Genomic DNA, 114,092 nt, shown 5'->3' with positions numbered 1-114,092 from the left:
ATCTGATCGACAACGCGGTGAAGTTCGCCGCCAGCCGGGTCGTGGTCGACGTGACCAGGCAGAACCGTACCGCACTTGTTACCATCACGGACGATGGCGCCGGGCTCCCACCCGCCGAGTATGAGCATCTGGGCAAGCATTTTTATCGCTCGGATCCATCCTCGGAAGGCCATGGCCTGGGCTTGACCAGCGTCAAGAGCATCGTCGGCCTGCATGTCGGCACGCTTGGTTTTTCCGATGCCCGACCAGGGCTGCGGGTAACCGTGTCGCTGCCGCTGGACCCAAAGTCAAAGCCCTAAGACTCGCACAGCATGCGAGCCAGGCTCAAGGCGTGATGGCCGGCTGAAGACAGCCGGCCATCACGCGCTCCCGCAGCGGATCAGGTCGACCCGGAAGCTGGAGCCATGCGCGCGGCGGGCCGCTGCCGCAGGCTGCTCCACATGCCCCACGCCAGCAAGAATACCGTCAGGAGCAGCACCCACATGCTGATCGGACGCTCGATAAAGGTCTGGAGGCTACCCCGTGAAAGCAGCATGGCGCGCCGGAAGTTCTCCTCCAGCATCGGGCCCAGTACATAGCCGAGCAGCAGCGGCGCGGGCTCGAAGCCGAGCACCCGCAGTATGTAGCCGGCGATGCCGAACACCAGAACCGCGTAGACGTCGAAGACGTTGTTGTTGACCGCATAGGTGCCGATGCAGATGAACATCACGATCGCCGGATAGAGGACGTGATAGGGAATCGTCAACACACGGACCCACAGGCCGATCATCGGCACGTTCAGGATCACCAGGACGATGTTGCCGATCCAGAAACTCATCACCAGGCCCCAGAACATCTCGGGCTGCTCGGTCAGCATTTGCGGGCCGGGCTGGATGCCGTGGATCATGAGCGCGCCGATGATCAAGGCCATCGTCACGCTGCCGGGAATCCCGAGCGTCATCGTCGGGATGAAGGATGCCTGGTCTGACGCGTTGTTGGCCGACTCCGGGGCCATGATGCCCTCGATCGCGCCGCGGCCGAAGCGCTCGGGCGTCTTGGAGGTGCGCTTCTCGAGCGCATAGGCCATGAAGGCCGCCACGGTGGGCCCCACGCCGGGCAGCACGCCGAAGAACGAGCCCAATCCCGATCCGCGGGCCATCGGCCCCCAGGAACGCTTCATCTCGTCACGGGTCGGCAGCATGGCCTTCATCGAGACGTCGATCTTGCGATCGGCCGCCTTGACATGGTTGATGCTGGCGATGATCTCGGTGACCCCAAACAGGCCCATGGCCAGCGCGACGATCTGCACGCCATCCTGGAGCTCGGGAAATCCGAAATCGAAGCGCGCCACGCCGGAATTGACATCGGTGCCGACCAGGCCCAGCATCACGCCGCCGACGACCATGGTGATGCCCTTGATCGCGGAACCGGACGACACCACGGACGCCGCCACCAGGCCCAGCGCCATGATCGAGAAGTACTCGGCGGGACCGAACTTGAACGCGACCTCGGCGACGAGCGGGGAGAACAGCATCATCATGACGATGCCGACGCTGGCGCCAAAGAAGGAAGCAACGGTCGTCATCAGAAGCGCGACACCGCCACGCCCCTGCTTGGCCATCGGAAACCCATCCAGGCACGTGACCGCATTGGCCGGCGTTCCCGGAAGATTCAACAGGATCGAGGCTGTCGATCCGCCGTAGGTGCTGCCATACCAGATGCCAGCCAGCATGATCAACGCGGCGGTAGGTTCCAGCACGTAGGTGATCGGAAACAGCAGCGACATGGTCGCCAGGGTCCCGACGCCCGGGATCACGCCGATCAACGTGCCGAGCGATACGCCGATGATGCACCAGAGAAGGTTGTTCCAGGCGAGCGCGGTCGACAGACCGAGCATGATGTTGTCAAACAGTTCCATCTTTTTCTTCTCTTACCAGGGCCAGGCGAAGGCCGGAAGGATGACTCCCAGGCCGACTTTGAAGATCAGGGTCGCGCCGACGGAGAGCCCCCCGGCCAGTAGCAGCGAATTCCTCAAGGACAGTTTGCAATCCGAGATGCCGGCGAGGACACTCTGCGCGATGATCGCGGGCACCAGGCCGAACGAAAGCACCAGCAGCGCGAAAGCAAGCACCGAAAGGCTGACCCAGAACAGCGGCCTGATTTCGAGGACGGGCATGGGTCCCGCACGCAGCAGCGCGGGGATCAGGATCATGACGCCGCACAGCATCAACAGGCCGCCTACGAGGGCGGGAAAGTAGCCTGGCCCCATTCGGGCAGCCGTGCCGACAGAGAATGCGGTCAACGAGTGGTACATCGCCGCAGCCCCCGCAAGCGTGACCAGTCCGCCACCGATCAAATCCCGGTAGTCGACTCTACGCATGCAATTGTCTCCTTGGATATTGTCGAATACAGCTCCGGTCTGATATGCGGAGCTTGGACGGCAGATGGTCCGTGAGGCAGCTCCCGTGCGTCAAGTTACCTTTTCCTGACATTTTGGTAATGTCCAGGCCCTGCATATGCGCGGCCACCAATCTCCGCGCATTCCGAGGACTGGATATGCGGCGTGATCCTGCGGGCCATTGCCTTGACCTCACCGGAATGCGCTGCGCGCCGGCGCCAACGCGAAGCCACGCCGATCGGCATCCCGCGTTGGACGCAGGGCCGATGTGAATGAATGCCGACGCGTGGCAGCATGCGCCACGCGCATGCTGCCGCTAGGCCTGGCCGGGTTGCGTCCTCGCGGGATTCCAGCCCAGCAGGTTGTAGACGTGGTAGCGCACGATGCCCAGGTATTCGTGCAGCGCGAAATCCGCGACGGCGAAGTTGTACGAAAGCGGGACCACGGACCGCCGCGCGTGCAGGTAATCGGCGCGCACCGGCGTGGCCGCAACGCCGAAATACGCGAAGTAAAGCGCGCTGCGTTTCAGGTGGATGCCCGAGGACACCAGCACGACACGGTCGGCGTCGTAGCGCCGCAATACGGCGCTGGTGAACTGGGCGTTCTGCCAGGTGTTCATGCTGCCGGGCTCGGGCAGCACATCGGCGGCATCCACGCCCAGCGCGACCAGCGGATCGCGGTAGACGTTGGCTTCGGCGTCGCCGTGGTACGCGGCGTCGCCGCCGCTCGCGATCAGCTTGCACTGTGCCGCTGCCTTCCTGCAATCGTGGTAGCGCCGCGCGGCCTCGACGATGCGCGCATAGGAAAAAATGCCGGGCTCGATCCTGCCCGCGGCTTGTTCCGTGCCGGCGCCCAACAGCACGATGGCGTTGCGCTGGCCCCATGCGATGGGCGGCTTTGCCTGGTAGTCCGATTGCAGGCCATCCAGCAGCCATGCGGCGATGGGACCGCAACCCAGCGCGAGGAACAGCACCAGCGACAGGCCGTAGAGCATTCTGCTGGCGCGGCGCCATTGGCGCCAGGCGAGACCGGCGGCAAGCAAGACCAATACGATGAGTAGCAGGACCGTCATCCGAACCCCTCCATTGAACGAGGCGACAGGCCGAAACCCTACGATATGCGGCGGCGCAACGCCAGCCCCCCCTGGCAGGATGGCGCAGGCCGATATGCCGTGCGGTATCGAAGGAGGCGGGCGAGGAGGTTTCCTGAGCCTGGCGGCGACATTCCGAGATCGCAGCGGCACGCCTGGCGCAGGCCGGTCCGCCATCCCTCACGCTGGATCAGGGCGACCGGCCCGGCCGCAAGCGCCATCGCCGATCGGCTACCTGCCCTCTTCCCACGCCACCTTGGGCCGGCGCTGCAGCCACCAGCCGTACTGCGCCGGCCAGGCGCTGTAGTCGCGGTCGGCGCCCAGCGCCTGGCGCGCGTGCAGGGGCCAATTGGGGTTCTGCAGGGCTTCGCGCCCGATGGCGATGAGGTCGGCCTGCTCCTGTCGGAGAATGGCCTCGGCCTGCGCGGGCTCGACGATCAGGCCCACGGCGATGGTGGCGATGCCGGCCTCCTGCCTGACGGCGTGGGCGAACGGCACCTGGAAGCCGGGGCCGCGCTTGACGGCCTGCGGACCCTTGCCGGCGGTGGCCGAGCCCTGGATGCCGCCGGACGAGCAGTCGACCAGGTCCACGCCCAGGGCCTTCAGCTCGCGGGCGAACACGATGCTGTCGGCCAGTTGCCAGCCGTGCTCGACGCCGTCGACGGCCGAGATGCGCACCGACAGCGGCACCTCGTCCGGCAGCGCCGCCCGTACGGCGGCGACGACTTCGAGCGGAAAGCGCATGCGATTCTCGAGCGAACCGCCGTACAGGTCTTCGCGCTGGTTGGAGATCGGCGACAGAAAGCTGTGCAGCAGATAGCCATGCGCGGCATGGACCTCGACGAAGCGGTAGCCGGCTTGCACGGCCCGCGCCGCGGCCGCGCGGAAGCTGTCGACCAGGCCGGCCAGTTCGCGCTGCGCCAGTTGCCGGGGCGCCGGCCAGCCATCCTGGATGGGCAGCGCCGACGCGCCCACGGCCTGCCAGGCCTCATCGGACGAGTCCAGCGCCAGCGGCCGGCCGCCCTCCCAGGGCCGCTGCATGCTGGCCTTGCGGCCGGCATGGCCGATCTGGATGGCGGGCACGACGCCGTGTGCCTCGATGATGCGCGCCAGCTCGGCCAGTCCGGCGATCTGCTCGTCGCTCCAGATGCCGAGGTCGCCCGGCGTGCCGCGCCCATCGCGCGTTACCGCCGCCACTTCCAGCATGACGCTGCCCGGGTAGCCGCGCGCCATGCCGGCGACGTGATAACCGTGCCAGTCCTGCACCACGCCGTCGACGGCGGAGTACTGGCTCATGGGCGAAATGAGCACCCGGTTGGGCAATACGACGCCGCGCAAGGACAACGGCGCAAACAGCTTGGTGTTCTCGGCTTCCTGGTTCATGCCTTGCAGCCCCTTTCAGGCGATGGATTTGTTCGACGTCATACCGCCGTCGATGGTGACGATGACTCCCGAAGTGTAGGCCGAACGCGGCGAAGCCAGGAAGACGAACAGGTCCGCCACCTCCTGTACGCTGGCGGCCCGCCCCAGCGGCAGCCTGGCCAGCAGCTCGGTGTAGCGTTCCGCGTCGCCGTACAGCTCGCGCGCGCGGCCGCGCATCAGCGTCTCGATGCGGGCGGTGGCCACGGGACCGGGGTTCACGCCCACGACGCGGATGCCGTCGCGCAGGCTCTTGCCGCCCAGCGCCCGGGTGAAGGCCATGAGGGCGGCGTTGCCGGCGGTGCCGGCGATGTAGTCGAAATCGTAGTTCTCGCCGCCGCTGCCGATATTGTTCAGGATCACGCCATGCCCGCGCTCGCGCATGCGCCGGTAGAACGCCCGCGTGACGTCGACATAGCCCATCACCTTCAGTTCCCAGCCGGCGCGCCAGCGCTGCGCGTCCACGCTCCAGAGGTCGCCGCCCGGGATGCCGCCGGCGTTGTTGACCAGGATATCGACCGCGCCGTACGAGGCGGCCAGTTGCTCGACGCTGTCGAGCCGGGTGAGGTCCATGGCCTGCACCTCGATGCCGACGTCGTGGCGCGCCAGCAGCTCGGCGCGTAATGCCTGCAGCTTCTCGTGCGAGCGCGCCACGAGCACCAGCGCGCACCCTTCGCCGGCGAAGGCGTGGGCCAGCCCCGCGCCGATGCCTTGCGAGGCGCCGGTGATGAGCACCGATTTGCCCGCCAACCGCATGTCCATGCCTGCTCTCCTTGTTGCGATGCGCGGCCGGCAATCAGAGCCGGCAGTCGAGCACGACCAGGTGGCTGCTCAGTTCCATGACCCGCTGCTTGAGCGGAACATGGATGGCGGCGCGCTGGTAGTGTTCGTGCGCGGCGGCGTCGACGAAGTCGCCGACGAAGGCGTGGGTATACGCAAGGCCGCGGTCGGCCTCGTTGGCGACGAAGCGCAGGTCGATCACGCCGGGCAGCTCGCGCCGTATCGCGGCGCACGCCTGCACCATGTAATCGTGATCCTGCGTGGTCAACGGCTGCTTGAAGCCGAGCATGACGATGTGGCGAAACATGCAGTCTCCGGTGCCGGTCAGGAAATGGTGAGGCCGCCGTCGACCGCCAGGATATGGCCGGTGGTCGACTTCGATTCGTCGCTGGCGAGGTACAGCGCCGCGTGGGCGATGTCCTCGGGCTGCACCAGGCCGAACAGCTGGCCGTCCAGCGATTTGGAGGTGACGCCATCCTCCTGGAGCAGCTTGAGCACCCGCTCGGTCGCCGTGGCGCCGGGCGCCACGGCGTTCACGCGTATCCGATGTTGCGCGTACTCGACCGCCATCGAGCGCGTCAACGCGCTGACCGCGCCCTTGGCCGCGGTGTAGGCATCCTTGCCATGGGTGCCGATGAGGGCAAAGATCGACGTGCTGTTGATCACCGCCCCGCCGTGGCCGGCGTCGATCATGGCCTGGATGCCGTAACGGCAGCCCAGCCAGGTGCCGAACAGGTCCAGCTTCATCTTGGCCCAGAATTCCTCGACGGGCGTATCGGTCACGCGGGAGTCCCGCACCGTGGAGCCGCCGGCGTTGTTGTAGAGCACGTCGAAGCGCCCATACTCGGCCACGGTGCGCGCAACCGCCTGCTCGACGCTGTCGGCCTCGGTGACGTCGGTCGGCACGAACAGGGCGCGCGGCCCGCCCTGCCCGGCGATCAGTTCGACGGTCTGCCGGCCGGCGTCCGCGTCGCGCTCGGCGATTACCACCCGGGCGCCCTCGCGGGCGAACAACAGCGCGCTGGCGCGGCCGATGCCGGCGCCGCCGCCCGTGATGAAAACGACTTTCCCTTCCAGACGATTCATGTCCAAGCCTCGCGATAACGATTCAGGCCGCCGGATACCGGCGGGCGTTCAGATTCCCAGGTACGCCTTGCGCACGGCCTCGCTGCTGGCCAGCTCGGCGGCTGGGCCTTCCAGCTGGATCTCGCCGCGCTCCAGGATGAAGGCATGGGTGGCGATCTCCAGGGCCATCTCGGCGTTCTGCTCCACCAGCATCACGTCCACCCCCTCGGCGGCGATGTCCTGGATGATCTGCGCGATGGTGTCGACGATGGCCGGCGCCAGCCCGATGGTGGGTTCGTCGAGCAGGAGCAGGCGGGGCTTGGCCATCAAGGCCCGCCCCACCGCCACCATCTGCTGCTGGCCGCCGCTCAGGCTGCCGGCCAGCGAGCCCAGGCGGCTCTTGAGCGCCGGAAAGCGCGCCAGCACGCCCTCGATGCCGTGCCGGATGGCGCGTTTGTCCTTCTCTCGATAGGCGCCCAGCTCGAGGTTCTCGCCGACCGTCATGCCCTTGAACAGGCGGCGGCCTTCCGGCACCAGCACCAGGCCGCGTTCGACCAGGGCGTCGGGCGCCAGGCCGGTGATGTCTTCGCCGTAGAGCCGCACGCGGCCGGCGGCGGGCGCGACCAGGCCGGTCAGCGCCTTCATGATGGTCGACTTGCCCGCGCCGTTGGAGCCGACGATCGTGGCGATGCTGCCTTTGCGCACCGCGAAGCTGGCGGCGTTGACTGCCGGCACGATGCCGTACTTGACCGACAGGCCGTCCACGTCGAGCGCATGGTCGTTATTTTTCATGCCGTTTCCCCAGGTAGGCCGAAATCACGTCCGGATTGGTCTGGATTTCCTGCGGCGTCCCCGTGGCGAGGAATACGCCGTAGTCGAGCACGACGATGCGGTCGCAGATATCCATGACGGCCTTCATGTTGTGCTCGACCAGCAGGATGGAGATGCCGTGCTCCTCGCGCATGCGCCGGAAAATCGCCAGCACTGCCATCGCCTCGGTCTGGTTCAGGCCGGTCAAGGGTTCATCCAGGCACAGCAGGCTGGGACGCGCCGCGAAGGCGATGGCGATGCTGACCAGGCGCTGCAGGCCATGCGGCAGGTTGCCGGCGACTTCGTCCAGCACCTCGGTCAGCCCCATGAGCGCGGCCGTCTCGCGTACCCGCGCGTCGCGCTCGTGCCGCTGGCGCAGCATCGCAAAGGTGCCCACGACGATGTTGTCGTACACCGTCATCTCGCGCAGCAGGCTGTCGTGCTGGAAGGTACGCACCAGGCCCTGGCGCGCGATCCGCGCCGGCCCCAGACCGGTGATGTCCCGCCCCTTGAACGCGAGCCGCCCGCTGGTCGGCTTGTAGTACCCGCTGACCACATTGAACGTGGTGCTCTTGCCGGCGCCGTTGGGCCCGATCAGACCCAGGATCTCGCCCTCGCGGACCTCGAAGCTGAGGTCCTTGACGGCCACCAGCCCGCCGAAGCGGCGCGTCATGCCCTCGACTTTCAGTAGAACTTGAGCATCCATGGCGCCACCTACGCTTGCGATTTGGCCGCCGCGCCCAGCTTGGGCGGCCGCCTGTTGAAGTACCGGCCCAGGCCGATCAGGCCGCCCGGCATCAGGAGCACCGAGATGACAATCGCCGCGCCATAGAAGATATGCTCGTAGGGCCCGAAGCTGAGCGCGAACTGCCCCAGCAGGGTCAGCACGATCGCGCCGACCACCGCGCCCAGGATGTGCGACTCGCCGCCCACCTTCAGGTACGCCAGCGCGTAGACGGCCAGCAGGAAGCCGAAGTCGCCCGGGCCGATCACGTTGTTGGCATAGGCCAGCAAGGCGCCGGCGATCCCGGCCACGAAAGACGACACGCCCAGGCACAGCACCTTGGTCAGGTGCACGTTGATCCCCACGGTCTCGACGATGGCATCGTTGTTGCGGATGGCCACCAGCACTTTGCCGAAATCGGATTTCTCCAGGCGCCACAACACCCACAGCAAGGCCAGCACGACGGCGATGACAAAGGCGGGGTAGTACGCCTCCAGGTAGGCCGGCGCGAATATGCCGATCATGCCGGAACTGCCGCCCACGGCCTCGGTCTTGGTGTAGATCATGCGGATCACTTCGGTGAAGGCGAAGCTGATCAGCATGAAGTACGCCCCCTTGGCGCGCAGGGTGATGTATCCGAACACCAGGCTCACCAGGCCGGCGAACACGGCGCTGGCCGCCAGGGTGAGCAGGAACGGCCATTCGAGCTGGACCGCGGCCACCCCGGCCATATAGGCGCCCAGGCCCACGAAACCGGCGACCGCGAAGTTGAGTTCGCCGATGAGCGTGACGAACCGGAAGCTGGCGGTGATCAGCACATTGATCGCCAGCCACAGCACCAGGCTGGCGGCGAGGCCGCCGCCCTGTAGCAGACCGCCGGCCAGCGCCACCAGGACGATGGCGGCGGCTGCCGGCGTGAAGAACGGTTTAGCCATTTCCCAGGATCCCCTTCGGACGAACGAGCAGTACAAACATGGTCAGGGCGAACATCGTGATGGTGGCCCAGGTGGGGTCGAAGTAATACCCGCCCAGGCTCTCTATGACCGCGATCAGGACGCTGCCCAGGATGGCGCCGGGAATGCTGCCCAGGCCGCCGATCACGATGGCGATGAAGCCGCGGATGAGGTAGTCGTTGCCGATGATCGGGCTCGATACCGTGACCGGCGAAAGCAGGACCGCGGCGATCGCCGCGAGCACGGTCGCGATGAGGAAGCCGGCCAGGGCGATGCGGCGGTAGGGAATGCCCTGGAGCATGGCGGCCTCATGGTCCTCGGCCACCGCACGCAAGGCCTTGCCCAGGCGGCTGGAAACGATCGTCCAGCACATGAACACGGCCACCAGCAGCGCGCAGCCGGTGATGATGAGGCGCTGGACGGTAACGAACGCGCCCAGGATGTTCACCGTGCCCTCCACCAGCGTGGGCAGCTTGGTCGGCACGCCGCCGAAAGTCTCCAGGAAGACCCCTTGCAGCAGCAGCGAGAGGCCGACCGACACCACGAAAGAGCCGGTCATGTCGCGCAGGAAGCGCTTGAGGGCGAACTTGTAGATAAGCCCGCCCAGCAGCAGCGTGGCCGCGATGCCCAGCACGCCGCTCAGCGCATAGGACACGATGAGCGGCAGCTGCGCGCCGACCAGCAGCGGCACCAGCACGCCCATGACCAGCAGAGGCAGGGTGAAGAACTCGCCGTGCGCGAAGTTCACGATCCGCATGACGCCGAAGATCAGCGTCAGGCCCAACGAGAACAGTATGTACGCCGCGGCGATCTGCAGACTGTTCATGGTCAATTGCATGTAGACGTCCAACTTCTCCCCCCTCCTCCAGTGCCGGCCCCGCCGGTTCAGTTCGACTTCGCCAGGCGTTGCTGCAGCTCTTGCGGCACGACCCGCTCGACTTCGACCAGCTTGCCGTCCTGGATCTGGGTGATCATGATCGGGATCAGCATCTGCTGGGGCGAGCCATAGGTTTGCGCGCCGCCGAACGCGGTCTTGCCGTACGAGGTCTCGAAGACAATCGTGGGCAGGGCCTTGACGATGTCCGCGGGCTCGATGCTGTTGGCGGCCTCCATGCCGGCCTTGAGCGCGTACACCGAGTCGTACGGCGCCAGCTGCAGCGGATTGAGCGACTCGCCGATGGCCTTCTTCATGCCTTCGTTGAGCTCGCGCTGCTTGGCGGTAGCCTGCGCGCCTTCGTAGTCGCCGGAAAAGCCCATGTACACGCCATCGGCCGCCTTGCCGCCGATCTCGACCAGCTGCGCCGCGCCGGTGCCCACCGGCTGGACCTTGACGCCGTTCCAGCCCAGCACGCTGAGCTCACGGAACACCACGCCCGCGTCGGCCGGCGGCGTCACGCCCAGGTCGATCGCATCCGGCTTGACCGCCGCCAGCTTCTGGGCGATGGGCTGGAATTGCGTGGTGCCGCGCTCGTACCAATTGACGGAAACGACCTTGACGCCGAGTTTTTCCCAGGCCTTCTGCGCCACGGGTTCGGTTTCCTTGCCGGTGGCATCGTTCGGGTTGAGCATGGCCACGGTCTTGATGGCGGGATGCTTGGCCTTCACGTAGTCATAGAGCGGCGCGAGGATCTCGAACGGCGTGTTGGATTGCGTCAGCGTGTAGGGCTTCTGCGGGCCCTTGACCGTCTTGCCCCAGGCCGAGGTGAACAGGATGACGCCGTTGCGCTCGGTCAGCGATTGCAGGGCCAGGATGGGCGCGGTGCCGATGCTGCCGACGACATAGCGCGACTTGTCGCGATTGACGATGTTCTGCGCCACCTTGGTGCCCTCGGCGGCGTTGTACTTGTTGTCGTAGGCGCGCACTTCGAATTTATAGGTAGTGCCGCCGATCTTGACGCCGCCGGCGTCGTTGATCTCCTTGGCCGCCTGCTTGGCGGTCCACTCCTGGCCCAGCCCCCAGGTGGCCGCCGCGCCGGACATCGGCGCCGACACGCCAAGAATGAGGGTCTTGGATTCCTGCGCGTGGGCACTGCCCGCCGCCATGACGAGCGCGGACAGGGAAGCGGCCGCGAGCGCGTGTTTGAGTTGCTTCATGGTATCTCCTTGTTGTAGATGTTGTTGCCGGTTTGCACCGGCTCTTGCCGGTTGGCCGGCATGCCGCGGGGCGGGCAATGGCGCGTGCCCTATGCCGCACTCGCCGCGCGCCCGCCGCGCATCCAGCGGGCCATGGCTTGCGGATCGTCCGCATCCACGTACTGCGAAACGCTTTTGAGCAGGCCCAGGTCGAGGCTGGCCAGCTGCGCCAGCTTCAGGGCCAGGTGCAGGTCCTTGCCGACGATCTGGTGTATGGCCGCATAGGCCTGCTCGGAGCGCGCCCATGCGCCGTATTGCGCGCGCGCGGTGGGCGCATCGGCCGTAAGGAAGTTCAGGCCAGTGCTGACCGACAGGATGGGCGTCAGGCTTTCGAACGCCACGCCGTGGCTTTCGGCCAGTTCGATGGCTTCGGCCGTCAGGAACATATTGGCCACGCACAGCATGTTGTTGATGACCTTGGCGATTTCGGCCGAACCCAGCGCGCCGCAATGAAAGAGGCGCTCGCCCATGGCCTGCATCAGCGGCCGCACCGCCTCGACATCGGCGGTCTCGCCGCCCATCATGATGGTGAGCGTGCCGGCCTCGGCGCCGACGATGCCCCCGCTGACCGGCGCATCGACCAGGCGCGCGCCCACGGCCGCCAGCGGCGCCTCGAGCGCGCGCAGCGTATCGGGCAAGGTGGTGCTCATCATGCAGACGATCGGCCGGTGTCCCGCGGGCACGGCCTGGGCCAGGCCCTGCCCGCCGAGCATGGTTTCCATGATCTGGGCATCGTTGGCCAGCAGCACCACGACCGCGTCGGCGGCCGCGCAGTCCGATATCGACGCCGTCACCCGCACGCCCTCCTGCGCGAACGCCGCCAGCACATCCGGGTTGCGGTCGCACACGATGAGTTCGAAGCCGGCGCGCCGCGCGCAACGCGCCATGGGCGCGCCCATGTTGCCAACGCCGATGAAGGCCACGGTCTTGATAGGTGTCATGATTGGTTTGCGCCCTAGATCGCGATGTCCTGGTCGAACGCCGGCGCGCGCTTTTCCATCAGGGCGCTGACGCCCTCCTTCGCCTCCGGACTGCCAAAGCCCATGAACTCGAGCGCCAGCGACGTATCGAAGATCGGGCCCGCCTGGCGCAGCCAGTTGTTCAGGGCGTACTTGGTCCAGCGCAACGCGGCCGGCGCGCCGGCCGCCAGCCGTTGCGCGATCTCCAGCGCCTTGTCCTCCAGGGCGTCGTCCTCGACGCACAGGGACACCAGGCCCAGGGCCTCGGCCTGTTCGCCGTTGAGCGGCTCGCACAGCATCAGGTGGTACTTGGCCTTGGCCATGCCGCACAGCAGCGGCCAGACGATGGCGGCATGGTCGCCCGCGGCCACGCCCAGCTTGGTGTGGCCGTCGACGATGCGGGCCGACTTCGCCGCCACCGAGATATCGGCCAGCAAGGCCGCGACCAGGCCCGCGCCGACCGCCGGGCCGCGGATGGCCGAGACGATGGGCTTGGAACAGTTCACGATGTTGTAGACCAGGTCGCGCGCCTCGCGCCACACACGGGCCCGGACCTTGAAGTCCTCGTTCATTTCCTCGAGCATGCTGAAATCGCCGCCCGCGGAAAAGGCGCGCCCGGCGCCGCGCAGCACCACGGCGCTGACATCGGGATCCGCATCGATGTCGCGCCATACGTCGGCCAGCTCCGCATGGCCGCGCGAATCCAGCGCGTTCATGCGTTCGGGCCGGTTCAGCGTCAGGCGCAGCACGCGCGGCGCGGGACGGTCGAATTCGATCACCTGATAGTTCTGATAGCGCTCGGTTCCAGTCACTTCCAACTCCAGAAGAGGCCCCGCCGGGCAAGCCCGCGGGCACGACGACGCAGGGTCGCGGCAGCGGCGCCGGCATGTCGGAAAGGCTGCGACAAACGGGCCGATTTCGAGCCGTCATTGTGCGTTCCGCATGGGCGATATCAAAGGTAACCATTGCACCCTTACTGTGCATTGATGCACAATTGGCGCATGGACAAGTACCCCGAATGGAATGACCTCAAGGTCTTTCTCACCGTCGCCCGCCTGGGCACCATCTCATTGGCGGGCGAGCGTCTGGGCATCGAGCACTCCACGGTTTCGCGCCGCATCGACCGGCTCGAGGCCAAGCTGAAAGTGGTGCTGTTCGACCGGCGGCGCAGCGGGTATTCCCTGACCGACGCGGGCAATGCGCTGATCCCGCACGCCGAGAAGATGGAAAGCGTCCTGCTGGCCGCCGTCGAGGAAAGCCTCGGGCTGGCGGACTTCATCGAAGGCACGGTGCGCGTCGGAACCCCCGAGGCGTTCGGCATCAACGTGCTGGCGCCCAGCCTGGCGCGGCTGCGCCAGACGCACCCCGGGCTGAATGTCGAACTGATGGCGCAGCCCCAGTTTCCCAGCCTGGTCACGCGCGAAGTCGAGATACTCGTGACGCTGGAACCGCCGGCCATGGGGCGCTACAAGGTGGCCAAGCTGGCGCAGATCCATTACTTCCTCTATTGCTCGGCCGGATACAAGAAGTCCCACCCGCCCATCCGCCAGCTGAGCGACGTGGCGCAGCACGAGTTCGTGGACTACATCCATGACGGGTCCGTCAGCGAACGCTATCGCGTGCTCGAAGAGCTGGTGCCGCAGCCCCGGCGCAGCTTCACCACCACCAGCGTGCTGGCGCAGCGGGCGGCGGCGGTCGCCGGCATGGGGCTGGTGCTGCTCACGCCGTACGTGGCGAATGCCGGCCAGGCCGACCTGGTCGAGGTGTTTCCCGGCCGGCCGCTCATTACCCGCAGCCTGTGGATCGCCGCGCCCGAGGATCTGCTGCGGATCAAGCGCTACCAGTCGGTGTGGAACTTCATCCGCCAGCTGATGGCGCAGCACCCCGATCTGTTCCATCCCCCGAGCTGAGCGCGCCGGGCCCAGCCGGCGGCGCGCCCCCGGCTGTGCACAGATGCACAATAAGCGTGCGCCAGATCCGTTGTTCCAGCGCGGTGGCTTCAATAGTATTGAGCCCTCGAACCGACGACATTCAACCCTGGAACTTCGGCTGGAAAATGACCAAGATTTTCGAAGACGCGGCCGCGGCATTGAGCGGCGTAATCAAGGATGGCCAGACCATCGCCGTGGGCGGCTTTGGCCTGTGCGGCATTCCTTCCACGCTTATCGAGGGCCTGCGCGACAGCGGCGTGGCCAACCTGACCTGCATCAGCAATAACGCGGGCGTGGACGATTTCGGCCTGGGGCTGCTGCTGCAGACGCGCCAGATCAAGCGCATGATCGCCTCGTACGTGGGCGAGAACAAGGAATTCGAGCGCCAGTACCTCAACGGCGAGCTGGAGCTGGAATTCAATCCGCAGGGCACGCTGGTCGAGCGCCTGCGCGCCGGCGGCGCGGGCATCGCGGCCTTCTTCACCCGCACCGGGGTCGGCACCGTGGTCGAGGAGAACAAGGAAACGCGCGACTTCGGCGGCGACACCTACGTCATGGAGCAGGCCCTCAAGGCGGATGTCTCGCTGGTCAAGGCGCAGCGGGCCGACACGTCGGGCAACCTCGTCTTCTCGCGCACCGCGCGCAACTTCAACCCCGAGGACGCGATGGCGGGCGGCGTCACCATCGCCGAAGTCGAGGAGCTGGTGGAGGCGGGCGAGATGGACCCCGACGCGGTGCACCTGCCAGGCATTTTCGTGGACCGCATCATCGTGGTGCCGAACCCGGAAAAGCGCATCGAACGCAAGAGTTTCCGTACGCGCGGTCAATAAGGAGCACCCGGACATGGCTTGGACACACGAACAAATGGCCGCGCGCGCCGCGCGCGAGCTGCATGACGGCGACTACGTCAACCTGGGCATCGGCCTGCCGACCAAGGTGGTGCAGTACGTACCGCAAGGCATGCAGGTCTGGCTGCAATCGGAGAACGGGTTGATCGGCATCGGCCCGCCGCCCTATGAGGACGAAATCGACGCCGACCTGATCGACGCCGCCAAGCAGACCATCACGACGGTGCCGGGCGCGTCGATCTGCTCGTCATCCATGTCGTTCGCCATGATACGGGGCGGGCACATGGACCTGACCATACTCGGCGCCATGCAGGTCAGCGCGTGCGGCGACCTGGCCAACTGGATGATTCCCGGCAAGATGGTCAAGGGCATGGGCGGCGCCATGGACCTGGTGGGCGGCGTGCGGCGCGTGATCGTGCTCATGGAACACAACACCCGCGACGGCGGCCTGAAGATTCTCGAGCAATGCTCGCTGCCGCTTACCGGCAAGCGCGTGGTGCACCAGATCATTACCGACCTGGCCGTCATGGATGTCACCGCCGACGGGCTGGTGGTCACCGAACTGGCGCCGGGCGTATCGGCCGAGATGGTGCAGGAGAAAACCGAGCCGCGGCTGGCCTTCGCCTGCCACTGAGACAACGGGCGCGCGCCCTGCGCGCCCGCCCCCGGCGTCACACGTCCACGCCCAGGCGCCTGTCTATGCTTTGCGCCAGCCGCGCCAGGTAGGGGCCGAACTCCTGCTCGGCCCGGCCATCCTTGACCGCATCGATAGGCAGCGTCAGGTTGATGGCGAACGGCAGGTCGCCGGCGCGATAGCGCAGCGGCGCCGCCAGGCCGGCCAGCTCCGGCCGCCAGCTGCCATAGCTGGTGCAGAATCCCGTGCGCGCAATCTGCGCGAAAGCCTCTTCCAGCGCGGCCCGCGCGGCATCGCCCTGTTGCGGCTCCTGCTCCAGAAGCAGCGGCATCAGCAGCTCGCGTTCGGCGGCATCGAAGGTATAGAGCAGCGCGCGGCCCATGGCCGTATGCAGCAAGGGGCGCGACGAGCCGATGTCCGGCTTGGCGCCGTTATTGCCGCGATCGTGGATGGTGTCCACGTAGACCACTTGCAGCCTGTCGCGCGTACCGATGGAAACCGGCCCCCCCGCTTTCTCGGACAGCGCCGCCAGATCGTGCTCGGCCACGCGCCGCACGGTCAGCTGCAGCAGCAGCGGATAGATCAATGACAGCACGCCGGGCGCCAGCGAGTAGCGCTTGCTGGCGTCGTCGCGGCGCAGATAGCCCAATGTGACCAGGGTGAAAGTCAGGCGCGCCACGGTGGGACGCGACAGCCCCAGCGCCTCGGAGATTTCCTTGTTGCCCAAGGTGGGCTGCGCGGCCGAGAAGCAGCGCAGGATGTCCAGCCCGTTGGCGAGCGTCGAGGCAAAGCGCGGTTCGTGCTCGAGCTCGGCGCGCGGCACCAGGTCGAACGGCAGGTTAGCCATGATTGACATCCTCTCCAAGCTCAGAATATAAAACGACACTCAAATAATTATTCATCAATTCCATTATATTGAATTTAATCAACATGAGCAACTTCACCAGCGGCCGCCGCCTGCTGCGCTTCGCGGTTGTCGCGGATTCGCACCTGAACCCCGTGAACGCGGGCAACACCTCGCCGTGGCAGACCAACCATCTGGCCAACCCCCGCAATGAGGTGGTGGTGGCGGCGATCAACCGGATCGCGCCGGCCTTCACCGTCCACGTGGGCGACGTGGTGCACCCGCTGCCGCATTCGACCGACTATGACGGCGCTGCGGATTTCGCCACCACGCTGTACCGGGGACTGCAGGCGCCGTTCTATATCGCCCCCGGCAACCACGATATCGGCGACAAGCACCTGCCCGGCAACCCGGCCGCCTGCATTTCGGCCGACAGCTGCGGCAAGTACGAGCAACACTTCGGCGCGCAGTGGCAGGCCTTCACCGAAGGCAATGTCTGTTTCATCATTATCAACGCCTGCCTGCTCGGCTCAGGATTGCCGCAGGAAGACGCGCAATGGCAGTTCCTGCAAAGCCGGCTCGCCGAGGAAAAGGCAGCCGGCCGGCGGCTGTTCCTGTTCACGCACTACCCGCCGTTCGTCACGGCGCCGGACGAGGAAAACCATTACGACAATATCGACCACGGGCCGCGCCGCCGCCTGCTGGAGCTTACCGCCAGCGCCGGCGTGGAGGCCTTGTTCGCCGGGCACGTGCACACGTTCTTCCTGAACCGCCATGCGGGCATGTGGTCCTATGCGCTGCCGTCGTCCACCAATTTCCGCCAGGACTACGCCGAGCTCTTCCGCGTCGAGCCGGGCGAAGAGCTGGGCCGCAACGACCTGGGCAAATTCGGTTTCTTCGTGGTCGATATCCACGAACACGGCCATATCGCGCGCTTCGTGCGCACCTATGGCTCGACCGACCCGGCCCAGGGCGAGGAGATCGCCCTGCAGGTGGAAGGCGACGTGCGCGAGCACGCGGCCGGCACGGTTGCCGCCGACTTCCGCCACGATTGGGCCCGCGTCGAAGCCCTGCCCTACAACCCGCCGCTGGACGCCTTCGTGCGCAAGCGCGTACGCAACGACTATTACATCCTGAACCTGTGGGATGCCGGCATGCGCGGCGTGCGCCTGCCGATCCACGACATCGCGGACGAACAGGCATTCGAGCGGGTCAGGCTGCTGGGCGAGCTGGGCCACCGCTGTCTGGTATTCGGCACCGCCGTGCCCGACGCGCACCTGCTGGAGCGGCTGGCCTCGCTCGGCCCGGCGCTCGAGGGCTATGAATGGATAGGCCCGGACAGCGCGATCGCCGCGCACGCCGCCGGCCAGTTCGCGCGACGCGGCATCCGCCTGTTCGTCGCGCCGGTCATGCAGCCGCCGTCGAGCCACTCGCAAGGCCAGTACGACCACAACATGACCAGCGGCATCGCGCTTGGCGAGCTGGACCACCTGGCGCGCTTTCGCCCCCAGCGGGCCGACGCGTCCGCGCCGGGCGTGGTGGTGCGCATCGCCGGCGACGAGCCGGTGCTGGAATCCGTGCGGCAGGCCGTGGAGCAGGCGGCCAGCCATGGCGTCGCCATTGCGCTGCACATCAACCTGGCCAACCGCAAGTCCGCCCTGGTCAACGACGATGACCAGGCCCAGGCGGCGCGAGTGGCCGAGGCGGCCATCGCCAAGGCGGCCTATCCCGATGTGCCCATGACGCTGGACACCTTCATGGATATCGACCGTGGCTACTTCGCCCGCCATGGGCTGGTGGACCGGCGCAACAACCCGCGTCCGGCCGCCACCGTGCTGCGCCGGCTGTCCGAACGCCTGCGCGGCCACGCGGTGCGCATCGGCGCCATTACGCGCGAGCCCGCCCAATCCACCGTGCGCATCGCGCTCGGCGACCAGACCCTGGATGTACGGATCGGCCGGGACATTTCGTTCTGACGCAATCCGGCCCGTGCTGCGCCAGCGCAGCCGCCCCTTGAGGAAAAACCATGATGAAACGCCTGGCCCATACCCTTGCCGCCCTCGCCGCCACGCTGGCGGTGGCGTCCCCTGCCGCCGCCGCGCAGTGGCCCGAAAACCCCTTGCAGATGATTGTGCAGTTCCCCCCCGGCAGCACCACCGACGCCGTCGCGCGCGACATCGCGATGCGACTGGAGAAGCAAATCGGACAATCGGTGGTGGTCGTCAACAAGCCTGGCGCCGGCGGCATCGTCGGCGTGTCGAATATCGCGCGCGCCAAGCCGGACGGCTACACCCTGGGCACGGTCAACTACCCGACCCTGACCATCATTCCGCACCAGCAGGCCGTGCCCTACGACCCCCTGAAGGACTTCAGCCACCTCGCCGTGGTGGGCCCGTACGACTATGGCATCTTCGTGCGCGCCGACGCGCCGTGGAAGACCTTCAAGGAACTGGTCGACTACGGCAAGGCCAACCCCGGCAAGCTGTCGTTCGGCACGCTGGGGGCCGGCACCACCAACGAACTGGTGATGAACCGCCTGGGCCGCGACCTGGGCATGCAGTGGCAGTTCATCCCCTACAAGGGCGACAACGAGAGCGTCACCGCCCTGATCGGCGGCCAGATCGACGTGGTCAATGCCTCGGCGAATGCGACCCTGCCGCAGGTGCGGGCCGGCAAGCTGCGCATGCTGGTGTCGTCCGGCCCCGGCCGGTGGAGCGCGCTGCCCGATGTCCCCGCGCTGCGCGAAACCGGGCTGGTCGACTATGCGCAGGAGTCCTATTTCTCGCTGGCCGCGCCTGCCGGCATTCCGGCCGTGGCCCAGGAAAAACTGGCCCAGGCGCTCAAGACGGTGCTGACCGACCCGGAAGTGATCGAATCGTTCCAGCAGAAATACGGCCAGGCCGTGCGGTACGAGGACGGCGCCAGCTACGCCAAGACGGTCGCCCGCGACTACCAGCGCTGGTCCGCCGGCTCGCCGGCCAACGTCGCAAAACACTAAGCAACCAGGCTGATCGTGCCCGGGATTCCCCGTCCCGAGGCACGGTGTGCCTGTCCCCGCATGGGGACTGGCGCACGCAGACTCCAGGGGGCCTGTCCCCGCCGGGACAGGCCCCTCCTGCGGGGTCAGTTCGTTCCGCCCCCCCCGATCACTTTTTTCTTGACCGCTGCGCGCTTGCCTGCCTAGAATCCCCGACACAATGGTACGTACCATTAAATAGTCCGCACCAAATAACAACCCTGTCGGAGACAACCATGTTCAAGCAAGCCCTGGCCGCCGTGGCCGTCACCGCCGCGCTCTGTACGGGCGGGGCTGCGCACGCCGCGTATCCCGGCTCCGCCGTCACCATCGTCGTGCCGTTTGCCGCCGGCCAGACCGGCGACATCATTGCCCGCCTCGTCGGCAAGGAGCTGGCCAGCCGGCTCGGCCAGGCCTTCATCGTCGAGAACAAGCCGGGCGGCGGCGGACGCATCGGCACCGCGTTCGTGGCCAAGGCCAAGGCGGACGGCCATACGCTGCTGCTGACCAGCACGGGGCCTTACGCGATTGCCCCGGCGCTCTATCCCAAGACCACGCACTACGACCCGGTGCGCGACTTCACCGCGGTAGCCGAGCTGGCATCCACGCCGCAGATCATCGCCGTGTCCAACGACCTGGGCGTGACCTCGCTGGCCGGCCTGGTGCAGGCGGCCAAGGCCGGGGAGCTGTTCTACGGTTCGGCCGGCCTGGGCTCGACCCAGCACCTGACCATGGAATTGCTCAAGCAGAAGCTGGACTTCCCGATGACGCATGCGCCGTTCAAGGGCAGCGCGGAATCCAAGCTGAAGGTGATGAGCGGCATGCTGGCGGCCACCTCCGATTCGCTGCCGGCGATCTACGGCAACATCCAGGCGGGCCAGCTGAAGGCGCTGGCCGTGGTGGACGACCAGCGCTCGGCCTACCTGCCCGACGTGCCCACCCTGGCCGAGGCGGGGTTCCAGAACCTGTCGACGGTGGCTTTCTTCGGCCTGGTGGCACCCCAGGGCACGCCCCAGGAAGTCGTGGACACGCTCAACAAGGAATTGCTGCAGGCCGTGCGCACGCCCGAGTTCGTGGAAAAAATGCGGGCGCAGGCGCTGACCCCGCCGCAGGCCCGCACGCCGGAACAGTTCAACGCCTACCTGCATGACCAGGTAGCGCGCTGGAAAGGAATCGTGGAGGACGCCCACGTCGCGGTAGAAGGGTATTGAGCGCCGCCGCCGGCCTGGCCGGCGCGGCGCCCGGCTGAACCATTTTCAAGAAGCAAGGGTGCAAAATGCGTGAGATTCACGTCAACGAAATTACCGATACCGTCGCTCGCCTGTGCATCGACGCCTGCCACCTGCTGCCGGACGACCTGGTCCGCAGCTTCCACCAGGCCGCCGAGCGGGAGGTGTCGCCGCTGGGCAAGTCGGTGCTGCTCAAGCTGATCGACAACGACCGGATCGCGCGCGAAAACCAGGTTTCGTATTGCCACGACACGGGCCTGACGATCGTCTATGCCGACGTGGGCCAGGATGTGCACATCGTGGGCGGCGATTACGGACAGGCCGTGCAGGCCGGCGTGCGCAAGGGCTACGCCGAGGGATTCATGCGCAAGTCGGTGGTCAGCGACCCCTTGCTGCGCGTCAACAGCAATGACAATACGCCGGCGGTGGTGCACACCGAGATCGTGCCCGGCGCCGATATCCGCTTCACGGTGGTGCCCAAGGGCGGCGGCAGCGAAAACTGGAGCACGATGAAGTTCCTGCTGCCCGGCGAGGGCGTGGCGGGCGTGAAGCAGTTCGTGCTGGCGGCCATCGAGGCGGCCGGCGGCGCCGCCTGCCCGCCCTTGACCGTGGGCGTGGGCATAGGCGGCAGCTTCGACAAGGTCACGGCGATCGCCAAGCAGGCCATCCTGCGCGACATCGGCCAGCACCATCCCGAGCCGCACATCGCCCAGCTCGAAACCGAGCTGCTGGAAGCCATCAACAAGACGGGCATCGGCCCGCAGGGATACGGCGGCATGACGACGGCCCTGTGGGTGGCGGTCGAAACCTACGCCTGCCACATCACGGCGCTGCCGGTGGCGGTCAACATCCAGTGCCACGCCGGCCGTCGCCAGACGGCGGTGATCTGAGGAGAACCCATGACGACGCACTATCTCGACACGCCGCTCACCGACGACGCGATCCGCCAGCTGCAGGCGGGCGACGAGGTCTTTCTGTCCGGCGTCATCTATATGGCGCGCGACGCCGCGCACAAGCGCTTCATCGATACCCTGGCGCGCGGCGAGCCGCTGCCGGTGGACCTGACCGGCCATGTGGTGTTCTACGGCGGCCCGGGCCCGGCCAAGCCCGGCCACGTCATCGGCGTGGTGGCGCCGACCTCGGCCTACCGCATGGACCCATACGCCACGGTCCTGTTCGACCACGGGGTCAAGGCGGCCATCGGCAAGGGCAACCGCGGCCCGGCCATCCGCGAATCGTGCCGCGAGAACGTGGCCGTCTGCTTCTCGGCCATCGGCGGGATTTCCGCCATGCTGTTCTCATGCATCAAGTCGGCCACGCTGGTGTGCTACGAAGACCTCAAGACCGAAGCCGTGCAGCGGCTGGAGATCGAGAATTTCCCGCTGCTGGTGACCAATGACGCTCATGGTCGCGACATGTATGATGAAGAGGTAAAAAAATACAGGCAGCTGCTCAACGCTTGAGGTGACGGCCCGGGGCGGTTGGCGCCCGCGGCCCGGCCCGCCTGCCCCAGCCTTCCCGGAACCCGCTTTGCGCTATACAGAACTCGCCAATACCCTGGTCAAACGCATCACCGAGGGCCAATACGAAATCGGCGACCAGCTTCCCAACGAACTGGCGCTGGCCGCCCAATTCCAGAGCAGCCGCAGCACGGTGCGCGCCGCGCTCGATATCGTCGAAGGGCTGGGCCTGGTGACGCGCAAACGCCGCTCCGGCACGGTAGTGTGTTCGCGCACCACCAACAACCAGTACACCAAGTCGGTCCACACCATCGAGGATCTGGTCAATTACGCCAGCCACACCGAACGCCAGATCCTGGAGGTCAGCCCGGTGGTGGCCGACGAGGCGCTGGCCCAGGCGCTCGAATGCAAGCCCGGCACGACCTGGCTGCGCGTGCGCATGCTGCGCGTCGAGAAGGACGCGGCCCATACGCCGCTATGCTGGAACGACGCCTATATGCTGCCCGACGTGGGGCAGCGCATCGTCGGCAAGATCCCGAACGGTTCGGGCCTGCTGTGCCGCATCATCGAGAACGAGGCCGGCATCGCGGTGGCCGACATCAAGCAGAGCATCGGCGCCACCGCCATCGAAGGCGAGATGGCAAGCCGGCTGGGCGTGGCGCCCGGCACCCCGGGCCTGGAAATCACCCGGCTGTACGTGGACCGCGCCAACACGCCCTTCCTGATTACCGTCAACACCTATTCGGCGCACAAGTTCCGCTTCACGTTCTGGATGCACCGCTCGGACTCGCACTGAGCCGCCGCCGCTTCAAGCGGGCGGCGGACAGGCCAGGATCGCCTGCGCCTGCATGAGGACGGGGCGGTCCACCATCTTGCCATCGACCGCCACCGCGGCCCCGTCGGCCGCGGCCGCCGCGTCCACCACGCGCCGCGCCCAGGCCCGCTGCGCCTCGGACGGCGCGAAGCCGCGCCGCACCGGCGCGATCTGGCCGGGATGGATCAGCAGCTTCGCGCCGAAACCGAATTGCCGCGCGCGCAGTACTTGCGCGGCAAGCGCCTCGGGGTCGCGCAGGTCCACGCAGACGCCATCGATCGGCGCGGGCAGTCCGGCCAGCCGCGAGGCCAGCACCAGGCGGCTGCGGAAGTAATGCAGGGGCTGGTCGTCCTCGCCGATGCCCAGATCCAGCATCAAGTCCACCGACCCGAACATCAGGCGCGCCACGCCCTCGGCGCCCGCCACGGCCGGCAGATGCGCGTAGCCTTCGGCGCTTTCGATCAGCGGATAGAGCAAGGCCCCGGGCACCGCCGCCCGCACGCGCGCCAGCGCATCGGCGTCGGCCGCCTTGGGGACCACCACGTGCGCCACGCCGAGCGCCTGGCAGGCAGCCAGGTCGGCCGCGTGCCAGGGCGTATCGGCCGCGTTGATGCGCACCAGCAGGGTCACCCGCTGCGCCTGGGCGCGCGCCGCATGGCCGTCCCATCCGGCGCGCAGGCTGTCGAGCGCGGCCGGCTTGTCGGCCGGCGCCACGGCGTCCTCCAGGTCGACGATCACCGCATCGGGGCCGGCATCGATGGCCTTGGCGATCCGCTCGGGGCGGCTGCCCGGCACGAACAGGTAGGTCTGGGCCGGCGCGCTCATACGGCTTTCGCCTCGCGCAGCGCGGCGATCCGGTCGGCCCCGAAACCCAGCCCGGCCAGTATCGAATCGGTGTGCTGGCCGACGGCGGGGATCGGATCCATGCGCGATCCGGCCTCCTGCCCCGGCGGCAGCAGGGCGGGTATGGGGCCGGCCGGCGTATCGACGTCGCGCCAGCGCTCGCGCGCGCGCAGCTGGGGATGCTGCCAGAGATCGTGCATGGTGTTGACGCGCGCGTTGGCGATCCGGGCCTCGTCCAGCCGCTCCATGAGGGTGGCGGAATCCAGCGCCGCGAAGCATTCGACGATCAGCGCGCGCAGCGCCTCGCGATGCTCGTTGCGCAAGGCGTTGCTGGCAAAGCGCGCATCGGTGGCCAGCCCGGGCTGGCGCAGCACGGTGGCGCAGAACGCGGCCCACTCGCGCTCGTTCTGCAGCCCCAGCATGACCGTCCTGCCGTCGCCCGCCGGAAACGGCCCGTACGGGTAAATGGTGGCATGGGCCGCGCCGCTGCGCGGCGGCGGCGGCGCGCCGTCATAGCTGTAGTACAGCGGAAAGCCCATCCATTCGGCGGTGGCTTCCAGCATGGACAGGTCGATGCGCTTGCCCTTGCCGGTGATGCCGCGCTCGATCAGGGCCGCGAGGATGTTCGAATACGCGTACATGCCGGCCGCGATGTCCGAGATCGAACAGCCGGCCTTGGCCGGCTCGTCGGCGCTGCCGGTCACGCTGAGAAAGCCCGCCTCGCTCTGCACCAGCAGGTCGTAGGCCTTGCGGTCGCGGTACGGGCCGCTGTCGCCGTAGCCCGAGATGTCGCATACGATCAGGCGCGGATACCGTCCGGCCAGCGTGGCGTAGTCCAGCCCCAGGCGCGCGCTGGCGCCTGGCGCCAGGTTCTGCACCAGCACGTCCGCGCCGGCCAGCAGCGCGTCGAGCACGGGAGCCGCCTCGGGATGCTTGACGTCCAGCGTCAGGCTCTCCTTGGAGCGGTTGGTCCAGACGAAATGGGAGGACAGGCCGTTGACGCGGCCGTCGTAGGCGCGCGCGAAGTCGCCCACTCCCGGGCGCTCGATCTTGATCACGCGCGCGCCGAGATCGGCCAGCTGGCGGGTGGCGAACGGCGCCGCGATGGCCTGTTCGAGCGAGACGACGGTCAGGCCGCTCAGGGGAAGTGTCATAGCCATACTCCTGGTTCAGATGCCACAATCTACCGGCTGGGCGGCCGGGGAAGGAAATACGGTTTGCGCATACGGCCATAAGAAAAGCCTATCGCCCGCCACGGCGCGACCGGAACAAAGACCATGGACATTCGAGGACTACGCTATTTCGTTGCCATCGTGGACTGCGGCAGCCTGACCAAGGCGGCCGAACAGGTGCGCGTGGCCCAGCCCGCCCTGAGCCAGCAATTGGCGGCGCTGGAAGCCGAGCTGGAAGTGCCCCTGTTGCTGCGCAGTTCGAAGGGAGTGGCGCCCACCGACGCCGGCTCGGCGCTGTATCGCCACGCGCGCGCCATTCTCAAGCAGCTCGAAGCCACCCGCGACGAGGTGCGCACGGCCGGCGCCATGGTGTCGGGCACCGTCGCCATCGGCCTGCCCACCACCGTGGCGGCGCTGGTGGCCATGCCCTTGCTGCGCGCGGTGCGCGCCCGCCATCCCGACATCCGCCTGCAGCTGTTCGAAAGCATGAGCGGCTACATCGGCGAGCTGCTGGCCAACTGGCGGCTCGACTTCGCCATCCTGTTTCGCGACGCCGACAGCCGCATCGTCGAGCTCGAACCCCTGGCGCAGGAAACGCTGTACCTGATCGGACAGTGCGGCGCCAGCCTGGCGCCCGACGGACAGGACAGCGTAGCGCTGCAGGCGCTTGGCAGCCTGCCGCTGGCCCTGCCCAGCGGCGCGCAGGGGCTGCGGCTGCTGATCGAGCGCTCGTTCGCCCAGGCCGGCATCGCGCTGGACGTGGTGGCCGAGCTCGATTCGCTGCCCTGCCTGCTGGGCGCGGCGCAGGAAGGCCTGGCCTGTACCATCCTGCCGGCCTCGGTGCTGGCCGCCACGGGGATGCAGACGCCCTGCTGGCGCATTACACCGGAAATCCGCCGCACGCTCTCGCTGTGCTGGCCGCGCTCGGGGCCGCGCACGCCGGCCGCCCAGGCGGTCGAGGCCATACTGCGCGAAATCGTGGCCGAGCGGCTGGGCGAGGACGGCACCCTGGGCTAGCCCGCGGGCGGCCCGGGCGCTCTACAATCGGCAGCGCCCGGACGTCGAGCCGGGCGTATTGCCGGCCGCGCCCGCGCGGCCCATCGCACAAGAAGAGGATTTGCCTTGATACCCGGTTCAAGAATCGCGTGGCTGCTGTGGCCGACCGTGCTGTGCAGCCTGTCGGTCGTGGTGTATGTGTTCCATGCGTACCTGTTCCAACGCTATCTGCCGGGATCGAACCCCGAGTCGTTCCGGCGTTTCAGCGCGGCGGCCGCCTTCTACGCCTTCGCCTGGCTGCTGGCGCGCATGGCCGCCGCCGCGCTCACGCGCAAGGCCAAGAAAAAGCGCAAGACCCCGCGCCTGTTGCGCGAGCTGGTCTCGGCCACGCTGTTCGCGATCGCCACGGTGGCCACCATCGGCGTGTTCCTGGGCCAGTCGGCCGGCGGCATCCTGGCCAGCTCGGGCCTGATCATCGCCATCCTGGGCTTTGCCATCCGCAACGTGCTGGCCGACGTCCTGTCGGGCATCGCCATCGGCGTGGAGGCCCCCTACCGAATCGGCGACTGGGTGGGCTTCGACGCCACCATACGGGGCCGCGTCACGGAAATCGGCTGGCGCACCACGCGCATCCTGACGCCCAACGACACCTACATGATCCTGCCCAACAGCCAGATCTCGCGGCAGATGCTGACCAATTACAGCGCCCCCCGCAAGCAATACCAGGGCGAGCTGGAAATCGTCCTGAGCCACGATATTTCGATTTCGGACGGCAAGCAGCTGCTGTTCGACGCGGCGCTGTCCACTTCGCCCGCCGAAAGCCTGGCGCCAGGGCAGAAGCCGCGGGTCCGCGCCACCGCGTACACCGCCGAAGGCGTGACTTACAAGATTAAGTACTGGGTCCCCCAGTTCTCCGACAGCACCGACTGCCGCGACGCCATCCTGGTGGCCATCGACGACGCGATCCGCAGCCAGGGCCTGGCGCTGCCCGTCGCCGCGCCGCCTCGGCCGCAAGCCATCGCGCTGCGCCAGCCCGACACGCCCGACAACCCGGGCGCCTGACCCTTTCCCGCCGCCTCGCCGACCCGCCCCGTTGACCTGACGGGGCGGGCGCTGGCGCGTGTCCGCCGCCCGCGCCACCCGTGAAATCCCTCATGCCGCGAACCCGCAAAAGCGTTGCGGCGCCGATATCCATTGATGTATATAGTCATGTATACATTGATATTTCCCCACACATCCCTCCCTCACCAAGGACAGATCCATGACACAACTCAACGGCGCCGAAGCCATGGTGCGCATGCTCCAACTGAATGGGGTCAAGCACATTTTCGGGCTGTGCGGCGACACCAGCCTGCCGTTCTACGACGCGCTGCAACGGCTGGACCACGGCATGGAGCACATCCTGACGCGCGACGAGCGCAGCGCCGCCTACATGGCCGACGCCTACGCGCGGGTAACGGGCAAGGTGGGCGTGTGCGAGGGGCCCAGCGGCGGCGGCGCCACCTACCTGCTGCCGGGCCTGGTCGAGGCCAACGAGTCGTCGGTGGCCGTGCTGGGGATTACTTCCGACGTATCGGTGGGCTCGCGCGGCAAGTACCCGCTGACCAAGTGGAACACCACCATCGACCGCGCCGACCAGATTCCCGGCGCGGTGCGCGCGGCCTTCCGCGCCATGACGACCGGCCGCCCCGGCACGGCGCACCTGTGCCTGCCGTACGACGTGCAGAAGCACGAGGTCGACCCCGCCGACGTGTGGGCCCAGCCCGGGCACGACCGCTTTCCGGCGATGCGCTTCGCGCCCGACCCCGCGGCCATCGAGCAGGCCGCCGCCCGCCTGGTGGGCGCGCGCGCGCCGGTCATCCTGTGCGGCGGCGGCGTGGTCATCTCGGGCGCCTGCGCGGCCCTCGAGGAACTGGCCGTCACCCTCAACGCGCCGGTCTGCACCACCGTCAGCGGCCAGGGCAGCCTGGCCGACACGCACCCGCTGAACGCCGGCGTGGTGGGCTCCAACGGCGGCATCCTGGCCACCCGCGCGGTGCTGGCCGATGCCGACGTGGTGCTGCTGATCGGCTGCCGCGCCGGCTCCACGTCCACCGAACACTAGCGCTTCCCCAGCCGCGAGGTGCCCATCCTGCACATCGACTCCGACCCGATGGTGATCGCCGCCAATTACCGCACCGACGTGGCGATGGTGGGCGACGCGCTGCTGGCCCTGCAGGCGCTCAACCGCGAAGTGCACGCGCGCATCGACGCCCGCCCCACGGACGCGGTCGACGGCAAGGCCGTGGCGGCCAAGGCGAAGGGCGCCAAATTGGCGGCCCTGCAGCCGCTGGCCGCCTCGCTGGATGCGCCCATCAGGCCCGAGCGCGTGGTCGATGCGCTCAATCGCCTGCTGCCGGCCGAGTCGGTGGTGGTGGCCGACCCGGGCACGCCCTGCCCTTATTTCTCCGCCTATTTCGAAGCCTCCAAGCCAGGCCGCCACTTCATCACCAACCGCGCCCACGCCGCGCTGGGCTTCTCGATGGCTGCGGGCATGGGCGCGGCCATCGGCCGGCCGTCCGCCAAGGTAGTGTCGGTCATGGGCGACGGCAGCTTCGGCTTCACCGTGGGCGAAATGGAAACCATCGTGCGCCGCAAGGTGCCGCTGCTGATGATCGTGCTGTCGAACTCGGTCTACGGCTGGATCAAGGCCAGCCAGAAGGCCGGCTACCAGAAGCGCTACTTCTCGGTCGACTTCAACCGCACCGACCATGCCCGCGTCGCCGAGGCCTACGGCGTCAAGGCGTGGCGCGTCGAGGACCCGCGCGAGCTGGACGGCGTGCTCAAGGCCGCCATCGAGTACGGCGGCCCGGCGCTGGTCGACATCATCGTCCAGCCGCTGCAGGAAGCGGCGGCCCCGGTCAGCCAGTGGATGGGCTGAGGCCCGCTTCCTCGAACACGACACGGGCGGGCACATGACCAGAACAGAACCGGACCAACCGATGGGCGCGGCGCCGGCCGGCCTGGACCATGTCGGGCTGTACGCGCACGACATGGACGCGGCGGCCGCCATGTACCAGCGGCTGGGCTTCACGCTGACGCCGCTGTCACAGCATTCCGGCACGCACGCCGTCACGCGCGAGGTGGTCAAGGCCGGCATCGCCAATCGCTGCGCCATGCTCGGGCACGGCTATATCGAGCTGGTCGCGGTGGTCGACCCGGCGCTGGACCTGCGCGGCATTCCGGAAGGACTGGCGCGCTATGCCGGCATGCACATCGTGGCGTTCGACACCCCGGACCCCGGACAGCGCATCGCCGCGCTGCGCGAGGCGGGCTTCGCGGCCGAGCCCGGCGTGCTGCAACGCTATATCGACACCGCCGACGGCCCGCGGCTGGCCCGCTTCAGCCAGGTGCGCACGCCGCGCCAGGCCATGCCGGAAGGACTCATCCTGACCTTGCGCCACGAAACGCCGGAACTGCTCTGGCAGGCGCGCTACATGGGTCATCCGAACGGCGCGCGCGCCCTGGCCGCGGCCATCGTGGCGGTCGAAGACGTGGACGCCGCGGCGGCGCGCTATGCGCGCTACCTCGGCGTGCCGGCCGAGCGGCGCGGCGGCGAGGCCTGGTTCACGCTGCGTTCGGGCAGGCTGGCGCTGGTCGACCAGGCCGCGCTCGCGGCGCGCCTGCCCGGCAGCACGGCGCCGGCCCTGCCGTTTCCGGCGGCGCTGGCCGTCGAAGTGGACGATCTGTCACGCACCGCCGCGGTGCTGGACGACAACCAGGTTGCCTACCGCCGCGCCGGCGGGCAACTGACCGTGGCCGCCCGCGACGCGGGCGGCGCGGCCGTCATTTTCTGCGCCAACGCCGAGGCGGCCTTTGCAGGCGCGCCCGAGGAACCCTGATACAGCCAAGAACCATCCAGCAGCACCGATATAACCCGTTGCACGAACTCACCAACAGGAGCAGCAGCATGATCGGTATCGAACACTTGAAGCGCCACGCCCGGCGGGGCATCCTGGCCGGCGCGGCCGCCATGGCCCTGGCCGCCGCGGGCGGCGCGGCCAACGCGGCGGAGAAAGTCACTTTCGCCTATGGCACCAACATTTCCCTGTCCAACGCGCCCACGCTGATGGCCATTGGCATGGGCTACTTCAAGGAAGCCGGCCTGGACGTGCAGGCCACGTTCTTCCAGGGCGCGGCGGTCATGCTGCCGCAGGTCACGCAGAAACACATCACTTTCGGCTGGATCACACCCGATCCCCTGGTCATCTCGAGCCAGCCCGGCCGCGACGCCCTGCCGGTGAAGATGTTCTACAACGGCATCTACCTGTCGCCGTTCGAGGTGGTCGTCACCAAGAACAGCCCGGCCCGCTCGCTGGCGGATCTCAAGGGCAAGAAGATCGGCGTGGGCGCCATGTCATGGGGCAACCTGGCGGTCACCAAGGCGATGATGAAGAAGCTGGGCCTGGAGCTGCAGCGCGACTACGAGTTCGTGCCGGTCGGGGTGGGCGCGACGGCCTTTCGCGCGCTGGCCGACGACAAGGTGCAGGCGCTGAATCTGTTCGACACCTTCCACGTGCAAATGGAGCAGATGGGCGCCGACCTGCGCCGCCTGCCGATGGACCAGAGCTACCGCGAACTGTTCTCCAGCGGCTGGATCGCCCACCAGGACACGCTGCGCGAGCGGCCCAAACTGGTGGTGGCCTTCGCGCGCGCGGCCGCCAAGGGCGTCGTGGCGTGCAACGCCAATCCGCAGGCCTGCGTGCAGAACTTCTGGAAGCTGTATCCGGCCACCAAGCCGGCCGACGGCACGGAAGAGAAGAAACTTGCCGACGCGGTGCAAATCCTGAAAGTGCGCCTGGCCACCATGCTGCCTGAGCAAGGTCCGCAGCAAATGGGCTACTACACCGAGCAATCCTGGCATGACTATGTCGATGTCCTGCACGAGGGAGGCCAGTTGAGCACCAAGGACGTGGACGTCAAGCCGCTCTATACCAACCAGTTCGTCAAGGACATCAACGACTTCGACGCCGCGGCCGTGGTGTCCGCCGCCAAGCAGCTCAAGTAGACGCAGGCTGGAACGCACATGACTTCCCTGAACCTATCCATGATCGAGGGCGGGCGGCCGGCGTCGCGGGCCGCCGCGGCCACCCTTGACGCCGTCGCCGGCGCCGGCGACGGCGCCGCGCTGCTGACGGCCAGCAACCTGAGCGTGGTCTACCGCACCAGCAAGGGTCCGATCACGGCCGTCGACAATCTGTCGCTGCAGCTGGGCGCGGGTGAATTCGTATCGGTGCTGGGCCCGTCCGGCTGCGGCAAGTCGACGCTCATCAAGGTGTTCAGCGGGCTGCTCAAGCCCTCCGGCGGCAAGGCGTTGCTCAACGGCACGCCCATCGACGAGCCGCGCGGCGACGTCGGCATCGTTTTCCAGCAGCCCACGCTGCTGCCCTGGAAGACGGTGCTGGACAACGTGCTGGTGCCCATCCGGGCGCTGGGCATGAACGTGGCCGACGGGCGCGCCAAGGCGATGGAGCTGCTGCGCCTGGTCGGGCTGGAGAAGTTCGCCAGCAACTACCCCAGCGAGCTGTCGGGCGGCATGCAGCAGCGCGTGGGCATCGCGCGCGGCCTGATCCACGATCCGGCGCTGCTGCTGATGGACGAGCCGTTCTCCGCCCTGGACACCATGACGCGCGACCGCATGAGCATCGAGCTGCAGCGGATCTGGATGGCCACGCGCAAGTCGGCCCTGTTCATCACGCACAGCATCGCCGAAGCGGTGTTCCTGTCGGACCGCATCGTCGTGATGTCGGCGCGGCCGGGCCGCATCATCCGCGAGGTGACGGTGAACCTGCCGCGCCCGCGCACGCTGGCCACGCTGACCGACCCCGAGTTCACCCGCCTGTGCGGCGAGCTGCGGGAGCTGTTCGACCAGTTGGTGCAATTCGATTAGCCGAGGCGCGCATGTCCAAGTCCGTCAAATCCTTCCTGTACCCCCTGATCACCGGGGTGGTACTGGTGATCCTGTGGTTCGCCAGCATCCGGATTTTCTCGGTGCCGAACTACCTGCTGCCCACGCCCGAGGCCGTGCTGAACGCGCTGCGGATCGGCTATGTCGAAGGCCAATACTGGCCGCACTTCCTGTTCACGCTGCAAAGCACCGTGTACGGCTACCTGATCGGCTGCGGGATGGCGCTGGTGGTGGGCACCGTGCTGGCCGAATCCGAAACCTTCGAGCAGTTCATCTACCCGTACATCATTGCCCTGCAATCGACCCCGAAAGTGGCCATCGCGCCGCTGCTGCTGGTGTGGTTCGGCTTCGGCATGGCGTCCAAGGTGGTGATGGTGGCGCTGATGAGCTTCTTCCCGATGTTCATCAATACCGTGGTCGGCATCCGGCAGGCCAATCCCGCCATGCTGGACCTGATGAAGGCCTTCAAGGCCTCGCGCAGCCACGTGTTCTTCCACGTCAAGCTGCCGGCCGCCTCGGGACACATCTTCGCCGGGCTGCAGATCTCGGTGGTGCTGAGCCTGATCGGCGCGGTGGTGTCGGAGTTCATTTCGTCCAGCCTGGGGCTGGGCTACCTGATCCAGTCCGCCTCGGTCAACATGGATGTGGCCACGATGTTCGCCTGCCTGTTCAGCCTGGTGGCGATCGGCCTGACCGGCACCAACCTGATCCGGTTCCTGCACCGCAAGCTGGTGTTCTGGGAACAATCGACCACCGCCACGGTACAGCCGGAATGAGGAGCAAGGAAAACACCATGGAATTCCACCAGTGCTATGCGCTCGATTATCACCGGGCGCGCGACAAGTTCCGCGCCGCGGCGGCCGCGGCCGGCGCAAGCCTGACGCAGTACCTGCACGAAGGCCAGACCGGGCCGGACGGCCGGCCCCTGCATACCGATGTCGCGCGCTTTGGCCGTGCCGACGCGCCGCGCCGGCTGCTGGCGATCAGCGGCACCCACGGGCTGGAGGGGTTTTTCGGCTCGGCCGCGCAGATCGGCTGGATGCTGGGCGACGGCCCGGCGTCGCTGGACCCCGACGTGGCGGTCATCATGGTGCACGCCATCAACCCGTGGGGGTTCGCGCACCTGAGCCGCACCACCGAGAACAATGTCGACCTGAACCGCAACTTCATCGACCACGGCCAGCCGCACCCCGCCAACCCGGATTACGCCATCCTGCATCCGCAGCTGCTGCGCGAGGACTGGAGCAGCGCCGCGGTGGCGGCCGCCCAGCAGGCCATGGAGGATTTCACGGCCCGCCACGGCGAAGACCGCCTGTACGACACCCTGGCGCGCGGCCAGTATTCGCATCCGGACGGCCTGAACTACGGCGGCACCGCGCGCGAATGGTCCAATCTGACGCTGGAGCGCATCGTGCGCGATCACCTGGCCGGTGCGCGCAAGGTGGCCCTGATCGACTGGCACACCGGCATCGGCGGGTATGGCGAACCGTTCTTCCTGTGCTTCAACGAGGAAGGCGGCCCCCTGCATGAACTGGCCGCGCGCTGGTGGGGCCGCGACCGCATCGTCGGCCAGCGCCCGCACGGCAAGGCGCGCCCCAACTACCAGGGGCTGCTGTTCCACGGCGTGCAGGCCTTGCTGGGCGATGTGCCCATGTGCGGCGCGGTCATCGAGTTCGGCACGCGCGGCTGGCACATGCGCCGGCTGCTGCGGCTGGACCTGTGGCTGAAATTCAAGGCCGACCCCGCCAGCGAGCGCTACGCAATGCTGCGCGCCGACCTGCTGGATTCGTTCTGCCCGTACGACCAGGTATGGCGCGAGGGCACGCTGCGCCATGCGCAGGAAATCACGCGTCAGGCGGTGGCGGGCCTGGCGGCCTGGAGCGAGGCATGACGGCCGCCACGGCCAACCTGGGCGCGCTGTTTTCGCCCGCGCGCGATCCCGCCGCCATTGCCCTGATCGACCTGGGCGGCGAGTCCGGGCCACGCGAATACACCTATGCCGAGCTCGATGCGCAGGCCGACGGCGTGGCGCGCGGCCTGCGCGCGCGCGGCCTGCCGGCCGGGGCGCGGGCGGCGATCCTGTCGGCCAACCGCATGGAGTTCCTGGCCGCCTACCTGGGCATCATGCGCGCCGGCCTGATCGCCGTGCCGGTGAACTACCGGCTGCCGCCGGACAGCATCGACTTCATCCTGCGCGACAGCGGCGCCGCGCTGGTCTTTTGCGATGGCCCGCGTCGCGATGCCTACACCGTCGCCTTGCCGAGCGTCGAATTCGGCGCCGGCGGCGCCGGCGGCTATGCGCGATTCCTCGACCCCGGCCCTTGCGAGGCGGCACGGCCCGCCGACGACCAGCCGGCGCTGTTTCTCTACACCTCGGGCTCGACCGGCCGCCCCAAGGGCGTGAAGATATCGCACGCCGGCTATCTGTGGACGGTGCGCCAGCGCACGGCAAGCACCGACTACGGCGGCCACTGCTTCCTGGTGGCCGCCCCGCTCTATCACATGAACGCGCTCAACACGATCAAGCTGGCGTTGGCGGGCCAGGGCCGGCTGGTACTGATGCCGCAGTTCTCGCCGGCCGGCTACCTGGACGCGATCGAGCGCTACCGCTGCACCTGGCTGACCGCCATTCCGACCATGATCGCGCTGCTGGCGCGCGAGACCGGCGCGCTGGCCGGCGCCGACCTGGCCAGCGTGACGATGGTGCGCCTGGGATCGGAGCCGCTGACGCAACGCATCGCCGACAGCGCGCGCGCCATGTTCCCGCGCGCGGCGTTCGGCAACGGCTACGGCGCGACCGAGACCGGCGCGCTGGTGTTCGGCCCGCATCCGCAAGGACTGGCGCAACCCGTGCTGTCGGTCGGTTATCCGCACCCGGCGGTGCAGCTGCGGCTGGCCGATGGCGCAGACCTCGACGCCGCCACCGGCGTGCTGCAGGTCCGCTCGCCGGCGCTGATGCTGGGCTACCACGGCCTGCCCGAACAGACGGCCGCGGCCATGACGCACGACGGTTTCTATATCACCGGCGACGTGATGCGGCGCAACGAGCACGGCTTCCATTACTTCATCGGCCGCGCCGACGACATGTTCGTGTGCGGCGGCGAAAACATCTACCCGGGCGAAGTCGAGAAGATGCTGGAGCGTCACCCCGCCATCGTGCAGGCGTGCATCGTCCCGCTGGCCGACCCGCTCAAGGGCATGAAGCCGGTCGCGCTGGTGGTGTCGCGCCCCGACGCGACGCTGTCCGAACAGGAGGTCAAGGACTATGCGCTGGCCCACGGTCCGGCCTACCAGCATCCGCGCGCGGTGCGCTTCGTCGATGAAATGCCGATCAGCAGCACTGGCAAGGTCAACCGCAAGGCGGCGGCCCTGCTGGCGGCCGAACTGATCGCGGCCGTCCCCCCTTTGACGCAGGGCGGCCACGCCCTGCGCCGATGAGCAAGCAACCCACCCATCTCAACCAGAGTAAGGAAAATCCATGAAGGCAGTTGTCATTCACGGTCACGGCGGTCCGGAAGTCTTGCAATACGACACCGCATTTCCCGATCCGAAGGCGGGCGAAGGCGACGTGATCCTGCGCGTCAAGGCAACGTCGATCAACTATCACGATGTATTTACCCGGCGGGGGATGCCAGGCATCAAGTTGGACTTTCCGGTCATCATGGGGCTGGACGTGGCCGGCGAAATCGTCGAGGTCGGCCCGGGCGTGCAGGGCTGGAAGGCCGGCGACCGCGTGCTGGTCGACCCGATCAACCGGGCCGAGGGCGGCCTGATGGGCGAGACCGTGCACGGCGGCCTGGCCGAACTGTGCAAGGCGCGCGAGCACCAGCTGATCCGCATTCCGGACGGCGTCAGCTACGAGCAGGCGGCCGCGCTGCCGGTGGCTTTCGGCACGGCCTATCGGATGATGAACACCATCGGCCAGGTGCAGGCCGGCGAAAAGGTGCTGGTGCTGGGCGCCAGCGGCGGCGTGGGCGTGGGTTGCGTGATGCTGGCCAAGATCGCCGGCGCGCAGGTGATCGCCTGCGCCAGCAGCGAAGCCAAGATGCAGCGGCTGCGCGAACTGGGCGCCGACCACGTCATCAACTACGCCGACACCGATTTCGCCAAGGCGATCTATGAGCTCTACGGCAAGCCGCATCGCCGCAAGTTCGACGGCGGCGTCGACGTGGCGGTGAACTTCACCGGCGGCAATACCTGGGTCAAGTCGATGCGCTGCCTGCGGCGCGGCGGCCGCCTGCTGACCTGCGGCGCGACCGCCGGCTACGATCCGCAGACCGACCTGCGCTTCATCTGGACCTTCGAGCTGAACATCCGCGGCTCCAACGGCTGGATGCGCGAAGACCTGGACGCCCTGCTCGGCCTGGTGCAGTCGGGCAAGATGCAGGTGCCGATCGACCGCGTGCTGAGCCTGCAGGATGCCGGCGAGGCGCTGCGCCTGATCGAGGACCGCGAAGTCATGGGCAAGGTCGTGGTCACGCCCTGACCCTCGAGCGGCGGGCCGCGCGGCGCCCGCCGCCGGCCCGTCCGGCGCCCGGCCAGGAGTTATTACAATGACAATCCGCTTGCCCTCACTGATCGAGGCCGGGTCCGCCACCGCGATGCGCGCCGGCGCAGGCATCCGCTGCCCATGACGACAACAATGTACAAAACAACCACTGAACCGGCCGAGAAAGGCCGGCGCGCCTTCTCGCAAGTGCTGGAGAAGCTGCGCGAGATGGTGATCTCCTATGAAATCAAGCCCGGCGAACGCCTCAACGAGGTGGCCCTGGCCGAACGCCTGGGCGTCAGCCGCACCCCGGTCAGGGAAGCGCTGCATTTCCTGGCGCGCGACGGCTTCCTGGCCGAGGCCGGGCGCGGCTATGTACGCCGCCCGCTCAACCTCAAGGAAATGATCGACCTGTACGAAACCCGCGAAGTGCTGGAAGTGGCATGCCTGCAACTGGCCGCCGGGCGCGCCACCCCGCAACGGCTCGATGCGCTGGAAGCCTTCCTGGCCGAAAGCCGCGCCAAGTCGCCCGACCTGCCGGTCACCGAGCTCGTCAGCCTCGACGAGACGTTCCACCACATGCTGGCCGAGATGTCCGGCAACCATGAGCTGCAGCGGATCCTGCACAACGTCAACGAACGCATCCGCTTCATCCGCTGGATCAACATGGAACGCATCGGCCGCGACAAGACCCAGGCCGAACACGCCGCCATCCTCGCCGCGTTGCGCGCCGGCGACATCGGCACCGCGCAGCAGAACCTGCGCAGCCATATCTCCAAGCGCACCGAACAGATCAAGGAATGCATCGCGCAGGGACTGGCGCGCATCTACCTCGACGACGACGAAACCTCGCCAGGCGCCTGAAGCCGGGCCGTTCAGGCCCCGAACAGCCAGCGCAGGCTGAGCGAACCCGTGTGCTCGCGGTTGCCGCCGCCATACTGGCCGATATAGGCCAGCCCGATCGCGGCCGAGCGCGACAGCGCCAGCTCGGCGCCCAGGCCGGCCAGCACCGCGTCGCGCGCGATGGGCGCACCGGTGGCCGCCAGGGCGTTGCCGCCATCGAGCACCAGCGTGGCCTGCGGATCGACATCGCCGAAAGCGCGGCGCCAGCCCAGGGTCAGGCGCAGCTTGCCCGGCGCCGGCCCCAGCATGTAGCCGGCCTCGCCGCGCACGCCCAGGGTCGTCGTGGTCTGCGTCAGCCGGCTCGGGCCCGCGCTGATCGCCGCCCAGCCGCCGGATTCGACAAAGGCGCGCGTCCGCACGTCACGCCAGGCCAGCGCCGCGAACGGCTCGATCTGCACCCGCGCCGACGCGCGCCACCGATAGCCCAGTTCGCCGAAGGCCTGGAAGGTGCTGCCATGGGTATCCGCCGTCAGGGGCTGCGACGTGCCGGCCCAGTGGAAATGGCGCCTGGTGTCCATGTCGTGCCAGGTATAGGCCGCGCCCGCCACGGCGTTGAAATCGCCCGCGCCGGCGGCCACGGTACGGGCGCCATACAGGGCCAGGCTGTAGCTGTTCACGTGCCCCTTGGCGTGCAGGTCGTCGACGCGGGCCGTGCTGCGCGTCAGGCCCAGCACGCCGCCCAGGCGCAATCCGGCGCCCAGCGCGTGCTCGCTGCCCGCATACACGCCGGTCGTGCGCTGCTTGACGCGCGCCACGCCTGGCCCGCCTTCGAGCACCTGCCAATTGCCGGCGGCGGCCATCCAGGTGGGATGGGCGGCGCTGGCAGCATCCTGGCGCGCCTGCGCCCAGGCCGGCGCCGCAAGCGCCAGGGTCCCCGCCACGCCCAGCAGCGAGGACACGCCGCGGCGCATGGCGACGGCAGTCATCGAAAGAAGGGGAAAATCACCGGGGCCCCGCCGGGACCGGTCCAGACAAACTACGGGGTGCAACGACATCTTGGCGACGCTTCTTCCAGGACTACCCCGGCGCTTGCACGATCGCCAGGCCATGTGATGCCGCGCCACGCCAGCCTCGAGCGAGGCCGGTGATCCGCATGCCGCGGCGCGCAAGCGCGTAAGTATAGATAAATAATCGGGCCGGGTTGATGACGCTGCCATGGCGGGAACAACAGGCGGCCGGCGCCGCCTGGGGCTTGCTCGACGGCGAGATCGATCACCGGGACGTGGTGCTGACCCGCGCCGAACGCGAGGCCAACGGCAAGATGGTGAGCTGCTGCTCGCGCGCCGCCGGCAAGGGCAGGCGCATCGTGCTGGAGCTGTAGGCCGCGCCTAGCCGCCGGCCGGCTGGCCGGCTTCGGCGGGCAGGCGCTCCATCAGGGCGGCGCCGTAGCCCGCCACGTCGCGGCGGATCGCCGCGACGGCCGCTTCCACATCGTGCCGGCGCAGCGCCTCGATCAGCGGCAGATGCGGATGCGCGTCGTACAGATGGGCAAACGGCTTCTGGTACAGGTAGGTCAGCGAAGGGCCGGTCTGCGCCCACAGCCCCTCGATAATGGCCACCAGGTCCGGCATGCCGGACGCGTTGTACAGCGTGAAGTGGAACTCGTAGTTGGTCTTGAGCACACCCTCGCGCTGCTCGCTGTTCTTGTAGCGGACCATTTCGCGGTGCAGGCGCTCCAGCGTCTTGATCTCGGCATCCGAAATGCGCGGCGTGGCCCGTTCGGTGGCCAGCACTTCCAGCGTCAGGCGGATATCGCGCAGCTCCTGCAGCTTCTCGCGCGTGGGCGCCGGCACGCTGACGGACTTGCCGCGCGACATGGCCAGCGCGCGCTCGGACACCAGTTGCAGCAAGGCCTCGCGCACCGGCGTCTGGCTCACGCCCAGGCGTTCGGTCAGCATGCGCAGCGTGAGGATCTCGCCAGGCTTGAGCTCGCCCATCATCAGCAGCTGCTTGAGCTGGCGATAGATGACGGCGGCAATGTTTTCGCGCGCCATGGGCGCGAGCGGCATGTTCATGGAAGGTGGAATCGGCGCAAAAAGGGGGCGGTTGGCCGATGTTGCCATATTCCACGGCAACCCGCTATACTTTATAAAATATAAATTACTAAATAGCCGCGACGGCGCGGCCATCATTCAGGACGAGGCCTCATGAGCACCCTACCCAAGCCCCTTTCCGCCCCGGGGTTCACGCTGGACGGCACCGTGGCCCACGCAATCGTGCGTGCGCTGGCGCGCCACGGCGTGGACACCCTGTTCGGGCAAAGCCTGCCCAGCCTGCTGCATCTGGCGGCCGAACAAGCCGGCATGCGCCAGGTCGCCTACCGCACCGAAAACGCCGGGGGCTACATGGCCGACGCCTACGCCCGCGTCAGCGGCAAGCCGGCCATCGTGACCGCCCAGAACGGCCCGGCCGCCACCCTGCTGGTGGCCCCGCTGGCCGAGGCCATGAAAGTCTCGGTGCCGGTGATCGCGCTGGTGCAGGACGTCAACCGCGACCAGACCGACCGCAACGCCTTCCAGGAACTCGACCACATCGCGCTGTTCCAGCCGGTCACCAAATGGGTGCGCCGCGTCACCGAAGCCTCGCGCATCGAAGACTACGTCGACCAGGCCTTCGCCGCCGCCTGCAGCGGCCGCCCCGGCCCGGTCGCCCTGCTGCTGCCGGCCGACCTGCTGGCCGCCGCCGCTCCCGCGCCGGCCCTGCCGCGCCGGCCCTGCCGCGCAACAATTCGCTGGGCCACTTCCCGCTGGACCGCAGCGTCGCCGCGCCGCAGGCCATCGCCCGCGCCGCCAGCCTGCTGGCGCAGGCGCAGCGCCCGGTCGTCGTCGCCGGCGGCGGGGTGCACATCTCCGACGCCAGCGCCGCCATGGCGGCGCTGCAGGAAACCGCCCACCTGCCGGTCGCCACCACGGTCATGGGCAAAGGCGCGGTCGACGAGCGCCACCCGCTGTCGATCGGCGTGGTCGGCAGCAACATGGGCCCCAACGGCCCCACGCGCTTCCAGCGCCGCCTGATCGCCGAGGCCGACGTGGTGCTGCTGGTGGGCAACCGCACCAACCAGAACGGCACCGACTCCTGGCAGCTCTATCCGAAAAATGCCCAGTACATCCACATCGACGTGGATGGCCTGGAAGTGGGCCGCAACTACGAAGCGCTGCGCCTGGTCGGCGACGCGCGCCTGACGCTGGAAGCCCTGACCGCCGCCCTGGCCGGCCAGGACCTGGCCGCGCGCCGCCAGGCCCGCGCCGGCGTCGAGCAGGCCATCGCGCTGGGCCACGAAAAGCATCTGGAAGACTCGGCGGCGGTGCGCCTGTCGGACGCCTCGCCGATCCGGCCCGAACGCATCATGCACGAACTGCAGCAACAGCTCGACGAGCAGTCCATCGTCGTGGCCGACGCCAGCTATTCGTCGATCTGGATCACGCACTTCCTGACGGCGCTGCGCCCGGGCATGCGCTTTCTGACCCCGCGCGGCCTGGCCGGGCTGGGCTGGGGCTTTCCCATGGCCATGGGCGCCAAGCTGGCCAATCCAGCGGCCGAGGTCTACGCCCTGGTGGGCGACGGCGGCTTCGGCCACGTCTGGTCCGAACTGGAGACCGCCGCGCGCATGGGCGTGAAAGTCACGCTCATCGTCATCAACAACGGCATCCTGGGCTTCCAGAAGCACGCCGAGAACGTCAAGTTCGGCGCCCATACCTCGGCCGTGGCCTTCGCGCCGGTGGACCACACCGCCATCGCGCGCGCCTGCGGCTGCACCGGCATCCGCGTCGAGGACCCGGCCCAGCTGGCCGACGCGCTGGCGCAGGCCCGCGCCGCCTCGGGCTCGGCGCTGATCGAAGTCATCTGCGACGAAAACGCCTTCCCGCCCATCACCTTCTTCACGCCCGACGCCGGGGTGCAGGCATGAGCGCGCCCCGCATCGCCGTCGTCACCGGCGCCGGCCGCGGCATCGGCCTGGCCAGCGCGCGCGCCCTGCTCGCCGCGGGCAACCATGTCGTGACCATCGATCGCGGCGCCATCGATACGCAGGCGCTGTTCGGCGCGCAGCACGACCGCGTCACCGCCGCCAGCGCCGACGTACAGGACATGCCCGCCCTGCAGGCGCTGAAGACGCGCATCGAGGCCGAGCTGGGTCCGGTGTCCATCCTGGTCAACAATGCCGGCGTCTCGCCCAAGCGTCCCGACGGCCGCTCGTCGGGCATCCTCGAAGTCAGCGAGGAGGAATGGGCGCAGGTATTGGGCATCAACCTGACCTGCGTAATGCGCCTGTGCCAGCTGTTCCTGCCGGCCATGCGCGACCAGGGCTACGGCCGCATCGTCAACGTCGCCTCGCTGGCCGGGCGCGCCCGATCCATCGTGGCGGGCCCCAGCTACATGGCTTCCAAGGCGGGGGTCATCGGCCTGACCCGCGCCATCGCCTCGGAGATGGGCCCCTACGGCATCACCGCCAACTGCGTGGCGCCCGGCCGCATCCTGACCGAAATGGCGCAGCAGGCCGGCCCCGAGGTGAACCAGCGCTACGCGGAGCAGATCCCGGTGCGCCGCCTGGGCACGCCCGAGGAGGTCGGCGCGTCGATCGCCTTCCTGTGCAGCCCGGACGCCGGCTTCGTCAACGGCGCCATCATCGACATCAACGGCGGCTTCTACATGCCCTGAGGCATGTTCAAGCCAACACGACACGGACTTCCCTAGGAGGAGCAATGAAAAGCATAAGCAAGTACCTGGCCGCCACCCTGGCCAGCCTGGGCCTGGCCGCCGGCGCGGCCGCGACCGATTTCCCGAAGAACGAAGTGCGCCTGGTGGTGAACTACGGCGCGGGCGGCAATACCGACGTGGCCTCGCGCGCCCTGGCCAAGGGCATGGAAAAGCCGCTGGGCAAGCCGGTGATCGTCGAGAACAAGCCCGGGGCGCTGGACACCATCGGCCCCGGCTATGTCGCCCGCCAGGCTCCCGACGGCTACACGGTCGGCGTGGTCACCTACTCCACGCAGGCCATCATGCCGCACCTGATGAAACTGCCCTACACCATGGACGACTTCGATTTCGTCGCCGGCGTGGGCCGCTACCGCTACGGCATCACCGTACGCGCCGACTCGCCGTACAAGACGCTGCAGGACCTGGTCGAGGCCGCGAAGAAAACCAACGGCGTGTTCTTCGGCGCGCCGTCCTCGCCCAACAACCTGGCGCTGCTGGAACTGGGCCGCCTGACCGGCGGCAAGTTCGAGCAGGTGTCGTACAAGTCCGGCAGCGAAACCGTGACCGCGCTGCTGGGCGGGCAGGTCGACGTGATCGTGCAGAACCCCTCCGACGTGCTGCCGCACATCCGCGACGGCAAGCTGCGCATGATCGCCTCGGCCAGCCCGATGCGCTGGCCCGAGCTGCCCGAGGTGCCGACCATCAAGGAAAGCGGCTGGCCGGTGCAGATCGATTCCTGGATCGGCCTGGCCACGCCGCGCGGCACGCCGGCCGACGTGCTGGCCAAGCTGCAGCAGGCGGCCCTGGCGGCGGTGGCCGATCCCGTCACGCGCGATTCGTTCGAGAAACTGGGGGTGGATCCCGCCTCGCTCAAGGGCTCCGAGTACGCCGAGCTGCTGAAGCAGGGCCACGAAGAAATGGGCCGCATGATCCGCGACGCCAATCTGCCGCGCATCAACTGACCGGCCACGGCGCTGGCGCCCGCCGGGCGCTGGCGCTACGATCAAGGCATGTCAATCTGCCCGCGCGCGCGGGCGCAAGGAGATTGCCATGTCACTGATCGTCGCCGCCCGCTTCGACACGTTTCCCGACGTCGAAAACGCCGCCCAGCGGCTGTTCTCCGAGGGCTTCACCAAACAGGACGTCCACGTCTTCTACGTCAACAGCGCCGGCGAGCACAGCCGCTATGCCTACGGCGGAGACCGGCGCTCCGACCCCGACTCCGGCAGGGCCGACATGGGCGCCATTCTCGGCGCCGCCCTGTTCGGCCTGGCCTTCGCGATTGCCGGCGGCTTCATCGTCGCCGGCCTGAACGAATCGACCATCGCCATGCTGGCGGCCGCCGGCGTGGGCGCCTATATCGGCTCGCTGTTCGGCGCGCTGTGGATCACCGGACACCTGGCGCGCAAGCGCGGCGAGGCCGCCCCCGTGGATCACCCCGAAGTGCGGCCAGCCGGCCTGCTGCTGGCGCTGCACACCGACCCCACGCGCGAGACCCTGGCCTGCCAGGTGCTGCGCGCGGCCAACGGCCATGACGTGGAACACGCCGAAGGCGTGTGGCGCGACAACCGCTGGCAGGACTTCGATCCGCTCAAGCCGCCGCAGCGCGAACCGTAACGCGCGCTCAGAGCGCCGTGGCCAGGGTGTGGCGCAGGTACAGCTCGCGCAGCGCAGCGCACACCGGCCCCGGCCGTCCGTCGGCCACCGGCTCGCCGTCGACGGCGATGACCGGCAGCACGAAGTGCAGCGCCGAAGTCAGGATGACTTCGCGCGCCTGGCGGCATTCGTCCAGCGTGAACGGGCGCTCGACCATCGCCATGTCGCGCTCGCGCGCCAGCTCCAGCACGGCCGCGCGCGTACAGCCGGGCAGGATGTCCTGCGACAGCGGACGCACCACGATCGCGCCGGCCGCGTTGACCAGCAGCACGCTCGACGACGAGCCTTCGGTCACCACGCCCTGCGCGTCCACCATCACCGCCTCGAAGGCGCCGCGCGCCTGCGCGGCCTGCTTGGCCAGCACCTGGGCCAGCAGCGACACGCTCTTGATGTCGCGGCGCTGCCAGCGCAGGTCGGGCACGGTGGCCACCTGCACGCCGCTTTGCGCCAGCGGATTGACCCGCAGGTCTTTCTCGCTGGTGAACAGCATGACGGTCGGTTCGACGCCGGACGGAAACGCGAAATCGCGCCTGGCGTCGGCGCCGCGCGTCACCTGCACGTAGACCGACCCTTCGCGCAGTCCGGCGCGGCTGACCAGCTCGCGGCATACGGCCAGCAGGCGCTCGCGCGGCAGCGGGTTGGCGATCCCGATCTCGCCCAGGCTGCGCGCCAGACGGGCGGCATGCCGCTCGAACTCGAGCAGCATGCCATCGATGACCGCCATGACCTCGTAGACGCCGTCGCCGAACAGGAACCCCCGGTCCATGGCCGGGACGCGCGCCTGCTCGGCAGGCACGAAACTGCCGTTGATGTAGAAAAGGGAAGACATGCGGCTACCGCCTGAGTATTGGATAACGGTTAATGGCTGATGATGCGCGAGAGGAATTCGCGCGAACGCGGCGACGCGGCGCTGCCGAAGAACTCGGCCGACGCAACGTCGTCGATGATCTCGCCGGCTTCCATGAAGACGATGCGGTCGGCCACCCGGCGCGCGAATCCCATTTCGTGGGTGACCACCATCATGGTCATGCCGTCGCGCGCCAGGCCGGTCATGACATCGAGCACTTCGCCGATCATTTCCGGGTCGAGCGCGGAGGTCGGCTCGTCGAACAGCATGACCACCGGGTCCATCGCCAGGGCGCGCGCGATCGCCACGCGCTGCTGCTGGCCGCCGGACAATTGCCCGGGATGCTTGTCGCGGTGCGCGGCCACCCCCACGCGCTCGAGCAGCGCATCCGCCTTGGCCCGCGCCTGGGCGCGGCTGCGTCCCAGCACGCTCATCTGGCCCAGGCAGACGTTCTCCAATACGCTCAGGTGCGGAAACAGCTCGAAATGCTGGAACACCATGCCCACGCGCGCACGCAGCGCTGGCAGGTCGGTGCCCGGCGCGCCCACATCGGTGCCATCGACCACGATGCGGCCGGACTCGAACGGTTCGAGCCGATTGACGCACTTGATCAGCGTCGACTTGCCCGAGCCGGACGGGCCGCACACCACCACCACCTCGCCGCGCGCCACGGCGAGCGAGCAATCCTTGAGCACCGGCAGATCGCCGTAGCACTTGCCGAGCCGTTCGATTTCTATCATGGACAACCACTCCATCTGGATACGCCCGTCCTCAGGCGCCCAGGCGCGCGCGCAGGGCGCGCACCCCGCGCGAGGCGGTAAAGGAAAGCACGAAGAACACCACAGCCACCAGCACGTACATCTCGACCAGGCGGTTGTCGCGCTGCGCGATCTTGGTGGCCGCGCCCAGGAAGTCGGGCAGCGACAGCACGTACACCAGCGCCGTTTCCTGGAAAATGACGATCACCTGGGTCAGCAGCACCGGCAGCATATTGCGCACGGCCTGCGGTAGGATCACCTTGCGCAGCACCTGGCCGTGCGTCAGGCCCAGGGCGCTGCCGGCGGCGTACTGGCCCGGCCCCACGCTGCCGATACCGGCGCGGATGATCTCCGAGAAGTACGCGGCCTCGAACAGGATGAAGGTCACGAAGGCCGAACCGGTGGCGCCCAGCACGATGGGCCGCTCGGCCTGGGTGATCCACTGCAGCAGATAGGGCAGGATGAAATAGATCAGGAAAATCACCAGCACCAGCGGCAGCGAGCGGAACAGGTTCACGTAGATGGCGGCCAGCCACGCCACCCAGCGCCGGCCGTACAGGCGCGCGATGGCCAGCAGCGCGCCCAGCACCACCCCGCCGGCCGCCGAAGACAGGGTCAGCAGCAGGCTGAAGCGCAAGCCGGTGAGAAACAGGTACGGCAACGCGTCGATGATGGCCTGATAGTCGAAGCTGCTCATGCCCTTCCCCCCTTGGCCGCCTGCGCGCGGCGCGGCGACTGCCCGGGGATGCTCACCCAGCGCTCCAGCGCGCGCATCGCCACGATCACGATCAGGTTCAGCGCCAGGTAGGCCACGGTCGCGGTCAGGAAGGCCTCGAAAACCTGGAACGAGTACTCCTGCATGGCATGCGCCTGCGCGGTCAGGTCGGCCAGGCCGATGGTCAGCGCCACCGAGGTATTCTTGATGGTGTTCAGGCAATCGGACGTCATGGTCGGCAGCACCATGCGCAAGGCATTGGGCAGCAGCACATGGCGGTACAGCTGCGGCAGGGTCAGGCCCAGCGCCAGGCCGGCCTGGCGCTGGCCCGGCGGCAACGCCTCGATGCCGGCGCGCAACTGCTCGCCGATGCGCGCCGACATATACACCCCGATGGACAGCGCCGCCGTATAGAACGACCCCTCAGGCAGCTGCTTGATCCAGTCGCCCAACGCCTTGGGCAACAGCTCGGGCAGCACGAAATACCAGAGGAACATCTGGACAATCAGCGGGATGTTGCGAAACACCTCCACGTAGACGGCCGCCAGCCGCTTGACGAGCGAGTACGGCAGGGTGCGCGCCACGCCGACGGCGATGCCCAGGCCCAGCGCCAGCGCCCAGGCCAGCGCGGCGGTCTGCACCGTGACCGCCAGGCCATCGAGCAGCGTCTGCAGATAGGTCTGCCCGCCATCCGGGGAAAGGGCGAACAGCACGCCCCAGTTCCATTGATATCCCATGGTGATTCTCTGTATTCAGGCCGCATGCGGCCGCCGGCCCTCGCGGGGCCGGCGCCGCGCCGGCATGGCGGCCTTGCTTCTTCTTACTTGTAGGCGGCCGGATCGCCCGAGTCGGTCGGCGTGGCGACCACGCGCTTGAGCACCTCGCTCATTGCCACGTTCAGGTTGATGCCCTTGGGCGGCAACGGGCTCTGGTACCAGCGCTTGTACAAGGCCTCGAAATCGCCGCTGGCATACAGCGACTTGATGGTGTCGTCGACCAGGGCCTTGAACTGGGGATCGTCGCGGCGCAGCATGATGGCGTACGGTTCGATCGACAGCGAGTCGCCGGACACCTGATAGCGGTCCGGCTCCTTGGCGTTGGCGGCCAGGCCGTAGAGCAGGATGTCGTCCATGATGAATGCGGCGGCGCGGCCGGTCTCGACCATCAGGAAGCCTTCGGCGTGCTCCTTGACCGGCACCACCTTCATGCCCAGGCTGCGCGCCTCGTTGATCTCATTGGCCTGGCGGATATTGGCCGTGCCCGAGGTCGAGGCCACCGTCTTGCCCTTGAGGTCGTCGATGGTCTTCAGGTTGGCGGATTTCAGGCTGATGAAGCGGTTGCCGGTCACGAAGGTCGTCACCGAGAAAGCCACCTGCTTCTGGCGGTCCAGCGTATTGGACGTCGAGGCGCACTCCAGGTCGATGGTGCCGTTGCCCATCAGCGGAATGCGCGTGGCCGAGGTCACCGGCAGGTACTTGACCTGGATATCGTCGCGCTTGATGCGCGTCTTCACCGCGTCGACGATGCGCGTGCAGATGTCGATCGAATAGCCCACCGGCTTCTGGTTGGCGTCATAGTACGAGAACGGGATCGAAGTCTCGCGGTGCCCGATGGTGATGACGCCGGTATCGGAGATTTTCTTCAGGGTTCCGTCGAGGTCGGCCGCATGGGCCTGGCCGGCGGCCGCCGCGCCGATGGCCAGCGCTGCCGTCAGCGCATTGAGAAGGCGTTTCATGGTGGTGTCTCCTATAAGGGCTGTTGTTATGGACTGCGATGCCGGCCGCGCCGGCGATCAGGCGCTAGCCGCGCCCGAACTGGTCGAACACGCGCTCCACGGCTTCCTGCGCCGGCCCGTGGCGTCGCGCGTACATACAGATTTCCATTGGAATGGCGCAGCGCCGGTCCGCCACCGCGACGATCTCGCCGTGCTCCACGGCCGCACGGGCGCTGGAATCGGGCAGCCACGCCAGCCCCACGCCGGCGCGCACCAGGTCGCGCGCGCCGTCGACGAAATCGGTCTCGCACACCCGCTGCAGGACGGCGCGCTGCAGCAGCGGCCCGCACGACAGCTCGATCAGGCGCCGGAAATAGGCGCCCTGCGCATACGACACATAGGGATAGCGCGCCTGCGGCGCCTCGCACGCCAGCTCGGCCTCGTCCAGCGCCGTGCCCGTCGGGCGATACAGGCGCAAGACATCGGCCTCGACGCCTGCCCGCATATAACTCTGCGCATCGAGCTGGATGTCCTCCACGGCATGGCGAAAGCACACCAGCAGGTCCACCACGCCGGCGGCCAGCCATTCGACCGAGTCATGCACATTGCCCACGTGCAGGCGCAGCGACTCCGCGCCGCCAACCTGCTGCCAGCGCGCGCACCAGGCGGGAAAGCGCGAGGTCGCCAGGCAATGCGGCATGGCCACGCGCAACACCATGCTGTCGCGCCCGCTTCGCCGCGCGCGTCGATCACCTTGCGCACGATCTCGGCGGCGGCCGAGCGGAACTGCTCGCCCGCCGCCGTCAGGCGTGTCGGGAAGCAGCCCCGGTCGATCAGAGGCGTGCCGACCCAGGTCTCCAGCGACTGGATGCGCCGGCTGAAGGCCGACTGCGACACATGGCGCAGCTCGGCAGCCGTCGTGAACTGGCCGCATTCGGCCAGGGTCAGAAAATCCTGGAACCAACGTAGATCCATCACCATCACCGCGTAATCGGAAGCGCCGAATGCAGGGCAGTATAGGGATGGGTGCCTGGCCGGTTATGCGAAATCTGCATAACGCGGCGATTTGCAGGGTTACTCCTTAGGCGGATCGCCGTTGATCGTCGAACGGCCCAGCTCTCCCGCCGCGGCCAGCAGGGCCAGCGCGCGGGTGCGCAGCTGGGCGGCATACAGCACGTGGCGCTGCCGGGCCAACAGCCAGTCGGATTGCGCGCGCAGCAGCTCCGCAACGCCGCCCACCCCCGCCTCGTAGCGGCGCAGGTCCGACTCGTAGGCAGCCCGCGCGGCCTTCAGCCAGCGCAAGCTGGCCTCATGGCTGGCGCGCGCAGCCCGCAGATCGGCATAGGCGCGCGCCACGGCCGCGCCGGTCGCCAGGCGGGCCTGGTCGAGCAGAGCCTCCTGGCGCTGCACTTCGGCGCGCGCGCCCTGGATCCGATGTCTCCGGGCAAATCCGTCGAACAGCGGAATCCGCAGGTTCAGACTGGCGGACACGCTGCGCGACGAACCGGCGAACACCGAGACGTTCTCGCTACTGTTGCGATAATGGCCCAGCGAAAGATCCACCGTCGGCATATCCGTGGCCCGCGCCACATCGACCTGGGCGGTGGCCGCTGCCAGGCCCGCCTGCGCCGCCTTGATCGCGGGATGACGCTGCCGGGCGTCCCGCAGCCATTGGGCCAGCTCCCGATCTTCGATCCGTTGCGGCGCCAGCGGCCCCGGCGCCAGGACGATCGGCGTGGCCGGATCGACGCCCAGGACCTGCGCCAGGCCCGCCAGCGCGCGTGCCTGCGCGCCTTCGGCCTGCGCCTGCGCCAGGCGCGCGCGCTCCAGGGCAGCCTGCGCATGCAGCACATCGCCGTGGCTGTCCAGGCCTGCGCGCGCGCGGCGTGCCGCGACGCTGGCCGAACGCCGGGCGATCTCCGTGTCTTCCACCGCAGTGCGCAGTGCCTGCCGCGCCGTGGCCGCCTCGTAATAGGCGCCGGCCACTTCGGCCAGCTTGTCCTGCAGCACCGCGCCGTAGGCCTGCGCGGCCTCGTCCAGTTGCGCCCGTGCCGCCCGCAGGGCGGCCGAACGGGCGCCCGAGTCGAACAGGCGCCAGGCCAGCGTTGCCGCCATCACATTGTTGCGAACCCCGTCCTCGCCCAGCCCCGTGCTGCGCCGCTGCGCCGAACGCCCGGCGCTCAACGCGACGCTGGGATAATAGGGCGCACGCGCCAGCCCGACCTCGGCCGACCGCGCCTTGATCCGCGCCCAACCCTGGCGCAAGGCCGGGCTGTGGCACAGCGCCAGGTCGACCGCCTCGAGCAAGGCCAGGTCGTCGAGCCGATCGGCCGGCGGCGGACAAGGCCACGAGACGGCAGGCGCCGCCTGCCCCTCGAACGCGGGCGGCGTTGCCAGGCCATCGCGCGCCCGCGCCCCGTCCCCCACGCTCAGCGCGAACCCGGCCCATAACGCCAGGATCAGGCCCCGACCACGCCACCTGACCTGCACTGCGGCCATGCTAGCGCTCCCCCAGGCTTTCGCCGGCATGCCGCGCCACCGGGCTGAGCAGATACTCGATGAGGCGCCGCGAGCCGGTCCGGATATCGGCCTGCACCGCCATGCCTTCCTTGAGCCGCTGTGGCTGGCCATCCACCTCCAAGGTCGCTTGCGCCAGCGCGATCGTCACGCGGTACGAGTGCTGCTGCCGGTCGTCGACCACGGTATCCGGAGACACATGCAACACCGTGCCTTCGAGCGTGCCGTACTTCGTATAGTCGTAGGCGCCGACCTTGACGCTGGCGGACGCGCCCGCCCTGACAAAGCCGATGTCCTTGCTGTCGAGTTGAGCCTGCACCTGAATGCCGGCGCCGCTGGGCACCACCATCATCAAGGGCTGGGTCGCGGCCACCGCCGTTCCCTCGATCAGCGCAACCAGCTGCTGCACGACGCCATCGACAGGCGCGGTCAGCACCAACCGGCTGCGCTGGGCACTCGTGCGCGCGATCTCCTGCTCGGCCTGCGCAGCCAGCTTGCGCGCCAGGACCAGCGTCTCGAACGCCTGGCGTCGCGTCTGGGTCTGCAGCGCGGCGCGCTGCGCCTCGCTCTGGCGCAACCGGCCTTCCAGGGTCGTACGCGCCTGTTCTTTTTCCAGGTAGGCCTGCTGCGATACGTCGCCGTCGCGCCGCAGGCCACGATGAGCATGGGCGATCTGCGTCACCAGCCCAAGCTCGCGCCGATAGGCGGCGATTGCCGCCTCGATGGAGCGCAATTGCGCCTGATAGTCGGCATACTGGCTGTCCAGATATGACTGGGCCGCCATCATGCCGGGATCGGCAGGCAGCTCGGCCAATACCGGCGCGCGCCCGGTATCCAGCGCCCGGATCATGGCGCGGGAGCGGGCCTCGTCCTGGCGCGCCTGCGCAGCCTGGACACGCCATTTGCGTTCTTCCGCGTCCGTCACGCCCGCGTCGAGCCGCAGCAGCACGTCGCCGGCGGCCACGCGGCTATTGTCGGCGACCAGCACGCGCGCAACGCGGCCGGTGTCGGACGCCGCGATGATCTTGCTCTGGCCCACCGGCACCACCTTGCCGGCTGCATGCACGACGATCTCGGTCTTGCCCACTACCGACCAGACCAGCGCGCCCGCCGCCAGCGCCATCAGTATGCGCGCCAGCCAACGGGCCGTGGGCGATATCGGACGCTCCTGCAGCGACAACGCGGAAGGCAGGAACTCGGTCTCCACCGGATCGAACCAGCCTGCCGGGCGTCGATGGCGCTGACGCCAGCTGGCCGCCAGCACCCGGCCATGGCGGACCGCGAGTTCGCGCAGTGCGCGTCTCATCCCGCCTCCCCTGCCTGCAGCGCCTGCAGGCGCGCGTACAGGCCGCCGGCGGCCAGCAGCGTTTCGTGGCTGCCGCACTCGGCCACCTCGCCGCCCTCCATCACGACGATGCGATCGGCACAGCGCACGGCGGAGAGCCGGTGGGCGATGATGATCACGGTGCGGCCGTCGCAGATATCGCGCATATTGCGCTGGATGATGTGCTCCGACTCGTAGTCCAGCGCGCTGGTGGCCTCGTCCAGGATCAGCACGCGCGGGCGATGGATCAGCGCGCGGGCGATGCCGATGCGCTGGCGCTGGCCGCCCGACAATCCCACGCCGTTCTCGCCCAGCATGGTGTCGTAGCCTTCAGGCAACTGGCAGATGAACTCGTGCGCTCCCGCCAGCCGCGCCGCCGCCACCACTTCGTGCATGCTCGCGCCGGGGCGGGTCAGCGCAATGTTGTCGCGTACGCTGCGGTTGAACAGCGTGCTTTCCTGCAGCACAACGCCCAGCTGGCGCCGCAGCGAAGCGCTGTCCACGATGCCGATGTCATGGCCGTCGATCAGCACCCGGCCGCGGTCGGCGACGAACATGCGCTGTATCAGCCGAGTCAGCGTACTCTTGCCCGACCCGGAACGCCCTACCACACCCACCACTTCGCCCGGCGCAATGCGCAGGCTGACATTGCTCAGCGCATCGGCGGCGTCCGGCCGATAGCGAAACGATACCCGGTCCAGCTCGATGGAACCGCGCAGCGCCGGCAATTGCGCCTTGTCGCCGGCCACCTCGGTACGGCAGTTCAGGATGTCGCCCAGACGCTGCATCGAAACGCCGGTCTGCTGGAAATCGTTCCACAGCTGCGCCAACCGGATCACGGGTTGCGTCACATGGCCGGACAGCATGTTGAAGGCCACCAGTTCACCCACGGTCATGCGCTGCGCGACCACCTCGGTGGCGCCCACCCACAGGACTCCCAGCGCAACCAGCCGGCTGATCAGCGTCACGCCGGTGTTGGCCAGCATGGCGACGTTAGCCACCGACAGGCCGGCCACGACGTAGCCGGCAAGCTGTCGGTCCCAGTGCCGCTGCCACTGCGGCTCGACCGCCAGCGACTTGACGGTATCGATGCCGCTGACGGTCTCCACCAGGAAGGCCTGGTTCTCGGCGCCACGGTTGAACTTGACATCCAGGCGGCGGCGCAGCACCGGCGTCAGCACCAGCGACAGAAGAAAATAGCAAGGCAGCGCCGCCAGCACGACCAGCGTCAGCTTCACACTGTAGAAGAACATGACGGCGATGAACACGACGGAAAACACCACATCGAGCAGCACCGTCACGGCATTGCCGGTAAGAAAGGCGCGGATGTTTTCCAGTTCGCGCACGCGGGCCACCGAGTCGCCCACCCGGCGCGCCTGGAAGTACGCCAGCGGCAAGCGCAGCAGATGCGCGTAAAGGCGCGCGCCCAGCTCCACATCCAGCTTGCTGCTGGTATGCGCGAACAGGTAAGTACGTATGCCGGTCAACAGGGCCTCGAACAGGATGGCCGCCAGGAACCCCACTGCGATGACATTGAGCGTTTCCATGGCGTTGTTGACCAGCACTTTGTCCATGACCACCTGGAAGAACAAGGGCGTCAACAGGGCAATGAACTGCAGCACCAACGAAATCAGCAGCACCTCGCCGATGAGATGGCGATGCTTGACCAGCGCCGGAATGAACCAGCTGAAGTCAAAGCGCGCCAGGGCCTGCGTCGGGCTGGCCGCGCAAGCACAAAGCAGCAGCTCTCCCGCCCACAGCGCCTCGAACTCGGCCTGCCCCAGGCGCGCGGGCGCCTGGCCCGGACGCTGGATGAGTACGGCCTGGTCCGCGCCGGACTCGAAGCGGGCAAGAACAAAGTAGCCGCCCTGCCGATCCAGCGCGATGGCCGGCAGCGGCGCGCGTGGCAGCCGCGCTGGCGCGGGTCGGTGCCGCCGCACTTTCAGGCCGACCCGGCGCGCCGCCAGCTGTATCGTCTCGCCACAGAATGCCTGCTCGGCGAACTCATGCCGCAACTGCTCGGGATCGGCTGCCAATCCGTGATAGCGAGCCAGCATGACCAGGCAGAGCAACCCGGAATCGGGTACGCTGGCGCATTGCGCCACGGGCGACGTCATGGGAAATACCTCGGGGAAAAAACGCAAAGAGACGGCGCCGCCGCGCGAGGCAGGCGGGCCGTGATCCACCGCTTCAGCGCCAGTTGACAGCCAGGGACTGCATCAGCGTGTCCGGCACGCGCGCCGCCGGCGGGGCAGCCGCCGCCGCGCCGGGGTCCGGGTACTGCGCCATTGCCTCGACCAGCTTTTCGATGCCGGCCGGGTCTATGGCCTGGTTGGCGGCATGGATGGCTTCCACCCGGTGATCGGCGTCGCGATACCAGTCGTGCACGGTAAGTGCATCGTCGGTGCCAAGAATGCGGATCTCCAGGTCGTTGCCCTGGCGCGCAAACCACAGCTGGTCCGCCCCCGCGTTGATACGGATGGTGTCATGGCCGCCGCCCGATTCGTAGATCGTGTCATGTCCGTACCCGGCCCCGAACAGATAGGTATCATCGCCCTGCCCGCCGAACAGATCGTCGTTGCCCGCATCGCCGCTGAGCAGGTCCGAGCCCTCGTCGCCCAGCAGCACATCGTCGCCGGCGCCGCCGGACAACACGTCGTTGCCCGCCAGGCCATTGAGGACGTTGGCGCCTGCGTCGCCGATCAGCACGTCATCACGCACGCTGCCCACGGCGTTCTCGATATGGCGCAACACGTTGCTGGTTTCGGGTTCGTCCATCAGGCTGGCGAACCCCTTGCCCAGGCTCAGGAATACGCCCTTTGCGCCGGCGTCGAGGCCCCGGCCCGGGCCGCTGAAATCCACGGTATCGTTGCCGTCACCACCGTCGAGCAGATTGCCGGCATTGGCGGCATCCTGGAAGAACCAGTCGTCACCGGCTTCGCCGTACAAGCGGTCGCGTCCGGCGTCGCCCGACAGCTGGTCATCGCCCTCGCCGCCCAGCAGCACATCGTCGCCCTCGCCGCCCGCAAGCACGTCGGCACCACCCGCGCCGCGCAGTACGTTGGCCTGCGCATCGCCCGTGATGCGGTCGGCCAGTTCCGTGCCCACCACATTTTCGATGCCGGAAACCGTATCGTAGGCGCTGCTGCCGGCCTCGCCCAGCTTGTCGACGCGGCCGGCGCCCAGGTCCGCCAGAATACCCAGCCCGATGCGACCCGTGGCAACGCCGGCATGCGCGCCCGCCTGGCTGTAATCCACGGTATCCACCCCAGCCCCGCCGCGCAGCACGTCATGCTCGCGCGCCGGCGTCTGGCCGAACCAATCGTTGCCCGCGCCGCCTTCAAGGGTATCGTCGCCCAGCCCTCCGTAGAGGGTGTCGTTGCCGGCGTCTCCATACAGCATGTCGTTGCCGTCGCCGCCGAACAGCAGATCATCGCCGTCGCCGCCGCGCACGGTATCGTCGCCGCCCTGGCCCATCAGGGTATTGGCTTGCGCGTCGCCGATGAGCACATCCTTCATGCTCGTGCCGATGACGTTTTCGACACTGCGGACACTGTCGTAGTAGCCCATGCCGCGCCGGGCCGCCTTGCGCACCCACCCTTCGGACAGGTCCGCCTCGATCCCGAAGCCGTATTCATGCGGCGCAACGATCTTGCCTGCATGGATCATGGCGGAATAGTCGACGGTGTCCAGCCCCGCGCCGCCGTCGATGTCATCGCTGACGGTCTCGTCGTCCTGCAGGAAGATGTCGTTGCCGTCCTCGCCATACAGCGTGTCCAGGCCCAGGCCGCCGCGCAGGATATCGTCGCCGCCCCGGCCGTGTATCGTGTCGTTGCCATCGTCGCCCCAGAGCTCGTTGTCCCGGTCGTCGCCGGCGATGCTGTCGTTCAGGCTGGAGCCGTGCAGATTCTCGATATTCTTGACATGGTCGACGCTGAACAGGTTCAGGGCCGGCCACTTCTCGACCGTGCCCTTTTGAAGATCGGCATGGATGCCCGTGTCGCCCATGCGTTCGAGGCGTTCCTCGGAAGGCTGGTGCACGTTGTACTTCACGGTATCGACGCCCGCGCCGCCATCGAGCTGGTTGCTCCATACCCCCAGGTCCTGCAGGAATACGTCGTCGCCAGCGCCGCCGACGACCGTGTTGTGGCCCTCGCCGCCGACCAGTGTGTCGTTGCCGGCGCCGCCATCCAGCCTGTCGTCGCCCGCCCCGCCGGCCAGGAAGTTGTCGTGCGCATTGCCGGTGATCGAATCGTTGCCGGCCCCGCCGATGATGTGCTGCACATGCTCGAGCGTGTCGACCTCCACCAGTTGCCCGACACGGGCCAGCTCGACATGGCGGTATTGGACATTCTCCGTGCGCTTGCCGTAGGCGGTTTTCTGGGTAGCCACGCCTTCGCGATACACGTTGGCGTTGTTCAACTGCTTGCGCACGTTGAAACGTTCCCCGTCGGCGGACACGGTAATGGAATCCTGTCGGCCCAGGGCGGCATAGCTGACCGTGTTGGTTCCCGCGCCGCCGTCGTAATGGATGCGCGAAGCATTGGCAAGCACGACATCATCGCCATCTCCGCCGATCACCTCCAGTTTGATGCTGTGCTTGAGCACGCCATTGGCGTCGACCAGTTGCGACACCACCTTGGCCAGATCGATGGTGGTGTCGGCCGCGCCGTCCCGGATGCGCCAGCGGTCCTGCTTGCCCACGATCTCGACGAATGTGGTGAATTCGCTCTTGCCCGTCTTCGTGCGCCGGCGCTGCTCTTCTCCTGGCGCGGCCAGCGGCGTGATGAACGTCAGCGCCGGCCGCTCGCCCTTGCGGCTGGCGATATCGATGCCGCCGGCGGCGACGTCGAGTACCACCGGCTGGCCGGCCACCCGCTCGCCCTGGATGAAGCGGTCCACGAACACGTCGGCGGATTTCAGGTTGTCCGCGTTGCCGGTAATGGCGGCCAGTTCGAGCGCCGACTTGGAAATCTCTGTCGTCTGCACCCCGATCACGCTGCTGGCGTTCCACCCGGCCTGCAGGTCAGCCAGCATTTTCCGTAGGCCGTCCGAATTGGCCAGTTGTTCGTGACGCGCCTGCAGGTTTTTCTCGAAGTACGCTTGCGGCCCGCCCAGCTCGTCGATCTTGCGAGCGTAATCATTGGCCAGCTTTTCGATGATGGGCTGCTGCACGCCGCGCAGGATGCCGTTGAGAGCCCCGGTCAACAAGGAAGTGACCACCGCCACCGGGGCGCCTACCACGCTGGCCGCCGCGGCGATCGACACCGCCGCCCCCACCGTGCTCAGGACGGCGGAGACGCCGGCGACGGCGCCCTCGGCGGCCGTCTTGTCGCGATACAGCTGGGCCAGCAAGGCGTCGCCCTCGTAACCGTATGCGCTCGATTCCTGCGCCAGCTTGTCCAGCTGATCCGCATAGTGCGATTGCTGCACCAGGCCGTAGATCTCCATGGGACTGAGCGCCGCGGCCAATGCGCCGGCAGCCGCCCCGGCCGACGCCCCCGCCACCTGCAAGCCGCTGGTCACGCCGCGCGCCGCGGCCAGCGCCAACGCGATGGAAGAAGCCAGCTCGACCGTTCCACCTGTCAACTGCAGCGCGATCTCGGCGCCGACGGCGGCCTTCTGTCCGGCCGGCGCGTCATCGGTCAACGACATCCCGGCGCCAACGGCCGCGGCGATGCCGCCTCCCAGCGCCATCGCGCCGCCAGCCACGCCGAAACCGCCGGCCCAGCGCGAAGACCCGCGGAAAAAACCGCTCACGGTTTCGGCCACGGCGCTGCTGGCCTCGCCCAAGCCGAACACGGCCGCCGACAACGAGGCCGCTTCCTGCGGCGTGTTGGTGGAACCGGCCCGGCCGAATTGCGTCATCAGGGCAATGGCATGAACCAGCCGCTGCGCCGCCGCCACCGCCTGGGCGCCCTGCAGCGCCCGCTGCCCCCAGTGCGCCGACGCACCGCTCACGCCCGGCTCGGCATCGTCCTGCCGCGCCCCGGCGTGCAAGACTTGCCGGGTCATTTCCAGTTCCGCCGCTTCCACGGCGGCCATGTCGGACACCTCGCCCAACGAGAACGATCGCGATCCCACCCCATCAAGGCTGTCATAGCCGGAATCCTGGCGTTCCACTGCGCCCAGCGACGGCCGCCGCAATCCGGGTGACGCCGGCACCGTTTCCAGTACATCCGGCGAGGACTTCGAACGTCCGCCCGGCACGCCGGGCGCGGCTCCCAGCCCATCGTCGAACAGGCTTTTCCCCGCCACGCCGTATGCACGGTTCTCGTAGAAGACATAGCCCTCGCCGCGCTGCTGGCCAATGTATTCCTTCAGTTGCCCGCGCGTGAGCATCTGGCTTTCACCGGTGGCCGATACGACGAAAATCTTCTCATCTGCCTCCGGGAAAGGATTGTTCTGCTCAGTGCCATGCTGGACCACGTCCTGCGCGCCGACGGCGTGCGCCCGCCTGTTCAGCGCATTGCGCACTTCCAGCTCGAAATCGGTGATCACGCCGATATTCATGTCGCCGTCGTAGCGGAACTGGCGACGCGCCTCGGTGCCCACTGCGGAACGGGCGCCGGCGCGAGCGATTTTCCACAACAAGTCGATGCGTTCGCGATCCAGGCCGCCCGTGGCCTCGCTGGCGGCCCGCCGCGTGCGCGCCAGGTAATCGGTCACCGAATCGCCGCTGGTCACCGAACTGCGCGCCGAGTCGCGGAAGTTGGACAGATGCGGCATGATGGCGAACATGTCGATATCCGCCGTCAGTGGAATACCGGCGGCATTGCCGATCACCTTGACCGCCTCGAAATCGTCGCCGCCCTTGCGGCGATACTGCACGGCATAGCGCCCGTCCGAGGTTTCCTTCACGCGAAACTCGAACTGCTCGTAGCCTGCGTGGTTGCTCGCGACCACGCCATCGGCCATGCCGGTGACCAGGCCCGCTTGCCGCAGATAGTCAAGCCGCTCTTTCGACAGCGTCAGGTCGACCGCGGTATGGCCATGCGCCAGGCTGCTGTTGACGTCGTTGTCGGCCCGCGCGATCACCTCGGGCGCACGGCCGAACAGTTTGGAAAGATTCGGGTTGACGGGAATGTAGCCCGCCTGCAACCCCCAATCGGACGACTTGGCGTGCACGCCCAATCCTTTGGTGGCCACCCCTTCGGCAATCAGGCTGGTGGAATGGGGGTTGACCAGGCGGAACATCAATGTGGCGTTTTTTTCCTTCGCCACGGCCTTGATGCCATCGAGTACGGCTGCGGGGATGCCAGACTCCCGGTCGGCGGCGTTTGCGTAACCAGCCTGATGCGATTGCTGCATGTGGATCTGTCGATAAGTAGTCGATTGAACGGATTCGCACCGACGCAACCGGTGTGTAGCGCTCAGAACCTCATCCTTCTGCAAGAACCAAACATCCAGCACGTCGTATGACGATGGGCGAAATTATTCCAACATTCGCAATGAAAAATGCACAAATTCCCACCAATCCGGAAAATTTGGATCCACCCTACTCGGACAGGAAAATCATCCTAAATACAAAGCGCATATTTCTTTCTAATGAAAAGAAGAACAAGGCTTCAAGGGAGATAAATAAGCGAGCAAGCGCCAACGCGATCGCGACAACAACATTGCACATGTTCGACAAAAGCAGGCGCCGCGACCGAGGCATCGCCCGAAATACGGACATATCCTGGAAACATGTAAGAAAAGCCATTCCGTCGCAACCATGATGCGCCGGCGGCTTGCCACGCGCGCACCCAACAAGGAATATGCCCCCCGCTCCACCATGCACCGATGTCATGCTTCCGTCCGCCCAAGCGCCCTCCCTCCTCAATCCCACCGACGACTTCGCGGCACTGGGCAATATTGCCTGGCTGTGGATGAACTCTCCCATGCACCGCGACTGGCCGGTGCATCTGCTCGCACGCAACACGCTCGCGCCGATTCAGCTGGGCCAATACATTCTGCTGCGATGCAATGACGTGCCGGTTGCATACTGCAGCTGGGCCCTCATGGACGCCGACACCGAACTCTCCTATGTCATGGCGCCCTCGTCGCTGGGCGGGAATGCCTGGAACTGCGGCGACCGACTGTGGATCATCGACTGGATCGCGCCATTCTCGCGCGACGACAATCGTGCGCTGCGCCGCGCGCTGGCCGAACGGCACCCCGACAGCGTGGGCCGTTCGCTGCGCGTTCGGCGCGGCGGCGACACCGCGCGCGTCAAGGAGTACCGAGGCCGCGCGCTGGACGCGGCCGCCGCTCGCGCGCAGCTGGACCGCTACCATGCCGAACTGATCGCAGGACTGCGCGCGAGCAACGGCGGATACGCGCCGCGAGGCCGGGGCACCGCCTGATCGCGCGACGCGCCCTCAGTCCAGCTGACCCTGGCAGACGTACTTGATCTGCATGTACTCGGCCAGGCCATGGCGCGATCCTTCGCGGCCGTAACCCGAGTCCTTGACGCCGCCGAACGGGGCCGCCTCGGCGGCCAGCGCGCCCTCGTTGACGCCGACGATGCCGGTCTCCAGCGCGTCGGCCAGGCGCCAGATGCGCCGCACGTCGGTCGAGTAGAAGTAGGCGGCCAGGCCGAACGCGGTCGCATTGGCCGCCGCCACCACGTCGGCCTCGCTGGCGAAGACCGTGATCGGCGCGACCGGCCCGAAGGTTTCCTCGCGAAAACACGCCATGGTCTCGTCCACCCCCGTCAGCACGGTCGGCGCGTAATAGTGGTCGCCGGCGCAACGGGCCGAGTGGATGCGCTTGCCGCCCACTGCCAGGCGAGCGCCGCGCTCCAAGGCGTCGGCGACGTGATGCTCGATCTTCTCGACGGCGCGCGCGTTGATCATCGGCCCGATCTGCGAAGCCGGGTCGCTGGCCGGCCCGACGACCAGCCCCTCCACCCGCGCCGCCAGCTTGCGGACGAACGCGTCGTGCACGCCGGCCTGCACGAAGATGCGGTTGGGACAGACGCAGGTCTGGCCCCCATTGCGGAACTTGGACACCATCAGGCCCTCGACCGCGGCGTCCAGGTCGGCGTCGTCGAACACAATGAAAGGCGCATTGCCGCCCAGCTCCAGCGAGACCCGCTTCAAGGTGTCGGCGCTGCGCCTGGCCAGATGCTTGCCCACGGGGGTGGAGCCGGTAAAGGTGATCTTGCGCACGCGCGGGTCGTCCAGCCAGGCGTCGGCGACTTCGGCGGCGCGGCCCCGCGAGGCGGTCACGATGTTGAGCACGCCGGGCGGCACCCCCGCCTGCTGCGCCAGGGCCGTCAGCGCCAGCGACGTCAGCGGCGTGTCCTCGGCCGGCTTGCACACGACCGTGCACCCGGCCGCCAGGGCCGGGGCGATCTTGCGGGCGATCATGGCCGCCGGGAAGTTCCACGGCGTGATCGCCGCCACCACGCCGACCGGCTCGCGCAGCGCGAACATGCGCCGCCCTTGCGCCGGGCTGGGGATGAGGTCGCCGTCGGCGCGCGTGGCCTCTTCGGCGAACCACTCGACATAACTGGCCGCATAGCTCACCTCGCCGCGAGCCTCGGCCAGCGGCTTGCCCTGCTCCGAGGAAATCAGACGGGCCAGGTCTTCGGCGTTCTCGTGCAACAGGGCATTCCAGCGCTTGATGATCTGCGCGCGGACTTTGGCGGGGGTCCGGCGCCAGTCCGCGAAGGCCTGGTGCGCCGCCGTGACGGCCGCGCCCGCATCGCGCGCGCCGCTGTCGGGCACATGCGCGATCACCTTGCCGGTGGCGGGATCCGCAACCGCGAAGCGCGCGCCCAGCGCCGCTTCGCGCCATTCCGATCCAATCAGGTTGCGGCCAGGCAGCAGCGCGGCGTTGCCGACGGATAAGGACATGAGGTCTTCCTTTGCAATGTGGAGACGGCGCCGCGGACCGCGGCGCCGGTTTGCCTAGAGCTTGATGCCCGATGCCTGCACGAAACGCTTCCAGCGCTCGACTTCGCCGGTCATGAACGTTCTGGTCTGCGCCACCGACATGGCCGGCATCAGCGGCGTGCCCTGGCTCTCGAACTGCCTGACCAGCTCCTGGTTCTCGCGGGCCGACTCGAACGCCTTGCCGAGCCGGTCCACGATGCCCTGCGGCGTACCCGCCGGCGCCCACAATCCATTCCAGGTCACGACGGCGAAGTCCTTCTTGAAGATCTCGCTGAGGGTCGGGATGTCCGGCGCCACCGACAGGCGCTGTCCGTTGGTGGTGGCGATGGCGCGCAAGCGTCCGGACTGCACCAGCGGACCGACGACCGACCAGGGATCGACGGCGTAGGTCAGGCGCTTGCCGATGACATCGGCCATGACGCCCTGGGACCCCTGGCGGTACGGCACGTGTAGCACGTCGGGATATCCCAGCTCCATGGCGATCAGCTTGCAGATGATGTGGCTGGAGGTCCCCACGCCGTTGGAGCCGTAGCTGACCGCCTGCTGCCCGGCCTTCATGTGCGCGGCGAGGTCGGCCATCGTATGGATGTCGCTGTCGCCGGCCACCACCACGAACACCGGCACGCTGATCGTGACGGCGATGGGCGCGAAGTCGCGTATCGGGTTATACGAGAGATCGGGATAGACGAACGGCGCGATCGCATAGGGCGTGGCGGCGCTGTAGAGCAGCGAGTAGCCGTCGGGCGCCGAACGCGCGATGACCGCCGCGCCCACGTTGCCGCCCGCCCCCGCGCGGTTCTCCACCACCACGGACGCGCCCTTGATCGCCTTGGTGGTGACCTCGGCATACGCGCGGGCCGCGATGTCGGTGCTGCTGCCGGCGGAAAACGGCACCAGGAACTTGATCGGCCGGTCCGGATAGCCGGCCTCGCCGGCCGGCGCCGCCGATGCCAGGCGTGCGGCGCCCAATGCCGCCGGCAGCGCGGCCATCGCGCCCAGGAAGGCTCTTCGGTTGTATCGCATATTGGTATTCCCCTTGCAGAAGTGATGACTGCCCAAGACCGCCGGTACGTGCCGGCCGTTCAATACAGAATGCTGGGTTGCAGGCGCCGCCCGTCGACCAGGCGCGCGTACGAGAACGCGTCCAGCGACAGGTCGGAGCGCCCCCGCGCGATCCATTGCGCAAGGCAGCGGCCGGCTCCCAGGGAGGAGCTGAACCCATGGCCGCTGAAACCGGTACACAAATACAGGCCCGGCATCCGGGCCACGTCGGAAATGACGGGGATGCCGTCTGGCGTGTTGTCGATGACGCCGCCCCAGGCCTGGTCGATCAGGTCGGGCCCCATGCCGGGAAACACGGCCCCCGCGTCCTCGTAGGCGCTGCGCACCAGGGCCATGTCCGGCCCGGGATCCAGCACCCGATGGCGGGCATAGGGAGGCCTGTCGAGGTGGAAGTAGCGAAACTCGTCCCAGCACTGCGCGAAGAACTGCCTGCCGATCGACAATCTGACGTTGGCCTTGCGGGCGCGGTAGAGCGAGCGGAATTTCATGCCGTAGCGCAACAGGTCGGGCACGACGTGCATGGTGCCCCGGCCGCTCTTGGCCAGCGTCAGCCCGCCATCCTCGCGGTGGCGGAACGAGAAATGCGTCGCTCTTGCCGGCGCCGCCCCGCCGGTGTCGAACTGCCTGCTGCGCGAGGCCGAGGAATGCACCTGCAGGATCGGCAAGGGCAGCTTGTGCTTGCGGCAGAACAGCGACGACCAGACGCCGCCGGCCACCACCACCTGGCTGGCGCGCACCAGGCCGCGCTCGGTCTGCACACCGGCCACGCGGCCGCCCTCGACCAGCAGTTCATTGACCGCGCATTGCTGGATGACCTGCGCACCGTTGTCCATGGCGTGGCGCGCCAGCAGCGGAATCGCGCGCGCCGGTTCCGCATAGCCATCGCGCTCGGTACGGATGCCGCCTATCCAGGGCGTCTTGCCCCAGGCGTGGGTGGCGTTGGCCTCGCGCGCCGACAGCATCCGGGCCGGCACGCCGCGCGCGGCGGCGGCCTGCTGCCAGCGCTCCCAGGTCCGCAGCTCGGACGGATCGTCGGTCACGAACACCACGCCGGTCTCGCGAAAGCCCGCATCCACGCCGGTATCGGCCTGCACGCTGCGCCACAGGTCGACGCTCAGCCTGGCCAGCTCCAGCTCGCGGATATCGCGCCCCAGCGTGCGGCACCACCCCCAATTGCGGCTGCTCTGCTCGGCGGCCACCCAGCCCTTCTCGATGACCGCGACCCGCACGCCGAGCCGCGTCAGTTCGTGCGCGGTCGCGACCCCGGCCGCGCCCGCGCCGATGATGGCCACATCCACCTCGGCTGGCGGCGTGTGGGGCGTGTCGATGCGCAGCAATGCCTGTTTCAGTTGTTGCATGACGGTATGTATCGGTAGCGTTGCGATCGGCGCCTCAGGCGCTGGCGGCCTGCAACTGCGGATAGGCCTTGAGCAGTTGCGCGAAAATCTCGTCGACGATTTCCGGCCGTGTGTCCGCAACGTTGCCGCCCAGGCGCTGCTCCAGCGCATCGAAGATCTTGATCTTCAGGAAGTGGCGCCAGATCGGCGCCACGCCGGCAAGGTGATGGGTCATGCGTTCGTAGCGGGCCAGCGTCCAGACCGCCTCGAAGGCGTCGCGGCCGGCGCCGTGGTCATAGTGCGCGACGGCCGGATCGCGCCCAGCCAGTTCGGCGCGCAACCGCGCCGTGGCATCCCGGCTGACCTCGCCGCCCTCGATGACCACGCCATACTGCCCGCGGGCGTTCTCGACCGACACGTAGCCGCAGCGCACGTCGTGCAGCACCCTGGCCGGATCGCGCTCCCAGGGCGAGCCGTAGCCCCCGCCGCCGCAGCCCTCCAGACGGATCACATCGCCCGGCTGGCAGTGGATGAAATCGTGCACGCCCAGGTCCTCCTCGTGCGCGGTGCCGGGGTTGCGCAGGAAGCGCGACACGGTGCCGGCCTTGCCGCCCAGCACGCCCCAGGACGCGAAACGGGACCGGTCGCGGTTGCGCGCGGTGACCGCCGAATTGGGCGTGTACACCTGGAACTCCATGCATGTGCCCAGGCCGCCGCGGTAGCGTCCCGGGCCGCCGCTGTCGGGCACCATGCCGTAGCGGGTGATGCGTATGGGAACTTCGGTTTCGTTGATCTCGACCGGCGTATTGCGCAGGAACGCCACGATGGCCCCGGACGCGTCGGCGCCGTCGCTGTACGGATCGCCGCCCGCGCCGCCGCCCACCGGCCCGATGGCGGCGATGATGGTCTTGCCGTCGCGGTCGGTCGTCTTCACGTTGACGATGCTCATCCCGCGGGCGGGCGAGGCGGGCAGGCGGTCCGGCACCACTTGCGAGAACACCCCCATGGTGGCGTACTGCACCACCTTGCAGGTCAGGCTGCGCATGCCCACCGCCGCCGGCGCCAGCGGATTGACCACCGAGCCCTCCGGCAGGATGCAGCGCGCCACGCGCAGCATGCCGGCATTGAGCAGGATCTCCGGGTTGAGCGAATACAGCACGTAGTTCAGGCCGACCAGGGCCAGCACGTGGCGCTCCTTGCCGCCGGTGGGCATGTTCAGCGACGAGGTCAGCTGCGGATCGCTGCCGGTGAAGTCGAACTCCAGCTCGTCGCCGCGGATGCGCAGGGTGATCGCCACGCGCAGCGGCTTGCCGTTGAGCGAATCCTCGTCGGCGTACTCGGCGAAGAAATATTCGCCGTCAGGCATGGCGCGCACAATGGCGCGCGCCTGCTGCTCCGAATAATCGAGCATCGCCGCCATGCCTTCCTTGAAAGCCTGCAGTCCGAAGCGCTCGATGATCTCGACGATGCGGCGCTCGCCGGTCATGAGCATGGCCGTCTGCGCCTGCAGGTCGCCCCGGTTCTGCTCGGGCGAACGCACGTTGAGCTCCATCAGGCGCATCAGTTCCTCGTTGAGCACGCCGCGGCGCACGATCTTGGTGGGCGGGAAGCGTATCCCTTCCTGGTGCACCTCGGTCAGGGTGCGCGACAGGGACGCCGGCACCGCTCCGCCCATGTCGGTGTTGTGGATATGGCCGCCCACGAAGCACACCATCTCGCCCTGGTAATACACCGGCTTCCACATCATGATGTCGGGCGTATGCGTGGCCACATAGCCGCTGTACGCGTCGTTGGTCATGCAGATGTCGCCCGGCTCGTAGCCGTCGATCATGTCGATGGCGCCGCTGAAATCCAGGCCCGGGTACCAGGTCGCGCCCAGCGTCTTGGGCGAGGCGAACGTCTGTCCCCGCGGCGTCATGATGGTGCAGGAGAAGTCCTCGGTTTCCTTCACGAACGCGGAGTGCGCGGTGCGCATGAGCGTATGCGCCATGCTTTCCGCGGCGGCCACGCAGTAGTTCGCGAAGATCTGGAGTACGGTTTTGTCGAAGTTCATGTGATGCCCTGTCCAGGTCAGTTCAGCGCGAGCGCGGTGAGTTCCAGGTTGCCGTAGGTATCGACGCGCGCGTCGAAGCCGGGCAGCACGCAGGTGGTGCAATCGTCCTGGGCCACGATGGCGGGACCGCTGAAGGCCTGGCCGGCCAGCAGCTTCTCGCGCCGGTACAGCGGCACGTCGCGGTACTGGCCCTCCAGCCAGATGCGCAGGGTGGATTCGCGCGGCGGCACGCCGGCGCCCTGGGCGATATGGTTGAGCTCGGGCTTGGGCGTCCTGGACGTAATGACCAGCCGCATCGCCACGACCTGCACGCCCGCGCTGGCATCGCCGTGCCCGTACAGCCGTTCGTGCTCCTTGTGAAAGGCCTGGCTCAGGCTGTCGATGGCGCCCGCCTCCAGCCATGCCCGCTCGACCGGGGTATCGATCTCGAACGACTGGCCGCGATAACGCATGTCGGCGGAAATATCGATCTCGGCGTCCGCGTCGGTGCCGACCTCGGCCACCAGCCACGCGCGTGCCTGCGCCTCCAGCTCGCTGGCCGCCTGGGCCAGCGAGCCCACGGTGGCGGCATTGAGGTCGCAGTACGTGGTGCGCACGAAATCGTTCTTCACATCCGCGATCAGCCCGCCCAGCGCGCTCAGCACGCCCGGCGTGGTGGGCACCAGCAGTTTCTGCACCTTCAGGGCCTTGGCCAGGTAGCAGGCCAGCATCGGGCCGGCGCCGCCGAACGGCATCAGGCTGAACACGCGCGGATCGATGCCGAAGCGCGAAATCACCCGGCTCACGCCCGCGTACATGCTGGACACCGACACGTTGACGATGGCCTCGGCGGTCCGCAGCACGTCGGTGCCCAGTTTTTCGGCCAGCGGCTCGATCGACCGGCGCGCCGCCTCGACGTCGACCTGGACCGCGTTGTAGCCCAGTTGCTGCGAGCCGATCACGCCCATGACCGCGAACGCGTCGGTAATGGTGGGTTGGGTGCCGCCCTTGCCGTAGCACACCGGCCCGGGCGTGGAACCCGCGCTCTGGGGCCCCACCTTCAGCACGCCCAGTTCGTCCACCCAGGCGATCGACCCGCCGCCGTCGCCCACCGACGACACCGATACCGAGGGAATATGGATCTGGAAATCGCCGATGTACTCGCCCGTGGCGAACTGCGGCTTGCCGTCGACGATCAGGGCGATATCGGCAGTCGTGCCGCCGATATCCAGGCTCATGCAGTTCGGGATATGGCACAGATCGGCGATGTAGGCCGCGCCGATCACCCCCGAGGCGGTGCCCGACAGGATCATCTGTACGCAATTGGCCTTGCCATGCTCGGCGCTCATCACGCCGCCGTTGGACTTGGTGACCTTGAGGTCCACCGGCACCCCGCTCTCGCGCAGCGCGCCCTGCAGGCTTTCCAGGTAATGCGAGACGCGCGGCTACACATAGCCGCCGATGGTGGCGGTCAGCGTACGTTCGTATTCGCGGATGATCGGCCAGACCTCATGCGAGCAGGACACGAACATTCCCGGCAGCGCGCGCTGCAGGATCGCCTTGACCTGCCGTTCATGGGCCGGGTTGCGGTAGGCATGCAGCAGCGAGACGACCACGCCTTCGCAGCCGGCCTCGCGCAGCGCCTCGGCCGCCGCCAGCACGCTGGCCTCGTCCACCGGCGCGACCACGCTGCCATCGGCGCCCAGCCGTTCGTCCACGCCGAACACCCGGTCGCGCGAAATCAGCGGCGCCGGCCGCTTGGACATGAGGTGGTACATGTCGGGAATCTTCAGCCGGCCGATGTCCAGCACGTCCTCGAAGTTGCGCGTGGTGATCAGCGCCAGCTTCAAGCCGCGGCGCTGCACCACGGCGTTGACCCCCACCGTCGTGCCGTGCGTGAAGTACGACACCTGGGCCGGATCCAGGCCATGCCGCGCCTTCAGCTGCTCGATGCCAGCCAGGACCTCGCTGCCCGGCGCGTCCGGGCGGGAGAAGACTTTCAGGGTTTGAATTGTTCGCGTGGATTCATCCAGCACGGCAAAGTCCGCGAAGGACCCGCCGATGTCCACTCCGATCCGAAGGCTCATTGGGGCACGTTCCTTAAAGTCGGGAGGCCCGGTGGCGGCCTCCCTGATGTCGATGCGGCCATGTTATGGACTCGCACCCCATATGACTAATTGGATTATCATCATGGTCCATGCAAAATTGATATGACCCATGCTGAACTTTCGCCAGGTCGAGACTTTCCGGGCAGTCATGCTGACGCGCTCCATGACACAGGCGGCCAAGGACCTGCATACCACGCAGCCCAACGTCAGCCGGGCCATCGCCCAGCTGGAGGCGCACATCGGGTTGCGCCTGTTCGAGCGCGTGGCCGGCAAGCTGGTGCCCACGCGCGAAGGCGAGGTGTTCTTTCGCGACGTCGAGATGACGTTCGCGGGCCTGCGCAGCCTGGAAAGCTCCGCCGCCACCCTGCGCAGGCGCGGCACCGGCCACCTGCGCATCTCGGCCGTGCCCTCGCCCGCCCTGGTCACGGTACCCGAGGCCATGCAGCTGTTCGCCGAGCGCTTCCCCGACGTCACGGTGTCCATGCACGTGGCCGACTCGATCACGGTCTGCCAATGGACCGCCGCGGGCTATAGCGACATCGGCGTGGCCTCGGACATATTCAGCAGCCCCGGCATCGGCCACCACGTGGCCAGCGAAGCGCTGGGCGTATGCATCGTCCCGGCCGGCCACCGGCTGGCCGGGATGCCGCGCGCCCTCGCGCCGGCGGATCTGGCCGGCGAGCGCTTTCTATCTCTTTCGCCCAACGACGCCATGCGCAAGGAAATCGACAAGGTCTTCGCCGCCGCGGGCGACCGCCGCATCCTGTCCTGCGAATCGCACTTCGCCGCCGCCATCTGCCACATGGTCGGCCTGGGACTGGGCGTGAGCATCGCCAACCCGGACGTGGCCGACGGCTTTCGCTCGCTGGACATCGCCATCAAGCCGTTCGCGCCGGACATCCGCTTCTCGACGTACCTGGTGTATCCGTCCAGCAGCCCGCTGAGCCTGCTGGCCCAGACCTTCTGCGAATGCTATGAAATCAGCGCCGGCCGCAGGCGGGCGCGGCGCCAGGCGGGCTGAGCCCGCCGCGCCGAAGACGCGGCGCGAACGCAAAAAAGCCGACACCACGTTTGCGGTATCGGCTTTCGCTATGCGCCCCTTCGCTGTACGGCTTGTGGGCTGGCAACGCACATGGCGCCACCCGGGAAATTCGACCAACGGAAGTTGGTCGGGGCGAGAGGATTCGAACCTCCGACTCCTGCGTCCCGAACGCAGTACTCTACCAGGCTGAGCTACGCCCCGATTCTTGCTGTCTTGCTTTTTTCTTCCCCGGCGCCTGGATTTCGATCAACGATCTCTATTCACCGCGAAAGCGCAGAATTCTAGCAGAGATTTTTGATAAAGGGAAACCGGGAAGGCCGACAGCGCCTGTCGGGCAAGTTCGGCCTCGTTTTCGGCGGCCTGGCGCGCATGCGCCAGGGCGTCGGTGGCCTGGATGGCCTGGGCCACCGCGGCGAAGTCGGCCTGGCCGGTCTTGATAGCCTCGCGGATCAGCTCGCGCTGCTCGGGCGTGCCCGTCTCCATGACGCGGATCAGGGGCAGCGTGGGCTTGCCCTCGCGCAGGTCGTCGCCCACGTTCTTGCCCAAGGCGTGGGCATCGCCGCTGTAGTCCAGCACGTCGTCGACCAGCTGGAAGGCGGTGCCGACGCGGCGCCCATAGGCGGCCGCGGCGGTCTCCTGCTCGGGGCTGGCGCCAGCCAGCACCGCGCCGACCTGGGCTGCGGCCTCGAACAGCTTGGCGGTCTTGTAGCGCACCACCTGCAGGTAGCGCTCCTGCGACACATCGGGGTCGTGCACGTTGAGCAGCTGCAGCACCTCGCCTTCGGCGATCACCGTGGTGGCCTGCGACAGGATCTGCATGATGCGCATCGAGTCGGCCTCGACCATCATCTCGAACGAGCGCGAATACAGGTAATCGCCCACCAGCACGCTGGCGGCGTTGCCGAACACGGCGTTGGCCGTGTCGCGGCCACGGCGCAGGTCCGACTCGTCGACCACGTCGTCATGCAGCAGCGTGGCGGTGTGGATGAACTCGACGACCGCGGCCAGCAACTGGTGGTGCGTGCCCTGGTAGCCGAGCGCGCGCGCCACCATCAGCACCATGGCGGGCCGCATGCGCTTGCCGCCGGCGCCGATGATGTAGTCGCCGATGGTGCGGATCAGCACGACATCGGAATTCAGCCGGTCGCGGATGACCGCGTCGACAGCCTTCATGTCGTCGGCAATAGGGGCAATCAACTCAGGGAGATTCAAGGCGTATCCGACAGGTAAGGGAGCCGGCCGGCGGCTCGCACACTCATACCCGGCGCACGCAGCGCCGGCACACGTCGGCCGAATTATACGGTCTGCCCAGGACCCGCCGGACCGCTACAGGCCACGGCGGCGCAGATTGGCATAGAGCGCCCGCACGCCGAACGTCCAGGGCGCGATGGCGGTGGCCAGGCCGACGCGATTGACCAGCGCCCCCAGCCGCGGCGAGGCAATGCGTACCAGGTCGCCCGGGCGGTGCGTGAAACCGCGGCCGGCGGCGGCGCGGTCCTGGGTGGGCGAAAACATGGTGCCAAGGAAAAGCATAAACCCATCCGGATACTGATGATGGCCGCCGCAGGTCTGGCGCACCAGTTCGAGCGGGTCGCGGCTGATCTCGCGCATGTGGCTCGTGGCGTCCAGCACGAAACCGTCCTCCTGCCCCTCGATGCGCAGCCGCACGTCGGCGCGGCGCACATCGCCCAGTCCGTAGCCGGCGTCGAACAGGCGCACGAACGGCCCCATGGCACACGAGCCGTTGTTGTCCTTGGCCCGGTTCTGCAGCAGCGCGCTGCGCGCCTCGACATCGCGCAGGTTGACGTCGTTGCCCAGGGTCGCGCCCACCGCCTGGCCGCGCGCGTCCACCGCCAGCACGATCTCCGGCTCCGGGTTGTTCCACTCGGACTCCGGCAACAGCCCGATCCAGGACCCATATCCCACCGAGGCCATGGGCGGCGCCTTGGAAAACACCTCGGCATCGGGGCCGAGTCCCACTTCGAGATATGGCGACCACATTCCCCGCGCCCGCAGGACGGCCTTCAGGCGCGCCGCCTCGGGCGAACCCGGCCGCAACTGCGACAGGTCGGTGCCGATCAGCCCGGCGATGCGCTCGCGCACCGCCGCGGCGCGACCGGCGTCGCCGCCGGCCTGTTCCGCGCCTATCCGCTCGACCAGACTGGCCGCGAAGGTCGCGCCGGCGGCCTTGACCGGCTGCAGGTCGCACGGGGCCAGCATCGCCCCGGCGGCGCGGCCGGCCAGCCAATCGGCCGCCGGCCCCAGGCATTCGCCGGCGGCATTGCGCGCCAGCGCAACGCGGTCACCGCGATCGAGCAGGTCGGCCAGCGTCGGCGTCACCGCGGTCAGGTCGTACAGCCGCCCGCCCCGCACCGCCACCACGCATGGCCCGTCGACGGGCGCCGGCCGCCACACGCGGCCAACCAGCAAGGCGCGCTCCAGGTCTTCGGGCAAGTCGTCATGAGGTACCGCCATGGCCAGCAATCTCCAAGAGGACGCCGGGGCATCGCCGGGCCGTTGCAAACGGCAGGGCCGCCAGGAAGAATCGCGCGAGTCTAGGGCCGCACCCGGCGCCGCGCAAGACCGCGCCCGCGGCGATTGGACGCCGCGCCTGTGGCCCGCACGCCACAGCGCGCGGGCCGCCGCAGCCCTCTCCCGCCGCCCTAAGCCCTTAGCCCAGCACGGCTTTTTGACTTTTCCACAGGCGCGGACTAGAATCGTCGATTCGGTCTTTGGCCGAATTGCGCCTGGATTGCCCGCACCGCACGGTGCCTGGATGGGCATTACTGGGAAACACGCGGGTGCGCCGGCCAAGCCTTGCGCACCTTGCGAGAGCCAGTGTTGCACCGCAGGCCATGCAAATGCCTGCAATCCACATTTCAATTTAAGGATATATCCCATGTACGCGGTCATAAAAACCGGCGGCAAGCAGTATCGCGTTGCCACCGGCGAAAAACTCAAGGTAGAACAGATACCTGCTGACATTGGGCAAGAAATCACCCTGGACCAAGTGCTGTCCGTGGGCGAAGGCGACCAGCTGAAAGTTGGCACGCCGCTCGTCTCCGGCGCCGTGGTCAAGGCGACGGTTCTTGCACATGGCCGGCACGACAAGATCAAGATCTTCAAGATGCGCCGTCGCAAGCACTACCAGAAGCACCAAGGCCACCGTCAGAACTACACCGAGATCCGCATCGAAGCCATCACGGCTTGATACGGCCCGGTACCTAATTAGCAGGAGCTAAACATGGCACAGAAAAAGGGCGGCGGTTCTACCCGGAACGGCCGCGACTCGGAATCGAAACGACTGGGCGTCAAGGTGTATGGCGGCCAAAGCATCCTGGCTGGCTCGATCATCGTGCGCCAGCGTGGCACCCGCTTTCACCCCGGCGTGAACGTCGGCGTGGGCAAGGACCACACCCTGTTTGCCCTGGCCAACGGCAAGGTGCACTTCAGCGTCAAGGGCGCCCTGAACAAACCCACCGTCTCGGTGGTCGCCGCCGAGTAATCGGCTGCGCGTTCCCCGGAACGGCGAGCCCTGCCGCACGCGGCAGGGCTTTTTGTTTTCAGGCAGAATAGCCGGAACCGCACGGCCGCGCCGCCGCGGCGCAACATCCGCCCGCCTGGCGGGCAGACACCGAATAGCCACCAAAGATCATGAAATTCGTAGACGAAGCCACCATTGAAGTCATCGCCGGCAAGGGCGGCAATGGCGTGGCCAGCTTTCGGCGCGAAAAATTCATCCCCAAGGGCGGCCCGGACGGCGGCGACGGCGGGCGCGGCGGCAGCATCTATGCCGTGGCCGACCGCAATATCAACACCCTGATCGACTTCCGCTACGCCCGCCTGCATCGCGCCAAGAACGGCGAGAACGGCCGCGGCTCGGACCAATACGGGGCAGCGGCCCCCGACATCACCCTGCGCGTGCCGGTGGGCACCGTGGTGCACGACGCCGATACCGGCGAGGTGCTGTTCGACCTGGACCGGCACGACCAGAAGGTCACGCTGGCCGCGGGCGGCGCCGGCGGCATGGGCAACATCCATTTCAAGTCCAGCACCAATCGCGCGCCGCGCCAATGGACGCCCGGCAAGGAAGGCGAACAGCGCCGCCTGCGCATGGAGCTCAAGGTGCTGGCCGACGTCGGCCTGCTCGGGCTGCCCAATGCCGGCAAGTCGACGCTGATCAGCCGCATTTCGAACGCGCGGCCCAAGATCGCCGACTACCCCTTCACGACGCTGCACCCCAACCTGGGCGTGGTGCGCACCTCGCCCTCGCGCAGCTTCGTGGTGGCGGACATTCCCGGCCTGATCGAAGGCGCCTCCGAGGGCGCCGGCCTGGGCCACCTGTTCCTGCGCCACCTGGCGCGCACGCGCGTATTGCTGCACCTGGTCGATATCTCCAGCCCCGACCCGGAAGCCGATCCCATCGAGCAGGCGGTCGTCGATGCCAACGCCATCGTCGAAGAACTGCGCCGCTACGATCCCGAGCTGGCCGCCAAGCCCCGCTGGCTGGTGCTCAACAAGCTGGACATGGTGCCCGACGCCCAGGACGCCCAGCAGCGCTTCTGCGCCGAATTCGGCTGGACCGGCCCGGTCTTCGCGATCTCCGGCCTCAACGGCGAAGGCACCCAGGACCTGATCTGGGCCCTGCAGGACTACCTCGACGCCGAAAAGCGCAAGGACCAGGACGCCCAGGACCAGGCCGACGGCACCTATGTGTTCGAAGATCCGCGTTTCGACGCCAGCCGTGGCGGCGCCGCGCCCGCCACGCCGCCTGGCGGTGACGAATAACCCTTTCCCGCACTCCGTCACCCGCCGCGCATCGCGCGGCAGCCCTCGAAACGCCACACCGGTCATCGCCATGACTGCCCAAACCTCTGCCGTTTCTGTCATTTCCGCGGCCAATCGGCTGGTCGCCAAAGTGGGTTCCTCGCTGGTCACCAACGAAGGCCGGGGCCTCGATCGCGCCGCGGTAGACCACTGGGCAGCCCAGATCGCCGCCCTGCACCAACAGGGCAAGCAGGTCGTGCTGGTTTCCAGCGGCGCCATTGCCGAAGGCATGGCGCGGCTGGGCTGGCGCAAGCGCCCTTCGGCCATGCACGAATTGCAGGCCGCCGCCGCCGTGGGCCAGATGGGCCTGTGCCAGGCTTACGAAGCCGCCTTCGCCGAGTTCGGCCTGCGCACCGCGCAGATCCTGCTCACCCACGAAGACCTGGCCGACCGGCACCGCTACCTGAATGCGCGCTCGACCCTGTTCGCCCTGCTGCGCCTGGGCGTGGTGCCCATCGTCAACGAAAACGACACCGTCGTCACCGACGAAATCCGCTTCGGCGACAACGACACCCTGGGCGCCCTGGTCACCAACCTGATCGAAGCCGATGCGCTCATCATCCTGACCGACCAGCGCGGCCTGTACGAAGCCGACCCGCGCTGCGACCCGGCCGCGCGCTTCGTGGCGCATGCGCAAGCCGGCGATGCCGCCCTGGAAGCCATGGCCGGCGGCGCCGGCAGCGGCGTGGGCACCGGCGGCATGCTCACCAAGATCCTGGCGGCCAAGCGGGCCGCCCACAGCGGCGCCCATACCGTCATCGCATCAGGCCGCGAACGCAATGTGCTGACCCGCCTGGCGCAAGGCGAATGCATCGGCACGGAATTGCGCGCGGTCCTGCCGGTATGGTCGGCGCGCAAGCAATGGCTGGCCGACCACCTGCGCCTGCGCGGCCGCGTGGTGCTCGATGATGGCGCCGTGCATGCCCTGCTGCACGAGGGCAAGAGCCTGCTGCCCATCGGCGTGGCCGAAGTCCAGGGCGAGTTCGAGCGCGGCGACGTCGTGGCCTGCGTCGACATGCATGGACGCGAGTGCGCGCGCGGCCTGATCAATTATTCGTCGGCCGATACCCGGCGCATCCTGCGCCAGCCGTCGAGCCAGATCGCGCGCATCCTGGGCAGCATGACAGACCCGGAACTGATGCACCGCGACAACCTGGTCGTCACCTGAGCCGCTGGACTGTCCGGCAACACCAACCAACATGCCGGACAAGCCCCTCCGATTTGTCCTGTATTCCCGACCGCCCATGGCGTACCAGGTGTAGGCCAGTTCCGTGCGCGCCCGATGCCCCGGATTGTTTATCAGGCAGTACGAGCGGCGGCTTCGCGCAGCAAGTCAGCCCGCGTCGCTGTCGGCGATGAACAGGTACCCCCAGCGGCGCACCGACAGCAAGGGCAGATTGATGCCCATGCGCTGCGCCTTGGCGCGCAGACGCGAGACCATGACGTCGACGTTGCGCGACAGGCCCGCGGCCGCGTCATACGACGCGGCATGCGAAGAATTGGCCGTCCACGAAGGCAGCACCTCGGACGAGACAGGCGCGCCATCCTGAACGCCGCGCTGCCTGAAACCGCAGGCAAGCTGCTGGCGCGCCAGGCGATGGCCGGGAGCGGCCAGCAAGCGCGCCATGAACTCGCGCTCGGCGACGGTCAGGGGCAGGCGCACGCCGCCAGGCCCGGCCAGGACCCGGCCGGCATTGCTGAGGTACCAGGCGCTGGCCGCGGCGGCCGAGGCCGTGCCCCGGCACGCGAACGCATCCACCATCGCGGCCACCTCTTCGACCTGCATCTCGATCGGCCAGCACAGGTCGACGCCGGCGCGCATCATGGCGATACGCTCCGGCAGGCCGCCCTCGGACAGCAAGGCCACCACCACCGCGGCGGACACGCTGGTGCGGGTGGTGCGAACCAGGCCGGACAGCGTGCCGGCCACGCCGCACAGGGCCACCGCATCGGGCGGGTGCATGGCCAGCAGCCGCGCCAGCGCATGCTGGCCCTCGCACCAGTCGACGGTCCAGCCGGCCTGCCGCCAGCCAGCCTCGAGCTGGACGCGCGCTTCGATCATCACGCTGCTGAACGCCAACAATATGCGGCCGGCGCAGGAATCGTCAGGAATGGAATAGGTGGACATTTCAACACCAACATAATAAATTCAACCACCATAGTGCTTGATTCGCACGATTCAATCAGGCCGTGAAGACATTCTCAGACCGATTGAAACATGCGCGGGCACTGCGTTCGCTAACGCAACAGGATCTGGCGCGCGCCAGCGGCCTGTCGCAAAGCGCGGTAGCCAGCTACGAGAACGGCCAACGGCAATCCAGCCGTTCGGTTCGCAAGCTGGCGGCCGCCCTGCAGGTGAACCTGGACTGGCTGGAGACCGGCAAGGGCTCGATGGAAAGCCTGGCCGACTACAGCGCTTCGCCCGCTGGCGGCGCTTACTACCTGATGGAACCGGGCAGTGGCGAAGCGCCGCCGCGCGCGCTGCCGCCGTGGCCGTTCACGACCATTGCGCGTGCGCAGTACGAAGCACTGGCCGCCCGCGACAAACGCCTGCTTGAACAGATGCTGCGCAGCTTTGTCGAAGCCTGCCATGCCGAATACGCCGACGGCCGCGGCCGCGCGCGCAAGCACTGATGCAAATGCTGATGCCGGTGTGCGCCGCCCGCCTGCCTGGAACCGAAGCCCGAGCATATCAACACCAAGGTAATTTTCCAACTACCATCGTACTGGATTGGCAAGATTCAATCGGCTAGTGAAGAAATTTTCGGACCGATTGAAGCATGCTCGGCGACTGCGCCAGCTCTCGCAAGAAAACCTGGCGCACATCAGCGGTCTGTCGCAAAGCGCCGTGGCCAGCTACGAAAACGGCCTGCGCCAATCCAGCCGCTCGATCCGCAAGCTGGCGATCGCCCTGCAGGTAAACCTGGACTGGCTCGAAACCGGCGCGGGCCCGATGGAGCTCGAAGCCTACCCCAGCGGCCCGGCTGCCTGGCGCCCCGGCCTGATGGAGCCGGGCGGCGAACGTGCTGCCGCGCCGTGGCCGTTTCGCGCCGTCGCCCACGCCCGCTACCAGGCGCTCAGCGCCCGCGACAAGCTGCTGCTCGAACAGCTCGTGCGCACCTTCATCGACACCTGCCATGCCGACTACGGCCGCGCGCCGCCGTGGCCGCGCGAGCGCTGAACGCGGCCCGCGATATGGAATAATGCCCCTGCCGCGCCCCACCGGGCGCGCGCCTTTATTTCAGCGAGATACATGCCGCCCCCCTCCCGCAAGCCCGCGGCGCCGCGCCGCGTCCGTCGACCCGCCGCGGCCCCCGTCCCGCGGCTGGCGCCGGTGGCCGGACCGGGCCGGCTGATCGACGAAGGACTGTCGTTCTACGAAGCGTCCCTGGCCGGCAAGGCCGAACGCTACGGGCGCGGCGAAACGCCGCACACCATCCACGTATGGTGGGCGCGCCGCCCCCATTCGGCCATGCGCGCGCTGGTCTACGCCGCCTTGCGCGCGCCCGCCGACAAGCGCGCCGCGGCGCGCCTGTCCGAACTGGGCGCCACCCCCGTGCCGCAGCCCGGGCTGCTGGCCGAGGCCGCCGCGGAGCTGGCCGGCCAGTACGGCGGCGCGCCGCGCGTGCTGGATATGTTCGGCGGCGGCGGCACGATCGCCTTCGAGGCGGCGCTTCTGGGCTGCGACGCCCACTCCATCGACGTCAATGAACTCGCGGTATTCCTGCAGCAGGCCAACCTGACCTACGGCGCCACGCTGAACCATGGCCTGCTCAAGCAGCTGGCGCACCGGCACGGCCAGGCGGTGCTGCAACGGCTGGCCCGGCGCACCGAGACCCTGTATCCGTTGCGCGGCCGCCTGGCCAGCCAGGCGGAAAAACCCATCGTCTATCTCTGGACCTACCGCCACGCCTGTCCGCAATGCGGCTACGCCTATACGCTGTCGCGGCGGCCCTGGCTGTCGAAGAAGGCCGGCAAGGCGCTGGCCATGGTGGCCACGCCCGGCCCCGATGGCGACGGCGTCGACATGGTGTCGCTGCCGGATGGCGAGCCGCCCCCATCGCGCTGGGCCGGACGCGGCGCGACGGCCTGCCCGCGCTGCAGCGCCACCGCCACGCCCGGCATCGCCGACAGCGCCGACCATTGCGTGGCGGTGGTCACGTCGGCCGGCGTGGGCAAGCAATTCGCCCTGCGCGACGATGCCTTGCCCGCGGCCGGCCTGCTGCGCGAACAGGAAGAAACGCTGCTGCAGCGCACCGGCCTGGCCCTGCCCGCGACCACCCTGCCGGCCTGGTCGGGCATCGTCAACCCGGCGCTCTACGGCATGCGCGGCCACGCCGACCTGTTCAATCCGCGCCAACGCCTGGTCACGCTGATGCTGCTGGAGGAACTGCTGGCCGAGCATCGTACGCTGCAGGCCGCGCACGGCGCCGACGTCGCGCGCTTCGTCAGCGCCTCGCTCAGCGGCCTGATCGACCAGATGGTGGACTGGAACTGCCGGCTGTCGATGTGGATTCCGCAGAACGAGCAGGTCGGACGCGCCTTCTGCGGCCCGGGCGTGGCCATGCTGTGGGACTATGCCGAAGTCGATCCGGTCGGCACCGGGCCGGGCAACCTCCACGCCAAGCTGGAACGCATCTGCGCCGGCATCGACGCGCTGGCGCTGCTGCGCCGGCCGGTGCAGGTGCAGCGCGCCTCGGCCGCCGCGCTGCCCTATCCGGACGACAGCTTCGACGCCATCGTTACCGACCCGCCCTATTACGACAATATTTTCTACAGCGTTCTGGCAGATTTCTTCTATACATGGAAGAAACCGCTTATCGACGCCATCGAAAACCGCCCGACAACGCCGCCCCATGCGCCGACCGCCAATAGCGGCCATGACGAACTGGTGGCCTCGCGGCAGCGCGCCGGCGGCAGCGCGCGCGCGGCTCACGACGAATACTGCGCACGGCTGGGCCAGGCGCTGCGCGAAGCGGCCCGGGTGCTCAAGCCCGACGGCCTGCTGGCCTTCGTCTACAGCCATGCCTCGGTACTGGGCTGGGCCGCCCTGGTGACGGCGTTCCGCGCCGCGCCCTTCACGATCAACAGCGTGCAACCGTTGAGCATCGAGCGCAAGGCGCGGCCGCGCGCCCTGGCATCCGAGGCCGTCAACACCTGCACCACCTTCGTGGCGCGCCGCGCCCAGGCGCCCAGGCCGGTGCTGGCGCGCGCGGCGCTGCAGGCGCAATTCGACGCCATCCTGCGCGGCGGCCTGCACCGCAGCCTGTTGCGGGCCGGCTGGCACGAGCACGATGCCGGCGTGGCGCTGATCGCCCAGGGCGTCGCCCTGCTGGCGAACTGCGCCGCCGTGGAAGATGCCGACACCGCGGCGCTGATCGTCGACTTGGCCGGCCAGGTCAGCGCCCTGCTGCCCGGCTTCTCGATCAAGCAGCGCGCCTCGCTCTAGCGCCAGGCGCGCCTAGGCGCGCGCATCGTCCAGTTGCAGGGTCAGCTGGCGCTGCGCCCCGCGCATCAGGTCCACGCGGGCCTGGATCTTCTTGCTGACCAGCAGTTCCGCGATGGCCTGCTCGCGGCTGAGACCGCGTATGCGCTGCGCCTCGGCGTCCCAGTGGGCGATCTCGTCGTCGAACTGGCGCTGCAGCAGCTGGCGCCGCGCGGCATAGCTGTCGCGCAGCGCCTGCTCGGTCTGGCCCGCCAGGCGGGCCACCAGCTGGTTCAGCCCATGCCAGTACTGACGCGCCTCTTTCCAGGCCGCCGTATCCTGGCCTGCGCGCGTGCCTGCGTACTCCCACAGCGGACGATAATCGCAGCCGGGCTGGTGGTGCCGCACCAGGAATGCCAGTTGCTCGAACGACAGCAGCAGCACATTGTTGTCGATCGCCTGCGCGTACAGCTGGCTGCGGCTCAACGGATACTGGAACGACGGCGCCAGCAGCACCGAATAATCGGCGCTGTAGCCGGCGCCCTGGCGCCACTTCTTCAGCGACGGCACCTTGTAGTCCTTGGGATTGAGGGCCGTGCGGCTCAGGCGGAAGATCTTGCCATCGCCCACGATGCGCTGGTCGCCGCATTCCGCATAGACGTCCGCGGCATCGCTGCGCTCGGCCAGCACCCGGGCCTGGAAACCGAGCTCGCCCAGCGCGCACGCCAGCAGCACATCGCTGTACTTGGCCAGTAGTTTCTCTTCCGACGAATCGTGGCCGATGCATTCGGAAATCACGCCGCCGTGCTGCAGGTGCTCGATGATCTGGTCGCGCGTGCAGGCGCGGATGGCCGCTTCCAGGCGGGCGCAACGCGCGGGAAAGTCGAGGGTGGCGTCGGCGCACAGCCGCACCACGGCCGCCACGACGCCATCGTGCAGCAAGGGATGGGGCAAGGGATCAGAGGTGGTAAGCATAGGGGGGCACTGTACAACACGCTCGCCGACGCCATGGCGGGCGACGGGCACGGCCGCCCCACGGCTTGCCCGTCCATGAAAAAGGCAGCCCCGCAAGGCTGCCCCGGTTGCGCCGGCCGACCGCGAACGGCCGGCCCGGGCTCAAGGCTTGGAAGCCGGCTTGGGGGCCGGCGCGGCCGGCGCGCCGGCCGCGGGCGCGCCGGCGTCGCCACGGATCTTGGCGGCGATTTCCGAGGCCGCCTTGGCCGACGGCACGCCGAAGGCCAGCACGCCGCGGTTCAGGGGCTCGGCGATGCGCGGGGCGGCGACCAGTTCGCGATCGATCACCAATGCCAGCATATTGCCGATATTCTTGCTGCTGATGTCATTCAGCTTGCGGGCGCCCGCCTCGGTGAAACGCAGGCCCACGAAGTTCTGGCCCTGGCGGTCGACCAGCGCGGCCGCCTCGGTGAGATCGGCGCGAGTCAGGACCGGCTGCCGTTGCATGTAGAGCGAACCATCCGGCACCTTGACTTCCATCAGGCCGTCGCCGGCCTTGGCCTGAGCCACGTAGAACTCGACCGACGCCGCGCTCGCCTGCTGCGAGGAAGCCTGGTCCGCCGGCGTGGCCGCCTGGCCGTCGGTCTTCTTGGACGCGGTGGTGCATCCGGCCAGCACCAGCGTGGAAAAAGCCAGCGTGTAAGCCAGTTTGCGAATGGTCAGTTGCATGATGGTTTCCTTCTTCAGTTTGCAGAGAGGCTGACGCGCCGGACGCGCTGGCCACGGCGTTACAAAAAAGTGTACAGGTCCCCACGCAAGGCCGATAGTCGAGACTGCTTCCAGATGTAAAGACGCAATACGGCCTATACTCCAGGATCACGCAGGGGTACTCGCTGTCCCGCCTTCAAGGCCGGCAGCGTGTTGAGAGAGTCCCTTCGTACCAGTACGGATAATGCCGATGCTGGGAGCGTATTCCAGTTGCCGGCCCTTGCGCCAGCGCGGAATCCATCCCGATTCGGCTCCAAACCTTCTTGATTGGAGCTTTCCATGAACGCCAACCCCAAGTTCCTGGCCGCCACGGCCGAGGTCGACGCAGCCGCCGTCGCGCCGTTGCCCAAATCCCGCAAAGTCTACGAAACCGGCTCGCGCCCGGATATCCGCGTGCCGTTTCGCGAGATCGAGCAGGCCGACACGCCCACCATGTTCGGCGGCGAGAAGAACCCGCCCCTGACCGTCTACGATACCAGCGGCCCGTACACCGACCCGCAGGCCAGCATCGACATCCGCCGCGGCCTGCCGGCCCTGCGCCGGGCCTGGATCGAAGAACGCGGCGACACCGAAGTGCTGGATGGCCCGACCAGCGACTACGGCAAGGAGCGCCTGACCGATCCGAAGCTGACGGCGATGCGCTTCGACCTGCAGCGCCCCCCGCGCCGCGCGCGCGCCGGCGCCAACGTGACGCAGATGCACTATGCGCGCCGCGGCATCGTCACGCCCGAAATGGAATTCATCGCGCTGCGCGAAAACCTGCGCCGCGAACACTACCTGGAAACGCTGCGCGCCAGCGGCCCGGATGGCGAGAAATTGGCCAAGCGCCTGCTGCGCCAGCACCCCGGCCAGTCGTTCGGCGCCGCCCTCCCGTCGGCCATCACGCCCGAATTCGTCCGCGAGGAAGTCGCGCGCGGCCGCGCCATCATCCCGGCCAACATCAACCACCCGGAAATCGAACCGATGATCATCGGCCGCAATTTCCTGGTGAAGATCAACGCCAACATCGGCAACTCGGCCGTCAGCTCCGGCATCGGCGAGGAAGTCGAGAAGATGACCTGGGCGATCCGCTGGGGCGGCGATACGGTCATGGACCTGTCGACCGGCAAGCACATCCACGAAACGCGCGAATGGATCATCCGCAATTCGCCGGTGCCGATCGGCACGGTGCCGATCTACCAGGCGCTGGAGAAGGTCGACGGCAAGGCCGAGGAACTGACCTGGGAAATCTTCCGCGACACGCTGATCGAGCAGGCCGAGCAAGGCGTGGACTACTTCACGATCCATGCCGGCGTGCGCCTGCCCTTCATCCCCATGACGGCCGACCGCATGACCGGCATCGTCTCGCGCGGCGGCTCGATCATGGCCAAGTGGTGCCTGGCGCACCACAAGGAGAGCTTCCTGTACGAGCGCTTCGAGGAAATCTGTGAAATCATGAAGGCCTACGACGTCAGCTTCTCGCTGGGCGACGGCCTGCGCCCCGGCTCGGGCTACGACGCCAACGACGAGGCGCAGTTCGCCGAGCTCAAGACCCTGGGCGAGCTGACCCAGGTGGCCTGGAAGCACGACGTGCAGGTCATGATCGAAGGCCCCGGCCACGTGCCGATGCAGATGATCAAGGAAAACATGGAACTGCAGCTCAAGCATTGCGACGAGGCGCCGTTCTATACCCTGGGCCCGCTGACCACCGACATCGCGCCCGGCTACGACCACATCACCTCGGGCATCGGCGCGGCCCTGATCGGCTGGTACGGCACGGCCATGCTGTGCTACGTGACGCCCAAGGAGCACCTGGGCCTGCCCAACAAGAAGGACGTCAAGGACGGCATCATCACCTACAAGATCGCCGCCCATGCCGCCGACCTGGCCAAGGGACATCCGGGCGCGGCCATCCGCGACAACGCGCTGTCGAAGGCGCGCTTCGAGTTCCGCTGGGACGACCAGTTCAACCTGGGCCTGGATCCGGACACCGCCAAGGAGTTCCACGACGAGACCCTGCCCAAGGACTCGATGAAAGTGGCGCACTTCTGCTCGATGTGCGGGCCGCATTTCTGCAGCATGAAGATCACGCAGGATGTGCGCGACTATGCCGCGGCGCAGGGCGTCAGCGAAAAGGACGCGCTGCAGCAGGGCATGCAGGAAAAGGCGGTGGAGTTCGTCAAGAAGGGCGCCGAGGTCTATCACCGGACCTGAGCGCCGGGCATGGCCCGGCGCGGAAAACGGGCGCCCCGCGGGGCGCCCGGCACGGCAAATCGACGGCCGCCGCCCGCGCTCGGGCGGCGCGCGCGAGGCTACAGCAGCTTGCCCGGATTCATGATGCCGGCCGGATCCAGCACCCGCTTGATCTCGCGCATCAGACGCAATTCCAGCGGATCCTTGCTGTGCAGGAAGTGGTCGCGCTTTAGCTGGCCGATGCCATGCTCGGCGCTGATGCTGCCGCCATAGCGCAGCACCTCGTCGAGCACCAGGTCGGTCACGGCATCGCCCTGCTCGGCCGCCCACTCGCGCGGCGCGCCCGCCGGACGCGACAGGTTGTAGTGGAGATTGCCGTCGCCGAAATGGCCGAAGATGAACGGCCGAATATCGGGATAGCGTTCGCGCACGCGCGCCTCGGCCGTTTCCATGAATTCGGGAATGCGCTCGATCGGCAGCGACACGTCGTGCTTGAGATGCGGCCCGTCGGCGCGCTGCGCCTCCGAGATTTCCTCGCGCAGGCGCCACAGCGTCTGCAATTGCGCCAGCGAAGCCGACACGGCCGCATCCAGGCACAGCTCGCGCTCCAGCGCCGCACCGATCACCTCCTCGACCAGGGCGTTGAGCGCGGCCTCGTCGATCGTGTCGGCCAGCTCGACCAGCACGTAGGCGGGATAGCGCTGCGCGAACGGCTCGTGCAAGCCGTCGACATGCGTGAGCACCAGGTCCAGGCAATCGCCGCTGAAATACTCGAAGGCCTGCAGGCGCGCGCCGCATTGCTCGAACAGCAGCTCGTACAGCTGCAGCGCCTGGCGCGGCGACTCGACCGCCGCCAGCACCACCGTGCGCGTGTCGGCGCGCGGAAACAGCCGCAGCGCCACTGCGGTGATCACGCCCAGCGTGCCTTCGGAGCCGATCAGCAGCTGCTTGAGGTCGTAGCCGGTGTTGTCCTTGCGCAGCGTGCGCAGGCCGTGCAGGACTTCGCCGTTGGGCAGCACCGCCTCCAGGCCCAGCACCAGTTCGCGCGCCATCCCGTAGCGCACCACGTTGACGCCGCCGGCGTTGGTGGCGACGTTGCCGCCGATCTGGCTCGAATCCTCGGCCGCCAGCGACAACGGCAGCAGGCGGTTGGCGTCCTGGGCGGCGCGACGCAGGTTGCCCAGGATGCAGCCGGCCTCGGCCACCATGGTGTTGGCCACGGTATCCAGCGCGCGGATCGCGTTCATGCGCTCCAGGCTGAGCACCACGTTGGCCTGCGCGGCGTCCGGCGTGGCGCCGCCGCACAGGCCGGTATTGCCGCCGCGCGGCACCACCGGCACGCCCGCCTGCTGGCACAGCGCCAGGCAGCGCGCCACTTCGTCGGTCGTGCGCGGCCGCACCACCGCCTGGGCCTGGCCTCGGTAGATGCCGCGCCAGTCGCTCAGCCAGGGTTCGATATCGGCCGGGCTGGTCGCCACCACATCGGCGCCCAGCGCCTGCGTCAATCGTTGCGGAAATTCGGATGCACTCATGGTCGGGGCTGCACGGTCAAAGGTTCATGTCGAGCTGCAGGCGCGCCGCCGCGCCCAGCAGATGGTGTTGCGCCGCCGCGCGCGCCGCCTCGGGCTCGCCGCGTTCGATGGCGCGGTAGATCGCCAGGTGCTCTTCGTGCACCGCGTGCACGGGGTCGCCCTGGCGCCGCGTATTGGCGCGCGCGGTCTCCACCGCCTGGCGCAATTGCAGGTTGAGGTATTGCAGCAACTGCAGGTAATAGGGATTGGCGGTCGCCGTGGCGATGGCCACGTGGAAACCCACGTCGTGGACCACGCCCTGCTCGGGTTCGATGGGCTCGCGCTGCAGCGCCTGCAGGGCCTGCCGCATGCGGTCGAGGTCGGCGGCGCCGCGACGGCGCGCCGCCAGTGCGGCCGCCCCGCCTTCGAGCTCCATGCGCAGCTCGTACACCCGCGCCAGATGCGCGCGGTCCAGGCCGCCCGCGGGCACCTGGAAGCCGCCAGCCGGCATGCGGGCCACCACCGTACAGCCCGAGCCCTGCCGGCTTTGCACCAGGCCCTGGGCGCGCAGGCGCTCGGTCGCCTCGCGGATGACCGCGGCGCTCACGCCGTATTGCTGCGCCAGCGCACGGCCGGTCGGCAGCTTGGCGCCCACGGCGTAGGCGCCATCGGCGATGGCGCGGGCCAGTTGTCCGGCGACCTGGTCGGTAAGCGTGGGGGTGGGCTGGAGCATGCGGGGATTATAGGCTGATTTATCAGGTTATATGAAAACTTCTTCGGCCAGTATGCGCGGATCGGCGCGCCGCCGCGCCGGTATGCCCGCCATTTGAATCAGGAAGTGGCGGCCCCGGCCGCCGGATGCGCCCCGCCTAGGCGCAATGCGCCGCGTCGCCGCGCGCGTGCTCGGCGGCCTGCCCGCCCTGCCCGCACACCGCGCAGTCCGGATCGCGCGGCACGTTGACGCTATGCCATTGCATACTGCGCACGTCCAGCTGCAGCAGGCGCCCGGCCAGGCTCTGGCCGATGCCGGCCAGCAGCTTCAAGGCCTCGGCGGCCTGCACGCTGCCGATGATGCCCACCAGCGGCGCGAACACGCCGGTGGTGGCGCAGTTGAGTTCCTCGACATCGTCGGCCTCGGGGAACAGGCAGTGATAGCACGGCGCCTGCGCATCGCGCAGGTCATACACGCTGACCTGGCCATCGAAGCGAATGGCCGCGCCCGACACCAGCGGCTTGCGGTGCCGTACACAGGCGCGGTTGATGGCGTGGCGGGTGGCGAAGTTGTCCGAACAGTCCAGCACCACGTCAGCCTGCGCCACGGCGGTATCCAGGGCGGCGCCGGCCAGGCGCTCGACGCGCGCCTCGACCTGCGTTTCCGGATTGAAGCGGGCCAGCATGTCGCGGCCCGACTCGGCCTTGGCGCGGCCCACGCTGTCGCTGGCGTGCAGGATCTGGCGCTGCAGGTTGCTGAGTTCGACCACGTCGTCGTCGACCAGGGTGATATGCCCCACGCCGGCCGTGGCCAGGTAAAGCGCGGCCGGGCAGCCCAGGCCGCCTGCGCCGATGATCAGCACACGCGCCGCCAGGAACCGCTCCTGCCCCTCGATGCCGAGTTCGTCGAGCAGGATATGGCGGGCGTAGCGCAGCAGCTGCTGGTCGTTCATTTGCTCTTGGCGGGCTCCACACCAGTCGGCGTGATCGTTATGCGCTGGGTCTTGCCTTCGCTGGGTTTGATGTCGGCCTTGGCCTGCGCGCGGGCCGAACCTTTCTGTACCGGCTTGCCGGCCAGCAGGTTCAGCGCCTGTTGCAGCTGGAAGTCGTCCTTGCCGCCGAACTCGAACGCCTTGCCGGCCACTTCGGTGTTGTCGTCGTTGTTCGACTTGACCTCGGCGTCGGGGCTTTGCTGGTTCGACAGGTGGCGCTGCAGGTCGGCTTCGCGCGGCAGACGGAACAGATCGCCGTCGGCGGTATCGGCCACGACATAGTCGGGTTCGATGCCGGTGGCCTGGATCGAGCGGCCGCTGGGCGTGAAGTAGCGCGACGTGGTCAGCTTGACCGCCGTGCTTTCGCTCAGCGGCAGGATGACCTGCACCGAGCCCTTGCCGAACGTGCGGATGCCCAGCACCTTGGCGCGCTTGTGGTCTTGCAGCGCCCCCGCCACGATCTCGGAGGCGGAAGCCGAACCCACGTTGACCAGCACCACCATCGGCACGGTCTTGACCCAGCCTGGCAGGTCGTTGAGGTAATTGCCTTCGCCGCGCGCGTATTCGCTGGGCGTGGTGCGGTACTTGTGGCGCGAATCGGGCGTGCGGCCGTCGGTCGACACCACCAGGGCGTCGGGCGGCAGGAAGGCGCCGGCCACGCCGATGGCGCTGGTCAGCAGGCCGCCCGGATCGTTGCGCAGGTCCAGCACCAGGCTCTTGGGCGCACCCTTGGCGCCGAGTTCCTTCAGATGACGCGCCAGATCGGGGCCGGTCTTCTCCTGGAACTGCGCAATGCGCAGGTAGGCCACGTTGTTGTCCAGCATCTTGCTGCGCACGCTGCGCACCTTGATGATGTCGCGCACGATCTTGACCACGATGGGCTGCGGCCGGTCGGCGCGCATGATCGTCAGCGTGATGGGCGACTTGGGCGCGCCGCGCATCAGCTTGACCGCGTCGTTGAGCGACATGCCCTTGGTGGGCGTGTCGTCGATCTTGATGATCAGGTCGCCCGCCTGGATGCCGGCGCGCGCGGCCGGCGTGTCCTCGATGGGCGAGATCACTTTCACGAAGCCGTCTTCGGCGCCGACCTCGATGCCCAGCCCGCCGAACTCGCCCTGCGTGGCCGTCTGCATTTCCCGGAAAGCGTCGGCATCCAGATAGGCCGAGTGCGGGTCCAGGTTGGACACCATGCCGGAGATCGCGTTGCCGATCAGCGTCTTGTCGTCGACCGCCTCGACATAGTTGTTCTTGATGGCCGCGAACACATTGCTGAGCTGCCGCAGTTCATCGAGCGGCAGGGGACTGCCGCGCTGCGCGACCGCGGACACGCCCACGCTCAGCAGGATGCCCGCCACCGCGCCGATGGCTACCAGACCGAAACCACGAAACTTGCGAGTGCTCATGCACACTTCCCGATATTGATGCCGGATTATTGGGCCAGCCACTGGGCCGGGTCCACCGGTGCGCCACGATGGCGAATTTCAAAGTATAGGCCCGATTCCACTTGGCCGCCGGTCGCGCCTACCGTAGCAATAGTATCGCCTGCCGCCACCCGGTCGCCCACCCGTTTGAGCAGGCTCTGGTTGTAAGCGTATACCGTCAGGTACTGCTGTCCATGGTCGACAATGATGAGATTGCCAAAACCCCTCAGCCATTCGGCGTAGACCACGGTGCCGGGGGCCACCACCTTGACCGGCGTGCCCTCGGCGGTGCGCAGCACCAGCCCGCGCCACACGCCGCCATCGGGACGGTCGACGCCGAAGCGGCCCTGGATCGTCCCGCGCACCGGCATCGGCAGCCCGCGCCGCAGGCCATTGCCGCCGCCCACCGGGGCGGCGGACGCCGTGCGGGCGGGCGCGGCCTCGCGCGGCGCCGGCTCGGCCGGTTCGGCGCGAGCCGCCGGGCGGGTTTCGCGCGGCGGCGCGGCCTGCGGATCGACCAGCCGGCCGCCCTCGACCTGGCGCAGGCCAGCGGCGTCAGGGTCGGCCAGCGCCACCGGGCCGCGCCCCTGGCGGGCGGCCGCCTCGGCCTGCTCGCGCGCGGCGGCGGCGTCGCGCGCCTCGGCATCGCGCGCCTGCTGCGCCTGGCGGGCCGTCTCGGCCTGGCGCCGGGCGTCGGCCTCGCGGGCCGCGGCGGCCTGACGAGCCGCCTCCTGCTGGCGCGCCGCCTCGGCGCGGCGCGCGGCCTCCGCCTGGCGGGCTTCCTCTTCCTTGCGGCGGGCCTCCTCGGCGGCGCGCCGGCGGGCATCTTCCTCCGCCTGGCGCGCGATGGCGCTTCCCAGGTCGTCGATCAGGTGCGACAGACGCTGGTCGTCACGGCCCAGCTTGCCGGCCTCGGCGCGTTGCGCCGCAATCTGTCCCTCTAATTTCGCCAACAGGGTGGCGCGGGTTTTCTGCTGTTCGACCAGCGCGGCCTTCTGGCTGGACGTCTCGGCCACCAGCGTCTGGATGTCGTCGCGGCGGGCATCGGCCTGCCCCTGCAGCGCCGCGAGCCGGGCGATATCCTCGCGCAACGCATGCACCGCCTGCGCGCGGGCGCGCGATACATAGTCCAGGTAGCCCAGGTTGCGGCCCAGCTGCTGCGGGTCGTCGCCCGACAGCAGGGCCGTCCAGGGCGACAGGCCGCTGGTGTACTGGGTGCGCAGCTGGTCGGCCAGCTCGGCGCGGCGCTTTTGCAGCACCGCCTGCTGCGCCACCACCTGCTTTTCCAGGCCGGCGAGTTCGGCTTCGGCCTGGCGGCTGGTCTCGCCCAATTCACGCAGCCGGAGATTGATGCGCGAAATGGCTGATTCGGATTCCTTCAACGCGTCGGCGGCCTCCTTGCGGGCGGCCTCGCGCGTGTCGATCTCTTTCTGCAGCGCGTCGATGCGGTCGCGCAGCGCGGCCTGCTGTCGTTCGGCTTCGGACTGGCGGCCCGCCAGGTCCGAAACCGCCCAGGCCGCCGGTGGCGCCACCGCCACCGCCGCCCACACCAGCAAACCCGCCGCGACCCGCATGAATCAGTCCTTTTTCGCCTTGCCCTGCGCCGCCACGGCAGCCATCGCCGCCTCGATCTCGGCGGCATCGCCCAGATAATAGTGGCGAATCGGCTTCAGGTCCTCATCCAATTCATACACCAGAGGCTGGCCGGTCGGAATATTCACGCCCACGATGTCATCATCGGAAACATTGTCGAGGTGCTTGATCAGCGCGCGCAGGCTGTTGCCATGCGCGGCCACCAGGACGCGGCGGCCGGCGCGGATGGCCGGGGCGATCGATTCGTTCCAGAACGGCAGCACGCGCGCCACCGTATCCTTCAGGCATTCGGTGGCCGGCAGCTGGTCGGCCGGAATCTTAGCGTAGCGGCCATCGAAACGCGGGTGGCGCGGATCTTCCAGGTCCAGCGGCTCCGGGGCGATCGCGTAGGCGCGGCGCCAGATCAGCACCTGCTCGTCGCCGTACTTGGCGGCGGTCTCGGCCTTGTTCAGGCCTTGCAGCTGGCCGTAGTGGCGCTCGTTCAGGCGCCAGTTGATGCCCACCGGGGTATACATGGCGTCCAGGGCGTCCAGGGCGATCCAGAGCGTACGGATAGCGCGCTTGAGCACCGAGGTATAGGCCAGGTCGAAGGCGTAGCCCTCGCGCTTGAGCAATTCGCCCGCCTTGCGGGCCTGCTCGCGGCCGGTTTCGGTCAGGTCCACATCGGTCCAGCCCGTGAAACGGTTTTCCAGGTTCCACTGGCTTTCGCCGTGGCGTATCAGAACAAGTTTGTACATGGTGTAGGCCGCAACCTGAGCGGGTTAAAGTTGAACAATGCGGTCATTTTATAATTGACTGGTTTTTCTCTGCTTTTCCCCCTGGCCCGCCCTGTTTCGCGGCGCGGCCGGGCCGTTGTTTCCAGGCTCGCGCCGCCCCCCTAGGATGCCCTGTGGATTTACTGCAATTCTTGATCGATAAAAACAACGTCTTCATCGTCGCCGTGGCCGTGGTGTCGGGCATCATGCTGATGCTGCCGGCCCTGCGCAAGGGCCGCGCCGGCGCCGCGGTGGGTACGTCCGAAGCCATCCAGATGGTCAACCAGCGCCAGGCCGTCTGGGTCGACGTGCGCCCGACCGAGCAGTTCCAGGCCGGCCACATCGCGCAGGCCCGCCGCCTGCCCGCCGCCGACCTCGAGAAGAAGGCCGGCGCGCTGCCCAAGAACAAGCCCCTGATCGTCGTGTGCGAGCAGGGCCGCGACGCCGCGCGCATCGCCGCGCGCCTGCGTTCGCAGGGCTTTGCCGAAGTGTCGGTGCTCGAGGGCGGCATGCGCGCCTGGTTTGCCGCCGGCCTGCCGGTCACCCAGAAAGGCTGAGTGCCCGCCATCCCATCCCCACCCGGAGCGACCATGCAGAAAGTAGTGATGTACAGCAAGGACTATTGTCCCTACTGTGCGCGCGCCCAGGCGCTGCTCAAGCAGCGCGGCGTCGCCGATCTCGAAATCATCCGTATCGACCAGGATCCGTCGCAACGCGACATCATGATCGAGCGCACCGGCCGGCGCACGGTCCCGCAGATTTTCATCGGCGAGACCCATGTCGGCGGGAGCGACGACCTGCAGGCGCTGGACCGCTCAGGCGGCCTGCTCCCGCTGCTCAACGGCGGCTGAAGGCGCTCGCCGCGCCGCCATTCCACTCGTTTTTCATTCACCCGGAAATTCTCATGGCTGATCAGGACCAAACCAACCAGCAAGCGGGCTCGGACGCGCCCTCGTTCAATCTGCAGCGCGTCTACCTGAAGGACTTGTCGCTGGAAATGCCCAATGCGCCGCACGTGTTCCTGGAACAGGAAGCGCCGCAAGTCGAGGTCAGCATCAACGTGGGCGGCCAGCGCCTGGCCGAGACCGTGTTCGAGTCGACCGTGACCGTGACCGTCACCACCCGCGTCAACGACAAGGTGCTGTACCTGGTCGAAGGCACCCAGGCCGGCATCTTCGAACTGGCCAACATCCCGGCCGAGCAGATGGACCCCCTGCTGGGCATCGTGTGCCCCACCATGCTGTATCCGTACCTGCGCGCCAACGTGGCCGACGCCATCACGCGCACCTCGCTGCCGGCCCTGCACCTGGCCGAAGTCAACTTCCAGGCCCTGTACGAGCAACGCCTGGCCGAAATGGCCCAGCAGCAACCGGACGCCGCCAACGGCAACGACTCGGGCATCATCCTGCCCCCGGGCGCCACGCGCCAGTAAGTCCGCGGCCAAGCCATGAGCCAAGCACGCCCCGCCACGCTGCGCGTCGCCGTGCTGGGCGCCGGCAGCTGGGGCACCGCCCTGGCGGCCGCGGCCAGCCGGCGCCACCCCACTGTCCTGTGGGCGCGCGACGGCGCCCAGGCGCAGGCCATGGCGGCCCGGCACGAAAACACCCGCTACCTGCCTGGCGTGGCGCTGCCGCCCGCCCTGCAGGTCAGCGCCGACCTGGCGCAGGCGCTCGCGCACCTGGCGCACGATCCCGCCCACGCCCTCATCATCCTGGGCGTGCCGGTCGCCGGCATGACGCCGCTGTGCACCGAACTGGCCGCCCGCCTGCCGGCCCTGGGCCTGCAGGCCGTGCCGCTGGTATGGACCTGCAAGGGATTCGAGGAACAGACAGCCCACCTGCCCCATGAAACCGTGCAGGCCGCGCTGGGCGCCATGCCCGGCCTGGCCGCCGGCGTTCTTTCCGGCCCGTCGTTCGCGCGCGAGGTCGCGCAGGGGCTGCCCGTGGCCCTGACCGTCGCCAGCGAATCGTCCGCCGTGCGCGACGCCGTCACGACCGCCCTGCACGGCGCGGCGGTGCGCATCTACGCCAGCACCGACGTGGTCGGCGTCGAAGTCGGCGGCGCGCTCAAGAACGTCATCGCCGTGGCCTGCGGCATCTGCGACGGCCTGGCGCTGGGCACCAACGCCCGCGCCGCGCTGATCACCCGCGGCCTGGCGGAGATGGCGCGCTTTGGCGCCGCGCTGGGCGCGCAACAGGAAACCTTCGCCGGCCTTACCGGCCTGGGCGACCTGGTGCTGACCGCCACCGGCGAACTGTCGCGCAACCGGCGGGTCGGGCTGGAGATCGGCGCCGGCCGCAAGCTGGCCGACATCCTGGCCAGCGGCATGACCGCCGAGGGCGTACGCTGCGCGCGGGCCGCGCGCGACCGCGCCCGCGCACTGAACATCGAATTGCCGATCACCGAGGCCGTCTGCGCCGTGCTGTTCGAGGGACTGTCGCCCATGACGGCGGTATCGGCCCTGCTGGCACGCGAGGCGCGCCCCGAAAGCCCGACGCCATAACGCCCGCACTCCCGAAAACCGCTCGTATCGCCCTGAAAACCAAGGAGTCCCTTCATGCTTGAACGCCTTGCCCGGGCTGGCCGCCTGCTGCGCCGTCTGTGCGCCCCGCTGGCCGTCGCCGCCCTGCTGCCCGCCGCCGCCCACGCCGCCTGGCCCGAACGGCCCATCCATCTGGTGGTGCCGTTCCCGCCGGGCTCCTCGCCCGACCTGCTGGCGCGCACCATCGCCGAGCCGCTGTCGCAGGCGCTGCAGCAATCCATCGTGATCGACAACAAGCCGGGCGCCGGCGGCAATATCGGCACCCGCATGGTGGCGCAGGCAAAGCCTGACGGCTACACCCTGCTCTACACCATCAACGGGCCGCTGGTCACCGCCCCGACCCTGTACAAGCGCACGCTGGGCTACGACCCGCTGAAGGACCTCGCGCCGGTCACGCTGGTGGCCACCAGCCCCAATGTGCTGACGGTGCCGGCCAGCCTGCCCGTCGACAACGTGCAGGATTTCGTCAAGCTGGCGCGCGAGCGCGCCGGCGCGCTGAATTATGGCTCGGTCGGCCCCGGCAGCTCGGCCCACCTGGCCATGGAAATGTTCAAGCACGAAGCCGGCATCGACCTCACGCAGATCCCGTATCCGGGCTTTCCGCAGGTGATCACCGCCATCATCGGCGGCGACGTGCACGCCGGTTTCATGGTGCCCGCCATCGCCATGCCGCACGCACGCGACGGCAAGGTCAAGACGCTGGCCGTCACCAGCCTGGAGCCCAGCGACGCGCTGCCCGGCATCCCGACCATGGCCTCGCAAGGCTATCCCGGCTTCGAGGCCATTTCCTGGAACGCCATCCTGGCCCCGGCCGGCACGCCCGCGCCCATCGTCGAGCGCCTGAACCGCGAACTGGCCACCATCATCGACAGCGACGCGGTGCGCAAGCAACTGGCCGTGCAGTACTTCACGCCCGCCCCCTCCAGTCCGCAGGCGCTGACCGAACGCATCCAGGCGGAGAAAGCGCGCTGGGACCAGGTGATCGGCCGCTTGAACCTGTCGCTGGACTGAGCGGGCGCCTGTCCCGCCTCAGATACTGCCGGCGCACCCCGACTGGCGCCAGGCCTCGAACACCGTCACCGCCACCGCGTTGGACAGATTGAGGCTGCGCTGGCCCGGCCGCATGGGCAGCCGCAGTTGCTGGGCTGGTCCGAACAGCGCCATGTGCGCCTCGGACAGCCCGGCGGTTTCCCGCCCGAACACGAACACATCGCCCGCCTGGAACGCCATGTCGGCCAGGCTGGCGGGCGCGCGCGTGGTCAGCGCGAAGACGCGCGCCGCAGCCGCGCCGGTGGCCGCCAGCGCCTGCGGCAGCGTGTCGTGCACCTGCACCGGCTGCCACTCGTGATAATCCAGCCCGGCGCGACGCAGGCGCGCATCGTCCAGCTCGAACCCCAGCGGGCGCACCAGATGCAGCTGCGCGCCGGTATTGGCGCACAGGCGTATGGCATTGCCCGTGTTGGGCGGGATTTCCGGAGAGACCAGGACGACGTGGAACATGGCGGGATGGGCGCGCGGGCGCCGCGTGCATGACGGAAAGACCGCCATTTTGCCAGCCTTGGCCTGGGCGGACTTCAGCCATGGCTGGCCGGCGTGCGCGCCGCGGCCAGCACGATGACGCGGCCGGCGCCGGCGGCCAGCAGGGCGCGCGCGGCGCAATGCGCCGTGGCGCCCGTGGTGACCACATCGTCGACCAGGGCCACGGTGGCGCCGGCCGGCACCGGCAGGGCGCGCCACCGGCCCGTGGCGCCCCGGAGCCGGTCGCGGCGGCCGCGCAGCGTCTGGCGGCCGGCAGGCACCCGGGCCGGGCGCAGCTGGGTACGCGCCAGCGGCCAGCCCAGGCGCGCGGCCAGCGCGGCCGCCAATTCCGCCGCCGGATTGAAGCCCCGCCGGCGCAGCGACGCCGCGCTGGCCGGCACCGGCACCAGCAGGCAGGGGCCGCGCAGCGGCGGATCGGCCTGCCGGATGGCGCGCAGCATCAGGTCGGCCAGCGCCAGGGCCAGCTCATGCCGGCACGCGGTCTTGTAGCGGGAGATCAGCCCGCGGTAGGGCCCGGCGTAATCGAGCGCCGCCACCACGCGCTGGTAGGCGGGCCGCAGGCGCAGGCAATCGGCGCAATGGCGCGCCCGCGGCGCCAGGCGCACCGCGCAGCAGCGGCAGCGCGGCGTGGCCGGTCCCAGGGCCGCCATGGCCTCGGCGGCGCAGGGCTCGCACAGGCGGCCGCCGGCGGCGCGCAGGCCGCACAACGGGCAGTCCGACGGCAACCGGGCAAGCCAGCGCCGCGAATGCGCAATAATGTGGGTCATGGGCCGCCTGGCTCCCTCGATGCGGGCGTGCGCCCGATGGCCCTGATCACATCATGCCTGCCCGCGCCCGTGGGCGGCACCGCGATACAAATGTCCTTGCCTCCTTCCCTGCCTTCGCTTCCCATCGTGGCCGCCGACGTGGTGCGCCAGTTCTCCCGCCGCGGCGATCTCGCGCAGGCCCAGTTCCTGTATGGTGAAGTCGCGCAGCGCATGATGGGCCGGCTGCGCTATATCAGGCTGCAACCGGCGGCCCTGCTGGACGCCGGCTGCGGCGCGGGCGCCAGCCTGCCGCTGCTGCGCGACCGCTTTCCGAACGCCGCCTATACCGGGCTGGACGCCGCCGAGCCGCTGCTGGCACACGCGCGCCAGGCCTGGACGCCGGGCGGCGTGGCCGCCTGGCTGGGACGCCTGGCCCAGCGCGGCAAGCCCGCCGTCTCTTTCGTGCGCGCCGACCTGGCCGCCAGCGGGCTGCCGCCCGAGCAGCTGGACCTGGTGTGGTCCAACCTGGCCCTGCACTGGCATCCCGAGCCGCACGCGGTCCTGGCCGAATGGCGCCGCATCCTCAAGGTGGGCGGGCTGGCGATGTTTTCCTGCCTGGGTCCCGGAACGCTACGCGAGCTGCGCGAGGCGCTGGCCGATGCCGGCCTGCGCACGGCCACGCCGGCCTTCGTGGACATGCACGATTTTGGCGACCTGCTGGTCGAGAACGGTTTTGCCGATCCGGTAATGGACCAGGAAACCCTGACACTGACCTACGAGACCCCCCAGCGCCTGCTGGAGGATGTGCGCGCCCTGGGCGGCAACCCGGCGCGCGGCCGGCGCGCCGGCCTGGCCGGGCGCGCCTGGCTGGATCGCCTGCATGCGGCGCTGGAGGCCCGGCGCGGCCCGCAAGGTCGCATCAGCCTGAGCATCGAAGTGGCATACGGCCACGCCTGGCGGGCGCCGGCGCGGCGCACCGCGCCCGGCGAAACCCATCTCTCGGTCAGCGCCATCGGCGGACGCCGGGCAGGCTGACGCCGCCGGCCTGCGTCAGTGCAGGCGCTCGGCCCAGCCGGGCAGCGGATCGCCCTGCGGCGTGCTCAGGGCGCACACGCCTCCCACTGGCTCGGAGGTCGCGCGGATGCGGCGCCGCACCGCCGACGGAGGGGTGTCCTGGACGCCCTGGCCGCGCCAGTTTTGCGCCATGGACTCGACCACCAGGGGCAGTTCGCGCACCTTGAGGAATTGGCCGCGCAGCCAGCGCGCGTCGTTGCCATTGCGCAGGATCTCGTCGCGCAGGGTTTGCAGCATGTCGCCGGTGCCCAGTTCTTCGGCCACCGGCGCCAAGCGGTCGAACAGCGCGCGCAGGTGGTCCACCAGCCGCACGCGCTGCCCGTCCGGCGTGACGTAGCTGCCGTGCAGGCCGAAACGGCAGGCCTGGAAATGGTTGCTGCGATAGGCCAGCCAGGCCTGCTGGCTGGGTTCGGGGTCGCGCGCCACCTGCACCGCCAGCGCCTGCGCGAAGGCAGCCAGCTGGCAGGCCCGCTCGACGGTCAGCGGGGTGTCGCAGACCCGGATCTCGACCGTGCCGTACTCGGGCTTGGGCCGGATGTCCCAGTACAGGTCCTTGATGCTCTCGGCCAGGCCGCTGGCGCGCAGCTGGGCCAGGTGGGCCTCGAAGCGGTACCAGTCGGTCACGTCGGCGGGCATGTGGCCGGCCAGCGGGAAGCTGTTGACCGCATTGAGGCGGCAGCACGAAAACAGGGTGTCCACGCCTTCGCAATAGGGCGAGGCGGCCGACAGGGCGATGAAATGCGGAACATACGGCGACAGCCCGCGCACCATGCGCACCGCCGCGTCGCCGGAGGGCACGCCCAGGTGGATATGCTGGCCGAACACCGTGAACTGGCGCGCCAGGTAGCCGTACATCTCGGCCAGGTACTGGAAGCGCGGCGTATCGGAAATGGCGCGGTCCTGCCAACGCATAAAGGGGTGGGCGCCACCGCCCGTGACGCCAACGCCGACCGCGTCGGCGGCTTCGCAAAGGACATCGCGCATTTCGCGCATTTCGGCCAGCAAGCCGGCCGGGTGCTCGTGCACCGAGGAATTCAGCTCGATCATCGATCGGGTGATTTCGGGTTTGACCCGATCGGCGATGGGATGGTTGGCCAACTGGGCCAACAACTCGTCAGACGCGGCAGCCAAGTCAAAGCTGCGGGGATCGACCAACTGCAATTCGAGCTCGATACCCAAGGTGTTGGGGGCTGACGAAACGAAGGGGATCTGTTCCATCTCCGACTCCTTGCGTGTTCTTTCGATTGAGGGAACGCGCCATTCGGCTTTGAAGCCCGGAAACTGCCCGGGGAACACTCGACGGCGTCTTATGAAGGCATGATAGCCGCAACTTTGTGGCAAGAAGATTGAAATTCGTGACATTTATGCGCAACATCATGAATCGGAGATTTTTTTTACCTGTGACAATCATGTGAGCAACCACTCACACTCAAGTATTGGCGCGGATGAGCGGGCAGCGAGGTACGCAAAGGGCCGCGTAGCGCGGCCCTCGGGGGGTCAGGGGAAACCCGGGTCAAGGGTTTTCCCTTAGATAAAACGGGCGTTACCAAACGCCCGGCAGGTAACCACTATTTGAATGGCGTGGCGTCGCCTCCCCCGTATACGCTGCCGCCGTAGCCCCCCTCCACTTCGATCTTCACGCTGGCCGGGTCGACGGTGGACTGTCCGCCCTTGTAGTGCATGACCATGCCGGGAAACAGCATGACGGCGGCCACCATGAACAGCTGGATGACGATGAACGGCACCGAGCCCCAGTAGATCTGGCCGGTGGTCACCGGCTGGATGACCTTGCCGGTGATCTTGTCCTTGTAGGCGTCCTTGGGCGCGACCGAACGCAGGTAGAACAGCGCGAAGCCGAACGGCGGGTGCATGAACGAGGTCTGCATGTTCACCGCCAGGATGATCCCGAACCAGATCAGGTCGATGCCCATCTTGTCGGCCACCGGGCCGAGCAGCGGCACGATGATGAACGCCAGCTCGAAGAAGTCCAGGAAGAACGCCAGCACGAAGGTCAGCACGCTGACCACGATCAGGAACCCCCACTCCCCGCCCGGCAGCCCGATCAGCAGGTGCTCGACCCACAGATCGCCGTTGACCCCGCGGAAGGTCAGCCCGAACACCGTCGAGCCCACCAGGATGAACACCACGAAGCACGACAGCTTGGTGGTCGTGTCCATCGCCTGCTTGAGCAGCTCCAGCGTCAGGCGCCGGCGGATCAGCGCCATGATGATCGCCCCCACCGCCCCCATCGCCCCGCCCTCGGTGGGCGTGGCCACGCCGATGAAGATCGTGCCCAGCACCAGGAAAATCAGGAACAGCGGCGGGATCATCACGAAGGTCACCCGCTCGGCCAGCGCCGAGAGCATCTTCAGGCGAAACACCTTGTTGGCGATCGCGATCACGAACGCCGTCAGCCCCCACAGCAGCAGGCTCACCACCACCTGCTCGTCGACCGGCGCCGTGTCGTTCTCCAGCCACTGCCCCAGCACATAGGCCGACAGCGAGGAAATCAGCATCAGCACCAGCAGCGAACGCCCCCCGCGCGAGCCGTTGGGCTCGCGAAATCTGCGCGCCTCCTCGGGCAGCGCCGGCGCCGCCGAGGGCTTGACCAGCGAGACGACCACCACATAGGCAATGTACAGCCCCGCCAGCACGAACCCCGGCACCATCGCCGCACGGTACATGTCCCCGATCGAGCGCCCCAGCTGGTCGGCCAGGATGATCAGCACCAGCGAGGGCGGAATGATCTGCGACAGCGTGCCCGAGGCCGCGATCACCCCGCTGGCCAGCCGCCTGTCATACCCGTAGCGCAGCATGATCGGCAGCGAAATCAACCCCATCGAAATCACCGAGGCCGACACCACCCCGGTGGTCGCCGCCAGCATCGCGCCCACGAACACCACCGCGATCGCCAGCCCCCCGCGCAACGGACCGAACACCTGGCCGATCGTCTCGAGCAGGTCCTCGGCCATGCCCGATCGCTCCAGCACCAGCCCCATCAGGGTAAAGAACGGCACCGCCAGCAGCGTGTCGTTGGAAATAATGCCGAACACCCGCTGCGGCAGGGCCTGGAACAGCGCCGGGCTGAGCAGGTCCAGCTCGATGCCCACCAGACCATACAGAATCCCGTTGGCCGCCAGCGCGAACGCCACCGGAAAACCCAGCAGCAAAAACAGCACCAGCGTCGCGAACATGATCGGCGCCAGATTGGCTATCAGAAACTCCATGATCAGCGGCCTTCGTGGTTATTACGTTGTTCTTGCACGCTCGCCTCGCGCTCCAGCGCTTCGCGGGCTATCTCCTCGGCCAGCAGCTCCTCGGCGCTCTTGCTGCCATCGCGCGCGGTCGGGTCCGGACACTGCCCGCGCAAGAACCCGATGCACTTGATCAGGTGCGACAGCCCCGCCAGCACCAGCAGCGCAAACCCCACCGGAATCAACAGCTTGACCGGCCAGCGGATCAGCCCACCAGAGTTCGACGACTGCTCGCCGCTCAGGTACGAATCCATGAACACCGGCCACGACAGAACCATGATCAGGATGCACGCCGACAGCAGAAAAAACACCACCCCGAAGATCTCGATCCAGATCTGCTTGTGGCGCGGCAGCCGCGAGGACAGAATGTCCACCCGCACGTGCTCGTTCTTCAGCAGCGTGTAGCCCGCGGTCAGCAGGAACATCGCGCCGAACATGTACCACTGCAGTTCCAGCCAGGCGTTCGAACTGCTATGAAACACCTTGCGCACCACGGCGTTGCCGGCGCTGACCAGCACCACCAGCAAGGTGACCCATGTCACGGCCCGGCCGACCCGCAGGTTCAGCGCGTCTATGCCGCGCGATAAGGCGAGTAATGCCCGCATGTATTCCCCGATATGAATATGTAGGTATGGAAAACCGGCTCAATGGCCTTCGACGGGCGTGCGCCACGGCGTGGCCTTGCGCTCGAACCACACCAGCAGCGCGAACAGGGCCATGCCCATGACCGCCAGCACCGTCAGGGCCGCGAACACGCGCACGGTGTCGAAGGTGCCTTGCGCGCTCATGATCACGTAGCCCAGCCCGCGCTGCGAGGAAACGAACTCGCCGACGATGGCGCCCACCAGCGCCAGCGACACGGCGACCTTCATGCCGGTCACGATGGACGGCAGGGCGCCAGGCAGGCGTACCTTGAAGAAGAAATCGCGCCGCGACCCCTTGAGCACGCGGCCCAGGTCCAGCACGTCCTGCGGCACCGACTTCAGGCCGTGCACGGTGTCGACGATGACGGCGAACACGGCGATCAGGAAGGCGATGGCGATCTTGGGCTCGGCGCCGGTGCCCAGCCAGATGACAAAGAGCGGCGCGATCGCCACCTTGGGCACGCTGTTGAGCGCCACGATCAGCGGATACAGGAAGCTCTCGCACCAGCGCGAACTGACCAGCATCACGGCGATCAGCACGCCGCCCACCACCGCGACCGCGAAGCCGGCCACGGTGGTCATCAGCGTGTACCAGGCCTGGTCGGCGTACCAGCGCCATTCCGCGGCCAGCTCCAGCGCTATCTGCGAAGGCAGCGGCAGCATGATGGGGCGCACCTCCAGCGCCCGCCCCAGCCCTTCCCACAACAGCAGGAACACCGCCAGCGATACGGCGCCCGCTGCCGCATGCAGGCATTTGCGACCCGTGGCTGTCATGGCGCACGCCCTCCCTCGTCGATCAGGCCCATCTGCTCGAACAGGCCGCGTATATGGCGCACATAGCGGCCGAACTCGGCCGTCTCGCGCACCGCCAGCGGCCGCGGGCGCGGCAGGTCGATGCGGATGGTCTCGAGCACCCGTCCGGGACGCGGCGAGAACACCATCACTTCGTCGCCCAGGAACACCGCCTCGGCGATGCCGTGCGTGACGAACATCACGGTGTTGCGCGTTTCCATCCAGATGCGCTGCAGTTCCACATTCATCTGGTCGCGCGTCAGGGCGTCCAGCGCGCCGAACGGCTCGTCCATCAGCAGCAGCGCCGGGTCGTCGACCAGCGCGCGGCAGATGGCGGCGCGCTGGCGCATGCCGCCGGACAGCTCGCGTGGATAGTTGTCGGCGAACGCCGCCAGGCCCGTCAGCCGCAGCAGCGCGTCGACCTTGTCGCGGTAGCGCGCCACCGGCTTGCCGGCGAATTCCACCGGCAGCAGGATGTTGCGGCGAATGTTGCGCCATTCAAGCAGGGCGTCGCGCTGGAACACCATGCCTATGCCGTCCGGCGGCCCCTTGACGGGCTGGCCGGCCACGCGCAGTTCGCCCTCGCTGATCGTCTCCAGGCCGGCCACGCAGCGCAGGAAGGTACTTTTGCCGCAACCGCTGGGGCCAAGAATGCTCACGAAACGGCCCGCCGGCACATCGACCGAAATGGTTTCCAGCGCCTGCACGCCGCGTTCGCCGGGGTACTTCTTGCGCACCCCGGCCGCGCTGACAGCCGCCACGCTCACGGTTTCACCAGCGCGTCGTAGCGTTGCGGCCGGACCAGGTCCGGCACGTAGAAATCGGCCGCCTTGGCGTCGGCTCGCACCAGGCCCACCGAGGACAGCGTCCTGACCGCCTGCTCCCAGTCGGCCGGCACCGGCGCGCCCACGCGCTGGCCGGCCGCCAGGCCGAAGTAGCCGCGCAAGGCATCGATCTGGCCGCGCAACACCGCGCGGTCCAGACGCGCCTGCGGCCGCTGCGCCAGGATGGCTGACACGGCCTCGTCCTCGTGGCCGGCGTAGATGTATTCCCAGGCGCGCGCGCTGACGCTGGCAAAGCGCCCGATGGCCTCGCCGCGCTCGCGCAGCTTGTCTTCGCTGGCGAACAGCCCGAAGCTGGGCATGTCCAGGCCGAAGTCGGCAAAGCGCACGGCCCGCGACGGGCGGTTCTGCTATACCACGGGCAGGAAGAACGGAATGGTCGAGAATGCCGCGTCGGCACGGCCCACCGCATAGGTGGAGGCCTTGCTGGCGGCATCGACGTTGATCAGCTCCAGATCGCTTTTCTTCAGCTTGCCGCGCGCCAGGAACGCGTCGATGAACGGCGCTTCGAGCGAGCCTGCGGTGTAGGCCACCTTGCGTCCCTTGAGCTGCTCCGGCCCGGCGATGCCGGAATCGGCCGGCACCAGCAGGCCGATGTCGCTGTGGCGCGCGAACACGGCCACCGCCTTGACCGGCAGGCCCTTGTCGCGCGCGATCATCATGGACGCCAGGGCGGCGTGCCCCAGGTCGAAGCGGTCGCTGCCGCCCACGATCTGCACCGTCGTGACCGAACCGTTGCCGTCCTCCAGCGTGACGTCCAGGCCCGCCTGCTTGTACCAGCCCTTCTGCTGCGCCAGGTGGAAAGCCGCCTGCACGCCCCAGGGCGTCCAGTCCAGCCGCACCCGCAACGGCTCCGGCGCCTGCGCGCCGGCCGTGCCCGCCGCCGCCAGCAGGGCGATACCGCCCATGGCCCGGCGCCACCACTTCCCGATTGCCTTCTGCATCTCCATCCCCCTGGAATCGCGCGCGACGCCGGCGCGCCGTTCAGCCGCCGCGGCCGAACCAGCGCTTGACCCGCATCCACAACACGCTGAAGAACATCGCCACCGGGTTGAACTGCGCCTGCGGCAACGCCTCGCCGCCAGGCTGGCGCAGGCGCGCCGTCACGTTCTTGCCGAAATCGGCGATCATGCGCCGCACGAAATCCTGCACCAGGCCCGAGCGCGAGAACTGCGCCAGCGGCCCCTGCAGGGCGTACTGCAGATCCACCTTGACGCGCGTCTCATTCTCGGACACCGCCTCGACCTGGTAGGCAATATCGCCGGTGGCGCGCGACTGGCTCAGCGAATCCTGGCCGGCGCCGCGAAAAACCGCGCGCATGGCCTCTTCGTCGCGCTCCAGGCGAGCGGCGCCGTTGAACGCGGCAGCCATGGGGCCGAACTTGATGGCGATCTTGCCCTTGACACGCTGGCCGTCGGTCTCCTCGATGACCGCGCCCGGCAGGCAGGCCGCCACGGCCGGCAGGTCCACCATGAAGGCCCACACCTCGGCCGCGGGAAACGGCACGGTGAACGCGTCGACGATCTGGTTGCCCTTGCCGCTGGCCGGACTGGCGGCCGCGGCCGGCCGTGGCGCCGCCTGGGCCGCCGCCGGCGCGCTGGGCGTGAAAGGCTGGAAAGCGATGGGCTGCTCGCCGCGCGGCGCCGGCAGGCGCCCGTCGGCCGCGGCCGCGCGCAAGGCCTGCACGGCCGCGTCGGGTTGCTCGCGCAGGTCGCGCAGCACCGACATCACGGCGCCCACGATGCCCATGTAGCCGGTACAGCGGCACAGGTTGCCCGACAGTTCCACGCGCACGCGCGCTTCGTCGGCATCGGGCAGGCGCAACACGATGTCGCGCGACGTCGTCAGCATGCCCGGGGTGCAATAGCCGCATTGCAGCGCATGGTACTTGGTGAAGGCGGCGCGCAGGCGCGCCATGACCGGATCGCCGTCATAGCCTTCGATGGTGGTCACCTGGCGGCCTTCGCACGCCACCGCATAGGTGATGCACGAACGGACCGGCTGGCCGTCGACCAGCACGGTACAGGCGCCGCATACGCCATGCTCGCAGCCCAGGTGGGTGCCCGTCAGGCGCGCCTGGTCGCGCAGAAAATCGCCCAGGTGCATGCGCGGCGGCGCCTCGTGGGCCACCTGCCTGCCGTTGACTTCCAACGTTACTTGAACCATCGTCATTCCTGTACGCCCAGCGCCTGCTTCAGGCAGCGCGCCACGGCGGTTGCATGCAATTTGCGATGCAGGGCATCCTTGCCGGGCATGGCCTGCGCCACCGCTTCATCGATCCGCTCGGCCTGCAGCACGGCCGCGCCCTGGCGCGCCACGGCGTCGGCCAGCCCCGGCAGCAGGCAGGGCGCGCCGTCGAGCGCGCCCACCGCGATGCGTGCCACCCGCCGCGCGGGCTCGAACCAGGCCGCGCAACTGGCCTCGGCGAACTCGCCGGTCTTGCGGCAGAACTTGTAGTAGCCCCAGCGCGCGCCATCGGTCATGGCCGGTACGTGCACCGCGGCGATCAATTCGCCCTCGCCCACCACCGTGGTGTAGGCGCCCTGCATGAAGGATTCGGCCGGCACCATGCGCTCGCCGTCCACGCCGGCGATCTCGATGTCGGCGCCCAGCGCCACCATGGTCAGCACCCAGTCAGCCGCCGGATCGGCGTGCGCCAGGCTGCCGCCGACCGTGCCGCGGTTGCGGATGGCGCGATAGGCGATGCCCGTCGCCACCTGCTGCAAGGCCGAGCCGCGCAGCGCCGCATGCACGCCGTCCTCGATCTCGGCGTGGGTGACCGCGGCCCCCACGCGCACCCGGCCGCCGCGCTCGCCAACCTCGCGCAGCGCCGGCACCCCCGAGATGTCGATCACCACCGGTGGACGCGCCAGGCGCAGATTCAGCATCGGGCCCAGCGACTGGCCGCCGGCCATCAGCTTGGCGCGGCCGTCGTGCTGCCGCAGCCACTGCAGCGCCTGCTGCGTCGACTCGGCGCGGAAATATTCGAACTGCGCCGCTTTCATGCTGCCTCCCCGGCGCCTTGCGCAATGGCCTGCAGCACGCGGATCGGCGTCAGCGGGGTGCGCGACAGCTCGGCGGCGCCCAGGCCGCGCAGCGCATCGTTGACTGCGTTGAACAGCACCGCGGGCGGCGCGATCGCACCGCCCTCGCCCATGCCCTTGGCGCCGAATTCCGTATGCGGCGACGGCGTCTCGAAATGGTGCAGGCGCATGTTGGGCACCTCGGTCGGGCCGGGCAGCATATAGTCGGCCAGCGTCGAGGCCAGCGGCTGGCCATTGGCGTCGTAGGGCGTCTCTTCGTAGAACGCGGTGCCGATGCCCTGCGCGATGCCGCCTATGGTCTGGCCTTCCACGACCATGGGGTTGATCATGGTGCCGCAATCCTCGACGACCACGTAATCCAGTATCTCGACCGCGCCGGTGTCCGGGTCCACCGCCACCACGGCGGCGTGGCTGGCGTAGGTGAAGCAGCCGGTGTCGACCTTGGGCTTGTAGCCCACGTTCACTTCCAGGCCCGCCGGGTCCACGTCGGGCGGCAGCAATTGCGGCCGCAGGTACCAGGCGTCGGCAACGTCGCCGGTGGCGACCGATTTCTCGCCGGCCCGGTAGATGCCGTCCTGCAGCGTCACCGCGTCGTCGGCCACGCCCAGCATGTGCGCGGCGATGTGCCGCATGCGCGGCAGCAGGCGCTTGCATGCCTGCGACACCGCGCCGCCGGACATGACCAGCGAGCGCGATGCGTAGGTGCCGGTGGAGAACGGCGTCTGGCCGGTATCGCCATGCAGCACCTTGATGCGCGCCACGTCGATGCCGAGAATCTCATGGGCGATCTGGGCGAAGGTGGTTTCCATGCCCTGGCCGTGCGAATGCACGCCCACGCGCACTTCCAGCCCGCCATCGGGCGTCACGCGCACCGTCGCCTGGTCGAAGCCCGGAATCACGGGCGTGCCCCAGGCGGCGAATACCGAGGTGCCGTGCGCGGCCTGCTCGGTATAGGTGGCCACGCCCACGCCGATGCGCCGGCCGTCTGCCTCGCCGCGGGCCTGGCGGGTCCGCACGCCGTCGATGTCTATCATCTCCAGCGCCTTGCGCAGGCTGGCCGGGTAGTCGCCGCTGTCGAAGTGCTTGTTGGTCACATTGACGTAAGGCATCTGCTCGGGTTGCACCAGGTTCTCCAGGCGCACTTCCCAAGGCTCGCGGCCCACTTCGCGCGCCACGGCGTCCATCGTCAGCTCGATGGCGAAGCACACGCCGGTACGCGCCACGCCGCGATATGGCACGAAGCCGGGCTTGTTGGTGGCCACGCAGCGCGTCTCGCAGCGGTAGCCGCGAAAGCCATAGGGCCCGGGCAGGTTGCCGACCGCCTGGCCAGGCTCGAGCCCGATGGTGAAGGGCCACACCGAATAGGCACCGCCGTCTATCGTGATCCGGGCGTCCAGCGCCAGCAGCTTGCCGCGCTTGTCCGCATAGGCGGTCATTTCGTAATGGTGTTCGCGCGAATTGGCGCCGGCCGTCAGGTGTTCACGACGGTCCTCGATGAAGCGGAACGGGCGCTTGTAGGTCTTGGCCAGCCAGGCCACACAGAGCTCTTCCTGCTGCAGCACGCACTTGTAGCCGAACGCGCCGCCCACGTCGGGCGACACCACCCGCACGCGGCCCTGTTCGAGGTCCAGGCACTGGGCCAGCACGCTGCGTATCATGTGCGGCACTTGCGTGGCGCTGATCACCACCAGCTGGTCGGCCTGGTGGTCCCAGTAGGCCAGCACCGCCTTGCCTTCCATGGGAACCATGCATTGCCGCGCCAGGTCGATCTTGCGCTTGACCACCACCTCGGCGCGCGCGGCATGTTCGTCGAAGTCGCGGTCGGCGTTCAAGGTGACGAACACGTTGTCGCGCCAGTGCTCGTGCACCAGGTCCGACGTGGCCTGCTGCGCGCTGGCCACGTCGGCATAGACCGGCAGGTCGTCATAATCGACTTCCACCAGCTCGGCATGGTCTTCCGCCTCGGCGCGCGTCGGCGCGAACGTCATGGCCACCGGCTCGCCGACGAAGCGCACCTTGCCGCTGGCCAGCGGCGGCTGAACCGAGGGCTGGTAGGTCGGCAGGGTCGAATCGGCCGCGATATCGCGCGCATCGCCCATCATCGAGCGCAGCACGACCTTGTCGCGCACGCTCTCGGGCACCCGTACATCGGTAATGCGCGCATGCGCCAGCGGACTGCGCAGGAATGCCACCTCGCACAGCCCGGGCATGGCCATGTCGGCCACGAAGTTGCCCTTGCCATGCAGATGGCGCGCGTCCTCCTTGCGGGGAACGCGCGCCCCGACTCCTTGCCGTGAACCGGCGCCAACCTCGGCGCCGGTATGTTCTGTCGTCATGACTGCCCTTTGAAACTGAATGACGTCGATTACTTGGCCTGCGCCCGCGCCACGGCCGCGAAGGTGTAGTTGTCCAACGCGTTCTCGGCGACGCGGAACCAGCCCGCCTCGTCTTCCTGGAATTTCTTCCAGCCGGGATAAATGGCCTTGAAGTCGGGATTCTTTTCCGACAGCTCGGTCCACAGTTGCTGTGATGCCTTGTATACCGCGTCCATGACTTCCTTGGGGAAGAAACTGACCTTGGCGCCGCCGGCGATCAGCTTGCGCAGCGCCAGGGGATTGCGGGCGTCGTAGTTCGACAGCATTCTCATGCTCTGCTCGCCACAGGCGGCCTCGAACGCCGCCTGGTAGGCCGGCGGCAGCGCTTCCCAGGCCTTGTCGTTGACCATGGAGGTGATCGAGGCGCTGCCTTCGAACCAGCCCGGCGAGTAGTAGTAGGGCGCCACCTTGTTGAAGCCCAGCTTTTCATCGTCGTACGGCCCGATCCACTCGGCCGCGTCGATGGTGCCCTTCTCCAGCGCGGGGTAGATGTCGCCCGGCGGAATCTGTTGCGGCACCACTCCCAGCTTGGACAGCACCATGCCGCCGATGCCGCCGATACGCATGTTCAGGCCATTGAGATCGGCGGTGGACTTGATTTCCTTGCGATACCAGCCGCCCATCTGCACACCCACGTTGCCACAGACGTGGTTGACGATGTTGTATTTCTTATACAGCTCGCGCAGCTGCTGCAACCCCCCGCCGTAGTGGATCCAGGCGTTGTGCTGGCGCGCGTTCAGGCCGAACGACAGGCCGGTATCGAACGTCAGCGCCGTGTTCTTGCCGATGTACATCGTGCTCAGCACATGGTTGCATTCCACGGTGCCGTTGCTGACCGCGTCCATGTTCTGCGCGGAAGGAACCAGTTCACCGCCGGGAAATGCGCGGATCTCGAACTTGCCGTCGGTCAGCTGGCCGACGCGCTTGCACAGCTCGTCGGCCGAGCCGTAGATCGTGTCCAGGCTCTTGGGCCAGCTGGTCGACATGCGCCAGCGGACGGTCGGGTTGGCCTGCGCCATGGCGGGCATGCCCACCGCGGCCAGGCCGGCGCCGGCAGCGCCGGCGGCTTGTGCGAGAAAACGGCGTCGTTGCATGACTTGCTCCTGAGCTGTCGAATCGAATGCGAATATCTGCTTGTCTGGACACGGCCGGCCGTGTCCGGGGAATCCCGGCCGCCGGCGCGCCGGGTGGTACCGCCAACTACATCCGGGAGCTGAAGCCCGGTTTGGAACGACTTGCCCGCATGCCCGCTTCGGCCGCCTGAAACGCACCGAAAAAAAGTAAGTATGCTGACGTTTTATTCAGCATACTGATAGTGTTTTTGAGTGTCAACGAGGTTTTCCCCGGTGTTCCTGCCAGGCTCGCGTCCGCGTTTTCGCGGGCCGGTGCGCCGAGCGGCAAGTCCAGCAATGGCGCGGCTTGGCGCGCGATCGGCGCGCGCCCGCCGGGGCGGGCCGGCCAGCCCCGCGGCCGGGTGGCGCGACCAGGGAAATCCCTAGGATAAATTTCCGTTTTATAGGAAGTACACTGCGCATACTTACTCAGCACACTGAACATTTAGCCATGAACTGGATCAAGATCGCGACTACCGACCAACTCGAGGACGACGAGGTCATGCCTGTTACCGCCGGCGAGGCGAAATTGGCCCTGTATCGCAGCGAAGGCGAATACTTCGCTTCGGACAATGTCTGTACCCACGCCTATGCCCTGCTGTCCGACGGCTATCTGGAGGATGGCTGCATCGAATGCCCGCTGCACCAGGCCAGGTTCGACATCAAGACCGGCAAGGCCATGTGCGCGCCGGCGACGGCCGACATCCGCATCTATCCGCTCAAGATCGAGAACGACGACATCTACGTCGATCTGCAAGCCTGATCATGGACGAGATCCAATCCATCGTGATCGTGGGCGCGGGCCAGGCCGACGCGGTCGCCGCGGCCAGCCTGCGGCAGCTGGGCTATCGCGGCGGACTGACCCTGATCGGCCAGGAGGCCCACCCGCCCTACGAACGCCCGCCGCTGTCCAAGGCGGTCTTGCAGGGCACGGCCACGCATGCCGAGGCCGCCGTGCACCCCGCCGGCTTCTATGCCGAGAACGACATCGCGCTGCTTACCGAGACGGCGGTCGCCGCACTCGATCCGATCGCGCGCACGGTGCGGCTGGCCGACGGGCGCACGCTGCCATACGACCGCTGCCTGCTGGCCACCGGCGGCCATGCGCGCGAATTGCCGGCCCTGCCGCGCGGACGCGCCGGCGTGCACTATATCCGCACGCTGAATGACGCCCTGGACCTGCGCGCGGCGCTGCGCCCGGGCGTGCGCGCGGCCGTCATCGGCGGCGGCTTTCTGGGCTTGGAAGTGGCCTCCACCGCCCGCGAGCTGGGCGCCGAGGTCACTGTGATCGAAAACGGGTCCCGCCTGCTCGAGCGCGCCCTGCCGGCCATCGTGTCGGACTGGCTGGCCGAACGCGTGCGCGCCAGCGGCGTCGACCTGCGCCTGGGCGGCGCGATCGCCGCCATCGGCGACGGCCCGCCCTATGCCATCACCCTGGCCGACGGCACGCAGGTGAACGCCGACCTGATCGTGGTCAGTATCGGCCTGGCGCCCGAGGTCACGCTGGCGCGGCAGGCCGGCCTGCCGCTGGACGACAACGGCGGGATTTGCGTCGACGCGCAGGCGCGCACGGCCGACCCCCATGTCTATGCGGCCGGAGACTGCGCCAGCCAGCCGCGCGCCTGCCTGGGCACGGCCGCGCGCTTCGAATCGTGGCAGAACGCCAACGAACAGGCGCGCGCGGCGGCCACGGCCATGCTGGGCCTGGCGCCCGCCGCCGAACCCTATCCGTGGTTCTGGACCGACCAGTACGGCTGCAACATCCAGATCCTGGGCTTGCCGCAACCCGGCCTGCGCTATGTATGCCGCCCGCAAACGGACCCACAGGCCGCGCCGCGCGTGCTGTGGATCGGCTTGCGCGATGGCGTGCCCTGCCATGGCATCGCCGTCAACGCGGGCGGCGACCTGCGCCAGCTGCGGGTGCTGTTCGAACGCGGCATCCCCGTCGATCCGCACCGCCTGGCCGATCCGGCCGAAGCGCTCAAACCCCTGGTCAAGGCCTGGCAGGCCGCCGTCGCCGTAGCCTGACCGCACTCGATAACGCCCACACAGGAGCTGTCTCCATGTACCAATCCCAAACCGTCATCGGCCGTACTCTGGCGGCTAAGGACGCCCCGCTGTCGGAATGCGCGTGGCCGCAGGACGCCCTGCACTTCATCCCCGACTGGGTCTACACGAACAACGCGGTCTACGAGCAGGAGCTGGAAAAGATCTTCCACGGCAAGACGTGGAATTTCGTCGCCCTGGAAGCCGAGCTCCCCAATGCCGGCGACTACAAGCGCTCGTACGTGGGCGCCACGCCCGTCGTGGTGTCGCGCGCCGAGGACGGCTCGATCAACGTGTTCGAGAACCGCTGCGCGCACCGTGGCGCCGAGTTCTGTCGCCACAACCAGGGCAACGCCAAGGAATTCGTCTGCCCCTACCACCAGTGGTCGTACGATCTGAAGGGCAACCTGCAAGGCATCCCGTTCAAGCGTGGCGTCAACCGCGAAGGCGGCATGCCCAAGGATTTCAAGAACGACGAGCACGGCCTGCGCCGCCTGCACGTGACCACGCGCAACGGCGTGGTATTCGCCTCCTACAGCAGTGAAGTCGAACCGATCGCGGAATACCTCACGCCCGAGATCCTGGCCGATTTCGACGCCGTCTTCCCCGGCAAGAAGCTGAAGATCCTCGGCTACTACCGCAACGAGTTGCCCTGCAACTGGAAGATGTACCACGAGAACCTGAAGGACCCGTACCACGCCACGCTGCTGCACTCCTTCCTGGTGGTGTTCGGCCTGCTGGTGGCCGGCAACAAGTCCGCCATGCTGGTCGACTCGGTCCATGGGCGCCACGGCACCATGGCCTCGGCCAAGAGCGAGGACAAGTACGCCACCGTCAGCGAAGAGAACAAGAAGGAAATGCGGTCGTTCCACGATGGCCTGCGCCTGCGCGACGACCGCTTCCTGGAATTCATCAAGGAATTCGACTCGCCCTGGTCGGTGACGATGCAGACCATCTGGCCCAACCTGATCGTGCAGCGCGAAATGAACACCCTGGGCGTGCGCCACATCATCCCCAACGGCCCCGACAGCATGATCATGCAATGGACCATGTTCGGGTACGAGGACGACACCGAGGAGATGCAGCGCCACCGCCTGCGCCAGGGCAACCTGATGGGCCCGGCGGGCTTCCTCGGCCTGGAGGACAACGAAGCCATGAAATTCGTGCAGGAGGGCGTGCGCCGCGCCAGCACCGACGTCAACGTGATCAAGCTGGAGTCGGGCAAGCAGGGCACCTCGAACACGCTGATTTCCGAAGCGGCCATCCGTTCGATGTACAGCTACTACCGCGAAGTCATGGGCTTCTGAATCAGGACAGCACAATGAGCCAGACGTTCTTCCCTCCCCGTACGATCGACCCCGCCCGCGCCATCGCGCTGAAGCTGGAGGTCGAAGAGTTCAACGCCGACTACTGCGCCGCGCTGGATGGCGGCCAGGTCGAATCATGGCCGGATTTCTTCACCGAAACCGCGCTGTACCGCGTGACGGCGCGCGAGAATGCCGAGCTGAACCTGCCGGTGGGCCTGGTTTATGCCGAAGGCCGCGACATGATGCACGACCGCGCCGTGGCGATTTCGCGCACGCAGATGTTCGCGCCGCGCTATATGCTGCATATGGTGAGCAACACCCGCGTCACCAGCGAAACGCCAGACGGCGAGATCGCCGCATCCAGCACTTTCCTGCTGATGCAGACCCTGGTCGAGGGCCCCACCACCCTGCACCTGGCCGGCAGCTACCACGACCGCTTCGTGCGCGAAAACGGCGCCCTCAAGCTGCAGGAACGCCAGGTCATCTACGACACCGCCATCCTGGCCAACGACCTGGTTTATCCGGTGTAGGCGGCGGGGGGGAGGGCTCCTCCCCGTTGGCGGGAGCCTGTCCCCACGGGAAGGACAGGCACCCGGGATTCGGCAGGTGCCTGTCCCCCGTGCGGGGACAGGCACCTGGGTGTGTCACTTTGTCTTTGCCAGCGCCTCGTCATGCGTCATCACGGCGGCGTATTTCTGGCGCATGTCGAACAGGTTGGCCTCGTGCGGGCCCAGCGCGCGATCGCCCACGCAATCGGACAGCACCAGCGGCCGAAAACCCGCCGACATCGCGTCGACCACGCTGGCGCGCACGCACCCGCTGGTGGTCGCCCCGGCCACCAGCAGCGTCTGCACCCCGCGCTGCGCCAGCCACGCCGCCAGCATCGTCCCGTAGAACGCCGACGGCGTGCTCTTGCGCACCACGTACTCGCCGGCCTGCGGCGCGAGCTGCGGCACGATCGCGCTGGCCGGCGCGTGCTCCTTGAGCGTGAGCATCCCCGGCACCTTGATGCTGAAAATGTTGCCGTCGGCGTCGTCATCGGCATACACGATGCGGCTGTGCGCCACCGCCCAGCCCCGCTCGCGCGCGGCCGCCAGCACCGTGCGCGTGGTCTCGATCGCCGCCGCGATGTTGCCCCCGCCAAACTGCGCCGGGTCCGCGAACCCGTTGACGAAGTCCACGATCAGCAGCCCGTACGGCGCCTTCAACAGCAGCGCCGCCCCGAACCCCTGGCGCTCGTAGCTGCCCAGATCATTGCCCATGTCCCTGCCCCTTCCTCAGTCCAGTACCTTGCCCTCGCGCACCACTTCGCGCCCGTCCAGGCGCACCGTGCAGCGGCGCAGCGGAATGTCGATATGGCAGGCCGTCGTGCGGCTGCCCCCCGCCTCGTTGTTCGGCCCCAGCGAGAACAGGAAATTGCCCTCGTAGGCCCGCGCATCCATGCCGATGGTCGCCTCCCGGTCGTACAGCCCCAGCGTGGTCCAGCTCGCCCGCGGCTGCAGGCCCCAGCCGATGTGCGAGATCGCGTACGCCTGCGGGTCCTTGAACGTGGCCACGTACTCGCGCAGCAGCTCCGCATCCAGCCCCCCTTCGATGCGCGTCGCGTAGCCGTTTTCCACCGTCAGCACGATGGGCTCGCTCACGTACGACTTCTGCGGCAGCAAAATGTCGCCCCGGTCGATCACGATCGTGCCGTTGGCCGAGCCCTCGTCGGGCCAGGTCAGCGCAAACCCGCTGGGCCAGTGGTCCCACCGCCCCGGCTCGTCCACGTAGCCGTACTCGCTGATCGCCGGAAACTCCCCCAGCCCGCAGCGCAGCCGCGTGCCCGCCTCCGACTCCACCGTCATCTCGCGCGCCCCCGCGATCCGCTCCGCCGCCGCCTTGACCCGCTGCCGGTCCCCCTCGGTGGGCACCAGCCGCGCCAGCACCTCCGGCGGCTCGACCGCCAGCAAAATCTTCGTGCCCCCCTGCAGGATCTCGTGCTGCTCGGGCGAGAACAGCAGCGTCATCAGGTCCAGCACCAGGTCGCTGGCCTTGAGCATCGCGATCGCCGCCTTGTTGCCCGTCAGCGGCGTGGTCCCCAGGTACGCCAGCGCGTCGCGGCTGAGCGCCTTCTCCCCATTGACCGGCGGCAGGTCCAGCCGATTGACCACCGCCCCCAGCGACTGCGCCGCCACCAGCGCCGTGCCCAGCGTCTGCGGGTGCGTGGCCGCGCTGGTCAGCACCGTCACCGTCTGCCCCGCCTGCAGCCTGGACAGGCTCAGCACCTGCGTCCAGGCCCGGATCATCTCGTAATCGCTCACCGGCATCGCCACTCTCCTTGTGTCATCGCGGCCTCAGCCCGCCCGCAGGCGCGCGCCCAGAAAATCCCCGAACGCCGCGTAAAAACCTTCCTCGTTGTCCCACGGAATCATGTGCCCCGCGCCCGCCACCCGCACGTGCGCCGTGCCCGGCGCCAGCGCCTCGATCTCGGCCACGTCCGCATCGAGCACCACCTCGCCGCGCTCGGCCGTCATCAG

102 protein-coding genes, 1 tRNA gene and 5 pseudogenes (2 of these 108 only partly in view) are annotated in these 114,092 nt (G+C 68.1%); 47 read left to right on the top strand and 61 right to left on the bottom strand.

Annotated features, from left to right (window positions below; translation table 11 throughout):
• A protein-coding gene (locus LK409_RS22295) for a sensor histidine kinase (protein WP_010927436.1) crosses the window boundary here: on the top strand, positions 1-299 show its final stretch. The gene continues 1,075 nt to the left of window position 1, outside the view; the window shows 299 of its 1,374 coding nt (coding positions 1,076-1,374); its start codon lies off the left edge, out of view; the stop codon is at positions 297-299.
• An 80-nt stretch (positions 300-379) separates the two neighbouring features.
• Here the strand turns inward: LK409_RS22295 and LK409_RS22290 are convergent, their stop codons facing one another.
• The 14 genes from LK409_RS22290 to LK409_RS22225 all read right to left on the bottom strand — a co-directional run bounded on the left by LK409_RS22290 (position 380) and on the right by LK409_RS22225 (position 13,122).
• Positions 380-1,897, bottom strand: a complete 1,518-nt coding sequence (locus LK409_RS22290) for a tripartite tricarboxylate transporter permease (RefSeq protein WP_010925786.1) — start codon at positions 1,895-1,897, stop codon at positions 380-382.
• 12 nt (positions 1,898-1,909) lie between these two features.
• Complete coding sequence (locus LK409_RS22285; protein ID WP_003807599.1) at positions 1,910-2,359, bottom strand: tripartite tricarboxylate transporter TctB family protein; 450 nt, start codon at positions 2,357-2,359, stop codon at positions 1,910-1,912.
• A gap of 334 nt (positions 2,360-2,693) precedes the next feature.
• Complete coding sequence (locus LK409_RS22280) at positions 2,694-3,449, bottom strand: YdcF family protein (protein ID WP_010927435.1); 756 nt, start codon at positions 3,447-3,449, stop codon at positions 2,694-2,696.
• Positions 3,450-3,698: 249 nt separating this feature from the next.
• Positions 3,699-4,850 (bottom strand): NADH:flavin oxidoreductase/NADH oxidase, encoded by a 1,152-nt coding sequence (locus LK409_RS22275; RefSeq protein ID WP_010927434.1) that lies wholly within the window; start codon positions 4,848-4,850, stop codon positions 3,699-3,701.
• A gap of 15 nt (positions 4,851-4,865) precedes the next feature.
• A complete protein-coding gene (locus LK409_RS22270) occupies positions 4,866-5,648 on the bottom strand; it encodes an SDR family oxidoreductase (protein ID WP_010927433.1) in 783 nt (260 codons plus the stop codon).
• Positions 5,649-5,682: 34 nt separating this feature from the next.
• The gene (locus LK409_RS22265) at positions 5,683-5,973 is read right to left on the bottom strand and encodes a Dabb family protein (RefSeq protein WP_003807590.1); all 291 of its coding nucleotides are present in this window, start codon (positions 5,971-5,973) and stop codon (positions 5,683-5,685) included.
• Positions 5,974-5,990: 17 nt separating this feature from the next.
• Complete coding sequence (locus tag LK409_RS22260) at positions 5,991-6,752, bottom strand: SDR family NAD(P)-dependent oxidoreductase (protein ID WP_003807589.1); 762 nt, start codon at positions 6,750-6,752, stop codon at positions 5,991-5,993.
• A 48-nt stretch (positions 6,753-6,800) separates the two neighbouring features.
• Positions 6,801-7,523, bottom strand: coding sequence for an ABC transporter ATP-binding protein (locus LK409_RS22255; RefSeq protein ID WP_003807587.1), 723 nt, complete (start codon positions 7,521-7,523; stop codon positions 6,801-6,803).
• Positions 7,513-8,247 (bottom strand): ABC transporter ATP-binding protein, encoded by a 735-nt coding sequence (locus LK409_RS22250; protein WP_003807586.1) that lies wholly within the window; start codon positions 8,245-8,247, stop codon positions 7,513-7,515. Before LK409_RS22250 ends, LK409_RS22255 begins: the two co-directional genes overlap by 11 nt.
• 8 nt (positions 8,248-8,255) lie before the next feature.
• Entirely contained in the window at positions 8,256-9,200 is a 945-nt protein-coding gene (locus tag LK409_RS22245) for a branched-chain amino acid ABC transporter permease (protein ID WP_010927432.1), read from the bottom strand.
• Complete coding sequence (locus LK409_RS22240; protein ID WP_041937341.1) at positions 9,193-10,056, bottom strand: branched-chain amino acid ABC transporter permease; 864 nt, start codon at positions 10,054-10,056, stop codon at positions 9,193-9,195. Before LK409_RS22240 ends, LK409_RS22245 begins: the two co-directional genes overlap by 8 nt.
• A gap of 47 nt (positions 10,057-10,103) precedes the next feature.
• Positions 10,104-11,312 carry an ABC transporter substrate-binding protein gene (locus LK409_RS22235; protein ID WP_010927430.1) on the bottom strand — a complete coding sequence of 403 codons (1,209 nt, stop codon included), beginning with the start codon at positions 11,310-11,312 and terminating at the stop codon, positions 10,104-10,106.
• An 89-nt stretch (positions 11,313-11,401) separates the two neighbouring features.
• Entirely contained in the window at positions 11,402-12,292 is an 891-nt protein-coding gene (locus LK409_RS22230; protein ID WP_003807578.1) for an NAD(P)-dependent oxidoreductase, read from the bottom strand.
• A 14-nt stretch (positions 12,293-12,306) separates the two neighbouring features.
• The gene (locus LK409_RS22225) at positions 12,307-13,122 is read right to left on the bottom strand and encodes an enoyl-CoA hydratase/isomerase family protein (RefSeq protein WP_010927429.1); all 816 of its coding nucleotides are present in this window, start codon (positions 13,120-13,122) and stop codon (positions 12,307-12,309) included.
• 153 nt (positions 13,123-13,275) lie between these two features.
• Here LK409_RS22225 and LK409_RS22220 point away from each other — a divergent pair, with 153 nt between their 5' ends.
• The 3 genes from LK409_RS22220 to LK409_RS22210 all read left to right on the top strand — a co-directional run bounded on the left by LK409_RS22220 (position 13,276) and on the right by LK409_RS22210 (position 15,723).
• A complete protein-coding gene (locus tag LK409_RS22220) occupies positions 13,276-14,220 on the top strand; it encodes a LysR family transcriptional regulator (protein ID WP_010927428.1) in 945 nt (314 codons plus the stop codon).
• A gap of 146 nt (positions 14,221-14,366) precedes the next feature.
• The gene (locus LK409_RS22215) at positions 14,367-15,071 is read left to right on the top strand and encodes a CoA transferase subunit A (protein ID WP_010927427.1); all 705 of its coding nucleotides are present in this window, start codon (positions 14,367-14,369) and stop codon (positions 15,069-15,071) included.
• A gap of 13 nt (positions 15,072-15,084) precedes the next feature.
• Positions 15,085-15,723, top strand: a complete 639-nt coding sequence (locus tag LK409_RS22210; protein ID WP_003807569.1) for a CoA transferase subunit B — start codon at positions 15,085-15,087, stop codon at positions 15,721-15,723.
• A 37-nt stretch (positions 15,724-15,760) separates the two neighbouring features.
• On the opposite strand, the gene LK409_RS22205 is transcribed toward LK409_RS22210, so the two are convergent.
• Positions 15,761-16,570, bottom strand: coding sequence for an IclR family transcriptional regulator (locus LK409_RS22205; RefSeq protein ID WP_003807563.1), 810 nt, complete (start codon positions 16,568-16,570; stop codon positions 15,761-15,763).
• An 83-nt stretch (positions 16,571-16,653) separates the two neighbouring features.
• Between LK409_RS22205 and LK409_RS22200 the strand changes: the two genes are divergently transcribed.
• The 6 genes from LK409_RS22200 (at position 16,654) to LK409_RS22175 (ending at position 23,068) form a co-directional block, all read left to right on the top strand.
• Positions 16,654-18,543, top strand: a complete 1,890-nt coding sequence (locus tag LK409_RS22200) for a metallophosphoesterase (RefSeq protein ID WP_010925779.1) — start codon at positions 16,654-16,656, stop codon at positions 18,541-18,543.
• A 50-nt stretch (positions 18,544-18,593) separates the two neighbouring features.
• On the top strand, positions 18,594-19,565 hold the full coding sequence (locus tag LK409_RS22195; RefSeq protein WP_003807559.1) for a tripartite tricarboxylate transporter substrate binding protein: 972 nt from the start codon (positions 18,594-18,596) through the stop codon (positions 19,563-19,565).
• Between the two features lie 254 nt (positions 19,566-19,819).
• Complete coding sequence (locus LK409_RS22190; protein ID WP_003807556.1) at positions 19,820-20,794, top strand: Bug family tripartite tricarboxylate transporter substrate binding protein; 975 nt, start codon at positions 19,820-19,822, stop codon at positions 20,792-20,794.
• A 65-nt stretch (positions 20,795-20,859) separates the two neighbouring features.
• Complete coding sequence (locus LK409_RS22185; protein WP_010927425.1) at positions 20,860-21,702, top strand: fumarate hydratase; 843 nt, start codon at positions 20,860-20,862, stop codon at positions 21,700-21,702.
• 9 nt (positions 21,703-21,711) lie between these two features.
• Complete coding sequence (locus LK409_RS22180; RefSeq protein ID WP_010927424.1) at positions 21,712-22,275, top strand: fumarate hydratase C-terminal domain-containing protein; 564 nt, start codon at positions 21,712-21,714, stop codon at positions 22,273-22,275.
• A 67-nt stretch (positions 22,276-22,342) separates the two neighbouring features.
• Positions 22,343-23,068: a GntR family transcriptional regulator gene (locus tag LK409_RS22175; RefSeq protein WP_050450674.1), complete on the top strand. Its 726-nt coding sequence runs from the start codon at positions 22,343-22,345 to the stop codon at positions 23,066-23,068.
• Between the two features lie 12 nt (positions 23,069-23,080).
• Here LK409_RS22175 and LK409_RS22170 read toward each other — a convergent pair whose 3' ends face one another.
• Together LK409_RS22170 and LK409_RS22165 are read right to left on the bottom strand one after the other, a co-directional pair.
• Positions 23,081-23,911 carry an HpcH/HpaI aldolase/citrate lyase family protein gene (locus LK409_RS22170; protein ID WP_010925778.1) on the bottom strand — a complete coding sequence of 277 codons (831 nt, stop codon included), beginning with the start codon at positions 23,909-23,911 and terminating at the stop codon, positions 23,081-23,083.
• Complete coding sequence (locus LK409_RS22165) at positions 23,908-25,089, bottom strand: CaiB/BaiF CoA transferase family protein (RefSeq protein ID WP_003807546.1); 1,182 nt, start codon at positions 25,087-25,089, stop codon at positions 23,908-23,910. The genes LK409_RS22170 and LK409_RS22165 overlap by 4 nt, the downstream gene beginning before the upstream one ends.
• A gap of 117 nt (positions 25,090-25,206) precedes the next feature.
• On the opposite strand from LK409_RS22165, the gene LK409_RS22160 reads away from it, so the two are divergent.
• From LK409_RS22160 to LK409_RS22110, 11 genes and pseudogenes are all read left to right on the top strand, one after another.
• A complete protein-coding gene (locus LK409_RS22160) occupies positions 25,207-26,118 on the top strand; it encodes a LysR substrate-binding domain-containing protein (RefSeq protein ID WP_010927423.1) in 912 nt (303 codons plus the stop codon).
• A 105-nt stretch (positions 26,119-26,223) separates the two neighbouring features.
• On the top strand, positions 26,224-27,159 hold the full coding sequence (locus tag LK409_RS22155) for a mechanosensitive ion channel family protein (protein ID WP_076879787.1): 936 nt from the start codon (positions 26,224-26,226) through the stop codon (positions 27,157-27,159).
• A 199-nt stretch (positions 27,160-27,358) separates the two neighbouring features.
• A pseudogene (locus LK409_RS22150) lies at positions 27,359-29,017 on the top strand (thiamine pyrophosphate-binding protein).
• Between the two features lie 34 nt (positions 29,018-29,051).
• Positions 29,052-29,978, top strand: coding sequence for a VOC family protein (locus tag LK409_RS22145; protein ID WP_010927422.1), 927 nt, complete (start codon positions 29,052-29,054; stop codon positions 29,976-29,978).
• A 68-nt stretch (positions 29,979-30,046) separates the two neighbouring features.
• Complete coding sequence (locus LK409_RS22140; RefSeq protein WP_010927421.1) at positions 30,047-31,144, top strand: ABC transporter substrate-binding protein; 1,098 nt, start codon at positions 30,047-30,049, stop codon at positions 31,142-31,144.
• Between the two features lie 18 nt (positions 31,145-31,162).
• Positions 31,163-32,026: an ABC transporter ATP-binding protein gene (locus tag LK409_RS22135; RefSeq protein ID WP_010927420.1), complete on the top strand. Its 864-nt coding sequence runs from the start codon at positions 31,163-31,165 to the stop codon at positions 32,024-32,026.
• 11 nt (positions 32,027-32,037) lie between these two features.
• Entirely contained in the window at positions 32,038-32,820 is a 783-nt protein-coding gene (locus tag LK409_RS22130) for an ABC transporter permease (protein WP_010927419.1), read from the top strand.
• A complete protein-coding gene (locus tag LK409_RS22125) occupies positions 32,817-33,935 on the top strand; it encodes a M14 family metallopeptidase (RefSeq protein ID WP_010927418.1) in 1,119 nt (372 codons plus the stop codon). Before LK409_RS22130 ends, LK409_RS22125 begins: the two co-directional genes overlap by 4 nt.
• On the top strand, positions 33,932-35,482 hold the full coding sequence (locus tag LK409_RS22120) for a class I adenylate-forming enzyme family protein (RefSeq protein ID WP_010927417.1): 1,551 nt from the start codon (positions 33,932-33,934) through the stop codon (positions 35,480-35,482). The genes LK409_RS22125 and LK409_RS22120 overlap by 4 nt, the downstream gene beginning before the upstream one ends.
• Positions 35,483-35,522: 40 nt before the next feature.
• The gene (locus LK409_RS22115; protein ID WP_010927416.1) at positions 35,523-36,530 is read left to right on the top strand and encodes a zinc-binding dehydrogenase; all 1,008 of its coding nucleotides are present in this window, start codon (positions 35,523-35,525) and stop codon (positions 36,528-36,530) included.
• A 144-nt stretch (positions 36,531-36,674) separates the two neighbouring features.
• Positions 36,675-37,397: a GntR family transcriptional regulator gene (locus tag LK409_RS22110; RefSeq protein WP_010925773.1), complete on the top strand. Its 723-nt coding sequence runs from the start codon at positions 36,675-36,677 to the stop codon at positions 37,395-37,397.
• Between the two features lie 11 nt (positions 37,398-37,408).
• Here the strand turns inward: LK409_RS22110 and LK409_RS22105 are convergent, their stop codons facing one another.
• Positions 37,409-38,431 carry an autotransporter outer membrane beta-barrel domain-containing protein gene (locus tag LK409_RS22105; protein ID WP_010927415.1) on the bottom strand — a complete coding sequence of 341 codons (1,023 nt, stop codon included), beginning with the start codon at positions 38,429-38,431 and terminating at the stop codon, positions 37,409-37,411.
• A 149-nt stretch (positions 38,432-38,580) separates the two neighbouring features.
• On the opposite strand from LK409_RS22105, the gene LK409_RS22100 reads away from it, so the two are divergent.
• Positions 38,581-38,757, top strand: coding sequence for a hypothetical protein (locus tag LK409_RS22100; RefSeq protein ID WP_010927414.1), 177 nt, complete (start codon positions 38,581-38,583; stop codon positions 38,755-38,757).
• Between the two features lie 7 nt (positions 38,758-38,764).
• Here the strand turns inward: LK409_RS22100 and LK409_RS22095 are convergent, their stop codons facing one another.
• The gene (locus LK409_RS22095) at positions 38,765-39,499 is read right to left on the bottom strand and encodes a GntR family transcriptional regulator (RefSeq protein WP_003818987.1); all 735 of its coding nucleotides are present in this window, start codon (positions 39,497-39,499) and stop codon (positions 38,765-38,767) included.
• An 84-nt stretch (positions 39,500-39,583) separates the two neighbouring features.
• Between LK409_RS22095 and LK409_RS22085 the strand changes: the two are divergent.
• The 4 genes and pseudogenes from LK409_RS22085 (at position 39,584) to LK409_RS22070 (ending at position 43,748) form a co-directional block, all read left to right on the top strand.
• A pseudogene (locus LK409_RS22085) lies at positions 39,584-41,343 on the top strand (acetolactate synthase catalytic subunit).
• On the top strand, positions 41,340-42,092 hold the full coding sequence (locus LK409_RS22080) for an SDR family oxidoreductase (RefSeq protein WP_003807508.1): 753 nt from the start codon (positions 41,340-41,342) through the stop codon (positions 42,090-42,092). The pseudogene LK409_RS22085 and the gene LK409_RS22080 overlap by 4 nt, the downstream one beginning before the upstream one ends.
• 44 nt (positions 42,093-42,136) lie before the next feature.
• Positions 42,137-43,093 (top strand): tripartite tricarboxylate transporter substrate binding protein, encoded by a 957-nt coding sequence (locus LK409_RS22075; RefSeq protein ID WP_010927412.1) that lies wholly within the window; start codon positions 42,137-42,139, stop codon positions 43,091-43,093.
• 88 nt (positions 43,094-43,181) lie between these two features.
• Positions 43,182-43,748, top strand: coding sequence for a hypothetical protein (locus LK409_RS22070; RefSeq protein WP_010927411.1), 567 nt, complete (start codon positions 43,182-43,184; stop codon positions 43,746-43,748).
• Between the two features lie 7 nt (positions 43,749-43,755).
• Here LK409_RS22070 and LK409_RS22065 read toward each other — a convergent pair whose 3' ends face one another.
• The 10 genes and pseudogenes from LK409_RS22065 to cyaA all read right to left on the bottom strand — a co-directional run bounded on the left by LK409_RS22065 (position 43,756) and on the right by cyaA (position 58,973).
• A complete protein-coding gene (locus tag LK409_RS22065; RefSeq protein ID WP_003807501.1) occupies positions 43,756-44,616 on the bottom strand; it encodes a D-amino acid aminotransferase in 861 nt (286 codons plus the stop codon).
• A gap of 29 nt (positions 44,617-44,645) precedes the next feature.
• Positions 44,646-45,389, bottom strand: coding sequence for an amino acid ABC transporter ATP-binding protein (locus LK409_RS22060; RefSeq protein ID WP_003807500.1), 744 nt, complete (start codon positions 45,387-45,389; stop codon positions 44,646-44,648).
• Between the two features lie 16 nt (positions 45,390-45,405).
• Entirely contained in the window at positions 45,406-46,089 is a 684-nt protein-coding gene (locus LK409_RS22055) for an amino acid ABC transporter permease (protein WP_010927410.1), read from the bottom strand.
• Positions 46,086-46,844, bottom strand: coding sequence for an amino acid ABC transporter permease (locus tag LK409_RS22050; RefSeq protein WP_010927409.1), 759 nt, complete (start codon positions 46,842-46,844; stop codon positions 46,086-46,088). Before LK409_RS22050 ends, LK409_RS22055 begins: the two co-directional genes overlap by 4 nt.
• A gap of 83 nt (positions 46,845-46,927) precedes the next feature.
• Positions 46,928-47,842 carry an amino acid ABC transporter substrate-binding protein gene (locus LK409_RS22045; RefSeq protein WP_003807491.1) on the bottom strand — a complete coding sequence of 305 codons (915 nt, stop codon included), beginning with the start codon at positions 47,840-47,842 and terminating at the stop codon, positions 46,928-46,930.
• Between the two features lie 64 nt (positions 47,843-47,906).
• A pseudogene (locus tag LK409_RS22040) lies at positions 47,907-48,805 on the bottom strand (LysR family transcriptional regulator).
• 90 nt (positions 48,806-48,895) lie between these two features.
• Positions 48,896-50,320 (bottom strand): cyclolysin secretion protein CyaE, encoded by a 1,425-nt coding sequence (gene cyaE / locus LK409_RS22030; protein WP_010927408.1) that lies wholly within the window; start codon positions 50,318-50,320, stop codon positions 48,896-48,898.
• 1 nt (position 50,321) lies between these two features.
• The gene (gene cyaD, locus LK409_RS22025; RefSeq protein WP_010927407.1) at positions 50,322-51,644 is read right to left on the bottom strand and encodes a cyclolysin T1SS periplasmic adaptor subunit CyaD; all 1,323 of its coding nucleotides are present in this window, start codon (positions 51,642-51,644) and stop codon (positions 50,322-50,324) included.
• Positions 51,641-53,779 (bottom strand): cyclolysin T1SS permease/ATPase CyaB, encoded by a 2,139-nt coding sequence (gene cyaB, locus LK409_RS22020; RefSeq protein WP_041937340.1) that lies wholly within the window; start codon positions 53,777-53,779, stop codon positions 51,641-51,643. The genes cyaD and cyaB overlap by 4 nt, the downstream gene beginning before the upstream one ends.
• A 73-nt stretch (positions 53,780-53,852) precedes the next feature.
• Entirely contained in the window at positions 53,853-58,973 is a 5,121-nt protein-coding gene (cyaA, locus tag LK409_RS22015; RefSeq protein ID WP_110101956.1) for a bifunctional adenylate cyclase toxin/hemolysin CyaA, read from the bottom strand.
• Positions 58,974-59,080: 107 nt separating this feature from the next.
• Between cyaA and LK409_RS22010 the strand changes: the two genes are divergently transcribed.
• The gene (locus tag LK409_RS22010) at positions 59,081-59,383 is read left to right on the top strand and encodes a hypothetical protein (RefSeq protein WP_153566166.1); all 303 of its coding nucleotides are present in this window, start codon (positions 59,081-59,083) and stop codon (positions 59,381-59,383) included.
• 69 nt (positions 59,384-59,452) lie between these two features.
• On the top strand, positions 59,453-60,010 hold the full coding sequence (gene cyaC, locus LK409_RS22005) for a cyclolysin-activating lysine-acyltransferase (protein ID WP_010929994.1): 558 nt from the start codon (positions 59,453-59,455) through the stop codon (positions 60,008-60,010).
• A 15-nt stretch (positions 60,011-60,025) separates the two neighbouring features.
• Here cyaC and LK409_RS22000 read toward each other — a convergent pair whose 3' ends face one another.
• From LK409_RS22000 to LK409_RS21980, 5 genes and pseudogenes are all read right to left on the bottom strand, one after another.
• Positions 60,026-61,507: an NAD-dependent succinate-semialdehyde dehydrogenase gene (locus LK409_RS22000; RefSeq protein WP_003807481.1), complete on the bottom strand. Its 1,482-nt coding sequence runs from the start codon at positions 61,505-61,507 to the stop codon at positions 60,026-60,028.
• 54 nt (positions 61,508-61,561) lie between these two features.
• Positions 61,562-62,569 (bottom strand): Bug family tripartite tricarboxylate transporter substrate binding protein, encoded by a 1,008-nt coding sequence (locus LK409_RS21995; RefSeq protein ID WP_226376460.1) that lies wholly within the window; start codon positions 62,567-62,569, stop codon positions 61,562-61,564.
• A 59-nt stretch (positions 62,570-62,628) separates the two neighbouring features.
• Positions 62,629-63,966, bottom strand: a complete 1,338-nt coding sequence (locus LK409_RS21990; protein ID WP_003807475.1) for an NAD(P)/FAD-dependent oxidoreductase — start codon at positions 63,964-63,966, stop codon at positions 62,629-62,631.
• A 34-nt stretch (positions 63,967-64,000) separates the two neighbouring features.
• Positions 64,001-65,998, bottom strand: coding sequence for a hydantoinase B/oxoprolinase family protein (locus tag LK409_RS21985; RefSeq protein WP_010927402.1), 1,998 nt, complete (start codon positions 65,996-65,998; stop codon positions 64,001-64,003).
• A 17-nt stretch (positions 65,999-66,015) separates the two neighbouring features.
• A pseudogene (locus tag LK409_RS21980) lies at positions 66,016-68,064 on the bottom strand (hydantoinase/oxoprolinase family protein).
• A 130-nt stretch (positions 68,065-68,194) separates the two neighbouring features.
• Here LK409_RS21980 and LK409_RS21975 point away from each other — a divergent pair.
• A complete protein-coding gene (locus tag LK409_RS21975; RefSeq protein ID WP_041937082.1) occupies positions 68,195-69,106 on the top strand; it encodes a LysR substrate-binding domain-containing protein in 912 nt (303 codons plus the stop codon).
• Positions 69,107-69,251: 145 nt separating this feature from the next.
• Here LK409_RS21975 and LK409_RS21970 read toward each other — a convergent pair.
• From LK409_RS21970 to LK409_RS21960, 3 genes are all read right to left on the bottom strand, one after another.
• Positions 69,252-69,328: transfer RNA gene (locus LK409_RS21970), tRNA-Pro, on the bottom strand.
• Between the two features lie 45 nt (positions 69,329-69,373).
• Positions 69,374-70,339, bottom strand: a complete 966-nt coding sequence (gene ispB / locus LK409_RS21965; RefSeq protein WP_010927400.1) for an octaprenyl diphosphate synthase — start codon at positions 70,337-70,339, stop codon at positions 69,374-69,376.
• Positions 70,340-70,453: 114 nt separating this feature from the next.
• The gene (locus tag LK409_RS21960) at positions 70,454-71,602 is read right to left on the bottom strand and encodes a fumarylacetoacetate hydrolase family protein (RefSeq protein ID WP_033458478.1); all 1,149 of its coding nucleotides are present in this window, start codon (positions 71,600-71,602) and stop codon (positions 70,454-70,456) included.
• A gap of 424 nt (positions 71,603-72,026) precedes the next feature.
• Between LK409_RS21960 and rplU the strand changes: the two genes are divergently transcribed.
• The 4 genes from rplU (at position 72,027) to proB (ending at position 75,122) form a co-directional block, all read left to right on the top strand.
• The gene (gene rplU / locus LK409_RS21955) at positions 72,027-72,338 is read left to right on the top strand and encodes a 50S ribosomal protein L21 (protein ID WP_003807462.1); all 312 of its coding nucleotides are present in this window, start codon (positions 72,027-72,029) and stop codon (positions 72,336-72,338) included.
• Positions 72,339-72,371: 33 nt separating this feature from the next.
• Positions 72,372-72,632: a 50S ribosomal protein L27 gene (gene rpmA / locus LK409_RS21950; protein WP_003807460.1), complete on the top strand. Its 261-nt coding sequence runs from the start codon at positions 72,372-72,374 to the stop codon at positions 72,630-72,632.
• Between the two features lie 149 nt (positions 72,633-72,781).
• Positions 72,782-73,915 (top strand): GTPase ObgE, encoded by a 1,134-nt coding sequence (obgE, locus tag LK409_RS21945; RefSeq protein ID WP_003807459.1) that lies wholly within the window; start codon positions 72,782-72,784, stop codon positions 73,913-73,915.
• A 70-nt stretch (positions 73,916-73,985) separates the two neighbouring features.
• Complete coding sequence (gene proB, locus LK409_RS21940) at positions 73,986-75,122, top strand: glutamate 5-kinase (RefSeq protein WP_010927398.1); 1,137 nt, start codon at positions 73,986-73,988, stop codon at positions 75,120-75,122.
• Between the two features lie 165 nt (positions 75,123-75,287).
• Here the strand turns inward: proB and LK409_RS21935 are convergent, their stop codons facing one another.
• A complete protein-coding gene (locus tag LK409_RS21935) occupies positions 75,288-76,082 on the bottom strand; it encodes a response regulator transcription factor (protein ID WP_010927397.1) in 795 nt (264 codons plus the stop codon).
• 62 nt (positions 76,083-76,144) lie between these two features.
• Between LK409_RS21935 and LK409_RS21930 the strand changes: the two genes are divergently transcribed.
• The 3 genes from LK409_RS21930 to LK409_RS21920 all read left to right on the top strand — a co-directional run bounded on the left by LK409_RS21930 (position 76,145) and on the right by LK409_RS21920 (position 79,403).
• Positions 76,145-76,588 carry a helix-turn-helix domain-containing protein gene (locus LK409_RS21930; protein WP_003807452.1) on the top strand — a complete coding sequence of 148 codons (444 nt, stop codon included), beginning with the start codon at positions 76,145-76,147 and terminating at the stop codon, positions 76,586-76,588.
• A 118-nt stretch (positions 76,589-76,706) separates the two neighbouring features.
• Positions 76,707-77,135 (top strand): helix-turn-helix domain-containing protein, encoded by a 429-nt coding sequence (locus tag LK409_RS21925; RefSeq protein WP_165326853.1) that lies wholly within the window; start codon positions 76,707-76,709, stop codon positions 77,133-77,135.
• A 72-nt stretch (positions 77,136-77,207) separates the two neighbouring features.
• Positions 77,208-79,403: a DUF1156 domain-containing protein gene (locus LK409_RS21920; protein ID WP_010927395.1), complete on the top strand. Its 2,196-nt coding sequence runs from the start codon at positions 77,208-77,210 to the stop codon at positions 79,401-79,403.
• 12 nt (positions 79,404-79,415) lie between these two features.
• On the opposite strand, the gene LK409_RS21915 is transcribed toward LK409_RS21920, so the two are convergent.
• Positions 79,416-80,405 (bottom strand): HindIII family type II restriction endonuclease, encoded by a 990-nt coding sequence (locus LK409_RS21915; protein ID WP_033451513.1) that lies wholly within the window; start codon positions 80,403-80,405, stop codon positions 79,416-79,418.
• 90 nt (positions 80,406-80,495) lie between these two features.
• Positions 80,496-81,062 (bottom strand): SecDF P1 head subdomain-containing protein, encoded by a 567-nt coding sequence (locus tag LK409_RS21910; RefSeq protein WP_010927393.1) that lies wholly within the window; start codon positions 81,060-81,062, stop codon positions 80,496-80,498.
• Between the two features lie 318 nt (positions 81,063-81,380).
• Here LK409_RS21910 and thiC point away from each other — a divergent pair, with 318 nt between their 5' ends.
• On the top strand, positions 81,381-83,294 hold the full coding sequence (gene thiC / locus LK409_RS21905; protein WP_003807441.1) for a phosphomethylpyrimidine synthase ThiC: 1,914 nt from the start codon (positions 81,381-81,383) through the stop codon (positions 83,292-83,294).
• 98 nt (positions 83,295-83,392) lie between these two features.
• Here thiC and LK409_RS21900 read toward each other — a convergent pair whose 3' ends face one another.
• From LK409_RS21900 to gpmA, 6 genes are all read right to left on the bottom strand, one after another.
• A complete protein-coding gene (locus LK409_RS21900; RefSeq protein ID WP_003807440.1) occupies positions 83,393-84,805 on the bottom strand; it encodes an FAD-binding oxidoreductase in 1,413 nt (470 codons plus the stop codon).
• A gap of 16 nt (positions 84,806-84,821) precedes the next feature.
• Complete coding sequence (locus tag LK409_RS21895; protein ID WP_003807438.1) at positions 84,822-85,517, bottom strand: FadR/GntR family transcriptional regulator; 696 nt, start codon at positions 85,515-85,517, stop codon at positions 84,822-84,824.
• Positions 85,518-85,653: 136 nt separating this feature from the next.
• Positions 85,654-86,448 (bottom strand): HesA/MoeB/ThiF family protein, encoded by a 795-nt coding sequence (locus tag LK409_RS21890; protein WP_010927392.1) that lies wholly within the window; start codon positions 86,446-86,448, stop codon positions 85,654-85,656.
• Positions 86,445-87,890 carry a protease CptA gene (gene cptA, locus LK409_RS21885; RefSeq protein ID WP_041937081.1) on the bottom strand — a complete coding sequence of 482 codons (1,446 nt, stop codon included), beginning with the start codon at positions 87,888-87,890 and terminating at the stop codon, positions 86,445-86,447. Before cptA ends, LK409_RS21890 begins: the two co-directional genes overlap by 4 nt.
• 26 nt (positions 87,891-87,916) lie before the next feature.
• Positions 87,917-89,482, bottom strand: a complete 1,566-nt coding sequence (locus LK409_RS21880; protein WP_010927390.1) for a murein hydrolase activator EnvC family protein — start codon at positions 89,480-89,482, stop codon at positions 87,917-87,919.
• A 3-nt stretch (positions 89,483-89,485) separates the two neighbouring features.
• Complete coding sequence (gene gpmA, locus LK409_RS21875; protein WP_010927389.1) at positions 89,486-90,238, bottom strand: 2,3-diphosphoglycerate-dependent phosphoglycerate mutase; 753 nt, start codon at positions 90,236-90,238, stop codon at positions 89,486-89,488.
• Between the two features lie 152 nt (positions 90,239-90,390).
• Here gpmA and LK409_RS21870 point away from each other — a divergent pair, with 152 nt between their 5' ends.
• From LK409_RS21870 to LK409_RS21850, 5 genes are read left to right on the top strand one after another with little or no spacing between them, the layout of a single operon-like run.
• Positions 90,391-90,813, top strand: coding sequence for a rhodanese-like domain-containing protein (locus tag LK409_RS21870; RefSeq protein ID WP_010927388.1), 423 nt, complete (start codon positions 90,391-90,393; stop codon positions 90,811-90,813).
• A gap of 33 nt (positions 90,814-90,846) precedes the next feature.
• A complete protein-coding gene (grxC, locus tag LK409_RS21865; RefSeq protein WP_010929908.1) occupies positions 90,847-91,107 on the top strand; it encodes a glutaredoxin 3 in 261 nt (86 codons plus the stop codon).
• Between the two features lie 53 nt (positions 91,108-91,160).
• The gene (gene secB / locus LK409_RS21860) at positions 91,161-91,688 is read left to right on the top strand and encodes a protein-export chaperone SecB (protein WP_003807422.1); all 528 of its coding nucleotides are present in this window, start codon (positions 91,161-91,163) and stop codon (positions 91,686-91,688) included.
• Between the two features lie 15 nt (positions 91,689-91,703).
• A complete protein-coding gene (locus LK409_RS21855; protein WP_010927387.1) occupies positions 91,704-92,759 on the top strand; it encodes an NAD(P)H-dependent glycerol-3-phosphate dehydrogenase in 1,056 nt (351 codons plus the stop codon).
• A 54-nt stretch (positions 92,760-92,813) separates the two neighbouring features.
• Complete coding sequence (locus LK409_RS21850; protein WP_003807415.1) at positions 92,814-93,809, top strand: Bug family tripartite tricarboxylate transporter substrate binding protein; 996 nt, start codon at positions 92,814-92,816, stop codon at positions 93,807-93,809.
• 18 nt (positions 93,810-93,827) lie between these two features.
• Here LK409_RS21850 and LK409_RS21845 read toward each other — a convergent pair whose 3' ends face one another.
• Positions 93,828-94,298, bottom strand: a complete 471-nt coding sequence (locus tag LK409_RS21845; RefSeq protein ID WP_041937080.1) for a tRNA (cytidine(34)-2'-O)-methyltransferase — start codon at positions 94,296-94,298, stop codon at positions 93,828-93,830.
• A 74-nt stretch (positions 94,299-94,372) separates the two neighbouring features.
• Positions 94,373-95,104, bottom strand: coding sequence for a phosphoribosyltransferase family protein (locus LK409_RS21840; protein WP_362917185.1), 732 nt, complete (start codon positions 95,102-95,104; stop codon positions 94,373-94,375).
• A gap of 36 nt (positions 95,105-95,140) precedes the next feature.
• Between LK409_RS21840 and LK409_RS21835 the strand changes: the two genes are divergently transcribed.
• Complete coding sequence (locus LK409_RS21835; RefSeq protein WP_049788683.1) at positions 95,141-96,118, top strand: methyltransferase domain-containing protein; 978 nt, start codon at positions 95,141-95,143, stop codon at positions 96,116-96,118.
• A gap of 15 nt (positions 96,119-96,133) precedes the next feature.
• Here the strand turns inward: LK409_RS21835 and LK409_RS21830 are convergent, their stop codons facing one another.
• From LK409_RS21830 to LK409_RS21785, 10 genes and pseudogenes are all read right to left on the bottom strand, one after another.
• Positions 96,134-97,375 carry a YbdK family carboxylate-amine ligase gene (locus LK409_RS21830; protein WP_003807407.1) on the bottom strand — a complete coding sequence of 414 codons (1,242 nt, stop codon included), beginning with the start codon at positions 97,373-97,375 and terminating at the stop codon, positions 96,134-96,136.
• Positions 97,376-97,725: 350 nt separating this feature from the next.
• Positions 97,726-99,384 carry a TRAP transporter large permease gene (locus tag LK409_RS21825; RefSeq protein WP_003807404.1) on the bottom strand — a complete coding sequence of 553 codons (1,659 nt, stop codon included), beginning with the start codon at positions 99,382-99,384 and terminating at the stop codon, positions 97,726-97,728.
• Positions 99,385-99,386: 2 nt separating this feature from the next.
• Positions 99,387-100,016 carry a TRAP transporter small permease subunit gene (locus tag LK409_RS21820; protein WP_010927384.1) on the bottom strand — a complete coding sequence of 210 codons (630 nt, stop codon included), beginning with the start codon at positions 100,014-100,016 and terminating at the stop codon, positions 99,387-99,389.
• A gap of 39 nt (positions 100,017-100,055) precedes the next feature.
• A complete protein-coding gene (locus LK409_RS21815; protein WP_003807400.1) occupies positions 100,056-100,829 on the bottom strand; it encodes an ABC transporter permease in 774 nt (257 codons plus the stop codon).
• The gene (locus LK409_RS21810; protein ID WP_003807399.1) at positions 100,826-101,614 is read right to left on the bottom strand and encodes an ABC transporter ATP-binding protein; all 789 of its coding nucleotides are present in this window, start codon (positions 101,612-101,614) and stop codon (positions 100,826-100,828) included. Before LK409_RS21810 ends, LK409_RS21815 begins: the two co-directional genes overlap by 4 nt.
• Positions 101,611-102,639: pseudogene (locus tag LK409_RS21805) on the bottom strand (ABC transporter substrate-binding protein). The gene LK409_RS21810 and the pseudogene LK409_RS21805 overlap by 4 nt, the downstream one beginning before the upstream one ends.
• 34 nt (positions 102,640-102,673) lie before the next feature.
• Positions 102,674-103,861, bottom strand: a complete 1,188-nt coding sequence (locus LK409_RS21800; protein ID WP_010927383.1) for a xanthine dehydrogenase family Fe-S subunit — start codon at positions 103,859-103,861, stop codon at positions 102,674-102,676.
• On the bottom strand, positions 103,858-104,694 hold the full coding sequence (locus LK409_RS21795; protein ID WP_010927382.1) for an FAD binding domain-containing protein: 837 nt from the start codon (positions 104,692-104,694) through the stop codon (positions 103,858-103,860). Before LK409_RS21795 ends, LK409_RS21800 begins: the two co-directional genes overlap by 4 nt.
• Entirely contained in the window at positions 104,691-107,069 is a 2,379-nt protein-coding gene (locus LK409_RS21790) for a xanthine dehydrogenase family protein molybdopterin-binding subunit (RefSeq protein ID WP_010925752.1), read from the bottom strand. The genes LK409_RS21795 and LK409_RS21790 overlap by 4 nt, the downstream gene beginning before the upstream one ends.
• A gap of 29 nt (positions 107,070-107,098) precedes the next feature.
• Entirely contained in the window at positions 107,099-108,202 is a 1,104-nt protein-coding gene (locus tag LK409_RS21785) for a TRAP transporter substrate-binding protein (RefSeq protein WP_010927381.1), read from the bottom strand.
• A gap of 469 nt (positions 108,203-108,671) precedes the next feature.
• On the opposite strand from LK409_RS21785, the gene LK409_RS21780 reads away from it, so the two are divergent.
• Genes LK409_RS21780 through LK409_RS21765 form a run of 4 tightly spaced genes read left to right on the top strand, consistent with a single transcriptional unit; the run spans position 108,672 to position 112,103 of the window.
• On the top strand, positions 108,672-108,983 hold the full coding sequence (locus LK409_RS21780; RefSeq protein WP_003807389.1) for a non-heme iron oxygenase ferredoxin subunit: 312 nt from the start codon (positions 108,672-108,674) through the stop codon (positions 108,981-108,983).
• Positions 108,984-108,985: 2 nt separating this feature from the next.
• A complete protein-coding gene (locus LK409_RS21775) occupies positions 108,986-110,248 on the top strand; it encodes an NAD(P)/FAD-dependent oxidoreductase (RefSeq protein WP_010927380.1) in 1,263 nt (420 codons plus the stop codon).
• A 35-nt stretch (positions 110,249-110,283) separates the two neighbouring features.
• Positions 110,284-111,573 carry an aromatic ring-hydroxylating dioxygenase subunit alpha gene (locus LK409_RS21770; protein ID WP_010925750.1) on the top strand — a complete coding sequence of 430 codons (1,290 nt, stop codon included), beginning with the start codon at positions 110,284-110,286 and terminating at the stop codon, positions 111,571-111,573.
• Between the two features lie 14 nt (positions 111,574-111,587).
• Positions 111,588-112,103 (top strand): aromatic-ring-hydroxylating dioxygenase subunit beta, encoded by a 516-nt coding sequence (locus LK409_RS21765; RefSeq protein ID WP_003807379.1) that lies wholly within the window; start codon positions 111,588-111,590, stop codon positions 112,101-112,103.
• A gap of 114 nt (positions 112,104-112,217) precedes the next feature.
• Here the strand turns inward: LK409_RS21765 and LK409_RS21760 are convergent, their stop codons facing one another.
• The 3 genes in view from LK409_RS21760 to LK409_RS21750 are tightly spaced (at most 27 nt apart) and all read right to left on the bottom strand, a layout consistent with a single transcriptional unit that may run on beyond the window.
• Entirely contained in the window at positions 112,218-112,835 is a 618-nt protein-coding gene (locus LK409_RS21760) for an isochorismatase family protein (RefSeq protein ID WP_010927379.1), read from the bottom strand.
• Between the two features lie 15 nt (positions 112,836-112,850).
• Complete coding sequence (locus LK409_RS21755) at positions 112,851-113,882, bottom strand: M29 family metallopeptidase (protein ID WP_003810089.1); 1,032 nt, start codon at positions 113,880-113,882, stop codon at positions 112,851-112,853.
• A gap of 27 nt (positions 113,883-113,909) precedes the next feature.
• Positions 113,910-114,092 carry the 3' portion of an alpha/beta fold hydrolase gene (locus tag LK409_RS21750; RefSeq protein ID WP_003807374.1) on the bottom strand. The gene runs 639 nt beyond the window's last position, so the window shows 183 of its 822 coding nt (coding positions 640-822); the start codon falls outside the window, past its right edge; it ends in the stop codon at positions 113,910-113,912.

Source organism: Bordetella parapertussis (genome assembly GCF_020735925.1).
Classification (GTDB): Bacteria; Pseudomonadota; Gammaproteobacteria; order Burkholderiales; family Burkholderiaceae_B; genus Bordetella; species Bordetella pertussis.
Note: the sequence above shows the minus strand (reverse complement) of the source record. Positions and strands in the feature narration are given on the sequence as shown.

Bases quoted from the DNA above. Each gene is read 5' to 3' on its own strand.
- LK409_RS21960 (WP_033458478.1), bottom strand. From the start codon at position 71,602: ATGGCGGTACCTCATGACGACTTGCCCGAAGACCTGGAGCGCGCCTTG.
- LK409_RS21990 (WP_003807475.1), bottom strand. From the start codon at position 63,966: ATGCAACAACTGAAACAGGCATTGCTGCGCATCGACACGCCCCACACG.
- LK409_RS21795 (WP_010927382.1), bottom strand. From the start codon at position 104,694: ATGAAAGCGGCGCAGTTCGAATATTTCCGCGCCGAGTCGACGCAGCAG.
- LK409_RS22265 (WP_003807590.1), bottom strand. From the start codon at position 5,973: ATGTTTCGCCACATCGTCATGCTCGGCTTCAAGCAGCCGTTGACCACG.
- LK409_RS22160 (WP_010927423.1), top strand. From the start codon at position 25,207: ATGGACATTCGAGGACTACGCTATTTCGTTGCCATCGTGGACTGCGGC.
- LK409_RS22135 (WP_010927420.1), top strand. From the start codon at position 31,163: ATGACTTCCCTGAACCTATCCATGATCGAGGGCGGGCGGCCGGCGTCG.
- LK409_RS22130 (WP_010927419.1), top strand. From the start codon at position 32,038: ATGTCCAAGTCCGTCAAATCCTTCCTGTACCCCCTGATCACCGGGGTG.
- LK409_RS22210 (WP_003807569.1), top strand. From the start codon at position 15,085: ATGGCTTGGACACACGAACAAATGGCCGCGCGCGCCGCGCGCGAGCTG.
- LK409_RS21835 (WP_049788683.1), top strand. From the start codon at position 95,141: ATGGCCCTGATCACATCATGCCTGCCCGCGCCCGTGGGCGGCACCGCG.
- grxC (WP_010929908.1), top strand. From the start codon at position 90,847: ATGCAGAAAGTAGTGATGTACAGCAAGGACTATTGTCCCTACTGTGCG.
- LK409_RS21825 (WP_003807404.1), bottom strand. From the start codon at position 99,384: ATGGAGTTTCTGATAGCCAATCTGGCGCCGATCATGTTCGCGACGCTG.
- LK409_RS21790 (WP_010925752.1), bottom strand. From the start codon at position 107,069: ATGACGACAGAACATACCGGCGCCGAGGTTGGCGCCGGTTCACGGCAA.
- LK409_RS21850 (WP_003807415.1), top strand. From the start codon at position 92,814: ATGCTTGAACGCCTTGCCCGGGCTGGCCGCCTGCTGCGCCGTCTGTGC.
- LK409_RS22095 (WP_003818987.1), bottom strand. From the start codon at position 39,499: ATGGCAACATCGGCCAACCGCCCCCTTTTTGCGCCGATTCCACCTTCC.
- LK409_RS22120 (WP_010927417.1), top strand. From the start codon at position 33,932: ATGACGGCCGCCACGGCCAACCTGGGCGCGCTGTTTTCGCCCGCGCGC.
- LK409_RS22205 (WP_003807563.1), bottom strand. From the start codon at position 16,570: ATGGCTAACCTGCCGTTCGACCTGGTGCCGCGCGCCGAGCTCGAGCAC.
- LK409_RS21845 (WP_041937080.1), bottom strand. From the start codon at position 94,298: ATGTTCCACGTCGTCCTGGTCTCTCCGGAAATCCCGCCCAACACGGGC.
- LK409_RS21895 (WP_003807438.1), bottom strand. From the start codon at position 85,517: ATGCTCCAGCCCACCCCCACGCTTACCGACCAGGTCGCCGGACAACTG.
- gpmA (WP_010927389.1), bottom strand. From the start codon at position 90,238: ATGTACAAACTTGTTCTGATACGCCACGGCGAAAGCCAGTGGAACCTG.
- LK409_RS22145 (WP_010927422.1), top strand. From the start codon at position 29,052: ATGACCAGAACAGAACCGGACCAACCGATGGGCGCGGCGCCGGCCGGC.
- LK409_RS22285 (WP_003807599.1), bottom strand. From the start codon at position 2,359: ATGCGTAGAGTCGACTACCGGGATTTGATCGGTGGCGGACTGGTCACG.
- LK409_RS21890 (WP_010927392.1), bottom strand. From the start codon at position 86,448: ATGAACGACCAGCAGCTGCTGCGCTACGCCCGCCATATCCTGCTCGAC.
- thiC (WP_003807441.1), top strand. From the start codon at position 81,381: ATGAACGCCAACCCCAAGTTCCTGGCCGCCACGGCCGAGGTCGACGCA.
- LK409_RS22275 (WP_010927434.1), bottom strand. From the start codon at position 4,850: ATGAACCAGGAAGCCGAGAACACCAAGCTGTTTGCGCCGTTGTCCTTG.
- LK409_RS21985 (WP_010927402.1), bottom strand. From the start codon at position 65,998: ATGAACTTCGACAAAACCGTACTCCAGATCTTCGCGAACTACTGCGTG.
- LK409_RS22060 (WP_003807500.1), bottom strand. From the start codon at position 45,389: ATGGAGTGGTTGTCCATGATAGAAATCGAACGGCTCGGCAAGTGCTAC.
- LK409_RS21920 (WP_010927395.1), top strand. From the start codon at position 77,208: ATGCCGCCCCCCTCCCGCAAGCCCGCGGCGCCGCGCCGCGTCCGTCGA.
- LK409_RS22280 (WP_010927435.1), bottom strand. From the start codon at position 3,449: ATGACGGTCCTGCTACTCATCGTATTGGTCTTGCTTGCCGCCGGTCTC.
- cyaA (WP_110101956.1), bottom strand. From the start codon at position 58,973: ATGCAGCAATCGCATCAGGCTGGTTACGCAAACGCCGCCGACCGGGAG.
- LK409_RS21765 (WP_003807379.1), top strand. From the start codon at position 111,588: ATGAGCCAGACGTTCTTCCCTCCCCGTACGATCGACCCCGCCCGCGCC.
- LK409_RS21880 (WP_010927390.1), bottom strand. From the start codon at position 89,482: ATGCGGGTCGCGGCGGGTTTGCTGGTGTGGGCGGCGGTGGCGGTGGCG.
- LK409_RS21815 (WP_003807400.1), bottom strand. From the start codon at position 100,829: ATGACAGCCACGGGTCGCAAATGCCTGCATGCGGCAGCGGGCGCCGTA.
- LK409_RS22050 (WP_010927409.1), bottom strand. From the start codon at position 46,844: ATGGGATATCAATGGAACTGGGGCGTGCTGTTCGCCCTTTCCCCGGAT.
- LK409_RS21935 (WP_010927397.1), bottom strand. From the start codon at position 76,082: ATGTCCACCTATTCCATTCCTGACGATTCCTGCGCCGGCCGCATATTG.
- LK409_RS21785 (WP_010927381.1), bottom strand. From the start codon at position 108,202: ATGCAACGACGCCGTTTTCTCGCACAAGCCGCCGGCGCTGCCGGCGCC.
- LK409_RS22010 (WP_153566166.1), top strand. From the start codon at position 59,081: ATGACGATGGGCGAAATTATTCCAACATTCGCAATGAAAAATGCACAA.
- LK409_RS21800 (WP_010927383.1), bottom strand. From the start codon at position 103,861: ATGACGATGGTTCAAGTAACGTTGGAAGTCAACGGCAGGCAGGTGGCC.
- LK409_RS22075 (WP_010927412.1), top strand. From the start codon at position 42,137: ATGAAAAGCATAAGCAAGTACCTGGCCGCCACCCTGGCCAGCCTGGGC.
- LK409_RS22140 (WP_010927421.1), top strand. From the start codon at position 30,047: ATGATCGGTATCGAACACTTGAAGCGCCACGCCCGGCGGGGCATCCTG.
- LK409_RS22270 (WP_010927433.1), bottom strand. From the start codon at position 5,648: ATGGACATGCGGTTGGCGGGCAAATCGGTGCTCATCACCGGCGCCTCG.
- LK409_RS22240 (WP_041937341.1), bottom strand. From the start codon at position 10,056: ATGCAATTGACCATGAACAGTCTGCAGATCGCCGCGGCGTACATACTG.
- LK409_RS21900 (WP_003807440.1), bottom strand. From the start codon at position 84,805: ATGAGTGCATCCGAATTTCCGCAACGATTGACGCAGGCGCTGGGCGCC.
- cptA (WP_041937081.1), bottom strand. From the start codon at position 87,890: ATGAGCACTCGCAAGTTTCGTGGTTTCGGTCTGGTAGCCATCGGCGCG.
- rplU (WP_003807462.1), top strand. From the start codon at position 72,027: ATGTACGCGGTCATAAAAACCGGCGGCAAGCAGTATCGCGTTGCCACC.
- secB (WP_003807422.1), top strand. From the start codon at position 91,161: ATGGCTGATCAGGACCAAACCAACCAGCAAGCGGGCTCGGACGCGCCC.
- LK409_RS22100 (WP_010927414.1), top strand. From the start codon at position 38,581: ATGACGCTGCCATGGCGGGAACAACAGGCGGCCGGCGCCGCCTGGGGC.
- LK409_RS22190 (WP_003807556.1), top strand. From the start codon at position 19,820: ATGTTCAAGCAAGCCCTGGCCGCCGTGGCCGTCACCGCCGCGCTCTGT.
- LK409_RS22180 (WP_010927424.1), top strand. From the start codon at position 21,712: ATGACGACGCACTATCTCGACACGCCGCTCACCGACGACGCGATCCGC.
- LK409_RS22165 (WP_003807546.1), bottom strand. From the start codon at position 25,089: ATGGCTATGACACTTCCCCTGAGCGGCCTGACCGTCGTCTCGCTCGAA.
- LK409_RS21975 (WP_041937082.1), top strand. From the start codon at position 68,195: ATGCTGAACTTTCGCCAGGTCGAGACTTTCCGGGCAGTCATGCTGACG.
- cyaB (WP_041937340.1), bottom strand. From the start codon at position 53,779: ATGACGTCGCCCGTGGCGCAATGCGCCAGCGTACCCGATTCCGGGTTG.
- LK409_RS22125 (WP_010927418.1), top strand. From the start codon at position 32,817: ATGAGGAGCAAGGAAAACACCATGGAATTCCACCAGTGCTATGCGCTC.
- LK409_RS22195 (WP_003807559.1), top strand. From the start codon at position 18,594: ATGATGAAACGCCTGGCCCATACCCTTGCCGCCCTCGCCGCCACGCTG.
- LK409_RS22260 (WP_003807589.1), bottom strand. From the start codon at position 6,752: ATGAATCGTCTGGAAGGGAAAGTCGTTTTCATCACGGGCGGCGGCGCC.
- LK409_RS22290 (WP_010925786.1), bottom strand. From the start codon at position 1,897: ATGGAACTGTTTGACAACATCATGCTCGGTCTGTCGACCGCGCTCGCC.
- LK409_RS22000 (WP_003807481.1), bottom strand. From the start codon at position 61,507: ATGTCCTTATCCGTCGGCAACGCCGCGCTGCTGCCTGGCCGCAACCTG.
- LK409_RS22110 (WP_010925773.1), top strand. From the start codon at position 36,675: ATGACGACAACAATGTACAAAACAACCACTGAACCGGCCGAGAAAGGC.
- LK409_RS22105 (WP_010927415.1), bottom strand. From the start codon at position 38,431: ATGTCGTTGCACCCCGTAGTTTGTCTGGACCGGTCCCGGCGGGGCCCC.
- LK409_RS21840 (WP_362917185.1), bottom strand. From the start codon at position 95,104: ATGACCCACATTATTGCGCATTCGCGGCGCTGGCTTGCCCGGTTGCCG.
- LK409_RS22245 (WP_010927432.1), bottom strand. From the start codon at position 9,200: ATGGCTAAACCGTTCTTCACGCCGGCAGCCGCCGCCATCGTCCTGGTG.
- LK409_RS22235 (WP_010927430.1), bottom strand. From the start codon at position 11,312: ATGAAGCAACTCAAACACGCGCTCGCGGCCGCTTCCCTGTCCGCGCTC.
- LK409_RS21830 (WP_003807407.1), bottom strand. From the start codon at position 97,375: ATGGAACAGATCCCCTTCGTTTCGTCAGCCCCCAACACCTTGGGTATC.
- LK409_RS22055 (WP_010927410.1), bottom strand. From the start codon at position 46,089: ATGAGCAGCTTCGACTATCAGGCCATCATCGACGCGTTGCCGTACCTG.
- LK409_RS22255 (WP_003807587.1), bottom strand. From the start codon at position 7,523: ATGAAAAATAACGACCATGCGCTCGACGTGGACGGCCTGTCGGTCAAG.
- obgE (WP_003807459.1), top strand. From the start codon at position 72,782: ATGAAATTCGTAGACGAAGCCACCATTGAAGTCATCGCCGGCAAGGGC.
- LK409_RS22215 (WP_010927427.1), top strand. From the start codon at position 14,367: ATGACCAAGATTTTCGAAGACGCGGCCGCGGCATTGAGCGGCGTAATC.
- LK409_RS22200 (WP_010925779.1), top strand. From the start codon at position 16,654: ATGAGCAACTTCACCAGCGGCCGCCGCCTGCTGCGCTTCGCGGTTGTC.
- LK409_RS21775 (WP_010927380.1), top strand. From the start codon at position 108,986: ATGGACGAGATCCAATCCATCGTGATCGTGGGCGCGGGCCAGGCCGAC.
- LK409_RS21910 (WP_010927393.1), bottom strand. From the start codon at position 81,062: ATGCAACTGACCATTCGCAAACTGGCTTACACGCTGGCTTTTTCCACG.
- LK409_RS22065 (WP_003807501.1), bottom strand. From the start codon at position 44,616: ATGTCTTCCCTTTTCTACATCAACGGCAGTTTCGTGCCTGCCGAGCAG.
- proB (WP_010927398.1), top strand. From the start codon at position 73,986: ATGACTGCCCAAACCTCTGCCGTTTCTGTCATTTCCGCGGCCAATCGG.
- LK409_RS22170 (WP_010925778.1), bottom strand. From the start codon at position 23,911: ATGAGCGCGCCGGCCCAGACCTACCTGTTCGTGCCGGGCAGCCGCCCC.
- LK409_RS21855 (WP_010927387.1), top strand. From the start codon at position 91,704: ATGAGCCAAGCACGCCCCGCCACGCTGCGCGTCGCCGTGCTGGGCGCC.
- LK409_RS22250 (WP_003807586.1), bottom strand. From the start codon at position 8,247: ATGGATGCTCAAGTTCTACTGAAAGTCGAGGGCATGACGCGCCGCTTC.
- LK409_RS21820 (WP_010927384.1), bottom strand. From the start codon at position 100,016: ATGCGGGCATTACTCGCCTTATCGCGCGGCATAGACGCGCTGAACCTG.
- LK409_RS22070 (WP_010927411.1), top strand. From the start codon at position 43,182: ATGTCACTGATCGTCGCCGCCCGCTTCGACACGTTTCCCGACGTCGAA.
- LK409_RS21760 (WP_010927379.1), bottom strand. From the start codon at position 112,835: ATGGGCAATGATCTGGGCAGCTACGAGCGCCAGGGGTTCGGGGCGGCG.
- LK409_RS22230 (WP_003807578.1), bottom strand. From the start codon at position 12,292: ATGACACCTATCAAGACCGTGGCCTTCATCGGCGTTGGCAACATGGGC.
- LK409_RS21780 (WP_003807389.1), top strand. From the start codon at position 108,672: ATGAACTGGATCAAGATCGCGACTACCGACCAACTCGAGGACGACGAG.
- LK409_RS22115 (WP_010927416.1), top strand. From the start codon at position 35,523: ATGAAGGCAGTTGTCATTCACGGTCACGGCGGTCCGGAAGTCTTGCAA.
- LK409_RS22080 (WP_003807508.1), top strand. From the start codon at position 41,340: ATGAGCGCGCCCCGCATCGCCGTCGTCACCGGCGCCGGCCGCGGCATC.
- cyaD (WP_010927407.1), bottom strand. From the start codon at position 51,644: ATGAGACGCGCACTGCGCGAACTCGCGGTCCGCCATGGCCGGGTGCTG.
- LK409_RS21770 (WP_010925750.1), top strand. From the start codon at position 110,284: ATGTACCAATCCCAAACCGTCATCGGCCGTACTCTGGCGGCTAAGGAC.
- LK409_RS22185 (WP_010927425.1), top strand. From the start codon at position 20,860: ATGCGTGAGATTCACGTCAACGAAATTACCGATACCGTCGCTCGCCTG.
- LK409_RS22045 (WP_003807491.1), bottom strand. From the start codon at position 47,842: ATGAAACGCCTTCTCAATGCGCTGACGGCAGCGCTGGCCATCGGCGCG.
- rpmA (WP_003807460.1), top strand. From the start codon at position 72,372: ATGGCACAGAAAAAGGGCGGCGGTTCTACCCGGAACGGCCGCGACTCG.
- cyaC (WP_010929994.1), top strand. From the start codon at position 59,453: ATGCTTCCGTCCGCCCAAGCGCCCTCCCTCCTCAATCCCACCGACGAC.
- cyaE (WP_010927408.1), bottom strand. From the start codon at position 50,320: ATGGCCGCAGTGCAGGTCAGGTGGCGTGGTCGGGGCCTGATCCTGGCG.
- LK409_RS21995 (WP_226376460.1), bottom strand. From the start codon at position 62,569: ATGCGATACAACCGAAGAGCCTTCCTGGGCGCGATGGCCGCGCTGCCG.
- LK409_RS21755 (WP_003810089.1), bottom strand. From the start codon at position 113,882: ATGCCGGTGAGCGATTACGAGATGATCCGGGCCTGGACGCAGGTGCTG.